General features: G+C 52.3%; 95 protein-coding genes (2 of these 95 cut by a window edge). 66 read left to right on the top strand and 29 right to left on the bottom strand.

The genetic code is table 11. The features are described from left to right. A protein-coding gene (locus IPG22_16000) for a carboxypeptidase regulatory-like domain-containing protein (protein ID MBK6589793.1) crosses the window boundary here: on the bottom strand, window positions 1-3739 show its 5' portion. 2501 nt of this gene lie to the left of the window's left edge; 3739 of the gene's 6240 nt are visible here — the first part of the coding sequence; the start codon lies at window positions 3737-3739; the stop codon falls past the left edge of the window. A 699-nt stretch (window positions 3740-4438) separates the two neighbouring features. On the opposite strand from IPG22_16000, the gene IPG22_15995 reads away from it, so the two are divergent. The 20 genes from IPG22_15995 (at window position 4439) to IPG22_15900 (ending at window position 25826) form a co-directional block, all read left to right on the top strand. After that, complete coding sequence (locus IPG22_15995; GenBank protein ID MBK6589792.1) at window positions 4439-5590, top strand: hydrogenase small subunit; 1152 nt, start codon at window positions 4439-4441, stop codon at window positions 5588-5590. After that, window positions 5584-7302 carry a nickel-dependent hydrogenase large subunit gene (locus tag IPG22_15990; GenBank protein ID MBK6589791.1) on the top strand — a complete coding sequence of 573 codons (1719 nt, stop codon included), beginning with the start codon at window positions 5584-5586 and terminating at the stop codon, window positions 7300-7302. Before IPG22_15995 ends, IPG22_15990 begins: the two co-directional genes overlap by 7 nt. A 10-nt stretch (window positions 7303-7312) precedes the next feature. Then, window positions 7313-8002 (top strand): Ni/Fe-hydrogenase, b-type cytochrome subunit, encoded by a 690-nt coding sequence (gene cybH, locus IPG22_15985; GenBank protein MBK6589790.1) that lies wholly within the window; start codon window positions 7313-7315, stop codon window positions 8000-8002. After that, a complete protein-coding gene (locus IPG22_15980) occupies window positions 7986-8459 on the top strand; it encodes a hydrogenase maturation protease (protein ID MBK6589789.1) in 474 nt (157 codons plus the stop codon). The genes cybH and IPG22_15980 overlap by 17 nt, the downstream gene beginning before the upstream one ends. A gap of 11 nt (window positions 8460-8470) precedes the next feature. Further along, the gene (locus tag IPG22_15975) at window positions 8471-8812 is read left to right on the top strand and encodes a hydrogenase maturation nickel metallochaperone HypA (GenBank protein ID MBK6589788.1); all 342 of its coding nucleotides are present in this window, start codon (window positions 8471-8473) and stop codon (window positions 8810-8812) included. A 1-nt stretch (window position 8813) separates the two neighbouring features. After that, window positions 8814-9494 carry a hydrogenase nickel incorporation protein HypB gene (hypB, locus tag IPG22_15970; GenBank protein MBK6589787.1) on the top strand — a complete coding sequence of 227 codons (681 nt, stop codon included), beginning with the start codon at window positions 8814-8816 and terminating at the stop codon, window positions 9492-9494. 27 nt (window positions 9495-9521) lie between these two features. Next, window positions 9522-11861 (top strand): carbamoyltransferase HypF, encoded by a 2340-nt coding sequence (gene hypF / locus IPG22_15965; GenBank protein MBK6589786.1) that lies wholly within the window; start codon window positions 9522-9524, stop codon window positions 11859-11861. Further along, the gene (locus tag IPG22_15960; protein MBK6589785.1) at window positions 11852-12106 is read left to right on the top strand and encodes a HypC/HybG/HupF family hydrogenase formation chaperone; all 255 of its coding nucleotides are present in this window, start codon (window positions 11852-11854) and stop codon (window positions 12104-12106) included. Before hypF ends, IPG22_15960 begins: the two co-directional genes overlap by 10 nt. Continuing rightward, entirely contained in the window at window positions 12103-13209 is a 1107-nt protein-coding gene (hypD, locus tag IPG22_15955; GenBank protein ID MBK6589784.1) for a hydrogenase formation protein HypD, read from the top strand. Before IPG22_15960 ends, hypD begins: the two co-directional genes overlap by 4 nt. 10 nt (window positions 13210-13219) lie before the next feature. Next, window positions 13220-14275 (top strand): hydrogenase expression/formation protein HypE, encoded by a 1056-nt coding sequence (gene hypE, locus IPG22_15950; GenBank protein MBK6589783.1) that lies wholly within the window; start codon window positions 13220-13222, stop codon window positions 14273-14275. 11 nt (window positions 14276-14286) lie between these two features. Further along, window positions 14287-15030, top strand: coding sequence for an urease accessory protein UreH (locus IPG22_15945; protein MBK6589782.1), 744 nt, complete (start codon window positions 14287-14289; stop codon window positions 15028-15030). A gap of 330 nt (window positions 15031-15360) precedes the next feature. Next, complete coding sequence (locus IPG22_15940; GenBank protein ID MBK6589781.1) at window positions 15361-16611, top strand: succinylglutamate desuccinylase/aspartoacylase family protein; 1251 nt, start codon at window positions 15361-15363, stop codon at window positions 16609-16611. Beyond that, window positions 16601-18556 (top strand): CBS domain-containing protein, encoded by a 1956-nt coding sequence (locus IPG22_15935; GenBank protein MBK6589780.1) that lies wholly within the window; start codon window positions 16601-16603, stop codon window positions 18554-18556. Before IPG22_15940 ends, IPG22_15935 begins: the two co-directional genes overlap by 11 nt. Next, a complete protein-coding gene (locus IPG22_15930; protein ID MBK6589779.1) occupies window positions 18543-18887 on the top strand; it encodes a DUF5335 family protein in 345 nt (114 codons plus the stop codon). The genes IPG22_15935 and IPG22_15930 overlap by 14 nt, the downstream gene beginning before the upstream one ends. Window positions 18888-19071: 184 nt before the next feature. Beyond that, on the top strand, window positions 19072-19791 hold the full coding sequence (locus tag IPG22_15925) for a Crp/Fnr family transcriptional regulator (protein MBK6589778.1): 720 nt from the start codon (window positions 19072-19074) through the stop codon (window positions 19789-19791). Window positions 19792-19890: 99 nt separating this feature from the next. After that, window positions 19891-20355: a cyclic nucleotide-binding domain-containing protein gene (locus IPG22_15920; GenBank protein ID MBK6589777.1), complete on the top strand. Its 465-nt coding sequence runs from the start codon at window positions 19891-19893 to the stop codon at window positions 20353-20355. 131 nt (window positions 20356-20486) lie between these two features. Then, complete coding sequence (locus IPG22_15915) at window positions 20487-21521, top strand: cytochrome C (GenBank protein MBK6589776.1); 1035 nt, start codon at window positions 20487-20489, stop codon at window positions 21519-21521. 18 nt (window positions 21522-21539) lie between these two features. Then, window positions 21540-22832 (top strand): hypothetical protein, encoded by a 1293-nt coding sequence (locus IPG22_15910; protein ID MBK6589775.1) that lies wholly within the window; start codon window positions 21540-21542, stop codon window positions 22830-22832. A 266-nt stretch (window positions 22833-23098) separates the two neighbouring features. Beyond that, window positions 23099-23671 (top strand): hypothetical protein, encoded by a 573-nt coding sequence (locus tag IPG22_15905; protein MBK6589774.1) that lies wholly within the window; start codon window positions 23099-23101, stop codon window positions 23669-23671. A 205-nt stretch (window positions 23672-23876) separates the two neighbouring features. Next, window positions 23877-25826, top strand: a complete 1950-nt coding sequence (locus IPG22_15900; GenBank protein ID MBK6589773.1) for a hypothetical protein — start codon at window positions 23877-23879, stop codon at window positions 25824-25826. 361 nt (window positions 25827-26187) lie between these two features. On the opposite strand, the gene IPG22_15895 is transcribed toward IPG22_15900, so the two are convergent. From IPG22_15895 to IPG22_15880, 4 genes are all read right to left on the bottom strand, one after another. Further along, window positions 26188-27795, bottom strand: coding sequence for a NapC/NirT family cytochrome c (locus IPG22_15895; protein MBK6589772.1), 1608 nt, complete (start codon window positions 27793-27795; stop codon window positions 26188-26190). Between the two features lie 157 nt (window positions 27796-27952). After that, window positions 27953-28222 (bottom strand): cytochrome c, encoded by a 270-nt coding sequence (locus IPG22_15890; protein MBK6589771.1) that lies wholly within the window; start codon window positions 28220-28222, stop codon window positions 27953-27955. A gap of 265 nt (window positions 28223-28487) precedes the next feature. After that, window positions 28488-29360, bottom strand: a complete 873-nt coding sequence (locus IPG22_15885; GenBank protein MBK6589770.1) for a hypothetical protein — start codon at window positions 29358-29360, stop codon at window positions 28488-28490. 2 nt (window positions 29361-29362) lie between these two features. Next, complete coding sequence (locus IPG22_15880) at window positions 29363-30574, bottom strand: hypothetical protein (protein MBK6589769.1); 1212 nt, start codon at window positions 30572-30574, stop codon at window positions 29363-29365. A 278-nt stretch (window positions 30575-30852) separates the two neighbouring features. Between IPG22_15880 and IPG22_15875 the strand changes: the two genes are divergently transcribed. Genes IPG22_15875 through IPG22_15865 form a run of 3 tightly spaced genes read left to right on the top strand, consistent with a single transcriptional unit; the run spans window position 30853 to window position 34675 of the window. Then, window positions 30853-32352: a cytochrome c biogenesis protein ResB gene (locus IPG22_15875; protein MBK6589768.1), complete on the top strand. Its 1500-nt coding sequence runs from the start codon at window positions 30853-30855 to the stop codon at window positions 32350-32352. Next, the gene (gene ccsA / locus IPG22_15870) at window positions 32349-33968 is read left to right on the top strand and encodes a cytochrome c biogenesis protein CcsA (GenBank protein MBK6589767.1); all 1620 of its coding nucleotides are present in this window, start codon (window positions 32349-32351) and stop codon (window positions 33966-33968) included. The genes IPG22_15875 and ccsA overlap by 4 nt, the downstream gene beginning before the upstream one ends. A gap of 5 nt (window positions 33969-33973) precedes the next feature. Next, window positions 33974-34675 (top strand): tetratricopeptide repeat protein, encoded by a 702-nt coding sequence (locus IPG22_15865; GenBank protein ID MBK6589766.1) that lies wholly within the window; start codon window positions 33974-33976, stop codon window positions 34673-34675. A 10-nt stretch (window positions 34676-34685) separates the two neighbouring features. Here the strand turns inward: IPG22_15865 and IPG22_15860 are convergent, their stop codons facing one another. After that, window positions 34686-35615 carry a universal stress protein gene (locus IPG22_15860; protein ID MBK6589765.1) on the bottom strand — a complete coding sequence of 310 codons (930 nt, stop codon included), beginning with the start codon at window positions 35613-35615 and terminating at the stop codon, window positions 34686-34688. A 198-nt stretch (window positions 35616-35813) separates the two neighbouring features. Between IPG22_15860 and IPG22_15855 the strand changes: the two genes are divergently transcribed. The 5 genes from IPG22_15855 to IPG22_15835 all read left to right on the top strand — a co-directional run bounded on the left by IPG22_15855 (window position 35814) and on the right by IPG22_15835 (window position 41344). After that, window positions 35814-37205 carry a sigma-54-dependent Fis family transcriptional regulator gene (locus IPG22_15855; protein ID MBK6589764.1) on the top strand — a complete coding sequence of 464 codons (1392 nt, stop codon included), beginning with the start codon at window positions 35814-35816 and terminating at the stop codon, window positions 37203-37205. Between the two features lie 13 nt (window positions 37206-37218). Then, window positions 37219-39144, top strand: a complete 1926-nt coding sequence (locus tag IPG22_15850) for a PAS domain S-box protein (protein ID MBK6589763.1) — start codon at window positions 37219-37221, stop codon at window positions 39142-39144. Between the two features lie 179 nt (window positions 39145-39323). Then, the gene (locus IPG22_15845) at window positions 39324-39800 is read left to right on the top strand and encodes a universal stress protein (GenBank protein ID MBK6589762.1); all 477 of its coding nucleotides are present in this window, start codon (window positions 39324-39326) and stop codon (window positions 39798-39800) included. Between the two features lie 11 nt (window positions 39801-39811). Continuing rightward, window positions 39812-40939: an FAD-dependent oxidoreductase gene (locus IPG22_15840; GenBank protein MBK6589761.1), complete on the top strand. Its 1128-nt coding sequence runs from the start codon at window positions 39812-39814 to the stop codon at window positions 40937-40939. Between the two features lie 15 nt (window positions 40940-40954). Next, complete coding sequence (locus IPG22_15835) at window positions 40955-41344, top strand: DUF5335 family protein (protein ID MBK6589760.1); 390 nt, start codon at window positions 40955-40957, stop codon at window positions 41342-41344. A gap of 76 nt (window positions 41345-41420) precedes the next feature. Here the strand turns inward: IPG22_15835 and IPG22_15830 are convergent, their stop codons facing one another. The 4 genes from IPG22_15830 to IPG22_15815 form a co-directional block, all read right to left on the bottom strand. After that, window positions 41421-41774, bottom strand: coding sequence for a hypothetical protein (locus IPG22_15830; GenBank protein MBK6589759.1), 354 nt, complete (start codon window positions 41772-41774; stop codon window positions 41421-41423). Between the two features lie 56 nt (window positions 41775-41830). Next, on the bottom strand, window positions 41831-42286 hold the full coding sequence (locus tag IPG22_15825; protein MBK6589758.1) for a universal stress protein: 456 nt from the start codon (window positions 42284-42286) through the stop codon (window positions 41831-41833). Window positions 42287-42304: 18 nt separating this feature from the next. Then, complete coding sequence (locus tag IPG22_15820) at window positions 42305-42691, bottom strand: DUF5335 family protein (protein MBK6589757.1); 387 nt, start codon at window positions 42689-42691, stop codon at window positions 42305-42307. A gap of 204 nt (window positions 42692-42895) precedes the next feature. Further along, window positions 42896-43222: a hypothetical protein gene (locus IPG22_15815; GenBank protein MBK6589756.1), complete on the bottom strand. Its 327-nt coding sequence runs from the start codon at window positions 43220-43222 to the stop codon at window positions 42896-42898. Between the two features lie 359 nt (window positions 43223-43581). Between IPG22_15815 and IPG22_15810 the strand changes: the two genes are divergently transcribed. The 7 genes from IPG22_15810 to IPG22_15780 all read left to right on the top strand — a co-directional run bounded on the left by IPG22_15810 (window position 43582) and on the right by IPG22_15780 (window position 55759). After that, entirely contained in the window at window positions 43582-46317 is a 2736-nt protein-coding gene (locus IPG22_15810) for a PAS domain S-box protein (GenBank protein MBK6589755.1), read from the top strand. A 14-nt stretch (window positions 46318-46331) separates the two neighbouring features. Next, complete coding sequence (locus IPG22_15805; GenBank protein MBK6589754.1) at window positions 46332-46988, top strand: response regulator transcription factor; 657 nt, start codon at window positions 46332-46334, stop codon at window positions 46986-46988. Window positions 46989-47302: 314 nt separating this feature from the next. After that, window positions 47303-48079: a Crp/Fnr family transcriptional regulator gene (locus IPG22_15800; GenBank protein MBK6589753.1), complete on the top strand. Its 777-nt coding sequence runs from the start codon at window positions 47303-47305 to the stop codon at window positions 48077-48079. A gap of 639 nt (window positions 48080-48718) precedes the next feature. After that, complete coding sequence (locus tag IPG22_15795) at window positions 48719-49945, top strand: ROK family transcriptional regulator (GenBank protein ID MBK6589752.1); 1227 nt, start codon at window positions 48719-48721, stop codon at window positions 49943-49945. A gap of 165 nt (window positions 49946-50110) precedes the next feature. Then, window positions 50111-53398, top strand: coding sequence for a carboxypeptidase regulatory-like domain-containing protein (locus IPG22_15790; protein ID MBK6589751.1), 3288 nt, complete (start codon window positions 50111-50113; stop codon window positions 53396-53398). Window positions 53399-53512: 114 nt separating this feature from the next. Continuing rightward, the gene (locus IPG22_15785) at window positions 53513-55378 is read left to right on the top strand and encodes a hypothetical protein (protein ID MBK6589750.1); all 1866 of its coding nucleotides are present in this window, start codon (window positions 53513-53515) and stop codon (window positions 55376-55378) included. A 27-nt stretch (window positions 55379-55405) separates the two neighbouring features. Next, a complete protein-coding gene (locus IPG22_15780) occupies window positions 55406-55759 on the top strand; it encodes a cupin domain-containing protein (protein MBK6589749.1) in 354 nt (117 codons plus the stop codon). 72 nt (window positions 55760-55831) lie between these two features. Here the strand turns inward: IPG22_15780 and IPG22_15775 are convergent, their stop codons facing one another. Beyond that, window positions 55832-57139 (bottom strand): DUF2088 domain-containing protein, encoded by a 1308-nt coding sequence (locus tag IPG22_15775; GenBank protein ID MBK6589748.1) that lies wholly within the window; start codon window positions 57137-57139, stop codon window positions 55832-55834. Between the two features lie 142 nt (window positions 57140-57281). Between IPG22_15775 and kduI the strand changes: the two genes are divergently transcribed. The 13 genes from kduI to IPG22_15710 all read left to right on the top strand — a co-directional run bounded on the left by kduI (window position 57282) and on the right by IPG22_15710 (window position 76807). Further along, entirely contained in the window at window positions 57282-58130 is an 849-nt protein-coding gene (gene kduI, locus IPG22_15770) for a 5-dehydro-4-deoxy-D-glucuronate isomerase (protein ID MBK6589747.1), read from the top strand. Between the two features lie 50 nt (window positions 58131-58180). Further along, a complete protein-coding gene (locus tag IPG22_15765) occupies window positions 58181-59278 on the top strand; it encodes a glycoside hydrolase family 88 protein (GenBank protein MBK6589746.1) in 1098 nt (365 codons plus the stop codon). Window positions 59279-59444: 166 nt separating this feature from the next. Then, window positions 59445-60245, top strand: a complete 801-nt coding sequence (locus tag IPG22_15760) for a PorT family protein (GenBank protein ID MBK6589745.1) — start codon at window positions 59445-59447, stop codon at window positions 60243-60245. Between the two features lie 116 nt (window positions 60246-60361). Next, window positions 60362-62947, top strand: a complete 2586-nt coding sequence (locus IPG22_15755; GenBank protein MBK6589744.1) for a DUF4982 domain-containing protein — start codon at window positions 60362-60364, stop codon at window positions 62945-62947. Window positions 62948-63052: 105 nt separating this feature from the next. Further along, window positions 63053-64108 carry a LacI family DNA-binding transcriptional regulator gene (locus IPG22_15750; protein ID MBK6589743.1) on the top strand — a complete coding sequence of 352 codons (1056 nt, stop codon included), beginning with the start codon at window positions 63053-63055 and terminating at the stop codon, window positions 64106-64108. A 149-nt stretch (window positions 64109-64257) separates the two neighbouring features. Beyond that, on the top strand, window positions 64258-65625 hold the full coding sequence (locus tag IPG22_15745; GenBank protein MBK6589742.1) for an MFS transporter: 1368 nt from the start codon (window positions 64258-64260) through the stop codon (window positions 65623-65625). Between the two features lie 18 nt (window positions 65626-65643). Continuing rightward, a complete protein-coding gene (locus IPG22_15740) occupies window positions 65644-66459 on the top strand; it encodes an SDR family oxidoreductase (protein MBK6589741.1) in 816 nt (271 codons plus the stop codon). 21 nt (window positions 66460-66480) lie between these two features. Next, a complete protein-coding gene (locus IPG22_15735) occupies window positions 66481-69666 on the top strand; it encodes a TonB-dependent receptor (protein MBK6589740.1) in 3186 nt (1061 codons plus the stop codon). A gap of 220 nt (window positions 69667-69886) precedes the next feature. Further along, entirely contained in the window at window positions 69887-71221 is a 1335-nt protein-coding gene (locus IPG22_15730; GenBank protein MBK6589739.1) for an acetylxylan esterase, read from the top strand. Between the two features lie 33 nt (window positions 71222-71254). After that, window positions 71255-73261 carry a DUF4962 domain-containing protein gene (locus tag IPG22_15725; protein MBK6589738.1) on the top strand — a complete coding sequence of 669 codons (2007 nt, stop codon included), beginning with the start codon at window positions 71255-71257 and terminating at the stop codon, window positions 73259-73261. Window positions 73262-73756: 495 nt separating this feature from the next. Then, a complete protein-coding gene (locus tag IPG22_15720; protein ID MBK6589737.1) occupies window positions 73757-74971 on the top strand; it encodes a replication-associated recombination protein A in 1215 nt (404 codons plus the stop codon). Between the two features lie 234 nt (window positions 74972-75205). Continuing rightward, on the top strand, window positions 75206-76027 hold the full coding sequence (locus tag IPG22_15715) for a creatininase family protein (protein MBK6589736.1): 822 nt from the start codon (window positions 75206-75208) through the stop codon (window positions 76025-76027). A 180-nt stretch (window positions 76028-76207) separates the two neighbouring features. Next, window positions 76208-76807 carry a TetR/AcrR family transcriptional regulator gene (locus tag IPG22_15710; GenBank protein MBK6589735.1) on the top strand — a complete coding sequence of 200 codons (600 nt, stop codon included), beginning with the start codon at window positions 76208-76210 and terminating at the stop codon, window positions 76805-76807. 6 nt (window positions 76808-76813) lie between these two features. Here the strand turns inward: IPG22_15710 and IPG22_15705 are convergent, their stop codons facing one another. After that, complete coding sequence (locus IPG22_15705; protein ID MBK6589734.1) at window positions 76814-77305, bottom strand: hypothetical protein; 492 nt, start codon at window positions 77303-77305, stop codon at window positions 76814-76816. A 307-nt stretch (window positions 77306-77612) separates the two neighbouring features. On the opposite strand from IPG22_15705, the gene IPG22_15700 reads away from it, so the two are divergent. Beyond that, entirely contained in the window at window positions 77613-78314 is a 702-nt protein-coding gene (locus IPG22_15700; GenBank protein ID MBK6589733.1) for an ATP-binding protein, read from the top strand. Window positions 78315-78394: 80 nt separating this feature from the next. Here IPG22_15700 and deoC read toward each other — a convergent pair whose 3' ends face one another. Beyond that, a complete protein-coding gene (gene deoC / locus IPG22_15695) occupies window positions 78395-79204 on the bottom strand; it encodes a deoxyribose-phosphate aldolase (protein MBK6589732.1) in 810 nt (269 codons plus the stop codon). Between the two features lie 50 nt (window positions 79205-79254). Next, window positions 79255-80043 (bottom strand): RpiB/LacA/LacB family sugar-phosphate isomerase, encoded by a 789-nt coding sequence (locus IPG22_15690; protein MBK6589731.1) that lies wholly within the window; start codon window positions 80041-80043, stop codon window positions 79255-79257. A gap of 158 nt (window positions 80044-80201) precedes the next feature. On the opposite strand from IPG22_15690, the gene hpt reads away from it, so the two are divergent. The 3 genes from hpt to rpmA all read left to right on the top strand — a co-directional run bounded on the left by hpt (window position 80202) and on the right by rpmA (window position 81584). Beyond that, the gene (hpt, locus tag IPG22_15685) at window positions 80202-80756 is read left to right on the top strand and encodes a hypoxanthine phosphoribosyltransferase (GenBank protein ID MBK6589730.1); all 555 of its coding nucleotides are present in this window, start codon (window positions 80202-80204) and stop codon (window positions 80754-80756) included. A gap of 188 nt (window positions 80757-80944) precedes the next feature. Further along, a complete protein-coding gene (gene rplU / locus IPG22_15680) occupies window positions 80945-81217 on the top strand; it encodes a 50S ribosomal protein L21 (protein ID MBK6589729.1) in 273 nt (90 codons plus the stop codon). A gap of 67 nt (window positions 81218-81284) precedes the next feature. Continuing rightward, entirely contained in the window at window positions 81285-81584 is a 300-nt protein-coding gene (gene rpmA / locus IPG22_15675) for a 50S ribosomal protein L27 (GenBank protein ID MBK6589728.1), read from the top strand. Between the two features lie 83 nt (window positions 81585-81667). On the opposite strand, the gene IPG22_15670 is transcribed toward rpmA, so the two are convergent. The 3 genes from IPG22_15670 to IPG22_15660 all read right to left on the bottom strand — a co-directional run bounded on the left by IPG22_15670 (window position 81668) and on the right by IPG22_15660 (window position 84220). Further along, entirely contained in the window at window positions 81668-82192 is a 525-nt protein-coding gene (locus IPG22_15670; GenBank protein MBK6589727.1) for a hypothetical protein, read from the bottom strand. A gap of 42 nt (window positions 82193-82234) precedes the next feature. Continuing rightward, on the bottom strand, window positions 82235-83593 hold the full coding sequence (locus tag IPG22_15665; GenBank protein ID MBK6589726.1) for a hypothetical protein: 1359 nt from the start codon (window positions 83591-83593) through the stop codon (window positions 82235-82237). Between the two features lie 69 nt (window positions 83594-83662). Beyond that, window positions 83663-84220, bottom strand: a complete 558-nt coding sequence (locus IPG22_15660) for a hypothetical protein (GenBank protein MBK6589725.1) — start codon at window positions 84218-84220, stop codon at window positions 83663-83665. 989 nt (window positions 84221-85209) lie between these two features. On the opposite strand from IPG22_15660, the gene obgE reads away from it, so the two are divergent. The 6 genes from obgE (at window position 85210) to IPG22_15630 (ending at window position 89067) form a co-directional block, all read left to right on the top strand. Further along, window positions 85210-86277: a GTPase ObgE gene (gene obgE, locus IPG22_15655; protein MBK6589724.1), complete on the top strand. Its 1068-nt coding sequence runs from the start codon at window positions 85210-85212 to the stop codon at window positions 86275-86277. Between the two features lie 21 nt (window positions 86278-86298). After that, a complete protein-coding gene (gene nadD / locus IPG22_15650; protein MBK6589723.1) occupies window positions 86299-86976 on the top strand; it encodes a nicotinate (nicotinamide) nucleotide adenylyltransferase in 678 nt (225 codons plus the stop codon). After that, on the top strand, window positions 86976-87404 hold the full coding sequence (rsfS, locus tag IPG22_15645) for a ribosome silencing factor (GenBank protein MBK6589722.1): 429 nt from the start codon (window positions 86976-86978) through the stop codon (window positions 87402-87404). The genes nadD and rsfS overlap by 1 nt, the downstream gene beginning before the upstream one ends. A gap of 118 nt (window positions 87405-87522) precedes the next feature. Further along, a complete protein-coding gene (locus IPG22_15640) occupies window positions 87523-87975 on the top strand; it encodes a 23S rRNA (pseudouridine(1915)-N(3))-methyltransferase RlmH (protein MBK6589721.1) in 453 nt (150 codons plus the stop codon). After that, window positions 87972-88325, top strand: coding sequence for a TraR/DksA family transcriptional regulator (locus tag IPG22_15635; GenBank protein MBK6589720.1), 354 nt, complete (start codon window positions 87972-87974; stop codon window positions 88323-88325). The genes IPG22_15640 and IPG22_15635 overlap by 4 nt, the downstream gene beginning before the upstream one ends. Before the next feature lie 10 nt (window positions 88326-88335). Further along, the gene (locus IPG22_15630) at window positions 88336-89067 is read left to right on the top strand and encodes a ComF family protein (protein ID MBK6589719.1); all 732 of its coding nucleotides are present in this window, start codon (window positions 88336-88338) and stop codon (window positions 89065-89067) included. 2 nt (window positions 89068-89069) lie between these two features. Here the strand turns inward: IPG22_15630 and IPG22_15625 are convergent, their stop codons facing one another. From IPG22_15625 to IPG22_15615, 3 genes are all read right to left on the bottom strand, one after another. Then, window positions 89070-90473 carry a PQQ-dependent sugar dehydrogenase gene (locus IPG22_15625; protein MBK6589718.1) on the bottom strand — a complete coding sequence of 468 codons (1404 nt, stop codon included), beginning with the start codon at window positions 90471-90473 and terminating at the stop codon, window positions 89070-89072. 190 nt (window positions 90474-90663) lie between these two features. Then, window positions 90664-91740, bottom strand: coding sequence for a tRNA (adenosine(37)-N6)-threonylcarbamoyltransferase complex transferase subunit TsaD (gene tsaD / locus IPG22_15620; protein ID MBK6589717.1), 1077 nt, complete (start codon window positions 91738-91740; stop codon window positions 90664-90666). Window positions 91741-91752: 12 nt separating this feature from the next. After that, entirely contained in the window at window positions 91753-92139 is a 387-nt protein-coding gene (locus tag IPG22_15615; GenBank protein MBK6589716.1) for a VOC family protein, read from the bottom strand. Window positions 92140-92206: 67 nt separating this feature from the next. Here IPG22_15615 and IPG22_15610 point away from each other — a divergent pair, with 67 nt between their 5' ends. After that, the gene (locus IPG22_15610; GenBank protein ID MBK6589715.1) at window positions 92207-93688 is read left to right on the top strand and encodes a DUF2779 domain-containing protein; all 1482 of its coding nucleotides are present in this window, start codon (window positions 92207-92209) and stop codon (window positions 93686-93688) included. Here IPG22_15610 and IPG22_15605 read toward each other — a convergent pair. From IPG22_15605 to IPG22_15595, 3 genes are all read right to left on the bottom strand, one after another. After that, on the bottom strand, window positions 93660-94085 hold the full coding sequence (locus IPG22_15605) for a hypothetical protein (GenBank protein MBK6589714.1): 426 nt from the start codon (window positions 94083-94085) through the stop codon (window positions 93660-93662). The two genes, IPG22_15610 and IPG22_15605, sit on opposite strands and share 29 nt — an antisense overlap. A gap of 110 nt (window positions 94086-94195) precedes the next feature. Continuing rightward, complete coding sequence (locus IPG22_15600) at window positions 94196-94585, bottom strand: hypothetical protein (protein ID MBK6589713.1); 390 nt, start codon at window positions 94583-94585, stop codon at window positions 94196-94198. Between the two features lie 149 nt (window positions 94586-94734). Beyond that, window positions 94735-95094: an RNA-binding protein gene (locus IPG22_15595; protein MBK6589712.1), complete on the bottom strand. Its 360-nt coding sequence runs from the start codon at window positions 95092-95094 to the stop codon at window positions 94735-94737. Between the two features lie 297 nt (window positions 95095-95391). On the opposite strand from IPG22_15595, the gene IPG22_15590 reads away from it, so the two are divergent. Next, window positions 95392-95952, top strand: coding sequence for a sigma-70 family RNA polymerase sigma factor (locus IPG22_15590; GenBank protein MBK6589711.1), 561 nt, complete (start codon window positions 95392-95394; stop codon window positions 95950-95952). A 102-nt stretch (window positions 95953-96054) separates the two neighbouring features. After that, window positions 96055-96606: a hypothetical protein gene (locus IPG22_15585; protein ID MBK6589710.1), complete on the top strand. Its 552-nt coding sequence runs from the start codon at window positions 96055-96057 to the stop codon at window positions 96604-96606. 144 nt (window positions 96607-96750) lie between these two features. Here the strand turns inward: IPG22_15585 and IPG22_15580 are convergent, their stop codons facing one another. After that, window positions 96751-97782: an LD-carboxypeptidase gene (locus tag IPG22_15580; protein ID MBK6589709.1), complete on the bottom strand. Its 1032-nt coding sequence runs from the start codon at window positions 97780-97782 to the stop codon at window positions 96751-96753. Between the two features lie 791 nt (window positions 97783-98573). On the opposite strand from IPG22_15580, the gene IPG22_15575 reads away from it, so the two are divergent. The 4 genes from IPG22_15575 (at window position 98574) to IPG22_15560 (ending at window position 104844) form a co-directional block, all read left to right on the top strand. Further along, window positions 98574-100034 carry a hypothetical protein gene (locus tag IPG22_15575; protein ID MBK6589708.1) on the top strand — a complete coding sequence of 487 codons (1461 nt, stop codon included), beginning with the start codon at window positions 98574-98576 and terminating at the stop codon, window positions 100032-100034. Window positions 100035-100184: 150 nt separating this feature from the next. Continuing rightward, window positions 100185-100682: a hypothetical protein gene (locus IPG22_15570; protein MBK6589707.1), complete on the top strand. Its 498-nt coding sequence runs from the start codon at window positions 100185-100187 to the stop codon at window positions 100680-100682. Between the two features lie 258 nt (window positions 100683-100940). Continuing rightward, on the top strand, window positions 100941-102878 hold the full coding sequence (locus tag IPG22_15565; protein ID MBK6589706.1) for a hypothetical protein: 1938 nt from the start codon (window positions 100941-100943) through the stop codon (window positions 102876-102878). A gap of 61 nt (window positions 102879-102939) precedes the next feature. After that, a complete protein-coding gene (locus tag IPG22_15560) occupies window positions 102940-104844 on the top strand; it encodes a hypothetical protein (protein MBK6589705.1) in 1905 nt (634 codons plus the stop codon). Here the strand turns inward: IPG22_15560 and IPG22_15555 are convergent. The 3 genes from IPG22_15555 to IPG22_15545 form a co-directional block, all read right to left on the bottom strand. After that, on the bottom strand, window positions 104841-109118 hold the full coding sequence (locus IPG22_15555; protein ID MBK6589704.1) for a protein kinase: 4278 nt from the start codon (window positions 109116-109118) through the stop codon (window positions 104841-104843). The two genes, IPG22_15560 and IPG22_15555, sit on opposite strands and share 4 nt — an antisense overlap. Window positions 109119-109253: 135 nt before the next feature. Further along, window positions 109254-110234: a M20/M25/M40 family metallo-hydrolase gene (locus IPG22_15550; protein ID MBK6589703.1), complete on the bottom strand. Its 981-nt coding sequence runs from the start codon at window positions 110232-110234 to the stop codon at window positions 109254-109256. A gap of 513 nt (window positions 110235-110747) precedes the next feature. Next, a complete protein-coding gene (locus tag IPG22_15545) occupies window positions 110748-112382 on the bottom strand; it encodes a DUF885 family protein (protein ID MBK6589702.1) in 1635 nt (544 codons plus the stop codon). A 320-nt stretch (window positions 112383-112702) separates the two neighbouring features. Here IPG22_15545 and IPG22_15540 point away from each other — a divergent pair, with 320 nt between their 5' ends. Then, window positions 112703-113053: a hypothetical protein gene (locus IPG22_15540; protein ID MBK6589701.1), complete on the top strand. Its 351-nt coding sequence runs from the start codon at window positions 112703-112705 to the stop codon at window positions 113051-113053. A 166-nt stretch (window positions 113054-113219) separates the two neighbouring features. On the opposite strand, the gene IPG22_15535 is transcribed toward IPG22_15540, so the two are convergent. Then, complete coding sequence (locus IPG22_15535; protein ID MBK6589700.1) at window positions 113220-114395, bottom strand: phosphopentomutase; 1176 nt, start codon at window positions 114393-114395, stop codon at window positions 113220-113222. Window positions 114396-114405: 10 nt separating this feature from the next. Further along, window positions 114406-115343, bottom strand: partial view of a VWA domain-containing protein gene (locus IPG22_15530; protein ID MBK6589699.1) — the 3' portion only. 172 nt of this gene lie beyond the right edge of the window; the window shows 938 of its 1110 coding nt (coding positions 173-1110); the start codon falls outside the window, past its right edge — the gene reads right to left on this strand; it ends in the stop codon at window positions 114406-114408.

Raw genomic sequence — 115343 nt, 5'->3', positions numbered from 1 at the left:
CATAGATACCGCCGCCGGAACCTGACTCAAGGGGGTTCGGAACCGTCTCGACCGGCATGATAGCGGTGGAGTTACCGGAGATAGTTGAATTGGCAACATTCAAGACCGGCTCAAGGGCAAGCCCCGGATTTTGCCGTGGAAGCGGAATACTCATTACATAAATGCCGCCGCCGTCACCTCCGTTCGTCCTGTTGCCGGAAATAGTCGACCTCGTTATAGTCATCTGGCCACCTTCGTGGTAGATTCCGCCGCCGGGTGCTCCATTCGATGAGTTTCCGGAGATCGTCGAATCAGTAATGTTCACCGTTCCAAAGACCTGGTTGAAAACGGCACCGCCGCCCGCCGAGACGGTTACGGCAGCTGGCCTAGTCTCGCCACCATTTACGGGAGAATCTGGAAACGGTGCTGCGTTACAGTTGGTTACGGCTGACTTGATGATATTCAGGGTCGAGCCATCGAGGTTAGCTATACATCCCCCGTTATATCGGAAGCCGTCGGTTATCGTAAGTGATTTGAGCGTCGCGTAGATTCCGACGCCGCCAGGAGAATCACCCCTGCCGATCAGCGGCCCGATCGTGAACACCCGGTTCATGCCTTGACCTGAGATCCTCACCATATTATTCCCGCCATCGATCGTCAGGCTTTTATCGATAAATATCTCGCTTTCGAGGTCGATAGAAGTGATCGCGGGATCAAACGTGATCAAGCTGCTATCACACGCATCCAGAACTGCCTGTCTCAAGCTGCCGGGCCCGCTATTATTGGCGTTGACCACGACAGGATCCGTGATGCACACGCCCGGGGTCGGTGTTGGTGATGGAGTTGGTGTTCGCGTCGGGGTTGGAGTCGGCGTCGGCGTGACCGAAGGCAGACACTTGCCGTTACTGCCGGCATTGTATATTGCCCGGATCTCGTTTTGTGAAAGAGCCCTATTGAAGAGTTCGACCTCGTCTATACGGCCATGCCATGCAAAACCGTTATTTACCTCATTCCGCCCGATAACTATCGGATCTTCGGTCGGATCGATCACTCCCTGAAGCGGTTCATTTGCAACCTCTAAACCATCAATATAGATCTTCATTGCTTGCCCGTCGTAGGTTGCAGCAACGTGCTGCCAAACCCCGACCGACAATATCGGCGGGCTAGTTACGAAGTGGTAAACTCCGTCGATCATCAGCACAAACTGCAGTGCATTTTCATCTTGACCGGTAACTTCGAAGACATATCCGCCAATATTATCAGGCGATCTCTTTTGGAAGATGGTAGCACCAATTCTTGGCGACTCCCGATTGATCCATGCATCGATAGTTATCTGAGCACCGGTGTTCTGGGCAACATAATGCGGGATCGTCAGATAATCATTCTGCCCATCAAAATTGAAAGCAAGTCCCACTTTTCCGGCAGCAAAATTTGCTCCGAGCTGCGCGTTCCCATTGAAACCGGAGATGGTGTCGTCAACGTTGTCTTCTGCTCGGTACCAACTCACCATATTCGGCGGAGGCGGGGTACAACTCTGGGTCTTACACTTACCGGCACTGCCCGCGTTGTATATCGCCTGGATTTCTGTTGGGGCAAGTGCCCTGTTGAAGATCTCCGCCTCATCAATCAGTCCCGCGAACGGGACGGTGACGAGTGAGCTGTCATTCCTGACATGAGCTCCGATCCAAACATAATCGAGTGCGTTCGTGTTGATAGAACTGCCGCCTGTACCGGTCAAATCTCCGTTATCCAGCACACCATCAACATACAGATCGAGTGATCCGTTGTTGAAGGTCGCCGCGACGAAATGCCAGGCGTTTATAGGGTAGTTCTGAGAGCTGAGGCGGCCAATTCGGTTCTCGTTATCATCAAGGCCGCAGTCGACATAAAATCTTGCCTGTGCGATCAGAGCCTGTGTTCCTGTTGGAGGACCAGCCTGATTCCAGAAGAGAATCCTGCATTGTTGCGTCGTCCAGGTGGGCACGGTCGAATCACCTGCACCCAAAATCCCAAAATAAAGACCGGCTTCCGGGACCGCCGTCGGATATACCCAGGCATCGTAAGTCGCCTGTGTCCCGCCATCGATATTTATCGTGTTATTCGCTCGGACGTACGAATCAACTCCGTTAAAGCTAAAAGCTTGATCAACCTTTCCCGGAGCATATGTTACTCCGTTAAATGTCACCCCGTTTTCGAAAGTCGGCCCCTGAATATCGTTCGCGTTGCCGTCACCCGGCCACCAAGTGAGCATATCGGGCGGAGGCGGGGTGCAGGATGCGACGCACTTACCGGCACTCCCCGCATTAAAAATAGCTTGCAGCTCGCTTTGAGCGAGCTCACGGGCAAATACCTCTACTTCATCGAACTCTCCGGCAAACCGGTATCCGGGATCACCGTATACGTCAGTAACCCTGGCTCCGAGGTATAGATTCTTTGATGTCATTGGTGTGAAAGAACCGAGATTTTCGCTGGCGACGATCTCGCCGTTCCGATACATCCTCGCGATTCCCGTTGTCTTGTTATAGGTCAAAGCAACGTGACTGAAGGAACCTGGGGGTATCGCACCCGGGGCAGATTCTAAAACGTGGAAAGAACCACTGGTGTCGACCAGGTTCGCGAACAATACGCCGAGTCCCGAGGATAAATAGAAATGTGAACCAAACCCGTTCGGATCGCCTGGTTCGCCGCTCCATTCGAGTATAGGTCTCAAGGGCTCACCCACGTCCGAGTTCGCCGATTTGATCCACGCATCGACCGTGAGTCCGTCACTTAAACCGACGTCGAGACTGGTTGAAGCAGGAAATCGAACATAGTCATCTACTCCATCTAATAAGAAGCCCTTATGAACGACTGCATTGCCAAAGGTGGCTCCATTGAGCAACGCTCCATTATTTGCACCGATCGCGTCATTGGCATTGTCCTCGCCTCGCCACCAGGCGACCATATTCGGCGGCGGCGGCGTACAGGCCCCCGTCTTGCATTTTCCCGCACTCCCGGCGTTGTAGATCGATGCCAACTCTTGCGAAGTGAGGGCACGGCTGAAGATCTCGACTTCGTCGATGAGCCCCAGGAAATTCTCGCCAAGCAAACTTGGATTCATCGTACCTATCACGGTGTGAACATCAGAGTCGATCGATCCGAGTACGGTCGGAGTTTTGCTTGCGACCATTGCTCCATCAACGTAAAGTTCAAATCGATTTGCTGAAACGTCCCTTACTCCGGCAAGATGATGCCATCCAGCAGTCAATGCGGACGGTGCTCCCACAACGTCGAATCCTTCATCGTCGGTTAATACCTGGAACAGGGCCCCGCCATCCACTCCTCCGCTACCTGGAGCGCTGGACTTTAGAATAAATGTTTTTCTCGCACCCGGAAGTTGATAATTGTCTTTGCTTATTACACGTATATTTCCGGTGTTGGTTGCCGGATCTATCAGAACCCAAGCATCCAAAGTCATATTGGTTAGGTTAAATCCTCCGCCAAGATCGACATAGTCGTTGGAAGCCTGAAGGCTGAATGCCTGCCCGACCATGCCCGGTGCGAAAGCCGCACCGTTTACCAGAGTGCCGTCATTCGTTCCGACAATATCGCTGGGATTGCCATCGCCAGGCCACCAGCTGATCATATTCGGCGGCGGCGGCACGCACGTTGGTGCGGGCTGGGCATGCACAACAGTTCCTGTTATGGCACTAGTATCGAGAGATCCATATATATCTCCGAGAAAAGAAAAAGCCGCGGAGCCTGAGCCCGCGGCGGTCATTGAAATAATTGTCGTGATAATTATCGAATAGATTACTAGCCGGCCCCTACTGAGTCCTGGCCCGGACTTATTCCTTAACATGGTACTTACACCTCCTGAGAGCAAACGCCAGGACGGCAATGAAACTCTAAGTCCCTAACCGCTCTCTGGCAGACATCTTTGTGGCGCGTTCAGCACATTTTCAAACCTTCCAAAACGATTGGATCTGTGAAGCAATACTGAACCCCAACGCACGAACTGTACCGAGAGGTTATTGGCGGCAAAAGCTCTCCACTAGCCCTCCGCATATGCTCTGGCCGTACCTCAAAATGGCTGATCGCCAATCATTTGATAACTGAATCCTGCCTTCCAATGAATGTCCCAAGGATCCGATCATCCGTGAGATTGTTCGCGCGCTCCGAGCATAAGCGTGAGTTTATACGCACCCGAAGGGCTTGAAGCCATCTATTAAATTCCAGACATATACAAATCGCTTAAATAACGTTCTGGAACGCTACTTGCCAAATATGACCTTAGGCTGCTCTCAGAATCACGAAAAGTAGGGATCGACTCAGATCACAGGGCGTTGCAGAACGCTTATTGTTCTTTTCAGAGAGGCAATATACGAAGAGTACCCAAAGATTGACATAGGATCTATTAACTAGCAGCTCGGCAATCTGGATAATCTCCGCAAGAAGCCTCTCCTCAAAGGGAGGTCTTATGGACAAAAATGTTCCCTCGGTCTGGCGTGCCATGAAAGCGAAGGGGTACAGCCGTCGAGAATTCATGTATTTCTGCGGGGTGGCTGTAGCGAGTGCAGGAATAAACGCTTCAGCCTTTGGCCAGGTCGTTGATGCATTCGAAAAGAAGGCACGTCCGCCGGTTGTCTGGCTGCACTTTCAGGAGTGCACCTGCTGCAGTGAGTCATTTATCCGCTCGTCTCACCCGATCGTTGCCGATGTCATTTTCGACACACTCTCGCTCGACTACACAGAAACTCTAATGGCTGCGTCCGGCTTTCAGGCTGAAAAGGCCCGCGATGACACCATGAAAAACAATAAAGGCAAATATATTTTGCTCGTCGAAGGTTCGGTTCCGATGGGCGCTGATGGTGCGTACTGCACGATCGGCGGTCGATCAGCCCTCGACATTCTTAAAGAAGCAGCGGAAGGGGCCGCAGCCGTCATAGCATGGGGAAGCTGTGCTTCTCACGGCTGCATTCAGGCGGCGAAACCCAACCCGACCACTGCTACACCGATCCACAAATTGATCAATAAACCAGTCATCAACGTCCCGGGCTGCCCGCCGATCGCCGAAGTAATGACGGGTGTAGTTACTCATGTGCTGCTGTTTGGAAAGATTCCGGAGCTAGATTCGCAGGGCCGACCGAAGGAGTTTTACTCACGACGTGTTCACGATACGTGTTATCGCCGGCCGCATTACGACGCCGGATTATTCGTCGAATCATGGGATGACGACGCCGCGCGCAAAGGATATTGCCTTTACAAAATGGGCTGCCGCGGACCCGTTACATACAACGCATGTTCGGTAACCAAATGGAATGGCAATCTCAGCTATCCAATACAGTCAGGCCACGGATGCATCGGATGCAGCGAAAAGGATTTCTGGGATAACGGACCATTCTACCAACATCTGAGCAAATTCCCCGGCTTTGGGATCGAATCTACGGCCGACACGATCGGTGCCACGGCAGCGGTTGCTGCTGTAGGAGCTGTCGCCCTGCACGGCATCACATCATCGATCCGAAAACGAAAGGTTCGTCAGGAGAACATGGAGGAATCGGTTAGTCCGAACAAGCCCGATGCCCCGGCAGCAACCCAAGAGCCGAAAAATGGAGGTGACGCATCATGACGAGAATAGTTGTAGATCCGGTCACGCGAATCGAAGGACATCTCAGGATCGAGGCCATTGTCGAGGGCGGCAAGGTTACCGACGCCTGGAGTGCCGGAACGATGGTCCGTGGAATTGAAAAAATACTCAAGGGTCGCGACCCGCGCGATGCATGGGCTATGGTCGAGCGTGTTTGCGGCGTTTGTACGACTGTTCACGCACTCGCGAGCGTGCGTGCGGTCGAGGACGCGATAGAGATAAGCGTTCCCAAAAATGCGGAGTTGGTGCGAAACATCATGTTCTGCACGCAGTTCATTCAGGACCACGTTGTCCATTTCTACCATCTCCATGCTTTGGATTGGGTAGATGTGGTCAGTGCATTGTCAGCAGACCCGGAGGAAACATCGAAGATCGCTCGTTCGCTGTCGAATTGGCCAAAGACTTCGCCGGGATATTTTTCAGACCTGCAAAAGAGGCTCAAGAGCTTTGTGGACAGCGGCCAGTTGGGGATATTTGCTAACGGTTACTGGGGACATCCAGCTTACAAACTACCTAAAGAAGTGAACCTTATCGGCGTCGCCCATTACCTCGAAGCTCTTGAATGGCAGAAGGAGATCGTCAAGATCCACGCGATCTTTGGCGGCAAGAACCCGCACCCAAATTACCTTGTCGGCGGCGTTCCTTGCTCGTTCAACCTGAACGAGGTTAACGCGATCAACACCGAAAAGCTGAACATGGTCGCCCGGATCATCAAAGAAGCGGTCGAATTTGTCGAAAAAGTGTACATTCCCGACCTTATGGCGATCGCGAGTTTCTATAAAGACTGGGGAGCCGTCGGCGGCGGCCTGCCAAACTATCTGGCTTACGGCGACCTGCCGACGAAAGGTTACGCCTATCCCGATCTGTTCAAATTCCAACGTGGCGCCATCCTTAACCGGGACCTGACAAAGGTCTATGAAGTCAACGGAAAAGATGAGAACGAGATCAAGGAATATATCTCGCATTCGTGGTACAAGTACGAAGCCGGCGACGGCGTTGGCCTGCATCCCTGGAAGGGCGAAACGGAATTCAATTTCACCGGCCCGCAGCCGCCATACGAGAACCTCAACGTCGAGGGCAAATACTCGTGGCTTAAGACACCGAGATGGCGTGAGAACCCGATGGAAGTCGGCCCGCTCGCACGTCTTCTGGTTGGCTATGCTCGCGGGAATGCCGAGATCAAAGAGGTCGTTGACGAAGCTCTCAAGAAGCTGGAAGTGCCAGTCGCGGCTTTATTCTCGACCCTCGGCCGAACTGCGGCTCGGGGATTGGAAACACGGCTGGTGGCTCGCTGGATACAGGAGTTCTACAACGAACTGATCGGCAATCTCAAATCGGGCGAGATGAATACGCATAACGGCGATAAATGGGATCCCTCGTCGTGGAAAGCCGAATGCGAAGGCGTCGGCCTGACGGAAGCTCCACGCGGCGCTTTGGCTCATTGGATCAAGATCAAGGACAAGAAGATCGAGAATTATCAGCTCGTCGTCCCAAGCACCTGGAATGCCTCGCCGCGTGACACGAACGGCAAGCGCTCGGCCTATGAGGAAGCACTGATCGGAACGCCGGTCGCAAAAGAGGGTGAGCCTCTCGAGATAATCCGCACGATCCATTCGTTCGACCCTTGCCTCGCGTGTGCGGTGCATCTATATGACCCTGATGGCAAACATATCCATCAGGTAACGGTGAATTAGGAGGTGAACCATGGCAACAGCTCAACCAATGTCCTATCGCCGGGTTTATGTCTGGGAATTGCCCGTACGCATCTTTCACTGGATCAACGCGATCGCGATCCTCGTTCTGATGGTTACCGGTTTTCTCATCGGTAACCCACAGGTCTTGATGCGATCAAACGAAGCATATATGCAGTACTGGTTCGGTTGGACCCGCTTTTTGCATTTTGCGGCCGGCTATATCGTGTTTTTCAATTTCTTTTTTCGATTCTACTGGGGCTTTGTTGGGAACCAGTTCGCCCGTTGGTCGAGCTTTTTTCCGGTAAATAAAGAGCAGTTCCGCGATATGTGGGAAACGGTCAGGATCGATATCCTGCAGCTCAAGCTCAAAGGGAAGATCTCGATCGGCCACAACTATCTTGCAAGCCTGACCTACGTTGGCCTATTTCTAGTATTTCTCTTCCAGGTTATTTCAGGGTTCGGACTTTATGCGAGCATGAGCGATTCGTTAATTCCCAAGCTTTTTGTATGGATAATTCCGTTAATGGGGGGCGACGCTAACGTGAGAGTGTGGCACCACATGGTCATGTGGGCGTTCGCGGTCTTTTCGATTATTCATGTATACCTGGTCTTTTACCACGACTACGTCGAAGGCCGGGGCGACATGTCGTCGATGCTCGGCGGATGGAAATTTGAAAAAGATGATGAACTCAACCGTTAATCGACCCAAGACCCTGATCCTCGGGATCGGGAATATTCTGATGGGCGACGAGGGTATTGGCGTCCACGTTATTAATAGCCTGGAGAAATCTGCCTTGCCGGCGGACACTGAATTATTGGACGGCGGCGTAGGCAGCTTTCTCCTCTTAGAACCAATGCAGGATGCAAAACGCGTCATCCTGATCGACGCGACAATTGACGGCCAGAAAGCTGGGAGCGTGCGGAGGCTGAGGCCGAAATTCTCGACCGATTATCCAAATACGCTAACCGCTCATGACATCGGGCTCAAAGACCTGCTCGACGCATTTTATTTAATGGGCAAAGTGCCTGACGTTACGCTCTTTGCAGTGTCTATCTCTGACCTACAGGACATGGAAATGGGACTTTCACCCGAACTCGAGGCCGCTGTGCCGCAAGTCGCTCGAATGGTTTTGGACGAAGCTTTCCTGGCTCACTGAATATGCACGAAATGGCGATTGCACAGAGTGTATTCGATATTGCATTTGGCGAGGCGAGCAAGCACGGGGCTGCAAAGATACGAAAGATCAAGCTTTCGATCGGCGAATTCAGCGGTGCGGTCAAAGACTCGCTTGATTTTGCGTTCGAAGTGTTGAAAAAAGATACGCCTGCTTCAAATGCCGAGATCGAGATCGAGGTCATAAAGCTCAAAGCTGTTTGCGGCGAGTGCGGAGAAGTGGAATGCAGACTAGGCGACCTCAAACTTTCCTGCCAAATATGTGGCTGCGAACTCAATATAATTGCGGGCCGCGATATGACGGTCGATTACATCGATCTCGACGAGGGAGAATGATATGCACAAAATACCGATAGGCGAAGACATCATGGGAGGGAACGAAGAGACCGCGGCGGAAAACCGTGCGTTTTTCGATACCCACGGACTATACGTAATAAATCTGATGTCCGCTCCCGGCGCGGGCAAGACTTCCCTGCTTGAGGCCACAATTCGTCAGCTTAAGGACGACTATCGTATCGGCGTGATCGAGGGCGATCTGGTTACGACGCTGGATGCGGACAGAATTGCCGCTTTGGGCGTACCGGCATATCAGATAACCACGGGCTCGGTATGTCACCTGGATGCTCAGATGGTTCACAACTCACTCCACGGTTTTGATGTGACGAAATTCAATCTGCTGATCATCGAAAACGTCGGCAACCTCGTCTGCCCCGCCGAATTCAACCTCGGCGAGGATCTTAAAGTGATGGTTTTTAGCACGGTCGAGGGAGCTGAAAAGCCAAAGAAATATCCGCTGATGTTCCATGAGGCCGACGCTGTCGTGCTAAACAAGATGGACCTGCTGCCATACAGTGGCGTTTCGATCGAGGAACTCGTGCAGAATGTCGAGGACGTAAATCCGACCGCTCCGATCTTTCCGGTCTCGTGCCGCACCAGCGAAGGCGTTGATACCTGGGTCAGATGGCTCAGAGAAAAGATCGAACCGCTATCACTTACGGCCGCTGCCGGTGTTGACTAGCCGATTAATATGTCGTCAAAACCACCAATGATAAAGCACCAGGACGTATCTCAGCGACTTCGCGTCAATGTACGCGGAGCTGTGCAGGGCGTCGGGTTTCGCCCATTTATTTTTCGGTTGGCTACAGGGTTGGACCTGACCGGCTGGGTTAACAACTCCGCGCAGGGCGTAAACATCGAGGTTGAAGGTTCGCCAACCCTTTTACATTCATTCTTATCTCGGATCGAAAGCGATCGGCCACCCGTGTCTTTCATTCATAGCCTCGAAAGTTCGTTCCTGGATCCGATCGGTTTCTTGAAATTTGAGATCCGCGAAAGCGAGTCTAATGGTTCGAAAACGGCAGTCGTGATGCCCGACATCGGGACGTGCCGCGACTGCCTGCGAGAGATATTCGACCCGTTGGATCGACGTTATTTATATCCATTCACAAACTGCACAAACTGCGGACCGCGCTATTCGATCATCACCTCGCTTCCCTACGATCGTCCGAATACGACGATGCGACAATTTACCATGTGTCCGGATTGTCAGGCTGAATATAGTGATCCGCTTGATCGACGCTTTCATGCTCAGCCGAACGCATGTCCGGCTTGCGGGCCAAAGTTAAAGCTTTGGGACGATCACGGCAAATCTGTCGCGGTAAGCCACGATGCTTTACTTGCAGCGGCGAAAGCTATTCGAGACGGCAGAATCGTCGCGGTCAAGGGCATCGGCGGATTCCACCTGATGGTTGACGCCGCAAATTCCGATGCGATCAAGCTACTTCGAAAACGCAAACATCGTGAAGAAAAACCACTGGCGCTTATGATGCCTTCAACTGCCTCAGTTGAAACCGTGTGCGAAGTCTCTGATCTCGAACGGCGAGCTCTCGAATCACCAGAAAGACCGATCGTCATCCTAAAACGAAAAGGCCTTCACAAAGAGATCTCGAATCTTGTGGCCCCTTGTAATCCTTATCTCGGCTGTATGCTGCCCTATACGCCGATGCATCATTTACTGATGCGTGAGCTCGGTTTCCCTGTCGTCGCCACAAGCGGCAATCTATCCGACGAACCGATCTGTATCGATGAAAACGAAGCGGTAAAACGTCTCCATGGCATCGCTGATCTATTCCTCGTCCACGACCGCCCGATCGTTCGCCATGTGGACGATTCAATTGTTCGAATCATGGCCGGACGTCAATCAATCGTCCGGCGGTCACGCGGATTCGCTCCGCTTCCGATCACAGTAAACGAGCGATCCGCTCCAACGCTCGCCGTCGGGGCCCATTTAAAGAACACTGTAGCCGCCTCATCGGGCTATCAGATTTTTCTCAGCCAGCATATTGGCGATCTCGAAACGCCGCAGGCGATGGACGCCTTCAGGAATGACATCGACAGCATCGAAGATCTTTACGACATTTCGCCCGAGTTGATCGCTTGTGATGAGCATCCTGATTATCTTTCGACCCGCTATGCCCGCAGCCAAATGGTACCAAGGATCGCCGTGCAGCATCATTACGCGCACATCCTATCGTGCATGGCAGAAAATGATCTCGAAGGCTCGGTTTTAGGAATCGCCTGGGACGGTACCGGTTATGGTGGCGATGGAACTATATGGGGCGGAGAATTTCTCCGCGTCGATGCCGATGGATTCACTCGAGCGGCCCATTTCAGGACATTTCCACTACCTGGCGGCGACAAAGCGGTTCGCGAACCAAGACGCGTAGCACTCGGCATATTGTTCGAAGAGTTGGGCGATCACGTCTTTTCGATGGACGACCTGCACCCGGTTAAGTCGTTTGACACCTCAGAACTTGCACTGATAAAGAGCATGCTTGTAAAACACATCAATTCACCTATGACGTCGAGTGTCGGACGCCTGTTTGACGCTGTTTCGTCAATAATTGGTCTTCGGCAAACGGTTCGTTTCGAAGGCCAGGCGGCGATGGAGCTTGAATTTGCTATCTCTGCACTGCATCCGGACGAACGCTACGACTGCAGTCTCACCACCGGCGAAGACGGCTGTCTCGTCGTCGATTGGGGCAGAGCGATCTCCGATATTATAGCTGACACACAATCCGGCGTCTGCCGGGCACTGATCTCAGCACGGTTTCATAATATGCTGGTCGAGACGATCATTAGCGTCGCGAAACGTGTTGGAGAAAATGCCGTTGCCCTCTCGGGTGGGTGTTTTCAAAATAAATATCTGCTCGAGCGTGCTGTGGATCGTCTGCGGGAAGAGGGTTTCCGGCCGTACTGGCATCAGCGAGTGCCGACAAACGACGGCGGTATAGCACTCGGACAGACCATTGCTGCCGCTCGATATGTGCGGCAGGTTGAAAAAACGAGAGCAAGCAACGATAGGAGGACAGCACTATGTGCCTAGCCGTACCGGGAAAATTGGTAAGCATCGACGGGTTTGATCCGACATTTCGTACCGGCAGGGTCAATTTCGGCGGCATCGTCAAAGAAGTTAACCTCGCCTATGTTCCCGAGGCGAAAGTCGGCAATTACGTTCTCGTTCATGTTGGTTTTGCCCTGACCATAGTCGATGAAGAAGAAGCAACAAAGGTATTTACATACCTTAGAGATATGGATGAACTCGGTGAACTGACGGAGGGCTTCGCATGAAATATGTTGATGAATATCGCGGAGCAGAGGAAGCGGCACGGTTTTGCAGAGCGATAGAACGTATCACGACCCGCGACTGGACACTTATGGAAGTGTGCGGCGGGCAAACGCATTCGATCGTCAAATTCGGCATTGACGAACTCCTTCCCGATAAGATCACGCTCGTTCACGGCCCCGGCTGTCCGGTATGCGTCACGCCGCTGGAATTGATCGACAAAGCGATAATGATCGCCTCCGGACCAAAGGCCATATTTTGTTCGTTCGGCGATATGCTTCGGGTTCCGGGATCGGAACAGGATCTGTTGATGGTCAAGGCGAACGGCGGCGATGTGAGAATCGTATATTCCCCGCTCGACGCGCTAAAGATCGCACTCGATAATCCACGAAAAGAGGTCGTATTCTTCGCCATCGGATTTGAAACAACGGCGCCGGCTAATGCCATGGCGGTCTATCAGGCAAAAAAGCTCGGTGTTAGGAATTTTTCGCTACTCGTCTCACACGTTCTCGTCCCGCCAGCGATCGAAGCGGTGCTTTCATCACCTCAAAATCGCGTTCAGGCGTTCCTAGCAGCGGGTCACGTTTGCACCGTAATGGGTTACACCGAATACGAACCTATCGCGAAGAAATACCACGTCCCGATCGTCGTCACGGGCTTTGAGCCGGTTGATATTCTTCAGGGTATATATATGGCAATAAAGCAGCTCGAAGAAGGCCGCTGCGAGGTGGAGAATCAATATGCTCGTTACGTACAGCGTGAGGGTAACCTGCCTGCCAAGGATCTGATCGAAAAGGTATTCCGTGTAGTACTCAGAAAGTGGCGCGGTGTGGGCGAAATTCCTGAAAGCGGCCTCGGCCTAACTGATGAATATGCTGAATTCGACGCCGAGAAGCGATTTGCTCTCGCGTCATACACAGCAGAAGAACCCGCAGAATGCATTAGCGGGCTCGTGCTTCAGGGGATCAAGAAACCGCACGATTGCCCGGCTTTTGGTACTCGCTGTACGCCGGAACATCCGTTCGGCGCGACCATGGTTTCGAACGAGGGAGCCTGCGCCGCCTATTACCGCTATCGCCGGCATGCAGCTCGGCAGCAGGCCGCGTGAGAGGTGAAACATGAATCAAAAAGCAGCATTTGCCCCCGTTTGCCCCTTGCCAATATCGAACTATCCGCGAGTAATGATGGCCCATGGCGGCGGCGGAATATTGATGCACGAGCTCATCGAAAAGGTTTTCGTGCCCGCATTTCGTAATCCAATGATGGATGTTCGGCACGACGGTGCCGTTTTCGGCGTGGGTGATGCACGGCTCGCTTTCACGACGGATTCTTACGTCGTAAAACCTCTCTTTTTCCCAGGCGGTGACATCGGTTCCCTTTCAGTCACCGGCACCGTCAACGATCTTGCGATGTGCGGCGCACGGCCTCTGTACCTGAGCGCGGGGTTTATCCTCGAAGAAGGGATGGAAACAGAAAAACTATGGCGGATCGTTCAGTCGATGAAGGCCGCGGCGGATGCCGCCGGCGTTGACCTCGTAACGGGCGACACGAAGGTGGTTGACCGTGGAAAAGGCGACGAGATATTCATAAATACCGCCGGTGTAGGCATTATAGAACATGGCCTTTCTATTTCGCCGAACAGCGTCCGTCCCGGTGACGCAATAATCCTCAGCGGCGACCTTGGCCGTCACGGGATCGCTATTATGGCAGCCCGTGAAGGACTCGAGTTTGAAACAGTGATCGAAAGCGACTGTGCACCTCTGGCGTTGACGGTCGGGGATCTCTTTGCTCACGGTATTGAAGTTCATTGCCTCCGGGATCTAACACGCGGCGGACTGGCCAGCGCTCTTGTCGAGATCGCCGAGGCCTCCGGATTTGACATCAATATCATCGAAGAAAGGATCGATGTTCGCGAGGATGTAAAGGGAGCTTGTGAGATACTTGGATTTGATCCGATGTACCTCGCCAACGAAGGCCGTTTTATCGCGTTTGTACCGGCCGGCGAGGCCGACCTGGCAATCGCGGTGATAAACGCACATTCTGTCGATACCAGCGCTGCGCAGATCGGTTCGGTCTCGGCTAATAAGAGCGGCGGGGTTACTGTCAAGAGCTTGATCGGCGCAACGAGGATCGTCGACATGTTCTCCGGCGAGCAGCTTCCGCGAATTTGTTAAATCGCAAAAAAATGGCCATTCTCTCAGTCGCATCGCTCCTACTCTTCAGCTTTCTTCTTGGTCTTAAGCACGCGACAGAGCCCGATCATCTGGCAGCGGTCTCGACGATCGTTAGCGAACGCAAGAGCATTTGGAGCGCTTTCTTGGTCGGCGGACTTTGGGGCGTAGGCCATACCATTTCTTTGTTGATCGCGGGAATCTTGGTGATCGTGCTTCATTTCGAGATCGGGCCACGAATGGCTCTTGCCCTCGAATTCGGGGTTGGCCTAATGTTGATTGCCCTTGGATCGGACGCATTAATAAAAGCAGTCCGCGGCGGCCAGATCCACTGGCACGTCCACCGCCACGGCGGGATCGTTCATGTCCATCCCCACACTCATGACGCGGCAAACGTCCATTCGAGCTCTCAACCTCTTGAAACACAAAGCCATCACGGGCTAAAACTCAGTCCTCGTCCGCTCATCGTAGGGATGATCCATGGACTCGCTGGAAGCGGGGCGTTGATGCTTTTGATCCTTTCGACCATCACTTCCCCGGTGGTTGGGGCCATCTATATTCTTGTTTTCGGAATTGGTTCGATCGGCGGGATGATGCTTATGAGTGCTCTGATCGGATTGCCGTTCCATTTCACGGCGAAACGCCTTGGCCTGGCAGAATGGCTCTTACGAGGCGGTGCGGGGCTTTTTAGCCTCGGATTCGGTATCTTCATGGTCTTCGACATTGGCTTTACCCAGGAACTTTTCATGTCCCGCTAGGCTCCGAAGATCGAACTCTGGTAATCAGTTTGTGTGTTTGTGGAAGTTCTTAGCGATTGCTGATTTGTTGGAGACAATCAACAAGCACGCTCCGGGCTTTACTGGTAAGAGAGTTCACTCGGCAGCCCTTGTTGATAATAGGCGGTGTCCGGGCTATGGCCTGGCCCGCCTATTTTAATTCCATTTCGAGCGCGAAGTTTTCCGCGATACTTCATAAAAACTCCCGCATTCCTCAGTCCTCAGTCGTTGGTGTCGCTCCGATTTTCACTGCATTTTCCTGATCCTCCCGTGCTGGTCAAACAGGAACGCCAATTGCCTATCGCTTGAGTGATGAATACCCTTCATATAAGCGAAAGCACAAAGGCTCCTGACATCTGCCAGCCCGTAAACAGCGCTCACTCGATCATGAACATATCGGCAGGCGAGCATCTGATCGGGGCTTTTATCGGCAGAGGGAGCGGTCCGACCCTAGTTGTCGTCGGAGGACTTCATGGAAATGAATATGCAGGAGCAGCTGCACTATTGGAACTGGTTGACGAGCTTTCTGACCTGCGGGATTCCTTAGATGGCCGAGTGTATTTTATGGCTGGGAATACGCGAGCGATCTCAAAGAAAGTTAGGTTTATTGACAGCGATCTGAACCGGCACTGGACGCCGCACAATATGTCGATCGTCGGGTCGGCCGAGCTCCAAAAAACCTCGGAAGGTATCGAACTCACGGAGCTCGATCAAGAACTTGACGGGATCCTGATCACCGCGATGGACGAAGTCTTTGTTCTTGACCTGCATTCGACATCTGCGGACGGAATGCCGTTTGCGACCGTTGGTGATACACTCCGAAACCGCGAGTTCGCTCAGAAGTTCCCCGTAACCATCCTGCTCGGTATTGAGGAACAACTCGACGGCACAATGCTTGAGTATCTCAACAACGCCGGAGCCGTCACTCTCGGATTTGAAGGCGGACAGCACGATTCAACCAAGACTATAGAAACCCATAAAGCGATGGTCCGTCTCGCGCTGGTCAATTCCGGGATCCTGAAGGCGGAAAAGCTTCCGAGCCTGAATGTCGATCGCGATCTGCTTTCCACCGGAAAATATGATTCGCGGATCTTTGAGGTTCGCCACCGGCACGCGATCGTGCCCGAGAATACATTTCAAATGAAGCCCGGCTTTAATAATTTCGACCCGATAAGGAAAGGCGACGTCCTCGGGAATGATAGTTCGGGTCCGGTTACGGCTCTTGAAACAGGGCTTCTACTAATGCCCTTATACCAGAAACTTGGCGAGGACGGCTTTTTTATTGGGCGTCAGATCTCGCCCTTCTGGCTCTGGCTTTCAGGTGTTGTTCGCCGGATAGGAATACAGCGGATCATCCATATTCTTCCCGGCGTGAGCCGAATGCCCGGCGACCCGTCGACCTTGCTGGTCGACACAGGCGTTGCCCGCCTGTTCCCACTGCAAATATTTCACCTTCTGGGATTTCGCCGCCGGCGTTGGGAAGGAAACAAGTTGGTAGTGAGCCGCCGAAAACACGATACGAGCGGCCCGTTCAAATGGAAGGGCGAAACAAATGGGAGATAAAAAAGTAACGAGCGAATACGACGATACGCAAATGCGCGCGTTTACACTCGGGGTGTTAAATGACCTACAAGCCATTGAGCTCATGCTCGATGGCGGGATGTTTGAGGAAGACGTTCGCCGCATCGGCGCCGAACAGGAGATGTTTCTTGTTGATTCTTCAATGCACCCCGCACCACTCGCGATGAAGATCATCGACGATGCTAAGGATGGTCGGCTTACAACGGAGATCGGCCTATTTAACCTCGAAGCTAATCTCACCCCACGCGAGTTTGGCGGCAATTGCCTCCGGCTCATGGAGGACGAACTAAACGAAACCCTTGATATAGTCAGGCGATCAGCCGCGAAGTTCGGTGGAGGCGTCGTCCTTGCTGGTATCCTGCCGACAATACAGCAATCCGATCTGACGATCGAAAACCTCACCCCCAACCCGCGGTATCACGAGATCAACCGGATCGTTACTCAACTCCATGGTGATAATCGCGTGATCCATATCAAGGGCCTCGACGAGCTGCAGTTGACACTTCAGAACACCTATATTGAGTTCTGTAACACAAGTTTTCAGGTTCATTTGCAGGTCGGTATAAGTGAATTCGTTCGCTATTATAATTGGGCACAGGCGATATCAGGCCCGGTGCTTGCATCTGCGGTAAACTCACCATTCCTTCTAAATCATCGGCTTTGGCATGAAACACGGCTTGCGGTGTTTAGACAGTCGACCGACACGCGCTCGCTTACCCATAAACAGCGAAACCAGAAGCCGCGGGTCAATTTTGGCGACCGGTGGGTCGAGAATTCGATCCTCGAAGTGCTTCGCGAGGATGCGATCCGATTCCGCATTTTGCTGACGCAGGCGGTTGAAGAAAATTCATTAAAGGTTCTGGCCGACGGAGGTATTCCCAGCCTGTCGGCCTGGCGGCTCCACAACGGGACGATCTGGCGTTGGAACCGTCCGTGCTACGGCGTTGTCAACGGCAAACCAGGCTTGAGGATCGAAGCAAGGTTTCTACCAGCCGGCCCTACCGTCGCGGATGAGATGGCTAATTCTGCTTTTTTCTTAGGCCTGATGACCGAGCTGCCCGAGGAGTTCGGCGACATCAGTAAGCTTATGACGTTCGACGACGCGAGAAACAATTTCTACAATGCCGCGCGTTATGGGCTAAATGGGCAAATAAAAGGGCTCGATGGCCAGAGTAGGCGTGTCGGGCGGATAATCCTGGAAGAATTATTGCCGCGAGCAAGAAGAGGCCTGATCCGTGCCGGCGTTGATGATGTTGATAGTCAGCGATTGCTCGACATTATCGAAACGCGGGTTACGCAGGAAAAATCGGGTGCCAAATGGATGCTCGATTCTTACGAAGCGATGGATAAACGAGCAAAACCAAACGTCCGGCTGCGGACGCTGACAGCTGCGATGAAAGCACATCAGGAACAAAGCAGCGAAGCCATGCATACATGGAAGTTGGCGGATATCCCGTCCGATTCAGAGTGGATAGACAATTATAAGACCGTAGAGCAGTTTATGGCGGTTGACCTCTACACCGTCCGGCCAGACGACATAATCGACCTAGCGGCCAGTTTGATGCACTGGAAACACGTGCGGCACGTTCCCGTCGAGGATGACGCCGGCCGACTGATCGGTATCGTTTCGCATCGGGACCTGATCGAGTTGATGGCGAACGGGAAATGTCTGGCCACCGGGCCGATCATTATCCGCGACGTAATGAAGACCAACCTGATCACGGTCACTCCTGAAACGCACACGCTCGACGCACTCGAACTTATGCGCGAAAACAACATAGGTTGCCTGCCCGTTCTTAGGGATGACCGATTGGTCGGTCTCGTCACGGCCTACGATTTTCTGACCGTGTCAGCAAAACTTTTTGAAGAAAAATTATCGGCCGTAATTTCGACGGACGAAAGAGGTGCTCAAGATGAAAAACCCTAAAAGGATCAATGAGTGGACAAAATTTCTGCAGTTCTTTTCTGAACAAAATGCCGGACGGCCGACCCGACTTGCAGTTTTCGAGCGCCACGGTGAAAACGTAATGGATTACTGGCTAGAGAGCGGTTTGCCGTTAGGCGGGGTCGACATTGACACGCATCAAGATCGTGCTACGATACAGATCTCACTGGGTGAATTTAACCATACGATCAGCGACGCGACCGGGCTGAAGTTTGTTTTCAGCCGAGCCGGCGACGAAGACGGCCTCGACGTTACTGACGCTGAAGGACGAACGGCGGTTCTTCGTTTTCAAGTGGGCGGCGCGGTCGGATAAGTAGTGTCCGTGAAATTCTTCGCGGCGCGGATCAAAAAGTCGCGATGTTTGCATAATATGTTCTTCGCTATCAGGCATAAGTCTACTGTTTGCAGCATTTTTAAGGTGCTGGTGTAAGGAATATGAATTGCTATATTACTGGCGGAAGCTGCTTGCAATAGACTCAGCAGCATGACTTAGGAATATGAAAACCACAAACGATTTACGTATCCAACACAAGTGCGAGAATTGCCAGTTGCAGCAAGAAATGTCCTTCTGCCGTCTCCCCGCCCCAGAGCTTGAAAATTTTGAATCGATCAAAGTAACAAAGGCCTATCCGAAGGGTGCAAATCTATTTATTGAAGGCCAGCCAACGCACGGCGTGTACATACTTTGCCAGGGCAGAGTAAAGCTCTCAACCTGTTCGCGAGGCGGAAAGATAATGATCCTCGGGATCGCGGAACCGGGAGACGTTCTCGGACTTAGTGCAGCTCTTAACGGCCTTGAGCATGAGACTACAGCTGAAGTCCTTGAGCTTTGCCAGGTGAATTTTGTTTCGACGCCCGATCTTCTCCGATTTCTTAAGGCCAATCCTCAAGCCTGCCTGAATGCTGCTAAGCAACTGGGCCGCAACTACCTCACGGCTTATCAGCAAATTTGCTCGCTCGGCCTGTCTGATTCGGCTGCGGATAAGCTTGCGAAACTCTTTCTCGGCTGGACCGGTAACGGAACGGGCGGCGACGGCAAAGTAAAGATCAAGAACTACTTCACACACGAAGAGATAGCCGAAATGATCGGTGCGTCGCGGGAAACTGTGACCCGGGCCCTGAAACATTTTCGCGAATGCGATCTGGTGACCCTCAAGGGTTCAGAGCTTATTATTCACGACCGCCGCCGGCTGCGGGCAGCGATCGGAAATTCCTGAGGCGAAACCCCTCAGATGTGATATCCGTCACCCATGCGTGTGATAGACGCCCTTTCGATGAACGTCCCCTTCATAAAGACTATTCACTCATCCGGAGGAATGTTGATGCAGCTCCAGGACGAAGGAATACTCATTTCGATCGACGGCCTGCTGACAGCGGAACAGTTGTTAAGCGGAGCATCTCTCGAAACACAAGCAGCCTTTAAGCAAATACAGAAAGAAGAGGATCTGGGAGCGAATACCCTTGTCTATGCGTTCGGAGACAAGGTAGACAAAATATATCTGCATCTTACGGGCCATCTGGTTCAAATATCAGACCTCTCAGAGTATCTCGCGATCGACACGGCCAATGCCGGCAAAACCCGCATCTATGGCCTGATCGAGGCATTATCTGACAAGCCCCACAAGACGGGCATGAAAACTGTTACAAAGTGTACATTTTGCGTTGTACGGCGGTCTGATTTTTTTAAATTTCTCCGCGAAAACCCTAGCGTTTCCTATCGGCTAGCCGAGAAGCTTGGCCGTTCGTACCGTCAGGCAATCGAGAAATTACGATCGCATTGACTGAGCAATATTTTTGGTTCTTTTTTACGTTTATTTTCAAATTGTGACATCGCGCACATAAGGAGCGTGCGATGTTCGATAACCTGATGGCGCGAATAGTAAGTTATTCGAACTAATACGGAGGCAAGATCATGGCTTCAACTAAAATTGTTAAGGTGGCGATGCTCACGGCATTCAGCATACTCGTGTTTGCGTGGGTAATTTCGTCAACATTTTCAACGGCTCTCGGAGTAGCGGCAGAGGACGAACCGGCACCGGTACCCGAACTCATCGCGAACGCGAGTCCAGATGACTACCTAGGCAGTGAGACCTGTGCTACCTGCCACGAGGATCAATTCAAAAAATTCAAAAGCACTAAACATGCAAAACTAAAAGACGTAGCCAGCTGGAAAGACAAAGCCCAGGGCTGCGAATCGTGTCACGGGCCCGGCAAGGCTCACGTCGAAGGCGGCGGCGATAAGACAAAGATCATTTCATTTGCGGGAAAGAATTCTAAGCAGACATCGGAAACGTGCCTCGCCTGCCATTCCGGCAAAGAGAGCCATAATAATTTCCGTCGCGGCGAGCACTGGCGTAACGATGTAGGTTGCACTGATTGTCACAGTTCGCACGGTACGGAGTTGCCGAATGCGGGTCCAGACTCGACCGTTTATGTTGCCGGAACTAGCAACCAGAACCCCGGCATTGCTCATAAAGCAATGCTAAAACAGAGCGAGCCGCAACTTTGTATGAGTTGCCACACGGAAACCAAAGCACAGTTCACGAAGCCGTTCCATCACAAAGTCCTTGAGGGAGTGATGAAGTGCAGCGACTGCCACAATGCACACGGTGGATTTGAATCGAAACAGACCAAACTCGCACTCGGCGGCGATGCTTCCTGTATCAAGTGCCATGGCGATAAACAGGGCCCGTTCGCATTCGAACACGCTCCACTCAAGACCGAAGGATGCGCAGCTTGCCATGCCCCGCACGGATCGAGCAATCCAAAGATGTTGAACCGAAGTTCGGTGAGGCAGCTCTGCATGGAGTGTCATAGCTCCATCACAAGCGCGGACCCAGGAGCACCGCAGGCACCGCATAATCAAACGACGACGCGGTACATGAACTGCACCATCTGCCACGCGCGGATCCACGGTTCAAATGCAAGCAAATATTACTTCAAGTAATGATGGACAGGAGGAAACATGTTTAATTACAAAGTTAATAGCGAACGAGCCATAATCGCACGCCTCTCGTTCATCGCGGCGGCTGTCGTCCTGGTATTTGCCGGCGCAGCATATTCCCAAACGGCCCCAAGTTCGACACCAGAACAGACATACGGCGGCTACCGCGTAGCTGCGACGACCGAGTTCGGATGGCGCTGGCGATCGCTCGATGGTAACGAGAACAAGTACCGAAGCGACTTGAATTACAAACAGGGATTCCGGTTCTTCGATTCAAATATTTTTCTTGAGAAAGAAAACGGACGTTGGTTCGATTCCCTTCTCATTATGAACTCAGGCTGGGGAGCTGATCCAAACGGTTACTTCCGCCTGAATATGGAAAAGGTCGGGTTCTTCAAGGCTAATCTCAGCACCCGACGGATCAACTACTTTAATAATCTGTCGAACTACGTATCCGTCAACGGAGCAAGCCAGCATACCCAGAACTGGAAGCATGATCTGACGGACATGGACTTCACGCTTTTCCCGCAGAGCGAGAAGCTAAGATTGACTTTTGGCGGTTCGTTCGGTGAAACGACCGGAGACGGATTGTGGACGTCCCGCGGATATCGTGACGATTTCCCAGTTCCAAACAACACCAAGTTTACTGCGAAAGATTTCCGTATCGGAGCGGAAGGCAAACTTTGGGGTTTCAACTGGGGCCTGAATCATGGCTTCCGCGTATTTAATGACGGGTCGAACTATCTTCTTGCCGGCCCTAACCCCGGTAACAACACCACTGATACTACCGTTTACAATGCGTACAGCAAGTACTATCCGGTTGTTGGCAATGGCAGCTTTTCACAGTTCAATGTGAATCGTACATTTGCCGATAAATTTGACGTCACGGGACGTATCATGTATTCGACTACCAAGTCCAGATCAAATATTGTTGAGACATTCACTGGAGGACGGGACAACCAAAATAACTTCATTGATCTCGATCAATTCACGATCAACGGTAAGTCGAAGCGTCCTCAGATGCGGGCTGATCTCGGATTCACATTCCGTGCTACGGATGATTTCCGGATTTCGAACACCATATCGTACGACCGGTTCACGGTGAATGGCGGTGAAAATCTGCAGGAATATTTCAATTTCCGTAACGCAGCTAATACCATTACTACTTATCGAAGCATCGCATCGTACGCATATCGCGTGAACGATTTTAATCGTCTTTCGAATTTGCTTGAAGCCGACTATCAATTCAGCAACAAGTTCTCGATCCACGCAGGATGGCGTCACACGAGGCGTGAGATCACGTGTTTGGATTAGAGGGATCAACGACTACCAATACGATCCTCCCAACTCCGAGTCCGCAGCCGACTCCTTCGGTAAGTTCGCTGACCATAGATTAGACTGAAGAAAACAGCACGAATACATTCATCGCCGGAACAAAGATCAAGCCAACCAAGGGCTGGGTTATTTTTGCGGATGTAGAGCATGGAACTTCTGACAACGTTTTCACTCGACTCGAAAACTATGATTTCACGAATTTTAGAGTCAGGAGCCGTTGGTCATACAAAACGTTTACAGTAAATGTGTCGGGAATCACAAAGAACAATACCAATCCATCACAAACTGTAGATAATCCGGGACTTCCATTTGGTACAGATGTTAAAAGTCGAACTTTCAGTGGCGACGTCGAGTGGAATCCGAACGACAAGCTCCGGCTTTCGGGCGGCTACACTCATCGGAACCAGGAAGCAAAAACACCGATATATATGTGGATTGGTTTGGTTCCTTCATCAGGAATTAGGACGCTCGGCCTGAGTGAATTCTATGTTAAAGATCGGTATGTCTATGTAGAAATGGCTGCCAAGCCGCACCGCAGGGTTTCTTTATATGCAACCTACCGGATCAATAAAGACGATGGGCAAGGCGATCGAGTTACCCCTCCATCTGGCTCCCCGAACATAGTTGGGTCGTATCCAATGCGTTTCAACACCCCGGAGGTCCGGGCGGCCATCCGGCTAAGTCGAAATGTGGATTGGAACGTAGGCTATCAGTACTACAAGTACGATGATATCCAAACGTCTACCCAAAACTACAAGTCTCATTTGCCTTACACCTCACTGAGGCTCTACTTCGGAGGAAGGGCGGGAGACCGTTAAGGGGTTCTAACCCTTTCTAATTTGACGCCGGCGAGATCATCGAATTTCGCCGGCGTTTTTTATGAATATCGCAGATCAGTATCTTGGTTAATAGCCGACTTCGATGTAATATGAAGCACCGATTCTAATAGTGACCATTATCACAGTTTATTGCCGCCAAAAGAGTTATAAGTAAGTTGAAATACCGGGTTAAGCGGGGATTGCGATGAGACCTAACATTAAGACTTCAATATTGGTTCTTTTTTTACTCGTTTGGGTAGGTTTTTCTTTTTACCGTTCGTTCGAAACACAGGCCCAGAACGTACCCAAAGAGCCCTACCTAACAGCTAATCAGCAAGCGGGTCAATTTCCGACGAACGTAAATCTGGATTGTGCCGGCTGTCACGGTGCGGGTAAGACTCTGCCATACATAGCTGGTGTGCAGTTCCATAAAGATTCGCACGGTGCCATCGAGAACAGCATTCACGCAAAGGCCGGAGCAAACGGGAAGCCAGCTCCGAGCTGTGTAAATTGTCATGCTGTCAACGGCGACATGACGACAGTCCTGCCGGCTGAAGATCCAAGATCGACGGTAAACCGTGCCAATATGGCAAAGACCTGCGGCGGCTGCCACGAGGACGCGGCAAAGTCGTTTCACCTGAGCATTCACGGCGGTCGTCGCGACAGCGGCGATAGCAGGCCTGCTTCATGTGCCGATTGTCACGGATCGCACAGTATTTTGCCGGTAAAGGAATCAGCGTCGACGATGAATCGGGCCAATGCTGAATTAATGTGCGCGAAATGTCACAGCCAAAACGTGGCAGACTATGACCTCAGCAGTCATGGAAAGGCATTCAAGGAAGGAAACCCAAAAGCCCCGACCTGCACATCGTGCCACACCGCCGTCTCGCACCTGCAAGCCCCGTTGAGCCTTCGTGATTTCAACATGCAGATGGTCAACAACTGCAGCAATTGTCACACTAAGCAGGCTCCAAGTTACCGCGACACATTCCACGGCCAGGCGACGGCCCTCGATTTCAAGCTCGCCGCGACGTGCGCCGATTGTCATACGCCGCATAAGAACCTTCCGGCGAGCAATCCACTTTCATCGGTTCATACGAGCAACTTAGTTCAGACCTGCTCTCAGTGCCATACGAACGTAAATGCAAATTTTGCAATGTATAGCCCGCATCCGGAGCCCAATGATCCGGAAAAATCGGCGCTTGTTTATTACGTCAGCCATTTTATGGAATGGCTGCTGATCGGCGTTTTCAGCTTCTTCGGTATTCATACGATCCTCTGGATCCAGAGGTCGATCGTCGCCTATGTTAGTGAGAAGCACGAGAAATCGCCGGATGACGACGTCTATGTGGTTCGTTTTGCAAAGGTCCATCGATTAACGCATATTCTGATCGTTATCAGTTTTATCCTTTTAGCGGCGACCGGGCTGCCGTTGATGTACTACTACACCAGTTGGGGACGTGCGCTTGAAGAAATGGGCGGCGGACTCGGAGTCACGCGGGTCATACACCGCATTTGTGCGGTTATTACACTGATCTATGCCCTTATCCACATCATTTACGTGTTCCGCAAGGCGGTGCTGGAGCGAAAATATTCGATCCTGTACGGGCCTGATTCGATGGTTCCGCGTGTGCAGGATATTTGGGACGTACTCAATATGTTTCGCTGGTTCTTCTACCTCGGGCCTCGACCGAAGCTCGATCGGTGGACCTATTGGGAGAAATTTGATTATTTTGCCGTATTCTGGGGCGTTCCTGTCATCGGGCTTTCGGGATTGATGCTGTGGTTCCCGACTTTGGTCACTGAATTCCTTCCCGGCGTGGTGCTAAATCTGGCTATGATCATTCATGGCGAGGAAGCTCTGCTCGCGACGGCGTTCATTTTCGCTTTTCACTTCTTCCATAATCATTTGCGGCCGGAGAACTTCCCTATGGACACAGTGATCTTTACCGGCAAGATGACCTTATCGCGATTCAAGGAAGAACGCTCGGTAGAGTACGATCGCCTTGTAGCCGAAGGCAAACTGGATACCGTATTGACCGATCCACCATCCCGATTCGCGAGGATCGCCTCAAAGACTTTTGGCTTCGTGGCTTACATATCCGGTTTGATCATGGTGATCGCGATCTTCTGGACGCTGCTGTCGCGGCACTAAGTTTCCAAAAGCGATCGAAAGATAGGCTGCCTGAAAAGGCAGCCTTTTTTCAATTTCCGGGCGAAAATGCGTTTTCAATTCGCGATCCAGTTTGCCCCTTCAAAAGTGTGAATCGATTCACACTTTAAGCAAAATGCCCTGTTTACGGCTTTATCAAACGCAAATAGGGCGGTCTGGTCAAACGTGCAACATGGTTTGTCGGCTATATAAGCCTCGATTGGTAGAGTTATTTCACGGATAGGTCAAACGTTTTTACTCAAAAAGTACTTTACCAATTGCTCGACACAAGATCTTCCCTTTCAGACACAAAAAAGAGGCTGTCACCAGCCTCTTTTTCAAGTCGAATCCCAGTCAGGTTCCCTTACTTTTTCTTATGGCAAGCCGCACATTGAAACATCGAGATGTCACCAAGATTGATCGGATGCTTGAACGGCTGGTCAGGTTTGTGGCAAGACGTACAGTTGCGATCTGCTAGCGATCCAAGGTCGACCGGATGCTTGAACGGGCCGGTCTGCGTATTCTGCTCCGGCGGTGCTTTTGAATCGTAGAGCACAGTGTGGCAGACGTTGCAGTCGTTCGTGATGACCTTGCCTTCCTTGCTGACGTGGTTGCCGTCGTGGCAGCGGAAGCAGCCCTGCGAGATCATGTGTCCGGCGTTGTTTGGATGGGTCTTCCAATCGACACGCATTTCCGGGAAAACATAGTTCTGGAATATCCGCTGCAGTTCCGCGACAGCCTTTTTGATATCTCCTTCTTTTTGAGCGTGCAGGTCTTTGTAGTTAGTTCGATAGAAATCTGAGATGGACGTGTCGATGGCATTCAACGCCTCGGGCGTCGTTTCGTACTTGCCGGTCAGAGCCGTTATAGCCTGGCGTTTAATGAAAGGAAGAGTCGCGTCTATTTTTCCGGCGGCGAGAGAAGTATCTACAGCCATATCGGGCGGCATGTAATTGTGTGCCGGGCGGTTATGACAGTCCACGCAATCCATCTTTCGCTTGGATGCCGCTTCGACCTGATCCTTAGGGAACGGATTGTTCCGGTCGAAATATTCGGTAATGTTTCCGTCCTTATCCTTTATACTGACCCACGGTATCACCTGACGCTGTTCATCGGTATTAATGTATTTAACTTCATTGGCGGCATTTACGTGCCAGTGAATACCGGTGACCTGCCCCGTGATCGGACTACCGCCGCCGACATTGAGGAGCATCCTGGTTTGGTGAAGAGTGTTCTGCTCGTCATTCCCGTACCGGTTGAATACTTTCATCTGACCACCAAAGAATTTTTCGGGCCAGTGACATTGTTCACAGGTATCCGGCGCCGGGCGCAGGTTGTGGACAGGTGTGGTTATCGGCCGTGAATATTTGTTAAAGGTTACCGAATATAACTGGTATGCTCCTGACAGCTTTGACTTCACATACCAGTCAGCACCGGAACCGACATGGCAATCGACGCAGCGGACCCTGGCATGAGCTCCCGCTTTATACGCCATATACTCGGGTTTCATTACCGTATGGCAGGTTTCTCCGCAGAAAACGACGGATTCTGAATATTCAAAGGCCTTGTAGCTGCCGAACGCACTAACGGAAATGAACACTAAGGTGCCGACCATGAAAACCATGAACGTGCGCCGCGTATGTGGGTTATTCAGGTCGAGCATCGGATACGCCATAACATCATCCGGTGCTTGCTTCCGCCGCCGCCGTCTTTCCATGATCATGCCGACGATCGCGACAGCAATGCCAAACATCATGACCGACGGCATCAGAATATACGTGAGAATTCCAATATACGCATTCTCGGCCGACGCGGTGATCTCGATGAAAAACAGCAGCAGATCGCTCGTGACGGCCGCGAGAACGATAGCCATTCCGACGAAGCTGACGTAATTTCTCAGCAGGCTCGGCGGACGCATTTTCGTATTGACCTCGTTCGGAAATTCTTCTTTCGTCTCGGTTTCGTCGTTCATAATTATCCCTCTCTAGGGGTCTTGCAACGTTGGCAACCTTCAAAAAAAACCTCGGGCCGCTCGATCAATAATTCGCTTCCACTTTGGAACCCTGCGAATTATTGGTCGGGCGGCCCGGGCTCAAGAGGCATTAACAGAAGATTAGTTCGTTTCGTTCCTAAGGCGTCTTTAAGCCTTTCATATAAGCAGCCAATCCCTTGGCTTCATCTTCGGTCATGCCTTTTGCCTCGAAGCCGGGCATGTAGGGCGGCTTCTCGCCTTTCTTTCCCTTTAGTATTACCTGAACCTGTTCTGCCTCAGGCATTGCCGGGTTATAGAACTTATCCGCTTTCGGCGTGTGGCATGCGGCACATTTTGCTTTGTAAACCGTAGCCGGATCGTCCGCTGCACTCGCCGCGACCATGGTCGGGGTAACCTTAAAGATCATTAATAGGAGAAATGGTACTGCGAAAAAAATAATTGCGGTCAGTTTTGTCCAATTGGTTTTCATGTTCAACTCCTAGCGTAAAATTCGAACCAGTACGGACCAATGTCCCGTGGCTCTTGCTAAGATGTATCGCAACCGGCGTGCCACTTCTGCTTCAGTGCAGAATGCCCACTTTTATTGCACTAGAGATCACAAATGCCTTTTTCGACCGCCTCGCAGGTGCCAATCCTCGCAACCGGTGCGGACTTTTCCGCGGTCAGGGTCTCTAGAACTTGAACGTCTTCCCCTCGTGGCAGCGTTTGCAGTCCGCAAAATCCGGCGGGCCAAACGCTCGCTTGTTGTTATGGCACGTCGCACAGCTCTGGCCTCGTGCCGGTGGAAAGTGCATTGACGGTGCCGGTGCGGTAACCTGCCGGCCGCGGACACCGCCAGCGAGGACTGAGTGGCACGTCGCGCAGTTCATATTCCCCTTACCGGTATGTTCCTGATGGCTGAAATTGAGGCTGAACGCCTTGGCCCATTCCGATCCTCTAACCGGGCGTCCGGGCGAATGACATGTGTCGCATGACCCGATCGGAGTTCGGTCTGTATGACATTGGAAGCAGGTTGTGTGGGCGGCTGATCCCTTGGGAACCGATAGAGCGACCCCGCGGCTCGCCGGCTTGTGGCAGGTCGCACAATTTGTCTGCCTCAAATGCTTGCCATGATTAAATTTAATATTAAAGCTTCTAATAGTTGGGAAGCCTTTCATCGCACCCGTTTGGGGATTTGTATGGCAGATCGTACACATCGGGCTCGCCTGATCCTCGAACTGAGCGACGTGACATCCGGCACATGGCAAGTGATTTATTTTTCCGGGAAGCTTTAACCGAGGCGAGTTGTCATCGCGTCTGTGGCAAAGGAGACACGGCAGCTGCGTGTGAGCGTTATTTGAATGGGTGAATCGCGAATAATCTTCCACGGGCTCCGCCGCAGTTGCCTCGGCGAGGGTGATCTCGGGTGCCGATTCCCCGACGGCTGCGGGATCGGGAAACATCGTATAGGCGTAGCCAAACGCAACGCAGCTAAGCAGTAGGATAACTATCTGAAGCCGCTTCGTAATTGATATCGCTCCTGGGTTTTTATGGTTCCTTGCCATTTTCATTTCCCTGCCGCCGCCGCGATCGCTTTCGTGTGCGAGTCCGGAACCGGCGATCTTCCAAATGCAATATGACACTTAACGCATTCAAATGATGCGCTTTTCTTTCGCATATCTATTTCGTAGTTCAACGCTCCGCCATCGTCAGATGTCGCTGTGGCATGACACGTCGCACAGGACGAGATCTCTACCTTTTTCGTCTTCGGATCGGCAGTATTCATCGTCAGCACGTTATGACAAGTCGAGCAGCTCAATTCAGCATGGGCAAAAAACTCATGGGCGAATTTCCCAGACGAATCACGCTTACGCCACGAATCCATCATCACTTTGCTCTCGACCTTCATCGGAGCGGCAAGCTTTGCATCAAAATCCGCTGAGGGCATCGGGGGCTTCAGTTGATGACACGCCGAACAAGTCTGCGGTGCCGGAAGCATGCCGGAATCGGCCGAGTGACACGTAAAACAAGTCGTATGCCCGATCGGGGCCGACTTAAATGTTCCTTTCTTAAGCCAGAACGCTTCGCCAAGCTTAGCCGGCGGCGGCGTTAAATATTCATCTTCCGACTTACCCTGAGGTGCCTGCGTCTGATGACAAACCGAGCAGCTCTCCTCGCCCGCCCGACGACGTTCTCGACCGGTAAATGCGGCATTGACGAACGAGGCATTGCCTGGGCCCGTCTGAGACACTATCTCGATGTGTTTATCGTGGGGAAATCCCACTACAAAGTCCGATTCAGCGGTCTTCCCTTTCGGCGACAGATCAAAGATCTCGCGGGGATTCGGGAAAGGATGCCGGGCGGAGTTTCGGGGCGAAGGATCCGTGTGACAGATCGAGCAAATTGCTGGCTTGGCCCCAATAAAGAACTGCTGCGTATGGCACTTCAGGCAAGAGTCATGTTTTGGATACTCGGTCACATCGGCAAACGCGGCGTCGCCAGTCCTTACCTTATTCCAGTTATCCGATGGGAATTTATGACAGGTTGCGCATTCCACCTTGTGAGCTTTTACGCTATGCGGGAACTCAGAGTATTTGACCTTTCGGGGAGTGCTCACCTTTCGTGGAGTGCTCGCCTTTCGCGGTGTTGGTTCTGGATCTGCACCACCGTTAGCAACTACCGGCGAGGAAGGCCGGTACAAGGCCCCGACCGCAAAAAAGCCGGCAAATAATGCAGCGATCAGTACCCGGGTGAAATTTTTTCTATTAGTCGGTGCCATTATAAAATAAGCTCTCACGAAGCATTTTATTCCCCTTTCACCCCTAGCGATGTGACTGGTATCACAACTGCGTCCAGGTCCTGTTTGCGAAATAATACACGGCAGGTGAAGTAATTATTCACGGCTCACGGCTCTAACAACCTGTCTTTGTTTGGACCCGATTAATATAACATAACCTAATAATCAGCATACAACTGCAATTACAGCCCTTTTGGCTCCACGGCATACTTATTGCCAATGGAGCGATAGAGCCGGAACGGCGATTAAGTTTGTAAATTATGTCTACACTAGAACAGATCGTAACTAAAGATGCCCCAAACACTTCGGCAAAAACCGGGTACGGTGAGTCGTTTTTTTCGAGGTTCCTCAAACTGCTTTGTTCCGTCCGCTTGGGCGTGACCTTATTAGTGCTATTAGGATTAGCATGTTTTGTGGGGATGCTCATCATGCAGCAGAGCGTTGATGGCTTTGCCCGGTATTTTGCCGAGCTTACACCCGCTCAGCGGCTTGTCTACGGCAACCTTGGGTTGTTCGACATCTATCACTCCTGGTACTTCAATGCACTCTTGTTCCTTGTTTCTATGAACATCGTGCTCGCCTCGATCGATCGATTTCCAAAGACATGGCTTTTCGTCTCGAAACCGAACGCAACCGTACCGGTCAGGTGGCTGCGCGACCAAAAACAAAATGCGGAGATCGAGATAGAAGGCGAACCTGCCAAGCTTGCTGAAAAAGCCGCCGCGGCAATGAAGAAAATTGGCTGGCGAAAGGTCCGGGTAACCGAAAAGAACGGCCGGACGTTTGTTTTTGGCCAGTCCGGTTTATGGAACCGCTTTGGAGCTTATGCGGTTCATGTCGGACTTTTGACTATCTTTTTGGGCGGATTCTTAACGGCCCAGCTAGGTTCGACCGGCAACCTGCCGCTGACGCCCGGACAGAAAACGAATCTGATGTTCGGAACCCAGGTCCAACTCGATAAAGCGACCGAGGTGACAAATCGGCTGCCATTCGATATTACATGCATCGACATTCAGCAGCGGTTGATCAAAAAAGACGAGTCGATCTCAGCAATGAACACGATCGACTGGATGACGCGATTCACGATCACGGATGAGACTGGCACCCATGATGCGTCCGTTCAAATGAACAAACCGTTTGATTTTCGCGGTTACCGTTTCTTTCAGGCCAGCTTCACACCAATAGGCAGAGCAAGAAACATTACCGTCAATGCCAAGCCGGCAAATGGCGGCGAAGCTCAGATCTTAACGATCCCACGCGACGGATCAGCTTCCCTGGCTGACGGCACAAATATTAAGTTCAGTGAATTCCGCGGAAACTTCAGTATCGGTGAAGAAGACCCGAACGAAGACACCTCCGCGTACCCGAATCCGGCGGCTGTGCTGCAAATAACGCAGCCTGGAACCCCTCCCCAGACCGCTTATGCCTTTGGCCCGCAGATGGCAAATATACCAATCGCGGCCAAGCCAGTCGCCGGTTATACATTCCAATTAAAAGACTTTGAGAAAGTCGCTGACCAGCATATTCTCTCGGTTCAACGCGATCCGGGAGCCACGGTGGTCTACGTCGGTTTCATTTTGCTATTCATAACGCTCGTCGCCGTGTTCTTCTTTTCACACCAACGTGTATGGGCCGCGATCGAGCCCGGAAAAGAAGGCATGAGTCACGTAGTATTCGGTGGTAATGCCAATCGAAGCCTCGGAGCTTTCGATGAGAAATTCAAACGCTTTGTAAATGAGTTGGAGACCAAACAAATATGAGCCAGGAAGTTCTAAATAATCCAATTATTATCTCGGATAGATCGACGCAGTATCCCTCTACCGGAGCCTTAATGACGTACGCTCCGGCAGCGATCGCTATCTTTGGGTCGCTCGCGTTGGTACTGCTTCGAATAAACGTCGGGGGCGAACGCTTTATTTCCGATGGAGCATTGATGATGCTCGCACTGGCATCATATCTAATCGCCGCTGTCTTTCACCTGACAAATATGTACGCGCCGTTCCGGTTCGCTGAAAAGCTCGGTATGTGGGCCGCGACGCTCGGTGTTTTGTTCAACCTTTCGAGTTGGCTGGTTCGCTGGGTTGCAGCCTACGATCGCGAACTCGCGATCTTTAATAGCCAGGGAGCGAGTCCGGCCGACATGCCCTGGGTTTTCAGGTATGTACCGTTCGCGAATCTCTATGACCTCAGCCTTGCGTTCGCTTTTGGGGCCGGAATAACGACATTGCTGGTTATGCGGCGGGAACATTTTCGCATCGTCGCAGCACTCTCGCTGCCGCTCGCCGCTATCATTTTGGTACTTGCCCGATTCATCGGCAGCGAACTGATCGATCTGCCGCCGGTGCTCGATTCCTATTGGCGCCCGATCCACGTCGGCATTGCTTCGCTCAGTTATGGCATTGCACTGGTCTGCTTCGCCGTAGCGGTTTTATACCTGCTCAAGGACGGCCTGAAGGTCGAAAGGATGGCATTCTGGACGTCCGCATTCGCGATCGGGGTATTTGTGACCATCAGTAAGTTTAGTATTTTTGCTCCGGGCACATTTGGAACTTATACCGCATCGACCTTTGTCGGCACGTCACGAATGGCCCTGGGCCTGCGTGCAGACATTCCTTACGTTGGATGGTTGATCGTTGCCGCTGCCGGACTACTTATCGCTGCGACGGTGGGCCACCTTGCCTACTTTTCCAAAAACGATGAGAACGCCCGCAAATGGGGCAATCGCTTTCTCTACGCTGCCCTGCTAGTACAGGGAGCAGGGATCTCTTTGCTCGTCTACCAGCTTAAATCATTGCAAAACGTGGTCGCGCTGATCAGCCCATCGCAATATCCGAAGTTTGCAAGCTGGATGCTCCAGCAGCAGGACATGCCCCAGGCTCAGATAAACCTAATGGGCCAGCAGCAACTTTATGACATCGCTAATAAGTGGATCATGGAGAACGGCTCGCAGCTTCACCTTAGCCTGAATGCAAACCCCGTCGAGCTCGCCGCACTTATAACGGCTTTTACCGGGACGTTCTTCGTCGTTCTTTTCGGTATCAAAACCGAAAAGATCCGCGCGATGCTGCCTTCCGGCGAAACGCTTGACGGCCTAATGTATAAACTTGCAGGCGTGGCGTTTGCGGGCCTCGCACTGCTTCTTATGACCGGAGCCGTTTGGGCAAACGAATCGTGGGGCCGCTATTGGGGTTGGGACGCCAAAGAGGTTGGAGCCCTGGTCGCCTGGCTTACATACGCCGGATTCCTTCATTCGAGGATCGCATACGGCTGGCGCGGACGCCGTTCGGCCTATTTCGCCGTGGTCGCTTTCCTTTTTGTCATCTTTACCTATCTGGGCGTCAGCTATCTGCTCCCGGGATTACACTCATACGCATAAATTTTATGAATAAAGAAAATACTCTTTTCGGCATCGTCGGTTTGGTGGCGGGCCTGTTGATCGGCTTCATGTTTGCTAACTCGGTCAACCAAAAGACCGTCGCTCCTGTATCCGCCGAGATAAAGGCTAATTCAAATATGCCGCCCGGACATCCGGACATCGGCGGAACTTCGGGCACCACGGGCGGAATGCAGCCGCAGACCCAGGCGGCGATCGAAAAGGCGAAACAATCGCCAAATGATTTCGACGCGCAGGTCAAAGCTGCTGAGATGTACTACCAGATCGAAAGGTTTGACGAAGCGATCAGCTATTTGGAAGCCGCAAATAAGCTAAAGCCTGACGATCGCGAGATCACGGTGCATCTGGGGAACGCCAACTTCGACGCCGGGAAATACGACGAAGCGGAGAAATGGTACAGTGCCGCGTTGGCCAAAAAAGCGGACGACGTGAACGTCCGTACGGACCTTGGGTTGACGTTCGTGTTCCGCGATATTCCGAACTATGACCGGGCAATTCAGGAGTTTACCAAAGCTCTTACGATCGATCCGAATCACATTCAGGCGCTGCAGAATCTAACTGTTGCGTTCACCAAGAAAGGTGATATGACAAAAGCAAGCGAGACTCTCACAAAGCTTGAAAGCGTTGACCCGAAAAACGAAGCGATCGTTAAACTAAAGGAAGATATTCAGAAAGGTGGAAAAAAGTAGCGGCTAGCCGCTACTTTTTATTAAATCGGACAACCTCAACAGAACAGCCCGCCCTTGCCGCTACGGCTGACGAGGTGCTGCCAAGAAGAAATCTCTCAAAACGGCCGCCCAATGCATTGGCTCCCACAAAAATGCAGTCTGCATGCCAATCCTCCGCCTCCCGTACGAGGACTTCGTTCGGGTTCCCTTCAAAAATCTGCGTGGTGATGAGAAGGTTCTTTGCGGCTAGCTCGGACGCCGCCTTTTCCAGCATGTGCTCGATCCACTGGTGTTCAGCCTTCGCTTCATCGTCAGAGCGATCGGCTACTGAAGGGATGAACCTTGTGATCGCGGTTGGAGCTACGGAATCGGCCGCGGTAATAAGTCTTACCTCAGTCTTATCAGTCCAGTTCCTAGCCGCAACGGCCTTAATGCAGGCATCTGCCCCGGTCGAACCATCATATCCGATAATGATACGATCTGGTGCAGGGTCAACTTCGACCTTGCCTCTGCCGATCCGTACCGAACAACGAGCTTCGGTCAGTACCTTTTGGGATGTACTCCCAAGAATCAGGCGGCTGATACCTGAATGCCCCTGCGACCCGGTTACGATCATATCGGGAAGAAAATCATCCGCGGCCGTTAGGATCTCCCAGGCAGACGACCCATAGGTGGTTAACTGCTTGACCGTCCATCCGGGTAAAATTCGTCGTACACGCGTCGCGGCGTGATTTGCCTTGATCTCAGCTTCGTTGAGAAGCCGACGGCCTTTCTCTCTGTGTCTGGCAACGATCTCTTCAAGAAACTCATCCGTCTTCTCGGTCGAATCCGGAGGCGGCAGCCAAACTTCAGCCACGGTTACAACCATTGCCTCACCTGACAACGGAAGCCCGGCACGGCTCAGATCATCTAGCGCCGCTTCGGCGCTGTGAGAGCCATCGTATGCAATAAGGATCTTCATAATGATCTGTGGCCGTAGGACCGACTCACCAACCAAGTGCAATGAGCGTGCCACAAAAAACTCGCATAATCCCCATTGCGACAACAATTTCAGCGACATATTGCCCAACTGAATGCGGAAATTTTCGCACTCGGTTACTAAAATCTAGAGGCTGGAGTTATACTGTTTGTATATCTAATCTCGGCATAAGAATCGCCTATGAGCAGTGCAGTTGGAAAAGTCCTTATCGTTGATGATGACCGGTTCGTTCGGATGGCTCTGAGTGAGGCATTGAAAAGCTGGCAATACGACATCGTCGAAGCCGACAGCGTCGCCTCCGCAAAAAAGACATTTGCCGAGGAAGAACCGGCGATCGTGCTGCTCGATATCGATCTGCCGGACGGTTCCGGACTCGACATCCTGAGGGACATTAAAGAGCAAAGCCCAGACACGATCGCGGTTATGATCACGGGTAATGTCGATGTAGAGAATACTGTCGCGGCTCTTCGCGGCGGTGCGCATGATTTTATTGGTAAGCCCGTTCGTATCGAGGAGCTGCGAGTAACACTCCGCAACGCAGCTGAAACGCGAATTCTCCGTCGCGAGGTCAGCCAGGCTCGCTCTGCAAACAAACGCGGCTTCAGCTTCGAAGAAATAATCGGCGAGTCTGACGCGATGAAAAAAGCCATCGACCTCGCTCGCCGTGTAGCTGTATCCGACGTTGGGTCAATTCTGCTTAACGGCGAGACCGGAACCGGCAAAGACCTCTTTGCCCGGGCGATACACTTTGCCTCTGAAAGATCTGAAGCTCCATATCTCGCCATAAATTGTGCGGCACTTCCGGCAAATCTTATTGAATCGGAACTCTTTGGTTACGAAAAGGGGGCGTTTACAGATGCAAAGCAGAAAAAGGAGGGCCTTTTTGAACAGGCTCATGGCGGCACGATCTTCCTTGACGAGATAGGCGAGATGGAACTCGCTCTGCAGGCGAAGTTATTACGGGTTTTGGAGGAAGGATCATTTCGACGCGTCGGCGGGCTTAAAGATATCAGCCTGAACGCTCGCATCATTGCCGCATCTAACAGAAACCTCAAGCAGGAGAGTGAGGGCGGTAATTTCCGGCTTGACCTCTACTTCCGCCTATCCGTCATACAGGTTGACATTCCGCCGCTCAGAGATCGAGGCACCGACGTTCTGCTGCTGGCTAAATATTACATCGACAAGGCGAACTTAAAACGGCGCGGAAAATCCTTGATCGGCCTATCACCTGACGTTGAAAGGATCTTTATTAACTACCGCTGGAGCGGAAATGTCCGTGAACTGCGCAATGTCATTGAACGAGCTTCTATCCTCGAAGACGGGGACACGGTAACGTCTGCACATCTGCCGGCAGACATGCTCGGCACTAACTCCGGCCACTCTATTCAACAAGGCTCTCTTTTCACGCTTCCTACTGACGGCATTCCATTGGAAACGGTGGAATTTGAGCTCGTCAAACAGGCATTTGAGCGTACCGGTGGAAATCTGACGCGCGCCGCAAAACTCCTCGATATCTCACGAGATCAACTACGTTATAAGCTCCGAAAAGCGGGATACGAAACGGAAACTTAGAATTACAACATTTGTGGCCCAAGACAATATCAATCAAGGCGAAAAAGAGATAAATCACGAGTTGCTGAAGGAACTAACAGACCTCAAACATGCGCTTGATGAATCTGCGATCGTTGCGATGACAGATCAACGCGGACGCATAACCTACATCAACGATAAATTCTGTGATATCTCGAAATACAGCCGCGAAGAGCTTCTGGGCCAGGATCATCGAATAATCAACTCCGACTACCATCCTAAAGAGTTCATTCGGAATCTTTGGACAACCGTCGCAAACGGCAAGATCTGGCGAGGTGAGATCCGCAATCGAGCAAAAGATGGCTCTTTGTATTGGGTTGACACAACGATAGTTCCGTTTCTCGATAGCGAGCGAAAACCGTTTCAATATGCCGCCATCAGGTATGAAATTACGGAACGTAAGCTGGGTGAGGAACGCATCAGGCAGCAGGCATCGCTTCTCGACAAGGCACAGGACGCGATCCTCGTATGTGATCTCAACTACCAGATCCTTTACTGGAATAAAGGAGCCGAACGAATTTACGACTGGTCCGCCGACGCAGCGGCAGGCCGAAACATTGCCGAATTGATCGGTGCTAATGAGCATGATTACCTTGCGAGAGCCAGAACCGCTCTTGAAACCTCAGATGAGTGGAAAGCTGAGACAACACACACCAAACGAACAGGCGAAAAGATCGCGATCGAAAGCCGCTGGACGCTCGTTCGAAACGATAAAGGCGTACCGGATTATTTCCTAATAATCAACACCGATATAACAGAACAGAAACGCACGCAAGAACATCTATTCCGCGCTCAGCGAATGGAATCGATTGGCACTCTCGCCGGCGGCATCGCTCATGATCTCAACAACATACTCTCGCCGATCATGATGTCAGTCGATATGCTCAGGCTAAACGACAACGACGCTGAGACAACACGCTGGCTGAAGATGATCAAGGAAAATGCGGAGCGCGGTACGGAACTGGTGAAACAGGTCCTGACCTTTGCGCGCGGTCTGTCAGGCCAACGTGTTCGTGTTCAGTTGAGGCACATCATCAAAGAGATCGTCGGAGTGTTGAATGAAACCCTGCCAAAAGCGATCAAGCTCCGATTCGATCTGAACACTGATCTTTGGGCGATCTCAGCGGATCCGACACAAATGCACCAGGTGCTGATGAACGTTTGCATCAACGCTCGTGATGCAATGCCGATGGGCGGCACGCTTACGCTCACCGCCGAGAACTTTGTGATCGATGAGAACTACGCCCGTATGAACATCGATGCCGAACCCGGCAATTATGTATTAATGACGATCTCCGACACCGGAACCGGCATGTCACCCGATATTGTCAAGCGTATTTTCGATCCATTTTTTACCACGAAAGAGGTTGGCAAAGGAACAGGATTGGGCCTGGCAACAACCATGACCATCGTCAAAAGCCACGGTGGATTCGTCAACGTTTATAGCGAACCTTCAAAGGGCACGCGATTCTCGATCTATCTCCCGGCAATTGAGTCAGAAATAACGACGACAGCCGAGGAAGTCAAGAACTCGCTCCCCGCGGGCAACGGGGAGTTGATACTTGTGGTTGACGACGAGGAGAATATTCGCGAAGTGACGATCGCCACACTCAAGAAGTTCGGCTATGAAGCGTTAGCGGCCGTCGATGGAACTGATGCACTCGCGGTCTATTCGCAGCGGAGAAATGACATTTCGCTGGTCTTGACGGACATGGCGATGCCCTACATGGATGGAGCCGCTCTCATCCGTGCCCTTAAGAAGATAAAACCCGATATACAGATAGTTGCAATGAGCGGGCTGCTCAGCGAGGGGCAGACATCCGAACTATTAGATCTTAAGGTTGATGCCATCATCTCCAAACCCTTTACGGCTGAGAAGCTGCTGGGAACTCTTACCTCTGTCCTGACTGAGACCCGCTAGCTTAGCGAGCCTTTTTCCGTGGATATTTTTAGATATGCGCGAGATTTTCCGAACTCCGCGGCTGCACAAGATCGTACAAAACCGAATAAAAATCGACCTTCGGAACGGACAGCGTCGAGGAACATCTATTGCAAGAATTAGTAGCGGGTACGAGCATCCAGTAGGAGTGCGGGAATATTATGAACGTCTTATTAGCAATTGAAGGCTCCGATTTCAGCCAAGCGGCGATAGACTATTGCTGCAAGGTACTGGGAAATTCTGATCAGAATGAGATACGTATCGTATCGGCCATGGAGCGAATGCTTCCACCAACTGAACCATTCGCCGTCTCGGCAGAATATGTTCAGAGGATCGATAATCAGACCCAAGCCGAGACCGAATCGAACATCGCCGATGCCCGGACGGAAATTGAAAATAGGCTTCCGAGTCTTGCAAAGCATCTTTCGACCAAGCTGCTAATAGGACCTCCTGAGCAAGCGATCGTTGAAGAAGCGGAAAGTTGGGGAGCGGATCTAATAATCCTCGGATCGCACGGATATGGTTTTTGGAAACGGGCGATGATGGGCTCAGTCTCTAATGCGGTGCTCCATCATGCTCCATGCTCGGTGCTTATCGTCCGGTCACCGGACATTGCTGCGGCACAGGCCGTTGAATAAGGAGAGGCGACATGGCAAATGTATTGATATTGGGTGGCGGTTTTGGCGGACTGATCGTAGCCGAGCGGCTTGCTTCGGCTCTCGGGAATTCGCACCAGATAACACTTGTTGCACCGAATCGAAAATTCACCTTCTATCCGGGCCTCGTCCACCTTGCCTTTGGCGAATGTGAGCCTGACGATATTACCTTTGACCTATCGGTGAAACTAAAAGACATCGGCGTCCGCTATGTGCAGGGCGAAATGATTCGAATCGATTCACTCAACAAGTTAGTTGGGATCGCCGGGGAAGAGATGAATGGCGATCTCTCTTATGACTATTTAGTTATAGCTCTCGGCCGGCGGCTCGCAACCGAAAAGGTTCCCGGCTTTTTCGAATACTCTAATCACCTGCTCGGTACGGGAGCGGCTCTAAGATTTGGCGAAGCCATCAGGACTTTCAAACGCGGCCGGATAATTATCGGCCTGTGTCCGGAGGCAAGACTTCCGGTACCAGTTTGTGAAACTGCATTCGCTCTGGCAAAAAGATTTAAGAATGAAATAGCTGACGGCAGTGTTCACGTGTCGGTTATCTTCCCGGACTCGCTAGAGGCCGCATTTGGCGGAGCTTCTCTGCATTCAGAACTTGAGGCGGCCTTCAAGCACCACAATATTAGCGTTCATTACCAGATACCGATCACCGAGATCACTCCAAGTGCAGTTCTTTCAAGTCAAAAACATTGTATCGATTACGACCTGCTAATGCTCGTTCCGCCATTTCGCGGAAACGCCTCGCTGAGGAGCGAAGGTTTCACAGACGAACACGATTTTGTGAAGGTTGATGACCTTATGAAGATCAGCGGCCAGGAGGATGCATATGCCGTGGGTGACATCGTTGCCTTTTCGGGGCCCAAATTTGCCCACATGGCCGTCCGGCAGGCCGAGGTCGCAGCCGCAAATCTGATCTCTGAGATCAATGGAGAAAAGCCGGAAAAAGCCTACTATCACGAGATCGCCACGATCATCGATGCCGGCGGTTCGGATTCGATCTATTTACATTACGGCATATGGGACGACTCGATGTACCGCCTCAAAAAAGGAAGATTGTGGGGCTGGGCGAAAGAAGCCCATGACGCCTGGTGGCAGGCTCGGAACAGATAGTAACCAGGAGGAATTATGAGTTACGAGATCAAACAAGAGGAATGGAAGAGATTTTTTGACACGCTTAGCAAACGGAGATACGAATGGAAAACCGAGATCGAGGTCCTGAGCCCCAACATCGGTGATCAGACCCTGAACGTAGCCCTCCCGTTCAATGGAATTACCCTCGAAGAATCGGGCAAGCAGACAACCCTTGATATTTCTGTGGGCGAAAACACCGAACAGCATCAAACGCATATTATCGTCAATCCAACGCGGGTTGCATTTCTCGCGTCCGACGGTGATCGCGGAGATGTTGTCGATATCGAAGAGTCGGATGGAACAAAGACCTTGATCCGCTTCGTCGAGCCGATCGATCTGCTGGTCGGATTCACAAGGATAGAGTACTTCTCAGCCGTCGTTTAGAGATTTTGGGGATTTGACGGCTTGCCGCTCATTGCTTTTTCTTAACCAGATCGGGTCAGCTGGGAACAACTTGCGGTCACACGATCCTTCTCTGCTTGGCCGTGAGCCAAGGCGCTAGGAACATAAAGATAAGCCCGAACGGCATCAATCCGCCCGATCTGGGATCGTAGTCGGACAAGATCCGATCCCACGATAGTCCTGCCAGTCTGCCCAAGCCGATCTCAAACAGGATCGTCAAAACAACCCAGATACAACCGATCGCAACGAGGTGAACGATCTGTGAGGCCCTGAGCCATCGAATGGTAAGGTATGTGACCGAATAGATGAGCAAGGTGCCTATCAAAACACCGATCTGCCGCGCCCTGATATCGCCGGTCAGAGGTTCAAGAAAAAGTCGGCGGACAATGCCGTGAACCGTCTCGACGGCCATGATTAGAATCCAGACCGAAAGGGCGCGAAAAACTAATCCTTTGGTGCCGACGCCTGTCACTGATCCTTTGGTTTTCTTACGATCAAAACGGAACATGGAGCATGGTGAACAACGCTGTTCGATACAGAGCCCAGCAGCCGTCCCCAGAATCCGCGTCCATGTGAGCCTACGACGATGAGATCTGCTCCCCACTCTTCCGCCCGTTCCACGATCCTCTGCTGGGGCGATCCACGCAGTACTTCAGTCGAAATAGTGAGGTTTGCATTGGGGAGCGTCTCCTCGATCGATTTCCGGGCATCAGCTGTAAAGCCTTCCGCGAGTTCGTTCATCGCGTCTTCCATTTTCTGATAATACTCCGCAGACAGGGCAAACGGCTCTGCCGACACCGGGTATGCATCCTCATAACTGGAAACAATTAAAACTTCGTCATTTGGACGAATGGCCATACGGCAACTCTCGTCAACCGCAACTTTGCTAAAATCAGATCCGTCTGTAGCGATCAATATCTTCATTTTGGCCTCCTTTACAAATTATCCGCGTCCGGCGAGATCGGACGGGCCGCGTTCCATTAGTTCCCTATGGGGTTCGATGAAAGTGATCAATGTAGTTGTACCAGCGGCGTCCTCGATATCCAAAGTTCCGGCGGGTCCGTGTCCGCGTTCAGCGTAGGCAACTTTGGTAGGCCACAGAATGCTGTGAGTTTGATGAGTGTCTTTATCGAATCCAACCGAAAGCCCGATCGTTTCACGACCACCAATACTTTCTAGAGTAAGCCCATGAAAAGGCAATCTATCCGTAAGCAACTGGGCACCGCTCGCCGCGTCCAAAACATGAACTGTCGTATCCCAATTTGCCAGTTCGCTGCTCAGGCTATCAAAGAATGGTTTCCATTCAGCTCTCTTTACCTCAAGTGTCATAATGCCTCCAAAATCACCAGAGTTGTTTTGGCACCTTGTGCCCGCTTTCCGGAATGCAAGGTTCGTTCCACCGCTTCAAAACTGAAAAATAAGCAGATTCAGCGTATCGGGCTCGATGATTCCGGAAAAAGCGGTGAAAAAACGCACTCGACAGCGGCCGGTGCGTGGATTTTTTCGCGGAGTTATAAGGTGTAGCCAATTCTATTATGTCGTGTACGTGATCGTGGCCTTGTTCACTGACCAGCTCGAGGTTAAACTTTGTTTAGAACCCTTATGCATGAACATTTCGAGATCAAATGCAGCTGGAGCCGTTGCGAAGCAATGGCGACTAAGCACGTACGATTCGGCAACCGAACATTTGGCGTTCACGATATTTTGCCCGCCCCAGATCAAAACTACACTGTCCTTCATCGAAATCTTTGTGAGAAGCATGTCTTTGAGATAAGAGACCAGTATCTTGACGTAAGAGAGTTTGAGATCGGGGCCTGCCCCAGTTGCCGTCGGCCGTAGCAAACCATAGCACAATCGCATATTCCACTTCGCATCGAGATCTGACTCGTCGGATCGTTGTTTCCCCGTAAGTTATTGATACCCCACCCAACATTCACTGACCAATAAAGCAACAATTCCGGCTTGTGTATTCCGGAATACAGAAACCTGCGAAAGTCTTCGATATTATGGTCTTGACTCATAGTTTCCTTTCATACTGGCACGAACGTGCGTTCAGGGTGTTCCTTTGGAGAGGAGCACCCTTTTTAAATTCAGGAGCTAACTTGAGGCTAATTCAGGCACGCAATTTGGGGGTCTCGCTTTTGCGCGTACCTCCAATGCCATATAGATTGTATCTATTGCCGTACACTTCACCCGGTTGGAGCGGTATTCCTGTTTGAATGCAAAAGACCAAGACCAGTAATGAAGAAGAAACCAACGGCTTAAAAGCGAGCCAACCTATGCACGTTCGCGGGCAGGGGCGACCCGCGGCGGAATTTGAGGAAGTTCTTCGACAGAAGGCTGCCATGCTTGATATGTCCCTCGATCCAATATTCGCCTGGGAGCCGGGATTTGGGATCATCGATTGGAATATGGGGGCGGAGAAGCTCTATGGCTACAGTCGCGATGAGGCGGTCGGCCGGCAAAATCATGAACTGCTTAGAAGCTTGCACCCCAAAGGTCTCGGGGAGTTCGAGAAGCGTTTGTTCGAAGATCGATCTTGGTCGGGCGAGGTTAAGCACACAACGAAAGATGGCCGGGAGCTGATAGTCGAGAGCCGTCAACAGATAATAGAATCCTGCGGACGCACCATCGTCCTTGAAAGCAATCGCGACATCACCGAACGAAAGCGGTCTGAGGGAATCCTGGAGCGCTATCGACTGCTTTCCGAAAGATCGCGTGATGTGATCTGGTTTCTGACCCCGGATCTCCGCTTCATCGAAGTGAATCAGACTGCCATTGAACTTTATGGTTATTCCCGCGAAGAATTTCTACGGATGAACATCGCGGATATTCGGCATCCATCGACACTCGCCGATCTGAAGGAACAGTTCAGATTAGCCGACGAAACTGGCGTCCATTTTGAGTCGATCCATGTCCGAAAAGACGGCAGCGAATTCCCGGTTGACGTTAATGCGAACGGTGCCGATTTTGGCGGCGAGCGTTTGGTGATGGCGATCATCCGCGACATCACCGACCGTAAAAAAAGCGACGATGCACTTCGAGCTTCCGAGGAAAGAAGAAAACTCGCTCAGGAAGCAGGTCGTGTAGGTATTTGGGACTGGAATGCGGCAACGAATCAGACATATTGGTCCGAAACAATGTGGTCCATCTACGATGAGAAACCAAGTGATGTGAACCCTGACGAGGGTTATTGGAGTTCCCACGTCCATCCGAGCGACCTGGAGCGCGTAAAACTAAACATTACGCAGACGCTCGAGTCGAATGAAACCAGATTTCACGATGAATTCCGGATCATAAAACGCGATGGAAAGATCCGGTGGCTGGAGTCTATTGCGAGCGTCACCCGCGACGACGATGGAAAAGCAACCCGAATATACGGCGTGAACCTCGACATCACTGACCGAAAGGATACCGAGGAGCGAATTAAATTAAGCGAGAATCAGCTGCGCCTTGTCACGAACGCAGTCCCGGCGTTGATCTCGTATGTTGACAGCAACGAGCGGTACCGCTTTGTAAATCAGCAGTTTAATGAGTGGTTCGGTTATGCGGCTGAGGATCTGGTGGGAAAAAAGGTTCGTGATGTTTTCGGCACTCAGGCATATCGCGTGCTGAAACCGCGGATCGATGAGGCTCTGGCCGGAAATCAGGTAACTTTCGAAACATCATTAAACTATCGGGCGGTTGGCAATCGTTATGTGCATATTTCCTATATGCCCGACATTGGCGTTGACGGGACGGTTTATGGCTACTATGGATTGACGAACGACCTCACCGACCTTAAACGTTCACAAGACCTACTGCGGTCGACTGAAGAGAGAATGGCCCTAATGGTCGAGAACCTTGCTGATTACGCTATTTTCTCGGTGGACGACGGCGGCTTGATCGACAGTTGGAATACAGGCGCTGAATTGATTTTTGGGTATGCGGCGGCCGAAGTAATAGGCCGGTCAAGCGATATACTCTTTACCACCGACGACATTGCTCGCGGCATACCACTCAAGGAGATGCGCATAGCTCGACAGAAAGGAAAGGCATTGGACGATCGGTGGTATATCCGTAAAGACGGAACGCGTTTTTACGCAAGTGGGGTCATGATGCCTCTACGGGTGGGCGAGATGCTGACCGGCTACGCAAAAATTGCGAGCGATCTAACGGAAAAGCAGCGGCGAGCGGACGAACTTCAGCGAGCCCACGATGAACTGGAACATCGGGTAAAGGCGCGTACAAGAGAACTCGCGGAAGCAAATTTGGCGCTCATTCAGGAAATGGAGGTTCGCGAGGCTGCTGAACGCCAACGTATCGATCTTCTTGGCCGTCTCGTAACTGGGCAAGAAGTTGAACGCCGGCGGATCGCTCGCGACATTCATGATCAACTCGGTCAGCGATTGACAGCTCTTCGACTAAAGATCGCGTCGCTAAAAGAGCTTTCGATCGGCCACGACGAGATATCGGCAAGGGTTGAACGTTTGCAGGAGATCGGCGGAAGACTCGATGCGGAGGTCAGCTTCCTGGCGTGGGAGCTTCGGCCCACGGCTCTTGACGATCTTGGGCTGGTAGATGCCGTCGGTGCGTTCGTAAACGAATGGTCGAGACACTACGAAATACCAGCCGACTTTCATTCTGCCGGCCTTTCTAATGTCCGGCTGAATCACGATACGGAGACGCACCTCTATCGGATCACTCAAGAGGCTTTGAATAATATCCTGAAGCATGCTGCGGCGAACTTGGTCACGGTTATGCTTGAAAAACGCCTTAATGACATGATCTTGATCATCGAGGATGATGGCTGGGGATTCGATAGCAACGCCTCGCGAGCCTCGGCAGAATCCGGTATGGGGCTGGGCCTGATCGGTATGAGCGAACGGGCCATACTCGCGGGTGGAGCACTCGAGATCGAGTCTTCTCCCGGAAAAGGTACGACGATCTTCGTGTGTGTTCCTATTTCAAATTGAGATCCGTGGATAAAATGGACCCAAAACTCAGAGTTTTAATTGCAGAGGATCATCAGACCGTCCGCGAAGGCGTTAAGCTCTTGATCGATTCGCAGCCCGATATGGAGGTTGTCGGTGAAGCAGGCGATGGCGAGGTGGCGATCCAAGAAGCTACGAGACTAATGCCCGACATCCTTCTGATGGATATATCCATGCCGAATTTAAATGGGCTTAAGGCAACAAAGAGACTTCGTTCGGTTAGGCCTAACATTAAAATATTGATACTTACGCGCCATACAGATGACGGCTATTTACAGCAGCTCATCGGTGCGGGTGCCAGCGGCTACGTCTTAAAACAGAGTGCTCCAACCGAACTTATCAACGCGATCAGAACTATTGCTGCCGGAAATGCCTATCTCGACCCAAGCCTGACTAGAAAGGTCATGGGCGGATACGTCAACCGGGCATCGTCAATGCGAGGCGAAACTAAAGGTGAGCTTTCGGATCGAGAGACTGAGGTCCTTCGGTTGATCTCTTTCGGATACAGCAACAAGGAGATCGGTGCAAAACTCGCTCTTAGCGTCAAGACTATCGAAGCCCACAAGGCGAACGCAATGCGCAAACTTGGCATTTCCAGCCGGATAGACATCGTAAAGTACGCAATACTACAAGACTGGCTTAAGGATAATTAGGTCCGGTCCATGATCCCTATTCCCATAAGACTAAGGGTTTTCCCTTAGACACATTCCCTATTTTCCCGATTTTATCTCTTCTTCGCTTCATCCATACTTATCTCATCGGATAGGCAGTGTAGTCGCGAGTGATGGAGCGGCGAAACGAAAAAGGGGTCGCCTATCCGACATTTTCAAGGGGAAGGGGCAAGGGATCGCAGGATGTGATCCCTTGCCGCCATGAAGCAAAAAGCTTGGACGTATCCCGGGAATTCAGGGCCAACGAGTTGAGGCTGACCAGCCCACAAACATTTCAGGTAAGGAGGATAAACCAAATGGATCTCAGAGAAGGTGGATCACAGTTTTTTGGCAGCGATGAGGTTTATCGCGGCTCAAAGGTTGCAGCTCCTCGGTATTATAAAACTCAAGACGTCGAGACGGCTCCGTCCAATTTAATTCTTCACTCATGTCCGGTTGAGCTGAGCAGATCACTTGCTCCCTCGCTAAAACCGGTAATGTTGCGGGCAGAGGAGTTTATCTATCAAGAAGGTGATCGCATAGATTTCATCTACTTTCCGGTGACCGCCGTCATTTCTGAGTTCAAAATGCTCGAAGACGGCCGTGCGGTTGAGATAGCAGTTACCGGTAACGAGGGGGCTATAGGGCTTTCGTTGATGTTCTCAGAAACAAAAACCTCCCAGAATTTTACGCAGGTTTCACAGGCGGGAATGGCTCTGAAACTGGATGCGATAACTTTTGGAAAGCTACTTCGGTCTAACGACACGCTCCGAAACGGCCTGAATCAGTTCGTCGATCTATACATAAAACAGATCTCTCAGAAGGCTATCTGTAACATGTATCACTCCGTAAAAGAGAGGCTCTGCACTTGGCTTCTGATGCTCCAGGACCGCTCCGGCCGCAGCACACTTAAGCTGACGCACGAGCAGATCGCTCGCACATTGGGAGTCTATCGGCCGAGCGTTACGTGTATCGCTCAAGAATTGCGAGAAATGAAGCTTATCGACTATTCGCGCGGCGGGATCTCGATCTGCAACCGCGAGCGGGTTAAGAAATCAGCCTGCACATGTTATTTGGAATTGAGCTACGCATAGATCTTATGCACTTTGTTTGCGGCCGTACCGAACGGCAGCAGTAGGGCAAGTTAGGATAGGCTTGACCCTGGCGGGAGAATCGTTTCACACCTTGAACATCCACACCAAAAATGTTCGCACGGTTTTCCCGCCTATTTTTTTGATCTATGGCAAAGATCTGATCCACTTCCACGCATATTTTCGTCGTAAGCGAATAAGCTGGAACAATCGTTTTTGATAACTTCACGCATTGATCGATTTCCTGTAGATCGACTCGCAACCAGTTGTTCCGCAATAGGAACATCATCTAAATTGGTCTTACCAATCGCGAGATATTTCAAAGTTCACTCCTCCACTATCGGATCTATGCGTCGGCTTCTCTAGTGATTCGGCGAACTTGGAGATAACCGATTAACCTGACATATTTCCCTCCAGCCGCCAATTTTCCCCGACATTTATTGATTTTTCCGCATTTTTTGTCGTTTCTGTCTTGACGAAAAACTTTTTGGGTGTAATATGTCAAATGTTCTAACAAATTCCGATAAAACGTAACTTTATCTTAAGACCGGGCCTGCACAACCCAATGATTTGAGCGGATATCTGTATTTCCTGCTTTCGTTGGAACTTCTCTTTAGATTTTTTGTTAAGTCATTTAACAATATGCGTAAGATCAATCCACGTGAATTCACACTCGCTACCCGGGGCACGTCGCGTGGTATAAACAAGCAGATCGCTCTGACCTTGATACGAACCCATCAACCGGTTTCGCGAGCCGACCTTGCTCGTCTGATGGATACGAATCGGGCGAATATCACATTCCTGGTTAACGAACTGCTCGAGGAGAATCTCGTCCGAGAAGGAGCACAGCGCGAGCAGAAGGTTCGCGGCCGCAAGCCGACTTTCCTTTATCTGAATTCTCAGAAAAGCTGCGCGGTCGCCGTTGACGTGCGGGCTTCGCGGACGTACATGATGATCACCGACTCGATCGGCCGACAGCTTGGCGAGATCGTCAGTTTTGCCACGGCTCTTGAGCCCGACAAGTTCATCGAGTCGCTCGGTTCGGAGGTTCGCAAGGCTTTAAAGACTATTGCTGCGGACGCAACATGCAGCGGAATGGGGATAGTTATTCCCGGCCTGCTCGACCGAACCGATGGCATTGTTCTGCACGCCCCTACTTTGCGCTGGAGAAATGTAAATCTGCTGCAACCGCTCCAGAAGGAATTCAACGGGATCGAGGTGCATCTGGAAAACTCCGGCAAAGCCTGTGCCCTTTCTCAAATATGGACCCCGCAAAGTGACGGCTCGGCACTCAATGACATTGTTTTTGTAAGCGTATCGGATGGTGTCGGCGTCGGAGTGGTCATAAACGGCGAGGTGGTTCGAGGCAAGCATAATACGGCGGGTGAATTCGGCCACGTACCGCTAAGCATCGACGGGCCTAAATGTTCCTGCGGAGCTAACGGCTGCTGGGAAGCATACATTTCAAATCCTGCGACGCTTTCACGTTATTTCGGCCGCAATGTCACAACGCGCGGCCCGCAAGATATGAACATAGCGGATTTCACGATCGAAGATCTGATACTCCGTGCTCGCGGCAATGACGGCAAGGCCCTGACGGCGCTTAGTTCGACCGCCCGCTATTTAGGCCTGGGCATAGCGTCGATCATAAACGCGGTCGACCCTTCGCGGGTCTATATTGGCGGAGAGATAACGGAAGCCTGGGATCTGATCGAGCAGCAGGTTCGCGATGCGATCAAAGAGAGAACGTTGACAACTGACCTGGGCCGCGTATCGATCGCGATCGTTCCTGCGAGCGAATATCCACGTCTGCGCGGAGCCGCGGCACTCGTAACCGCACCGGCCTTCGCCGCACCAAAAGTCGCTTAGAAAGAGAGATCTGGTTCCTGGAGTTTTATCAAGGCGGGGCTAAAAATGATCAGGATTGCGAACCCTTATAGCTTAGAAGGAGAAAGAAAAGAGATGAAAGAGAAAAGCCGATTTATGAGGTTGAGAGAAAAGGCGGATGGATTGAAGCAGAGCTTGGGGATATTTATGTTCCTCGCGGTTCTGTTCGCGATCCCATTAACGGTAGCGGCACAGAGTACGACGGCGACGATCGTGGGGAGTGTGACGGATCCGGGTGGGGCACAGGTGCCGAATGCTAGTATTACGGCCCGCAATGCTGACACGGGACTGAAACGCACCGTTGTTTCCGGTGAAGATGGCAGTTATCGGATCGAGTTCCTTCCGGTCGGGAAATACGTCGTCGAGGTGACGGCAACCTCGGGGTTCAAGAAGGCATTCCGCGACGGCATCGTCCTGCAGGTCAATGACACGGGCAAGGTCGACATCTCGCTCGAGGTCGGATCGGTCACCGAATCGGTCACTATCACGGGCGGAGCGGCGGAGGTCAACACCAGCAATGCCGAACTCGGCCGCACCATCCAGACCAAAGAGATCGAGAACCTGCCGCTGGTCGAGCGAAACATCTATGCCCTGCTCGATCTGACACCAGGTGTGCAGTCGAACAACAGCGGCGTTGCCACGGCTTCGGCGGCGACGAACAACCTGACACTCGGCTTTCCCGAACAGCGAACGCTCATCAACGGCGGCACCGACGGCGGAACAGGTTCGGTCAACTACTTCCTCGACGGCGGTACGAACATGACCAACCTCCGCAACACCGGCAACTCGACACCGAGCCCGGACGCCATTCAGGAGTTCAGGGTCCAAACGAACAGCTACAATGCCGAATACGGACGCTTCGCGAGCGGCATCATCAATGTTCTGACCAAGTCAGGCACGAACCAGTTCCACGGCTCGCTTTATGAGTTCACGCGTAGTCAAAAGTTCAACGCCAACGAATGGGGATCGCAGGTCGCAAAAGCTCCGTATAAGCGTAACCAGTTCGGCGGGACCATCGGCGGCCCGATCAAGCGAGACAAGAGCTTTTTCTTCTTTTCCTATTCCGGCCTGCGTCAGCTCACCAACAGGTTTCTGGCCGGAGCTGTCCTTCCCACGGCTCTGGAGCGGGCAGGCAATTTTACCCTTTCGGCAACGAAGCCCAAAGATCCGGCCACCGGGCAGAACTTCTTCTGCAACGGCGTCGAACATGTCATCTGTGCCAACCGTGTCGACCCGGTCGCCCGGAAGATCGTGGACACATATCTCCCGGCTTCCAACATCACCAATGCAAACGGCACGCCCGGTTATCAGGGCAACGTTCCAACCCCGTTCGACACCAACGAGTATCTGATCAAGCTCGATCATCAGCTCAATGAGCCTCACCGGCTTTCGTTCTCGTACTTTACGACCGCTGGTGTCACGACCGTATTCCCGGGCAGCGGCAACCTGCCGTGGGCGACTCAGAACTACAAATGGCGGCAGCATAACTTCAATGCGAGCGATGTCTGGATTCTCAGCCCGGACAAGATCAATCAGGTCTGGGTCACTTATGGACGTAACCTCGGAGGCCGTCTTAATGTCCCAAGCACCTCGCTTCGTGACCTCGGCTCGTCATTCTTCCCGCAGGGCACGCCTTCGCTGCCACAGATCAATGTTACCGGCTACTTCTCGCTCACCAACGCCATCGGCGGCCCGAGAGCCGGAACCAATCTGTATTCGATGCGTGATATCTTCAGCTGGAACGCCGGCCGTCATTCACTCAAGCTTGGCGGCGAACTTACGCTGAATAAAGATATTCAGGAAACGCTGCTCAACAACTACGGTGTTTTCACCTTTAACGCGTCGACAGCGTTCAATACGACGAACCTTACCACCAACGCGTTCGGCAACTTCCTGCTCGGTATTCCCAGTGCCGTCACGCAGGATTCACCGGTAACGGCTTACACCGACACGTGGTACGGTGCCCTGTTCGTGCAGGACGATTTCCGCGTCCATCCGCGTCTGACCGTCAACCTCGGCCTTCGCTGGGATGTACAGACACCGCCGACCGATCCTGAGAACCGTGTTGCCAACTACATTGCGGGCAAGCAGTCGGTCGTTCGTCCGAACGCACCTCCGGGGATCCTGTTCTTTGGTGACGAAGGCGTCGAACGCGGCGGCATTCCGACCAACTGGACGCACTTCTCGCCACGCTTCGGTATCGCATGGGATCCGAAGGGTGATGGCAAGACCTCGATCCGGGCTGCTGTCGGCGGCTTCTACGGCAGCATCTCGGGCAATGAGTGGAACACGCAGACCAACACGCAGCCATTCTCGACGAGGTTAACGTTCTCGAACATCAATCCGCGGACGACGACGGCCGGTGTGCCGATCGGAGCTTCGCTTAGCAATCCTTACAATGCCTTTGTCGGCGGTCCTCCGTTCCCTTACACCGGAGCCTTCCTTAACGGCGGCAGTGCATTTGCGGTCGCACAGAACTTCGGCTGGCCGCACACACTGCAGATGAACGTCTCGCTTCAGCGTCAGCTGACCAAGGACCTGACGGCCGGTGCGGCATATGTCGGAACCCTGAGCGGCGGGCTGCCGTTCGGCCGTGATATCAACTATCCGGTCCTGACCCCGACGGCGACGTCAGCCGGTGCGAACATCCTTTCGCGTCGCCCGAACCCGCTCTTTGGTGCGGTCACGCTTCTGCAGTCAGATCAGCATGCGAGCTATCATGCAGGCCAGTTTACCGCCGCATATCGGATGGCGAAACGGTTCACGATGAACGCTTACTATACGTTCAGCAAGACCCTGAGCAGCGTTCAGCTTCACAACAACACGACACAGGGCCTCGCACAGAACTACAGCCGGCTCAACCTCGAGAAGGGCCGTGCCGATACTGACCAGCGTCATGTCTTCAGCATGAGCCTGAACTTCCAGCCTGATTACTATGAAGGCTCGAACAAGGTCGTCAAGGCTATCCTCAACGGCTGGAGCATCTCGCCGATCCTCAAGCTCCGCAGCGGACGGCCGTTCACGGTCACCAATGCCAACGTCGACGCTAACCTTGACGGGGTTACTACCGACCGTGCCCAGCTCATCGGCGATCCGCACATCGACAATCCGACGGCGGCCAGATGGTTCAATACTGCTGCCTTCGCGCGCAACCTCGTTGTTACCGGCGTGGCCACGGAAGGCACGTCCCCACGCAACCTGCTCACCGGCCCCGGCTTCCAGGTAGTCGACCTCGGACTGTCGCGCGACTTCCGCTTCGGTGAGCGATTCAAAGTCCGTTTCCGTGCTGAAGGAACGAACATCTTCAACAACGTCAACTACGATCTGCCCAACGCATCCGTCCCCGCCGCCGGAACCACGTCGACCACCTTCGGCGTCATCTCCAGTGCCGGCGATATGCGCAAACTCCAGTTCGGCGCCAGGCTGACGTTCTAATCTTGAAAGAGAGTATGAGTAAGCCCAACGGCTTACTCATACTCTCTTTTCTGACCTTATTTGAAGGCCTGGTTGTATTGCCAGACCTATAATGTATCTGCGAAATTAATACATATGCTGTTTAGCAAAAACCCTTCCACCAGCCGGTTGATCGTCTGCCTCGCAGTGGTCGCAATTCTGGCGTTTCAGGCGTCGGCCCAAACGGTGAAAACCGCCGAACTAAAGGCTGAAGGCCGCGAGTTTTTAGCTCGCGAGATCGCTGCACATTTCGGCGATATCAAATCGCTGCAATCTCCGCCCGATCGAGTATTCAATGCTCTGACCGTCGGCGATTTCTCGTGGGGCAGTTTTGCACGAGCTCTTGCTGCTCAGGCAGATGTCGGAGGTAGCCGCATTATCGCCGGTAAAGACACGGCGCGAGCGATCGCTGAGATCGGACTTATCGAATCACGCAAAGGCGGCAAATCATTCTCTCAACTCTATTCGACGCTCGCTCTTCGGCACTACGGGAACGATCTTTCAAAAAATGCCGTCTGGCAAAGCATGAACGATGCCGAACGAAAAGAGTGGAATTCCCTGCTCGACCCAACTAGATTTTATGACCCCAAAACCAGAAAGGTGATCGACCTGCCCGAAAATTACCTTGGCGTAGCGGCTCGAGTTGCCGCAATGAGCTATCAAATGGGCGTGCTGAAAGAACGCTCGTTCCTTGATTCCGTTGTTGAAAGCGCTGCTAAACAGTTCACGGATGGAGCTATCTACGCCGACGATAATCCACCGACCGGACGCTATGACAGGTATTCGAACGAATACGCCAGATTTTGCTGGGACGCGGCCGAGATCGCGCGCCGCAAAGACATCACGGCAAAGCTCAAAAACACTCTCAAGATCCAAATGAAGCTCTGGTGGGACCTGGTCTCGCCTGAAGGCTACGGCTACAATTGGGGCCGCAGCCAAGGACTTGTCAGCTATCTCGACACGATGGAGATTGTCGCGTTTCTCGGAAAACACTCTGAGTTTCGGCCGGCTCCTCTAACCGAACTCGCGGCCCTGTACAACCAGGCGTGGCGTTGGATCCGTGCGGATTATAACGACACGACGCATATGTTCCGGGTCTTTGATTTCGGCCGAGGCAATTACGCCTATATCAACCCCAGCCGCGAATGGCAGCAAACCGGAACCGGCCTCGGCAAGATCATCATGGCCCACGCGGAGTTCATGCCGATCCTCGAAAAGGAAGGAGTCTTAAGCTTTCCGGCAAAGCCGGCGCTCCCAAACGTCGCCAGATTTGAGTTCTTTGCAAAAGGTGATAAGCAGGAAGGCGTATGGCTTTTTCGCGAAGGCAATCTAAGATTTGCCCTGCCGATCACGGTCGGAACGAAGCCAGCGATCGCGGATTACCTTCCAGCTCCCTTCGGCATTTCAGGATTCTCGGCTCCGGTTGAAGAAGTCTATCCGTCGTTCGTGCCGTTTGTTACCCTCGCGGACAAGAAGGTTTACGCTGCAGCCGACGGAGCCGATTCGATCACGCCGGGAAAAGACGGCCGGTCACTTAAATTCTCAAATACAAAATGGGCTCAGATCGGCAGCAAATCTGGCGAGAGATTCGATACAGGCCTGAAAAGCGATGTCGAGTTCAACATCAAGAACGGTGTGCTTATCCGCCGCGAGACAGTAACCGCCGCCCGCGACGTTGAGATCAGGGAATGGAAATTCGTCTTTCCTTCAACCGCAACTTCGGTAAACGAAACGCGGCAGAACAATGCCCGCATTTTTAACCTCGACGGTCGCGAAGGCCACACAATTGTTACTTTTCAGCTAAATGACGGACAGGATATTCGCATTTTTGCCGCCGGTGACGGTAAACTCAGCAAGGGCGTTCTTGGAGCAATTCCGCTTCATCTCATCGCTGAAAAGGCTAACATGAAACTCGCCGCCGGCCAGAAATTTAGCTGGGAGATCAGCATCGAGCCAAAGTAATCGAAACAGGAAAATTCACCCTATTTTATGATCGCAAACGAAGTTCAACTATCTGCATTGGTAACCGATTGGAACAAGGTGACGGTCACCGAACCGGCTCCGGGCATTAAGCGTCAAATGGTAGTCGGCCAAAACGTTATGATGTGCCGCTTTACGTTCGAGCCGTTTCTGGTAACTCCGGAGCATACGCACCCGCACGAGCAGATGACTCTGGTCGTCAAAGGAAAGGTAAGGTTTTTTATTGATGGGGTGGAGAATATCGTCTCGGCAGGCGACGTGCTGCACTTCCCGCCGAATAACCGTCACGGCGCGACGATGATGGACGAAGAGGTCGTCTTGATCGACATCTTTTCGCCAATTCGGGAAGATTTTTTGAAATAGCGAGTACTGACGGTATTGCTCGATCGTTGACTATGAAGAACCCAGTCGCTACCGCTCACGCATCTGACGCGGTCAATCTTTGGACGGTTCGACGAGGTAGAGATCGCGTCCTGCTCGCTCGACAATTAGCGTGTCTGGGTCGTCTTTGAAATTGGCAGCGTCGAAGGTTTTGTAGTCGAGATAATCGAGATTTACGCGGCGGCACGTTTGTTCATCAACCTGGGAGGCGAGGACGATGCGGTATTTAGTGACGAACTTGCCATCGTCCGCCCTTCGCCCGGCGTAGGAAACGTGCGCAAGATGCGCGGCTACGCATAGATTGGCTTGCAGCTCGACGGATTCTGCGACCAGCTCTTTGATATTTTCGATCGGAGCATAGCCACCAAAGCGTTCAATATCATGGCCGTGAGTTTCGGAAATGCACCAGAGTTTTGGAGCGTAAATGATAAGTTCTCCGCCCGGTTCGATGATCGCTCCGAGCCGATAACTCGCCTTTCCGCCGAGCCAAAGGTCTTCGTAATGTTCATCCAGGAGAGCCACCACGCGTTTGTACCGGCGGCCTGTGTATTTGATATGGACGTGACGGCTTACTTCGGCAGCATAACGCAGCGAAGGACGATAGTCGCCGCCGAAAATGGCGTGGGTTCGCAAACGGTCTTCGTTCGTTCTCGAGATCACCGATGTAAAGGTAATGACCTTTGCCGTAATGCGATCAGCCGCAGCCTCGATCAGGTGGCGGGTCGGAGTTTCGATACGGCCGATTATCTTTTCGATAGTGGCGAGAGCGGCGAGCCAGTGGGTTTTGTGTGTTAGCTGTGCTCCGGCGATGCCAGGGAAAAAATACTTCGCACCACCGGCAAATCCGGCAACCTCGTGCGGAACGGTGGCACCGAAGATCAGGATCACGTCATAAACGCTCGGAGCGGCGAGACGATTGATGGCAAGCGGGATCGATTCGTTGAACAAACCGGCAGTGATGCGGCTGACCTCGTCGGCGGGAAGTTCGCCGATGTTTACAAGATCCTCGGGCGTATCCCAGCGGTGGTCGAAGATGTGGCCCAGATTCGGGATATCCGCAAAGCTTTTGGCACCGATCTTTGTCAATTTTTCCGCCTCGGTCATGGGCGAATGCGTGCCTTGGGCAACGAGAGCGTCGATCTGCGTGACGCCATTTGCGGCCAAAGCAGCGGCGGCCTGCGGAAAAAGGATATGAGTATTATCATCACGTGTCTTGTCCGGAATTATCGCGAGCACACGCGAACCGGACGGAACTCCGGTCAGGGCCTCCTCGACGATCTGACGCATTTCGTCAACGGTGAGATCGCTCTCTGGTGAGCCACTGCCGACGATAAAAGGTTCTTTTTCGTTTGATGAAGTCATTGAACAAATTAATTCTAACGCATTACGCTAATCTCAGCGTTCTCTGTGAATAACTCAGCGGCCTCTGCGTTAAAAACCAATTTCACGCAGAGAACACAGAGGAGGACGCGAAGTTGGCTGAGTGCAAAGCTTTGATAAATATATGTACACCAAAACCTACTACGCAACGGACCCCCAATCTTTAGCCGGCACCTCGAATGAGGATCTGCAGTCGCGATATCTTATCAACGACCTCTTCGTCGACGGCGAAATCCGGCTTAACTACCTACATTACGAACGCTTCGTCATTGGCGGAGCCGCACCGGTCGATTCGCCGGTTTCGCTGCCGCTTCAGGCCGAGCCAGCGTCCGTAAAAGATCATCCATACCTCGAACGCCGCGAAATGGGTGCGATCAATGTCGGCACGACAAACGGATCTATCACGGTCGATGGTGTTCGTTACGAGCTTGCTCCGAAAGACGGACTTTACATTCCGATGGGCTCGAAGGACGTAACTTTCGAATCGGCTGACGCAGCAAATCCGACCCGATTCTACCTCGCCTCGACTCCGGCTCACGCGCGGTTTGAGGTCAAACACATTTCCATTGAACAGGCAGTTCCGCTTGAACTTGGTTCGACTGAGACGGCGAATGAGCGAACTGTTTACCAGTATGTCGTCCCCGCCGTCTGCCCTTCGTCGCAGTTACTTTTGGGCTTGACAGTGATGAAGCACGGAAGCGTCTGGAACACTTGCCCGCCGCACCTTCACGATCGCAGATCTGAGGTTTATTTCTATTTCGACCTCAAGGAAAAGCAGCGGATCATGCATTTCATGGGCCAGCCTGACAACATGCGGCACATCGTAATGGACAACAACCAGTCGGTCGTTTCCCCGCCGTGGTCGATCCATATGGGCGTCGGCACGACGAATTATGCGTTCATCTGGGCGATGGGCGGTGAAAATCTCGATTACACGGACATGAACGTCCTCGACATCTGCCAACTTAGATAATTAAGATTTGGCTTTTAAGCACGTCTTCCTGATATAAAAGGTAAGTAAATATGAAAATTAGACATCTTTGCCTTTTGCTGATCCTCTTGTCGTTGGCGGCCGGTTCGTTCGGCCAGAGCTCTGACATCTTTAAGCGGAAAAACATCGAGGCCAGAATGATGTCCGTGACCCGCTGGCAGCTCGCTAATCCGAAGCACGAACTGTACGACTGGACGAACGGGGCATTCTATGCAGGCGTGTTCGCCGCCTACGAAACGACAAAATCGCCGGAGATCATGACCGCTCTTATGGCGATGGGCGAGAAAAACGGATGGAAGCCGGGGCCACGTTTTGATCACGCCGACGACATCGTAATAAACCAAACCTATCTCGATCTTTATCGGTTGAAAAAAGACAAAAAGATGCTCCAGCCGACGATCGATGTCGTGGAACGGCTTAAGAAGGAAACCGGCAACGAGGTAAGGAAAAACGGAATTACTTGGTGGTGGTGCGATGCCCTTTTCATGGCTCCGCCGACGCTCGCGAAGCTTGCGAAGATCACCGGCGATAAGTCATATCTCGACCTAAACGACCGCCTTTTTCAGGAAACCTACGATCGTCTTTACAACAAAGACGAAGACCTCTACGCCCGCGATGCATCATATTTGATCGCCTCCGACGGCACCGGAAGACGCGAAGCCAACGGCAAACGGATCTTCTGGAGCCGCGGAAACGGCTGGGTTCTCGGCGGACTCGTTCGTCTCCTGCAGGAACTTCCGAGTAATCACGCTAAACGAGAATTCTATCTCACGCAGTACAAGGAAATGGCGGCGAAGATCCTGACGCTTCAGCAATCGGACGGCCTTTGGCGTTCAAGCTTGCTCGATTCGGATTCGTTTCCCGGCGGAGAGGCAAGTGGTTCCGGTTTTCATACGTACGCGATGGCTTGGGGGATCAACAACAAGATACTCGACAGGAACAAATACCTCCCAGCGGTGAAAAAAGCATGGACGGGACTTAACACGCTCGTGCACGAAGACGGAAAGGTTGGCTGGACCCAACCGATCGGTGCCGACCCCCGACGCAACTTCACGGCGGAAAGCTGGGAAGTCTATGGTGCGGGTGCTTACCTACTAGCCGGTTCGGAAGTTGTAAAGCTGAAGCTTTGATCACCGTACGCAACTGCTTGGTAGATTCTGCACTCCGGCGTTTGGAGAAATTAATGGGGCATTGCGCGAAATAGTTCGCAGTTAGTTCATCGCCAGGCCTTGATTCTTTAACTATGAGCACAAAAACTCCGACATAAAACTTGCGAACTAAAACCCGGAGGCCCGTATGTGTAATAAGAATCAAAAGAGCAGCTGGATCATTCTTCTTAGCTTAGCTTTGGCTGTAACCTCAACAACTTTTGGACAAAGCGATGAAAAGGACATTCATGTAGGACTTAAGGGAGGCGTCAGTATACCCAATCTGGTCGGCGACGGAGCCGAAGAGATCACACGTGATTATAAATCGCGTTTCACTTATAATTTCGGCGGATTTGTCGATCTTGGGTTAACGCGGCGACTCTCGATTCAAACTGAGGTTAACTACGCCCCGCAGGGCGGAAAACGTGACGGTATTCAGCCGATAACGCAAGTGATCCCCGGGCTTCCCGTCCTGCCCGCGGGATCTTATTTTTACGCCAATTTTAAGAACACCGCAAAACTTGAATATATCGAAGTCCCGGTGCTTCTTAAATACACCTGGCGTCGCGAGAATGGCCCACATTTTTATGTAAACGGCGGACCTTATGCCGGTTTCCTGATCAAAGCAACGCAGGTAACCCGCGGCACGAGCACTATTTACTTGAACAAAACTGGAACACCGCTTCTTTTGCCGCCGGCTGGAACACCGATCCCGCCGCTCTCATTTGACGCAGATACCGACGTCACTGACAGCCTGAATCGATTTAATTTCGGTCTGACAGGCGGAGGAGGGATCAAATTCCCAATTGGGAAAAACTACTTTTTTGTCGACGCCCGAGCGGCCTACGGCCTCAGAACTCTTCAGAAGAATACGGCTACCGACGGAAAAAGCAAAACAGGCGATCTAATTATCTCGGTTGGTTATGCGTTCAAGATAAAAGGCCGTTAGGACTTGATACAGTGGGCTTTGCAGGAGGCTCATTAGTTGGCGTCCGCTTCGTCTGTGGTCTGTCCCGCTCTTTGTGCGGCAAAATAAGTAATAAAGACTAGTAGGGAAATACAACTATGCTTCGAAATATAATTGGCGTTTTCCTGACATGTTTACTGACTGGATCGTTCTGTTTTATCTTAGCTCAGCCGCGAAATCAGATCAGCGGCAAACGGATAGTCCTGTCTCTTAAAGCTAATTGGCGTTTCTCGGGCAATGACGATCCGACCTTTAAGGATGCGGATTTTGATGACAGTGGCTGGCAAAAGGTCAACTTGCCGCACACCTGGAATGACAAGGACACTTTCGACGATGAACCCGGCTATCGACGCGGCGCGAGCTGGTATCGCCGAGAGCTACCGCTTGGCGCGGATCTCGTTGGCAAACGTCTGTATCTGTATTTCGAAGGAGCAAATCAGGTCGCCGAGGTTTACGTAAACACCAACCTGGTCGGGAAGCATATTGGCGGATACACGGCGTTCGCATACGACATCACGGACGACATCACGCTGATGAAGCCCAATTTCATATCGGTTCGCGTGGACAACAGCTTCAATGCCGACATCGCCCCGCTCTCCGGCGATTTCAATATGTATGGCGGCATCTACCGCGATGTCTGGCTCATCGCAGCGGACGATCTGCATTTCAAGATCGATGATATGGCTGCGTCGGGGCTTCAGATCTCTACGCCCGAATTGGATGAAAAGGCGGGAAAGGTTCGTGTTCGCGGTACCGTTTCAAATACAGGCCGAAAAGCCGCAGAAGTTGAGGTGATCAGCCGAATTCTTGATGCAAAGGGCCGTGAAGTGAGATCGACGGTTTCTAAATTATCGGTCGATTCAAAAGGTGAAAAGCTATTCGACCACATCACAAGCTCGATCCCAACTCCGCATCTCTGGTCGCCGGACGATCCTTATCTTTACCGCGTGCAAAACATCATCCGGCAAAACGGCAAAGTCGTTGATATCAAAACCGAACCATTAGGCTTTCGCTGGTTCCGGTTCGACGCCAACACCGGTTTTTATCTGAACGGGAAACACCTAAAGCTACAAGGAACGAACCGCCATCAAGATTACAGAGGCCTTGGAAATGCGGTTCCCGACAAGCTACACATCCGCGATATGGAGTTGATGAAAGACGCCGGTTTCAATTTCGTCCGGCTTGCCCATTATCCGCAGGATCCGTCGGTATTGGAGGCCGCTGATCGGTTGGGATTGATGATCTGGGAGGAGATCCCGCTCGTAAACTACGTCACAGAATCCCGGGCGTTCACTGACAACGCCGCTTCGATGCTAAAGGAAATGATCCGCCAGCACCGCAATCATCCGTCGGTGATCATGTGGGGCTATATGAACGAAATATTCCTGCATCCGCCGAACGTTCCGAAAAGCGTCTTTCCAGCGACCGTTGAACTCGCCAAAACCCTCGATTCTATCGCAAGGACCGAAGACCCGACTCGTTTGACCACCATCGCTTTCCACGGCAGCGACGTTTACAACACGTACGGCCTAGGCGAGATCGCTCAGGTTGTTGGCTGGAACCTTTACAAAGGCTGGTATGGCGGAACAATCGAGGAATTTGGATCGTTCATGGACGAGCAGCATAGGAAATATCCAGATCGAGTACATTTCATAAGCGAATATGGTGCAAACGGCGACCAGCGGCTGCATTCGACCAGTCCTCGAAGGTTTGATTCAACAACGGAGTACCAAAGACTCTTTCACGAATCGTATTTGAAACAGATCAATGATCGCCCGTACATTTCGGGTAGCACGATCTGGAATCAATTCGATTTCGGAGCCGAGCAGCGAGGCGAAACGATCCCGCACCTTAATCAAAAAGGAATGTACACCTACGACCGTGTGCCGAAGGATATTCATTTCTTTTACAAATCGAGTTTCTCGAAGGAACCCGTCCTGCATATCGCCGTAAATGATCGTAGGTATTTTTCCAGCCTGCCAGACCAACAGCACACGATCGATGTCTATCTAAATATACCCGAAGCCGAGCTATCGCTCAATGGCGTGTCGATTGGAAAGAAAACAAACTTGGGCGGAAACAAAGTGAGTTGGGATCTCAAGCTTCGCAATGGCCTTAACAAACTCGTTGCCACCGGGCGGAGCGAAGGCAAGATCATCAAAGATACTGCGACCGTCAATTTCAGATCTGTCACGGTTCGGTCAAACGAGATCGCTATAAACGTCGGATCGAATGCTGATTTTACCGACGAGAGGAATGTGGTCTGGCTGGCGGACAAAGCATACTCCGCTGGAACCTGGGGATTCCTTGGCGAAAGATCGAAGTTTGTATATTCGCAGCCTCCGGATAGGAATATTCTTGGAACGGTGCACGATCCATTGTTTCAGACAATGCAGGAAGGCTTGTCTGGATACAGATTTGACGTACCTGATGGCGAATATAATCTTGAGCTGCTGTTTGCGGAGAGAAAAGTTGAGGTTGGCGGAAATCGGATCTTTGATGTTAAGGCCAATGGGAAAATGCTCCTGGAAAAGCTAGATATCGTCTCACGCGTCGGTTTCAACCGCCCGTATACGTACGTGGCCAAAGTTACGGCTTTGAATGGTCTTTTGATCGAATTCACCCCACAGGTCGGCGATCCGATCCTCTCAGGTATCCGCCTGACAAGATCGTCAAAAAGATAAATTGCCCATTTTTCGTCCAGTTTAGAACATTTTGCTTGCACTGGTTAAAAGTGTGTGATATTAAGTTAACGTTAACTTATTCAAATTGACGACTCGTAGACAAACATGCTGAAGAAAAAGCAGGTAACCCTCAGCGACATTGCTGCCCGCAGCGGCGTAGCTGCAATGACCGTTTCACGCGTGGTGAACGGCAGCGGTTACGTTAGTGAAGCAACGCGTAAGCGAGTCCAGGCGGCAGTCGCTGAAATGAACTATCGCCGCAACGGCCTAGCTCGTAATCTTAAGCGTCAGCGGACTGAAACCGTTGGCTTGGTACTCGGCGATCTGTCGAATCCATATTCGACCGAGCTTGCCAATGCGGTCCGCGAGAGCTTGTCATTCCGCGGCTACAACCTTTTTATTTGCATAAGCGAGCATAGCGCGAAGGAGGACATCGCTGCGTTCGGATCACTGGTAGATCACAACGTCGACGGCATAATCGTCGCGACGCGGGCTAATCCGGAAGGCGACGCACGGCTCGAGAGTATCGCCAACAGCAATCTGCCGATCGTCGTCGTGGGGCGTGATTTTCGCCATGAGTCGGTCGATCACGTGTCGGCAGATAACTTTACCGGTGGTTTCGAAGCGACGCAGCATCTGATCGATCTGGGACACACCCGAATAGCATTTATAGGTGCCGGATTCGAGAACCGAAGCAGCCTGAAACGTCTGCAAGGCTATTTGAAAGCCCTCGACGTACACGGGATCGCTGTTGACGAGCGATTGATAACTGGCCGCAAGGAATCGGCGTCGGACGTGCCGGGCTACTCAACTGAGAAGATCGGCTACGAGGGAATGAAGCGGCTGCTTTCGCTGCCAAATCCGCCGACGGCGGTTTTCGCCAGAAACGATTTTACAGCCGTCGGAGCAATGTCAGCGATAAAGGAAGCCGGTCTTTCGATACCGAAAGACATTGCGATCGTTGGTTTTGACGACACGCCGCTTGCCGTGCACACGATGCCGGCATTGACAACGGTTCGGCAGCCGATGCGGCTGCAAGGACAGCTTGCAGCGGAAATGCTCTTGAAAAGGATCTCAAACGAATCGGTGATCGATCGCGAAGAGAGAATTCTTGACTGTGAATTAATAGTGCGTGATTCGACCGTAGCTCAGGTGACCTAACATCACGAAGCCGGTGATATGGACGGTATTTTTTGCTTTTTTCTGGTAACGATAACACATTAGTGATCCATGCAAGCAATTGGTCTTACCAATCTTTACGGATCCACGGACGCTTCCGAGGTGCGGCGATCGTAACAAACTTTTGATCTATGGAGAATATTACGGACAATTCCGGGCTCCGACCCGAGGGTTTCAAGGTTCCAGGCCTGCGATGGATGATCATCGGGCTAGTTTTTCTGGCGACTCTGATCAACTACATAGACCGTCTCACGGTTTCGGTGCTAGCCCCATTGATCACCAAGGACCTCAACCTTTCGAACACCGAATTCGGCGGGATCGCGACCTGGTTTTTGTTTGCATACACGATCAGCCAGAGCCTTTCGGGAAAACTCTACGACCGTGTCGGGATCAAGAAGGGTTTTACGGTTTCGATCATTGTCTGGTCGGTAGCAGCAATGTCGCATGCATTTGCAACCGGGCTTCGCAGCCTGAGTGCTTTCCGCTTCGTTCTTGGACTCGGCGAAGCGGGTAACTGGCCTGGAGCCGCAAAAACCGTTGCCGTGTGGTTCCCCGCCCGTCAACGGGCCTTAGGAATGGCGATATTCAATAGCGGTGCGGCGATCGGATCGATCGTTGCCCCTCCGGTTATCGTTGGGCTGACAGCGTATTTTGGGCACTGGCAGCAGACGTTCGTGGTGACGGGAATGCTTGGGTTCCTCTGGCTTATCCTGTGGTGGATCGTCTACGACAGCCCAGAAAACCACAAATGGCTCACCGCCGCGGAATACAAGATCATAACCGAGGACGAGGCCGAAACTACGAGCCGCAAGCAATCGGACAATGTGGATGCCGATTCGTCGGTCGCGTCTTCGACGATCCCGATTGCAGAGCCCGTTCAGCCACTCGGCTGGTTCGAACTACTCCGTTACAGACAAACCTGGGCTATCGTGATCTCACGATTTCTGGTCGATCCGGTTTGGTGGCTGTACATTACATGGCTGCCGCTTTACCTGAGTCAGGTTCACGGGTTCGATCTGAAACAGATCGGTTTGTTTGCCTGGGTTCCCTATGTTGCGGCGGATGCCGGAAGTTTGTTTGGCGGATGGCTATCGGGATTTTTGATCGGCCGTGGCTGGTCGGTGAATAAAGCTCGAAAGGCTGTGATCATCTTTGCCGCGGCGTTAATGCCCGCTGGCATTCTTGCCGCCTTTACGCCTGACGCGATGATGGCGCTTGGCCTGATCGGCGTGGTGTTGTTTGGCTTTCAGGTTTGGATCAATAACGTTCAGACCTTGCCGAGCGATTTCTTCCCGTCGAATGCAGTGGGCTCTGTTGCAGGGCTTGGCGGAACAGGAGCTGGCATCGGCTCGATGATATTCATATTCACGACCGGCTGGGTGGTCGATCATTTTTCATACACGCCGATCCTCGTGACGGCAGGAGTTTTGGCCCCGATCGGCACGCTTGTGCTTTGCCTGGTGGCGGGACGCATCGAACGGATAACACTTAAGACCTAAGGAGACTACTGATCAATCATGGATAATTTCTTCGATTTTACCGGCAAAGTCGTACTCGTAACGGGTGCGTCAAGCGGCATCGGCCGCGCCACTGCCGAACTTTTCGGCCGCTGCGGAGCATCGGTCGCACTTACCTACCATAAAAATGGAGCAGGAGCTGAGGAAGCTGTCAAAGCGATCTCCGCATACAGCAGCTCGGCCACGGGCTCCGGTTCGGGCACAGCGGTTGGAGCTGCGACCGCACGAGCAATGGCCATTCAGGTGGATGTCACCAAAGACGGCGAGATCGCACGCATGGTTCGCGAGGTCGAAGAAGGCCTCGGCCCGATCGACATTCTCGTCAACAATGCCGGTTCCCTCGTCGAACGCCTCAAAACGCTCGAACTGACCGAATCACGCTGGGACGAGGTGATGAATCTCAACGCTACGAGCGCATTTTTTGCCGCTAAGGCTGTCATTCCCAAAATGCTTGAAAAAGGCTCGGGACTGATCATCAACGTCACTTCTATCGCTGGCCGCAATGGCGGTGCCCCGGGCTCGATCCATTACTCATCGGCCAAAGCGGCTCTGCTCACAATGACCAAGGGGCTTGCGAAAGAGTTTGCGAGAGACGGAATCCGCGTCAACGCGGTCTCGCCCGGTGTGATCGACACGCCATATCACGAGACGTTTACTACTGCTGAAGTAATGCAAAACCTCCGCAACACTATCCCGATGGGCCGCGAAGGCCGTCCGTCGGAAGTTGCTAGCGTGATCGCGTTTCTGGCGTCTGATGCCGCGAGCTATCTCTGCGGCGAGACGATAGAGATCAACGGCGGTCTTTTAATGGATTAGACCTTAAGGAGAAAGAAAGAAATGAAAGAGAAAAGCGGATTTATGACGTTGAGAGAAAGGACGGATGGGTTGAAGCAGACGTTGGGGATATTTATTTTCCTTGCGGTTCTCTTCGCGATCCCATTAACGGTAGCGGCACAGAGTACGACGGCGACGATCGTGGGGAGTGTGACGGATCCGGGTGGGGCACAGGTGCCGAATGCTAGTATTACGGCCCGCAATGCTGACACGGGACTGAAACGCACCGTTGTTTCCGGTGAAGATGGCAGTTATCGGATCGAGTTCCTTCCGGTCGGGAAATACGTCGTCGAGGTGACGGCAACCTCAGGGTTCAAGAAGGCATTCCGCGACGGCATCGTCCTGCAGGTCAATGACACGGCCAAGGTCGATATCTCTCTCGAGGTCGGATCGGTCACCGAATCGGTCACCATCACGGGCGGAGCGGCGGAGGTCAACACCAGCAATGCCGAACTCGGCCGCACCATCCAGACCAAGGAGATCGAGAACCTTCCGCTCGTCGAACGCAACATCTACGCCCTGCTCGACCTGACACCGGGTGTGCAGTCGAACAACAGCGGCGTTGCAACTGCATCGGCCGCGACGAACAACCTCACGCTCGGTTTTCCGGAACAGCGAACACTGATCAACGGTGGTACCGACGGCGGCACGGGTTCGGTCAACTACTTCCTCGACGGCGGTACGAACATGACCAACCTCCGCAACACCGGCAACTCGACACCGAGCCCGGACGCCATCCAGGAGTTCAGGGTCCAGACCAACAGCTACAATGCCGAGTACGGACGCTTCGCGAGCGGCATCATCAACGTCCTGACCAAGTCGGGAACGAACCAGTTCCACGGCTCGCTGTACGAGTTCACCCGCAGCCAGAAGTTCAACGCCAATGAATGGGGATCGCAGGTGGAGAAAGCTCCGTATAAGCGTAACCAGTTCGGCGGGACCATCGGCGGGCCGATCAAGCGAGACAAGAGCTTTTTCTTCTTCTCCTATTCCGGCCTGCGTCAGCTCACCAACAGGTTTCTGGCCGGAGCTGTCCTTCCCACGGCTCTGGAGCGGGCAGGCAATTTTACCCTTTCGGCAACGAAGCCCAAAGATCCGGCCACCGGGCAGAACTTCTTCTGCAACGGCGTCGAACATGTCATCTGTGCCAACCGTGTCGACCCGGTCGCCCGGAAGATCGTGGACACATATCTCCCGGCTTCCAACATCACCAATGCAAACGGCACGCCCGGTTATCAGGGCAACGTTCCAACCCCGTTCGACACCAACGAGTATCTGATCAAGCTCGATCATCAGCTCAATGAGCCTCACCGGCTTTCGTTCTCGTACTTTACGACCGCTGGTGTCACGACCGTATTCCCGGGCAGCGGCAACCTGCCGTGGGCGACTCAGAACTACAAATGGCGGCAGCATAACTTCAATGCGAGCGATGTCTGGATTCTCAGCCCGGACAAGATCAATCAGGTCTGGGTCACTTATGGACGTAACCTCGGAGGCCGTCTTAATGTCCCAAGCACCTCGCTTCGTGACCTCGGCTCGTCATTCTTCCCGCAGGGCACGCCTTCGCTGCCACAGATCAATGTTACCGGCTACTTCTCGCTCACCAACGCCATCGGCGGCCCGAGAGCCGGAACCAATCTGTATTCGATGCGTGATATCTTCAGCTGGAACGCCGGCCGTCATTCACTCAAGCTTGGCGGCGAACTTACGCTGAATAAAGATATTCAGGAAACGCTGCTCAACAACTACGGTGTTTTCACCTTTAACGCGTCGACAGCGTTCAATACGACGAACCTTACCACCAACGCGTTCGGCAACTTCCTGCTCGGTATTCCCAGTGCCGTCACGCAGGATTCACCGGTAACGGCTTACACCGACACGTGGTACGGTGCCCTGTTCGTGCAGGACGATTTCCGCGTCCATCCGCGTCTGACCGTCAACCTCGGCCTTCGCTGGGATGTACAGACACCGCCGACCGATCCTGAGAACCGTGTTGCCAACTACATTGCGGGCAAGCAGTCGGTCGTTCGTCCGAACGCACCTCCGGGGATCCTGTTCTTTGGTGACGAAGGCGTCGAACGCGGCGGCATTCCGACCAACTGGACGCACTTCTCGCCACGCTTCGGTATCGCATGGGATCCGAAGGGTGATGGCAAGACCTCGATCCGGGCTGCTGTCGGCGGCTTCTACGGCAGCATCTCGGGCAATGAGTGGAACACGCAGACCAACACGCAGCCATTCTCGACGAGGTTAACGTTCTCGAACATCAATCCGCGGACGACGACGGCCGGTGTGCCGATCGGAGCTTCGCTTAGCAATCCTTACAATGCCTTTGTCGGCGGTCCTCCGTTCCCTTACACCGGAGCCTTCCTTAACGGCGGCAGTGCATTTGCGGTCGCACAGAACTTCGGCTGGCCGCACACACTGCAGATGAACGTCTCGCTTCAGCGTCAGCTGACCAAGGACCTGACGGCCGGTGCGGCATATGTCGGAACCCTGAGCGGCGGGCTGCCGTTCGGCCGTGATATCAACTATCCGGTCCTGACCCCGACGGCGACGTCAGCCGGTGCGAACATCCTTTCGCGTCGCCCGAACCCGCTCTTTGGTGCGGTCACGCTTCTGCAGTCAGATCAGCATGCGAGCTATCATGCAGGCCAGTTTACCGCCGCATATCGGATGGCGAAACGGTTCACGATGAACGCTTACTATACGTTCAGCAAGACCCTGAGCAGCGTTCAGCTTCACAACAACACGACACAGGGCCTCGCACAGAACTACAGCCGGCTCAACCTCGAGAAGGGCCGTGCCGATACTGACCAGCGTCATGTCTTCAGCATGAGCCTGAACTTCCAGCCTGATTACTATGAAGGCTCGAACAAGGTCGTCAAGGCTATCCTCAACGGCTGGAGCATCTCGCCGATCCTCAAGCTCCGCAGCGGACGGCCGTTCACGGTCACCAATGCCAACGTCGACGCTAACCTTGACGGGGTTACTACCGACCGTGCCCAGCTCATCGGCGATCCGCACATCGACAATCCGACGGCGGCCAGATGGTTCAATACTGCTGCCTTCGCGCAACCTCGTTGTTACCGGCGTGGCCACGGAAGGCACGTCCCCACGCAACCTGCTCACCGGCCCCGGCTTCCAGGTAGTCGGCCTCGGACTGTCGCGCGACTTCCGCTTCGGTGAGCGATTCAAAGTCCGTTTCCGTGCTGAAGGAACGAACATCTTCAACAACGTCAACTACGATATGCCCAACGCATCCGTCCCCGCCGCCGGAACCACGTCGACCACCTTCGGCGTCATCTCCAGTGCCGGCGATATGCAAACTCCAGTTCGGCGCCAGGCTGACGTTCTAGCCCCTGATCCTTAACCTTCGAAGGCCGTCGTTTGTGTCGGCCTTCGAAACATATTTAATTCAATGTTAATTAGAAAATTAGCGATTTTACTGACGACCCTTTTCCTGAGCCTTTCGATCGCGAAGGCACAGGAAAGCATCGGTACATATCAGGTACGCGTGTCTCTGGATAAGGAAAATTGGGTCTATGAGTTGAATCAAACCCCGAAATTTACCTTCGCGGTCACGCTCAATAACTCGCAAATCGCAGGGCTACCACTTAAATATTCCTGCGGCCCAGAAGCGATGCCGCCAGTGATAGTGAAAACGGTGACTACGAGTTCGACGCCCATTTCTATCGACGGCGGAACGATGAAGGAACCGGGATTCTACCGTTGTATAGCGACGGTTGAAAAGGACGGCAAAACCTATCGCGGCGTCGCGACTGCAGGCTTTCGACCTGATCTGATCACACCTGTGATGAGCGCCCCGGCGGATTTTGACAAGTTTTGGAAGGACGGACTGACGCAGCTTGCAGCGATTCCGCTCGACCCCAAGCTCGAATTGATTCCCACTCTTAGCACTTCGAAAGCAGATGTTTATCACGTCAGCTTTCAAAACGTCGGTACCGGAATTAGTCGCGTGAGCCGTATTTACGGGATTTTGGCAGTTCCTAAGTCAACGGATCCGAATCAGAAGTTCCCTGCACTTCTCCGTGTTCCGGGTGCCGGAGTTCGGTCTTATACCGGTCAAGTCGCACTAGCCGAACGCGGCATTTTGACGCTTGAGATCGGTATTCATGGAATGCCCGTGAATCTGCCATTGTCGGTTTATGATGACCTGCGTGCAGGTTCGTTGAACCGGTACATGTTTTACAACATGGACGATAAGGAAACTTATTATTACCGTCGAGTCTATCTTGGATGTGTGCGGGCGAATGATTTCCTTACCAGCCTTCCGCAATACAACGGTAGAGATCTCGCCGTAATGGGAGGCAGCCAAGGCGGAGCTTTGTCGATCGTTACAGCGGCGCTCGATCCCCGTGTTAAGGCTTTGCAGGTTTCATATCCGGCGATCTCAGACACAACGGGATATCTGGCAGACCGAGCCGGCGGATGGCCGCACGCCTTTAAAGACCCGAAAAACCGGACAAAGGAGAAGCTCGAAACGGCTTCTTACTATGACGCGGTCAATTTCGCCCGCAGACTTAAGGTTCCCGGCATATACTCGTGGGGATTTAATGATGAGACCGTTCCGCCAACGTCTTCTTACGCAGCATACAACATAATCACGGCCCCGAAAACATTGCTCCTCGGACTCGAAATGGGCCATGCAAATTCACCCGAACAGACGGACAAACTCACCGACTGGATCGAACGCTTTCTAAAGACCGGTAGAACTCGATAAGGCTCTGCTACCGACCAAAACCATACGAAATACATGCAATTCTTACTTAGAAAAACGATTCCGACCTTCGTCATTGCTCTCTTGTTTATTGCGAATCTGCCTGCTCAAGACGCTCAGGAATTAAAGGCCGAGCGCGAAGCGAGTGCCAGGCTGAAAGGCGAACATCCACTTATCAGCGTAATGAAAAACAAAACTTCCGCTCTCAAAAAAGAGCTGGAAGGAGTTCATCCCCGCGTTTTTGTTACACAAGCTGAGATCGACGCCTTAAAGGACAAAACAAAAAGCCAAAAAGACCTCTGGCAGACCGCCCTAAACAGCGTTCGAGCCCTTAAGGTCGAGCCGCCGCCACCGCCCGCTGAAACGCGTCGTGCCCAGAACGAGGTAGGCATTGGTATCGCCGAAGCGGCTTTCGTTTACAAGATCACCGGCGACAAGAAATACCTTGACGCTGCTAAAAAGTACATGGATGCAGCCGTTTCATACGACGTTTGGGGCTATTCGTACAACAAGCCGAACGTCGATCTAGCCGCCGGTCATCTGCTCTACGGAATGGGTTGGGCATACGATCTGCTTTACAACGACCTCACGGCCGCCGAACGGGACAGATATCGCGGTAAGCTCGTTAAACAGGCTAAATTGCTCAATGATTTCTTCAAACCAAAGTCCGGCAAAAGCTATGCCTACAGCCAGAATCACACATTTATTCCGATCTCCGGGCTTGCGATCACCGCTTACGCCTTGATGGGTGAGGTTCCCGAGGCAAGAGAGTGGGCGGCGACGTCACGAGCTATATTTGACCGCGTTTTAGCAACGTATTCCGAAGACGGTTATTACTACGAGGGAATGGAATACTGGATATTCTCAACGCCGTGGATCGCCCATTACATGGACGCTCATCTGCATTCGACCGGCGAGGATCTTTACAAAACAACACCAGGATTGAAGAACGCACATAAATACGTCGCCCATTCGACGTTACCGGGAGGTGAATTCAATTTTGACTTTGGCGACATCTACGCCGGGCCGATCACACGTTCACGCAAAGGCGACGACTACGACCGCGAACGCATAAACGGCAAATTCCGCACCAATTACAACATCCTGTTCAACCTAGCGACCCGCTACGGCGACGGCGAGATACAGGGCGTTGCCGATTGGCTGAAATCGAAGGGCCAGGCGAATGCGGAAGAGTTTTGGACGTTTATCTGGTACAACCCTTCGATCAGGTCGGTGCCGATCGAGAAGCAGGAAAAATGGCATTATTTTTCGGATCACGACGTAGCGTATTGGCGTTCGAGCTGGAATGACGACGCGACCGCGTTTGCCTTCAAGGCAGGCCCGCCTGAGGGCCACGGTGCGACCGAGAAGATCAACCTCTTCCCGGAATGGCGTCTATCCAGCGGCCACGCTCATCCTGACGCGGGTAGCTTTATCATCTGGGCGAATGGCAAGTATCTGACGGGTGATTCCGGCTACGCGGGCGTGCCGATGACCGAGCATCACAACGCCGTAGTCTTCGACGGCAAAGGCCAGAACAAGGAAGGCAGCGGTCACGACGTTTTCGTCGGCGTTCCTTACGAACGGATGAACAGAATCCGCCTCGTCAGCGTAAAAATGGACGATAAGTCAGCGAATATCGTAGCCGATCTGGCTGCTGCCTATGAGCCGGAAGTGGGTGTGAAGAAATTCACTAGAAACTTTGCATTTGCGGCCCCTGGCAGCTTTACGGTTACCGATTCGATCGAAACAGACAGGCCGCAGACGATCACGGCTTATCTGCATTCGGATCAGAAGATCAATAAGGTCTCGGACCGCAGCTTCATCTTCGAACCCGGCGACACGCAGTTAAAGGTCGACGTCGTCAAGCCTGAGGGTCTCGATACCAAATCCGAGATCAATGTCCTCACGGCTCCCGGAAAACCTGGCTCGGTTGACAAAGGCGAACGCGAAGAACGCGGCGTCCGGCTCGCCGTCTCGACCAAGCAGAAGGTCAATAAGCTCGATCTCGTCGTGAAGATGACGGTTGAGAAACCAAAATAAACTGAGTCTCCTCTGAGCCACTCACGGCCGTCCGAAAGGGCGGCTTTTTTTCTTTGACTGGAGCGCAAGCGTCCCGCTTGCCACGCCGGGTCTTCCTGGCGTCAGGATTTGTTCATTCGCAAGTTGAATTCAAACTCGGCGCGGTCAGCGGTTTTTAACCGCTTGGCAAGCGGGACGCTTGCGCTCCAGTCGCTGCTCAGTCGAGAACTTTTCGTGTAAAAACACTTGTCGGCAATTTTTCGACTCAAAAAGTGTGAATCGATTCACACTTCAAATAAAATGCCCTGTTTATCGAACAAATTTATGCAAAATAGCGTGATTGGTCAATGGGAAACGCCCGCAGATCGTTCAAAAACACGTCGTTAGGTAGAGTAAATGCATAGATTGGTCAAACGTTTTTTTGGCCTCGAAACTTCTAACAATTCCTCAGCCGGGAGCGTCGGCCGGGAACTCACTAATTCTCTCGCCATATGGTAGATTTGAGGTACGCAAAATATGGAACCGCTCGCCAACCAGATCAGGCCGCTTAGTCTAGACGAATACGTCGGCCAGACGCATCTTGTCGGGCCGGGCAAGCCTTTACGGCTGGCGATCGAGCAGGGGCATATTTTTTCGTTCGTGCTGTGGGGAACTCCGGGGACGGGCAAGACGACGCTGGCTCGCATCTATGCAAATGCGATAAATGCAGATTTTTACGAGCTTTCGGCAGTCTCTGCGGGTAAAGAAGATATAAGAAAGATCGTTTCCGGCCGAAGTGCCGGCGTCCTTCCCGCAAGTAAAACCACAGACAATCTGCCGCTCGTTGGTGACGATAAAGAAGACTCGCAGGCTGGCAGCCTGCGTTCCGGCGGCCGTCCGCGTGTTCTGTTTCTCGATGAGATCCATCGCTTCAACAAAGCCCAGCAGGATTTTTTGCTGCCGTTTGTTGAGAACGGCGAGTTGGTTTTGATCGGGGCGACTACTGAGAATCCGAGTTTTGAGATCATTCCGGCGTTGTTGTCGAGGCTGCGGGTTTTTGTGTTGAATGAGTTCACGGAAGCCGATATGGCAGCGATCATCGACCGCACGGGCTTCGAACTCGGCCCTGAGGCCAAGCAGTGGCTGATCGAAATGGCTAATGGTGACGCTCGTCAGGCGATCACAATGATCGAGAACACCTCGCGGCTCTACGACAGCATCACGCTCGAAACTCTAAAAGAAACGCTGCAGTCAAAATTCCTCCGCTACGACAAAAAGGGCGAGGAGCATTACAACATCATTTCGGCATTCATCAAATCGATGCGTGCGAGTAAGCCGGACGCCGCGATGTACTATCTCGCCCGCATGCTCGAGTCCGGCGAAGACCCAAAATTCATCGCCCGTCGCATGGTGATCTTCGCGTCCGAAGACATCGGCCTCGCCCAGCCAACCGCTCTCGTCGTTGCAAATGCTGTGTTCCAGGCGGTTACGACCATCGGAATGCCCGAGTGCATCCACAACCTGGCCCACGGCGTCGGGTTTCTCGCAAACGCAGCCAAAGACCGTTCCGCGACCAACGCCATCGGCGAAGCAATGGAAGATGCCAAAAAACTTGGCAATCTTCCCGTCCCGATGAAGATCCGCAACGCCCCGACGAAGCTCATGAAAGACCTCGGCTACGGCAAGGACGAAGGCAACGACCCCGACGGCGACCTGATGCCGGAGACGTTGCGAGGGCGGAAGTATTTCTAGTTTTCGAGGTGCGATTTGAATGGCCGCGTAGCGGCATTATGAATTTAGCCGTGGGTTTTAACCCACGGTCAGTCCAATACCATCGAACCCGTCGCGTCAGCGACGTATGAATCGCGGCCTTTTTCAATCGTCGCTACGCGACGGATACGTTGTTATCTCTTAACCGTGGGTTGAAACCCACGGCTAAATTCAGGTTGCCGCTACGCGGCAGTGGGATGTGGAGCAAATCTATCAATGAAACAATTAATCATCGCGATCATTCTCGGCCTGACAACAACCTTGGCCGCCCAAACTGACAAAGACTTCGTCTCCACCCGCGAGATGGAACGCATAAACTGGATGGAATTCAAGAGCGTAGTTCCGTCCAAAACTTCGACCGTTCTGCTCCCGACCGGAACGCTTGAGCCGCATGGGGTGATCAATAATGGTGCGGACAATACAGCTCCGTTTGCGATGGCAAAGACGATCGCACGGCGAACGAATGCCCTGATCGCTCCGACGCTGCCGTACGGCATTACGGGCTCGATTGAGGCGTATCCGGGGGCGTTTCAGATCACCGAGGCGGCGTACCGGCCGTTCGTTAAGCAGATACTAGAAGGGCTTGCTAAGAACGGTTTTCGCAACATTATCATCCTCAACGGCCACGGCGGCGGGCAGACGGCGGTTTTAAATGCTGTCGCGGCCGAGGTCGCGAGCGAGAAAAAGATCCGGACGCTCGTGATCAACTGGTGGTCGTTCGCCTCGGACGAGACAAAAGAGGTTTTTGGCGAAGACGGCGGCCACGCAGGTTGGAATGAGACTGCTTTCATCCAAGCTATCGATCCGACGCTCGTCCATCCTGAAAAATATACCGGCCCCGAAATGACAACAGCATATCCGACTGCCGGCACGTGGTCGGCGGTTCCCTTTCCCTCCTCGATCGGCCTGTACCAGAAAAATCAGGGCTACCCAAAATTCGATCAGGCCAAGGCTGATCTTTATTATAAAAAGGTCACCGATAAAGTCGCCAACTTGATCCTCGATACGGTTAAAAAGTGGGACTTGGCTGGGCTGTAGATCTGCGGATGCTCATTCGGTGCGAAAGCCCGGGCGTAAGCAAGGGCGAATCCTTCAACTTGAATGACTCGCCCTTGCCTACGCGCGGGCTTTCGCATCTTGGTACTCGCAGTTTAGCTTTACAAGCCTACCGTCAATTCCTATGATGACTGTTAGGGGAAAACGGTCATTAGCGTCTAAATGAAAGACTCAGCACAACCTAAAAATACTCGCGACGCGATACTCGATGCGACTGACTTGCTTCTGGAGCGTTCGGGATATAAAAAAATGACGATCGATGATCTCGCTCGCGAGGTCGGCATCGGGAAAGGCAGTATTTACCTGCATTTCCCGAGCAAAGAAGAGATCGCCTTGTCGCACATCGACCGCATAATCGACGGGCTCAAGGACAAGCTGCACAAGGTCGGAGATGAATCGCTCGAGCCGCCCGAGAAGCTGCGTAAGATGTTGACCACGCGAGTGCTGCACCGCTTCGACAGCATTCAACATTATTCCCAGAGTTTGAATGAAATGCTCGGATATCTGCGCCCGAAATTGCTGGAGCGTCGTCGCCGACATTTTGAGGACGAGGCAAAAATACTGGCTAAGGTGATCGCGGATGGCCAAACGGCCAACGATTTCAATGCCGGCGATCCGCTCGATGTAGCGAGAACGCTCGTAACCGCCACGAATTCGCTGCTTCCCTTCAGCCTCAGTGCCTTCGAATTGGGCGACCGAAAGGTTTTGCAAAAAACGACGCGGAAGCTGGTCGATCTTTTGATCCGAGGGTTAAGAGCTTAACGGGCACTATCGTTTCCAGTAATTTTTGATCTTGAGATCGAGATAAGGAAACGCACAGTATTCGACGCTGCGGCCGGAATCGCGGAGCTTCTGGACCATTTTGACAGCCGCGTCAGCGTTTCTGGTGTGAACGATGATCGTCGCCGCCCGCTGGAGTTCGGGGCGGTCGTGGAGAAATTCGGCGATCGCGTAACCGGTCGATTGAAAATCGTCGTGGTCGTTCGATTCGTAATGGTGCGGCAGCAGGTCGTGATCCAGGAAGATGGCGTCGTAGCTGGCGTCTTCGAGCAGTTCTTTCGCCTCGTCGACGTTCGCCGCGATATAAAGATCGTCGCCGTCGAAACGCTTTTTGAACCAGCGATGCCTTCGCTCATCGTCGTCGAGCAGCATCACACTGATCGGCGTCCGATCCGAGCTCAGATCAGCGAGCCCAAACTTTATCATCAAACTGCGGATCATTCCCATAACGCGAAGTCGTTCAAACAGACAATATAGCATATCAGATGTATTCCTACTTTGCGTGCTTTGCATCCTTTGCAGCTTTGCGGGAAACGCCGCCCTGCAATAGAGGCGTTCCCGCAAAGACGCGAAGTTGGCAAAGGCCGCAAAGTCAGGAACATCATTGCGAAAGCCCGCTCGTAAGCGAGGGCGGATCGTTCAGGTTGGGTGTTTCGCCCTTGCTTACGTGCGGGCTTCGGCAACCATCGGTTGGAATGCTATAATCCTACTTACAAACAAGCCGATGCCGCAGCCGAAAACTAAAGAACACGCCCTGAAAGCAGTCCCTAAACTGGCCGAGCCGGAGATCGACGAGTGCCCGATATGCTATGGGACGGGGCTCGAGATCGTAAAAGATAAAGGGGCGAGGCCATGCATCTGCCGTAAGAAAAAGTTACAGAAAGGCTCATTTGAAGCGGTGAGATTGCCGCGGCGGTACGACGGATTTCATTTTCACAACTACAAACCGCAGACCGCATCCCAGGAAGCGGCGTTCAAGCTAGCGACCTCGCTGACCATGGAATTCCCCGCTATTGATCGCGGCTTGCTGATGATGGGCAGCGTCGGTGTCGGGAAGACACATTTAGCTGTTTCGATCCTAAAAGGCTTGACGGAGCGCGGTTTTACCTGCCTTTTTTACGAATTCCACTCGCTCTTAAAGGAGATCCAGGATTCGTATAATCCCAACACTCAGACGTCCGAACTCAGCGTTCTTTCGCCCGTTTTAAAGGCTGATGTCCTCGTCCTCGACGAGCTGGGCGGATCAAAGCCGACCGACTGGGTTCGCGACACGATGGCCCACATCATCAACAGCCGCTACAACGACAAAAAGCTGACGATCTTCACGACAAATTACCTAGACGACCGCCGCAACGACCGTGAAGAGGTCCTGGAAGACAGAATAGGAACACGCCTGCGTTCGCGTTTGTATGAGATGTGCAAAACTGTCCTGATCGACGGGCGGGATTTCAGAAAGACGTTTGATAAGTCTCTTTCGGCGAAAAGTTAATTGCAAAAGCCCGAGCGTAAGCAAGGGCGATTCACCCAAGTTGGAGGATTCGCCCTTGCTTACGCGCGGGCTTTTGCATTCTAGTAACTTCCCGCCACGATCGTAGACTTGATGCCGCTCGCTTCCTGGGCGATCTTGACGCCGACTGAGGCTCCGATGCGTGTTGCTCCAGCCTCGAACATCGCTCTCGCGTCCTCGATTCCTTTCACGCCTCCTGAAGCCTTAACTCCAAGCTCGCTGCCGACGGTTTTTCGCATTAGAGCGACGTCGTTCGCGGTCGCACCGCCTTTGGCAAATCCGGTCGAGGTTTTGACAAAATCTGCTCCCGCATTTTTGGCCGCGAGACACGCCCGGACCTTTTCGTCGTCGGTCAAGAGGGCTGTTTCGATGATGACTTTGCAGAGAATGCTGTTTTCGTGAGCTGCCTCAACAACCGCTCGAATGTCGTCCTCAACGAGACAATCATCGCCTGATTTCAGGGCACCGATATTAATGACCATGTCCACTTCGCGGGCGCCGTTAAAGATCGAACGGCGTGCCTCGTAAGCCTTAACGTCAGGCAATGTCGCGCCAAGCGGAAAGCCGATGACGGTACAAACCGGAACGCCGCTTCCCTTCAAAAACTCTGCCGCTTTTTTGACCCAACCGGGATTAACGCAGACCGAAGCAAAGCCAAATGTCGCCGCTTCCTCGCAAAGTTTCTTAATATCGCTTTCCGAAGCCTCCGGCTTGAGCAGCGTGTGATCAATGAGACTTGCCCAATCGTGTGCGGTCGCCGTTTCACCCAAAACGATCCCGATACGCTCCGCACCTGCGTCAACGATCCGCTGAACATCGGCATGGCAAAAGGTCGGGCAATATTCGTCGCCGCCGAGTTTTGCCAGCACCATATCGGTGATCTGGTCGATCAGTTTTTCATAATTGCCGTTCTGCATATCTTCTAGCTCCGGTAGCTGCGGTCGATGGAATCGATCTTGCCGACGCGTTTTTTGTGGCGTTCCTCAGAAATATCAGTCGAGACGAACGCCTCTACGATCTGCTTGATTTCCTCGAACGAATTTTCGCCGGCACCGAGCGTCAGGACGTTCGCTCCGTTATGTTCTCGTGAGTTCTTCGCAAGAGCCGTCGAATAACAAGCTGCGGCCCGAACATTAGGCACCTTATTCGCCGCCATCGCACTGCCGATGCCCGCACCGTCGACAATGATCCCAATATCGACTTGTTTTCCGCTGACAGACCTCGCGACGGCGTGGGCGAAATCAGGGTAATCGACCGCGTCTTCATTATTGGTTCCAAAATCGCGGACATTCAATCCGAAATCAGTGAGGAATGCTTTCAGCTGCTCCTTCATCTTAAACCCGCCGTGATCCGAACCGATCGCGACCGAGCGAACCTTCGTGATGTTTTGCCTGGATTCTTTGCGGATGAGTTCAATGCCGCGGTCATTTACGATGTCCTGGGCGAGAGCGGTGAACTTAACATTTGCGGCGACGCGCAGCTTCGAACCCGCCTCAAGCCCACGGAGATCGTCCTCTGTGATCAGTGATCTCGACGATTCATCTCTGTCGAACTCCTTCCCGATCCTTTCCCGCAGCGAATTCACAACAACATGCTCGACGCCGGCTGGCTGCGCCGGCTGACCCGCCTCGCCTTCAGTTGGAACCGTCGCGAGAACTTGCCGAACTAACGCTCGTACGCGGTCACGTGTTTGCTGTTTATCGTCACTCATAAGAAAATGCCAAGGCCCGCGCGTTAGCAAGGGCGAATCACGCAACGTTAACTTAATTCAAGCGCTTCACCTTGAATCTTATCCCACGTTTGAATAGTATTTCTAAATACAAATTCTTTCAAACGAGCGAGGAAAATATGGCCGCCGAATCGACGCAAATGGCTGAAACTGAATTCACTAACTCAAATCTCGAAGTGATGTACAGCGCCGGTGATATCCAGGTACGCATCGCAGAACTTGGCGCTCAGATCACAAAAGATTACGCCGGGAAAGACCTCGTACTGGTCGGGATCCTCAAAGGCTCGTGCATTTTCCTTGCGGACCTGATGCGTGCGGTCGATCTGGATCTTAAGATCGATTTCATGGCGGTTTCGAGTTACAAAGATGGCACACAATCGAGCGGCGACGTCGAGATCCTCAAGGATCTGACCAATCCGATCAGAGACAAGCATGTTCTGATAGTCGAAGACATTGTCGATACAGGCCTAACGCTGACACGCTTGATCGAGATCCTGGGTTCCCGCGGGGCAGCGTCGATCAAGATCGCAAGTTTCCTCGACAAACCGGAACCGAGAATTAATAAGGAACTTGTCATCGATTACAAAGGCTTTGTCATCCCAAACAAATTTGTCGTCGGCTACGGCCTCGACGCAGCGGGCAGATATCGTAACTTGCCGTTTATCGGTGTAGTGAAAGATCCGTCAGTTGCGTAAGATTGGAACCACGAAAGTACACGAAATATCACGAAAATGAGCGGTATTTTCATGTTTAGTGCTAATTCGTGTAATTTCGTGGTTACTTTTCCTAATTCCGAATTGACCTGCACCCAACTTTTCCCTATAATTTGAGTTTTTCGACTTGTGCGCTTATTCGTACAGTCAGACAGGGAGCTAACACTATAATGAGTTACGCAATTATCAGAACAGGCGGAAAGCAGTTTGCGGTCGAGAGCGGCCAGACACTTCGTGTACCAAAGATCGCGGCCGACGCAGGAAAGAAGGTCGATATCGACACTCTTTTTGCTGAAGGTGCTCTCGGTGCCGGTACAGTTAAGGCGACCGTCGTCAAACACGGCAAAGCTGACAAGATCATTGTCTTCAAAAAGAAACGCCGTAAACAGTACAAACGCAAACAAGGCCACAGACAAGGTTTCACAGAAATTACAATAGACTAATCGATAGTCGACTCTGGAAGCGGATCTTTACTGTCCACTGTCCACTGATCACTGTCCACTAAATAAAATGGCACATAAGAAAGGTGTAGGTTCATCCAGAAACGGCCGCGATTCAAATGCACAGCGGCTTGGTCTCAAGAAATTCGGCGGCGAGCACGTTCTCGGCGGCAACATCATTGCACGTCAGCGCGGCACCAAATGGAAGCCGGGCAACAACGTCGGCAAGGGCAAAGACGACACGCTCTTTTCGCTGATCGAAGGTTTTGTTAAATTCGAGAACAAAGGCCAGAAAGGCAAGTTCATCAGCGTTTACGCCGAAGGTGCCCCTGAATTGGCGCCTAAGGTCGTAGCTGAAGCGGCAGCATAGAACAGTACTTCTAATTACGTCAAAAGCACACGCCGTATGGCGTGTGCTTTTTCGTTCTGCTCCTTTTCCTATGCTCCACGTCCCTATTTTCTCTTTGTCGCCGGCCTTCCCCGATTTACTTTCGTCCGAGGAGCCTTGTTACCAGTCGATGTTCGGACACGCTTGTTCCCGGACGCATGGCCCGAACGGGAGCTTCCCACAGAACGCGTTATCGACTCATTATTGTTGACCGTCTCCGTTCGGGTTTTCCGCGGAGTTGATCTGCGTTCGGGCGAACCTGCCCGATGCGTCTCATCGTTCTCGACCTCGATATCCTGGTTCTTCTTCCTGATCGAGCGAGATCGATCGGTTCCTGCCGGTGACGAAGCTGCGGACCTGACGCCCGGATCCATGCCGTCCCCGTTCACATCACCGACCGCTATGTTTCGGATCTTTCGCGGACTCGGTGTCGCCGTCGGTCCCACCTCGCCGCGGGAAACTGCCGCCGTCGGTTGAAACGCAAAGACTGACGCCACGAATACCGTGACAAGAGCTGGAAAAAATATCATCCCTGGAATGTTTGTTTCCAAAGCCGTAGCACGAGAAAGAAAGCTGTTTTTTCCTATCATCGAAATTCCTCCATTATCACTGTGACCTTAAGACTATACCGCCTACTTTTCCCACCATTGCTGCACCGCGTTCGGCGAATTTGACGGGACCGGAAACGGATTGCCAACCTTTGGAACTCGGCCCGCCATCGCTTTACCTTCCGGGGTTGTCCAGGGCAATCCGTAGAATAAACCGGTCGATGCTCCGTTCAATCTTTTATCCAGTGCACTGCCGCTCGCCGGAATTTCCATATCTAGAAGATATGAGTTGTAGCCAAGATTAATATTGCCGTTTTGTTCCGGATGCATTTGCGGTTTTCCGTTCGCGACAACGAATCGCCAGGTTCGCCACACTTCGCCGTTGTTCATCAGGCTGCATTCCCAGTTGCCCGGCAGGTCATCGAGAGCCAGACGATTTTCCCAGCGACTGCGGCGTTCCCCCCACGTCAGGGGAGCGAGCAGACGAACCATGTGGAATCCGATCTCGTCCTGATATTCAGTTCCTCGCTGGTATTTCGGTGCGATCCTGTCCTTATGCGTCACCGTGTAAAACATCTCGCGTTTGCTGAGCGCCTGATCGGCAAATCCTTCTGGGCCTGGCATTGTAAGCCGTTTACCGTTCACCGAACATCGCATATATCCGTGCGGCAAGTTCTTACCCACCTCGGACGGTGAAAGGCTAAAATAGAACTCGACCTGATTTGCCCCAAGTCGCTCAGGCCGGCTGTCTCGTGCCAGATATCCGGTGTATTCGCGAGGCCGCATATGAAGCCAACTCACAGGAGCTTCGTTATGGCGGTTAATATAGTACTGCGGAGGAGCCAAACCGGCCTCCCGCCCGGATCGCACGCGGTTCACCGTGCGGACATCGATCTTATATGTTCGAACCAGATTCTCTGCGTCAGTATCACCATTGACAGTAAATACCTGAACATCAAAGACCCCGATCTCCTTGGTCGCCGTATCTTTACGCCAGCACTCGACGGTGTTCATATAGCTCTCGTCAAGGGCTCCCGTGGTATTACTGTAGCGGCCGGCTTCGCATCTTGTCGTGGCGATTGCCTTTCCGCCCTTCGAAACTACGACCTTGAATGCTGATCGATTGGGATATTCTCCCAGCACCTTAAGGTTCATCTTCAAATACCAGCCGGTGCTGTACGGAATGTTGTTCCCGCCGAGAGCCTCACCGTTCACGGCTTCAAACCACGTAAAACCGTCGTCGAGGACGTCCTGACGTTTCGCACCGCGTGAGGAGTTCGGTGAACTGACGTTTGAGCTCTGGGGTTGAGCATCATTCGGCTGCGGCTGGTTTGGCTGGGGCTGATTATTCGGCTTGCCGAGTCTCGGGAGCCTTATTAATTGCCCACTGGCTGACCACGCTAAAAAGGCTATAAAAAATATAGATATCGATACTTTTTTCATATTTTTTCCTGTCTCCTTGGTATCTCAGCGATGTCTTTTTTCACTTAACTGCCGACCTCTCGTTTCGATCTATTTCCGAGGCAAGGCCCCGAGCCATTTGTTGATCTCATCGTTCGGCCCCTTGTAAACGGTGTTCGATGACTGAGATATACTGGCTTGCTCATTCAGTTTGCCCTCGAATCTTTTCGTAAAATAAACAGCTCCCGCCTGACGGTCGATCAGCGAAACGTCGCAGTCTATCGCCATCGCCGGAACTTCGCGTGGCGGATTTTCCTGGGTTCGATAAACGCCTTTTTGAAATGACTTGCATTCCTCGAGCACGACGGTTCCCAGTTCCTCAGGTGAGTTCGCTTCGAACGACCTAAACTCCATTGGCGGATATGGCGCATAAACAGGTTCCGAACCGTCTGTAGTTGTTAGCACGACGACCGTCCCCTTAATGAACGGCTCCTGAACAAGCACTGTCTTTGCCGGTTTCTTTGCGAGCTCGAGCCTCGCCTTATAGAACTTTGGACCGCGGTCAGCTTTCGCCGCATCCGCTTTTTTTTCTTCTTCACTCTTGCCACAGCCGAGGACTGCAGCCAGTATCGCCGCGACCGCCAAAATACTCGCAATATTTCTTTTCATTTTTCCCCTACGACATGGATTCCATCCCTTTTTCTTGGTCTAACGCTGGTTGGGCAACTTTTTTTTCACGAAGCATAACATATTTTTCTTTCTTTTTTAATCACCGCCGAAACCGGGCCCAGATCAGCCTCGATCGGTAAACTAAACAGCATCTACGCTTACCGGATTTTGCACATCTTTGTCCACATCTTTCCCACAGAGTTTTCCACAGTATATGCACAGAGTGCCCGTGTTTATTGGGCAAAAGTTAAAGTATTTTCTACTTGACACTGAAAATAGCGGGTGTACTATGGTTACATAGTCGAGATTACTTACGGGTAACTTGACCGGCACCGAGAGGTGGAGCGGACGCGGTGACGCGATCGCTCGAGGGCAGAAGGAGCGGAATGCCGCTGCCTGGTACGCTCGGAGCCGAAGCCGAAAGGCTTGCTAGGATCGCGACGAAAGGAACGATCTGAGTTGCTCGGATAAAAACGAGGAACACTCATTGGAAATGATCAACTAATGAGAGCCACGCCGCTCACTTCTCTTCGGAGAAAGATGAGCCTCGTTGCCGGGAACGTAACCGGCGGTGGAGGAAAAGCCACCACAACAAAAACCTAACGGCACCACGACGCGAGAGCGTCACAGAGCGAGCAATCAATTTGGGTGCTGACCGGAGAGGGTTCCCCGCAGGATCACTTCGGAATACAAAATACGGCAGTTCGAACGTGTACATGCGAGAGCTGCCAACCTTTTAGAACACTTCGGTGAGCTACAGAGGAATAACAAATGCGTTGTTTTGAGCGATCAAAGCAACGCATTTGTTTTTTGCGGCCCTAGCGAATATCTCGTGCGATGTGCGAAAAATGTAGAGGATCCGTTCCCACATTAACGCCCCAGTACGGGGAGTCGAAGAGATCCGTTCGTCCACTCAGCCCCCTGAACATCGTGCTCTGCGATTGGCAATGAATTCCCTTTGCCCAACGAAAAGCCTATAATAAAAAGTTATGTTTCTCGACCGGGTAAAAATAAGGATCAAGGCAGGTAACGGCGGTGACGGCGTGACGGCATTTCGCCGCGAAAAATTCGTACCCCGCGGAGGGCCTTCAGGCGGCGACGGCGGTGTCGGCGGGAGCGTTTGGATGGAGGCGACCGAAGGTTTGAATACGCTCCTTCATCTGCGTTACAATCCGGAACACAAAGCCGAACGCGGACATCATGGGGAAGGCTCCAACCGCTCAGGTAAAGATGGCGTCGACGCGATCGTCAAAGTTCCGGTCGGCACACAGGTTTTTGATCCAGAGACGAACGAACTCTTGTTCGATTTTACAGAAGCTGGCCAGCGCTACCGTGCGGCCAAAGGCGGCAAAGGCGGTTGGGGCAATTCACACTTTGCCACGCCAACGCAGCGTGCTCCTAAATATCACTACACAGGCCGTCCGGGTCAGGAACGTGAGCTGCAGCTCGAACTAAAGCTGATCGCCGATGTCGGTCTCGTCGGATTTCCAAACGCCGGCAAATCGACGCTCATCAGCGTGATCTCGGCAGCAAAGCCGAAGATCGCGGATTATCCATTCACCACGCTTGAACCCAATCTCGGCGTTGTCGATATGGGCGATTTTCGCACGTTCGTCGTTGCCGATATTCCGGGCCTTATCGAGGGTGCGGCAGACGGTGCGGGGCTCGGACATCGATTCTTACGCCACGTCGAGCGGACGAAGCTTATCCTGCATCTGGTTGACGTCTCGTCCCTTTCGGGCCGCGATCCGCTGTCGGATTACAAGATCATCAATCAGGAATTGACGAAATACGACTCCAACCTCGGGGCAAGGCCGCAGATCGTCGTCGCAACCAAGATCGACTCGCTCGACGAACCGGAAAGGCTAGAAGCTCTAAAGAAGCGTGCGAAAAAAGATAAAAAGCCATTCTTCGCTATATCTGCCGTGACTAACATCGGTGTAAAAGAGCTTGTCAATCATCTATCCGCCGCATTGGATGCCGAGAACGAGGCAGAAGCCGAAAGAGCGGCAGCAGCGGCCCGCGAAAGCAGCGGTGCATCATACGTTAATCCGTAATCCTGGCCGATGAATATTGGTTTGAAAACTAAAAGGATCGCGGTCTACGGCGGCAGCTTCGATCCGCCGCACAAAGGCCATCTAGCGATAGCGAATGCGTTGGTTCAGCAGTTTGGGCTCGATGAGTTTGTTTTCATCCCGGCGTTTCACGCTCCGCACAAGGTGCGGCTGAAACCGACCTCAGCGTATGATCGATACGCGATGCTTTGTTTGATAACGGCGGATGCTCCGCATATTTCTGTATCCAAGATGGAGATCGAGATGCCGGAGCGGCCGTATTCGGTTGAAACTTTGACAAGGTTGAACGCCGAGCAGCCCAGCGACGAGATATTTTTCGTAATGGGCGCCGATTCGTGGATGGACATTAAGACCTGGCGCGAATGGGAAAAGGTACTGACGCTATCGAATCACATCGTCGTGAATCGTCCGGGGTATGACATCTCGTTCAACCATGTAACGGACGAGATTCGGCAGCGAATTGTCGACCTTCGGCAGACGGCCGAGGAGAAACGGAAAAAAGATTTAAATCCGCAATCCGCGATCCGCAGTCCGAAATCAATTTTCATTACGGATGCGGTAAATCAAAACATTTCCGCGACCGAGATCCGCAAGAAAATAAGAAACGGCGACCCGACGTGGCGGCAAGATGTTCCCGGCGAGGTTGCAATATACATAGAAAAATATCAGATTTATAGCTAATGGAAGAAACACAAGAACGATCGCTTCAGCGTGAAGCGGTCAAGATCGAAATTGCAGAGAAACCCACACCGTTCGCCGAACTCGACCCTGAAGTCCAACTCGCCATCCGCTGTGCGGCCGACAAAAAGGCATTCGACATCGTTGCACTCGACCTGCGAGGCATCACGAGTTTTACTGAGTTTTTCGTCATCGCGAGCGGTACCAATCAGCGTCAGGTTCAGGCGATCGCCGATGACATCAACGAAAAGCTCAAAGCCGAACTAGGCTCGCGGCCCGTTCGCATCGAAGGTTACAATTCCGCCGATTGGGTCCTGCTCGACTACGGCGACTTTGTCGTGCACGTCTTCAACGGCGAATCGCGAGAGTTCTACGACCTCGCCCGACTTTGGCTGGATGCTCGTAAGGTTGAAATACCTGAAGATATTTAACGCAAAGTCGCAAAGGAGCAGAGACGCAAAGTAAGAAATTAAGGAATTTGGCCCATCGATAATAGTCTAAAAACCTTTGCGACTTTGCGGCTTAGCGTCTTTGCGTTAAAACAATCAGATGAAATTTCGCTTCGTTTGGATCGGCAAAACCAAGGATAAAAATTATCGGTCGCTACAGGACGAGTATCTGCTGCGACTTTCGCATTTCGTAAAATGCGAAGTGGTTGAGATCCGCGATTCGGCCCCTCACGAAACAAAAGAAATAGAAGGCAAACGCATTCTCGAAAAATTGAATCAAAGCTCCTTTGTCTGTCTTCTCGATGTTTTGGGCCGTAAGATCTCTTCGCACGAACTGGCAAAGGAAGTTGAAAAATGGCAGAACACGGGAACGAAAGAGATCTCGTTCGTCATCGGCGGGGCCGACGGAGCATCCTCCGAAGTTGCGGCTAGAGCCGACACCATGCTATCGTTATCGTTTCTCACTTTTACGCATGAGATGGCTCGTGTGCTAGTGTTGGAACAATTATATCGAGCCTATACCATAATAAAGGGGTTTCCGTACCAAAAATGAGTAAATTGAACTTAGAAGAGATCAAGGAAAAACTGATCGCCGAACGCGAGCTTTTGATCGAAAAGCTGAAAGGCAACGACCTCTCCGTCGACGATGCAGAAACGCCTGATCCAGTCGATCTCGCGGTAAGAAACTATTCCAAGAACGTAATGCTTGCCGTCTCGGAAAACGAGAGTAAACAGGTCGTTCTGATAGATGAAGCCCTCTTGCGGATCGAAGATGACGAGTATGGACTCTGTCAGAATTGCGAAAAAGAGATCAATCCGAAGCGTCTCGCCGCACTTCCGTCAGCACGATTCTGCCTCGACTGTCAGGAACTTCAGGAAAAAGGACTGCTTGACGAAGAATAAACTCTGACCGATGTTCAGGTCCGTACAGAATTCCCTCCTTTCGCTGATCTATCCCCAGCAATGCAGAGTATGCTCGAACAGCGTCGACGATCTAAACGACGGTGTTTCGTGCAAAGAATGTTGGGATAATACCCGAATCTTCTCAGGCCGGGAGATGCTTTGCAACAAATGCGGAGCTTTGTTGGGCGAGAAAGCTGCTGACGTGGCGGTTCGATGCCTAAAGTGCGACGACTATCATTTTGAGCGAGCTCTTGCAGCCGGAGTTTACGAAAACGCCCTCGCTGCCAGCATAATTGAGGCAAAAACTTCACCTCATCTAGATCACAGAATACGTTCACTTATTCGAGGTGTAACGGAAAGAGAGCCCGGAATTTTTGCGGCACATCTTATCATCCCTGTACCACTCTCAAAACAACGCAAGATAGAGCGTGGCTTTAACCAGGCAGAATTGATAGCCATCGAAATTGGCCGCATCATTAGAAAACCTGTCGACACCGAAAGTCTTTCACGACAGATCAACACTCGTATCCATCGGGCAGGAATGGATCAAAAGGCTCGTGAATTGACCGTAAAGAACGCTTTTACAGTTCTAAGGCCCAAATTGGTCGCCGACAAGAATATTCTGCTTGTGGATGATGTCCTGACGTCCGGAGCAACCACATCTTCCTGTGCGAGAGCCCTAAAGAAACACGGCTCAGGAACCGTGAATGTCTTCACACTTGCCCGAGCCGTCCTGCATTGAAATTACTCTAATCCTGTAAAATCGAGATCGGTTATCTGACCGGAGACATCCTGCACGCGAGCTGCAAATCTGTACCGCTTGGAAGCAACGCTCAGCGTATAGGTTTGTCCGGTCGCAACCCCGTCAAACTGATAGACGCCAAAAGAACTGCTAGTTGCTGTTCGCCTTTGCCCAAGCGAATCCGTCAGGTTTACAACTGCATTTCTGAGCCCAAGCCCCGAAGGTGTAAGCACACGTCCAGAGATAGAAGCCTCTGCTCGTACAATACGCTGGATGGTGGCGTTCTCACCGACCAGATAAAGCTCGTTAGCCTCATCTTCTCCGAAGGCAACTATTCTGAAAGCGAGGTCAACCAAAACATTCTGCTGATTGTTATTCCAAAGAAATATCTCGCCTGAACAATAGTCGGCGTATATATAGCTGCCAGGAGGTAAGTTTCCTAGTGTCCCGCGATAAACAAATCCCCCGGTTATAGAGCATCGTCCCCCCGTATGGCCGTATTGAAAAATAGGGGGAGCATGAAGAATCGGCGTGGCTCCGCCGGCACACTGCGCCGGGTTTAGATTTGTACAGCCCGTACCTTCGTAGGCCCGCCAGCCGTAGTTTCCGCCAAGCGTTATGATATCTACCTCTTCGGTCAATCCCTGCCCGACGTCAGCGGCCCAAAGCTGCTGCGAACCGCCGCGGTCGAATGAGAAACGGTACGGATTTCTCATCCCGATCGCATAGATCTCATCGGCTCCCGGCGTCGCTCCGGCATACGGATTATCCGGCGGTATGTTGTACTGAGGCACTTGTGGAGGCGGCACGTTGTTGATATCAATACGGATGATCTTGCCCAGAAGCTGATTTATATTTTGCGCGTTGTTCGACGGATCGTTCGCGCTGCCGCCGTCACCGTGACCGGCATAAAGGTAACCATCCGGCCCGAATGCAACGGTTCCGCCATTATGATTTGAAAAGCTCGGATGCGGGATCGTTATGATGATCTTCTCGGTCGTGTCAGCCACGTTCGGATCAGCCGTCGAGGCCTGATACTCGGCGATCTGGATCGCACCGTCAGTTTGCCTAGTGTAATACACAAAAAACCGGCGATTCGTTGCGTACTGAGGATGAAATGCAAGCCCAAGAAGCCCTCGCTCACCACCCGATAGAACCCGTGACGTAATGTTAAGGAAGGTGGTCGGTGTGGTTGAACCAGGCTGCAGAACACGGATAATGCCGCCTTGCTGAACAATGAAGAGACGGTTCGTACCATCGCGAGCGCTGGTCATAAAGACCGGAGCACTCAACCCGCTCGAAATAAAAGGCAACAGTCTGATAGGCGGAACCGTTTGGGCAAAAATGCCCGAAACGACAAGGAAAAGCGTAAAAGCAGCTACAAAAAGTGATCCTGATCTCTTCATTTTACTCCCCTGGTTCGGTCTCGGCGAAAGGTCGTCGGGTCTGGTATCGGTAAGGTTTGAATTGCTTTATAGTTCACGACGGTGATCCATAAAGGAACTGAAAGTCTCACAATACACCTATCGCTGGCAGTTTAATCATGTTTAACCTGCTTTAATTGTAACGATTCGCCCACAAGTTGTGCAAGCGTATTCACATCCTATATTTGACCTTACCACGACCGCGGATATCTTCATCATTCCCAAGATTCTGAAGCCGCATTGTAACGTCCGCCGTCATTCTCATGTCTGCCGCGAGGCCTTTGTTCAAGTAAAAATGGCCAGCCGCAGCGATCATCGCCGCGTTGTCGGTCGAGAGATGCTTTGATGGGAAATAGACTGGCAAACCAAGCTTTCTGCCGGCTTCGTTCGCCGCTAGATTAAGGGCGAGGTTGCAGGCCACGCCGCCCGCGACGACCAGCGTTTTTGGCTCATTCTCTCGGGCTAGTTTTTCCATTGTACCCACCAGCGCCTTTATAACCGCAGCCTGAAAGCTGGCCGCCACATCCTTGATCTCTTGCGCAGCTTCCTCGCCCGGCTCGAGCGGTTTGATATCATTCTCGCGAAGATATCGGGCAACTGCCGTTTTCAATCCACTAAAACTAAGATCAAGACGTCCGTCCGAGATCTTTGCCTGCGGGAATTTTACCTTTTTAGGATCGCCTTCCTTAGCCAGCCTTTCGATTATCGGACCGCCGGGATAGCCGAGGCCGAGCATCTTCGAAACCTTGTCGAACGCTTCACCGGCGGCATCATCGCGAGTTCTCGACACAACTCTGTACAAGCCTTCTTCAGGGATCTCGAAAATATTCGTATGGCCACCGGAAACGATCAGTGCGAGTGCTGGGTATTCGATCGGTGGATTCTCAAATGCAACTGAATAAACGTGGCCCTCGATATGGTTTACACCTATGAACGGAATATCGAGAGCATATGCGAGCGATTTTGCGTAGCAAACGCCAACCAGCAGCGAACCGATCAATCCCGGCCCCTGCGTGACGGCAATTGCGTCGATGTCAGTAAATGAACACCCAGCCTGTGTGATCGCCTCGGCGACTATCTGCTCGATCTTTTCGAGATGTTCACGCGAAGCCAGTTCAGGCACAACTCCGCCCCACGGGCGGTGCATTTCGATCTGCGAAGCAATTATAGACGAGACGATCTCACGGCCATCGCGAACCACTGCCGCGGCTGTCTCATCACACGAGCTTTCGATACCTAAAGCCAACATTCTTCTAGCTTATCAAATGCCCGTGAAGAGCGTCGTTTCGTCAACAAAACAAAGTCCATTCCCAAACGGATCGCGTGCATAAAACGACCGCTCGCCCCATGGCCGCACTTGGATCTCATCGGACGGAGAACCGTGGATATCTGATCGTTCTAGACATCCGAGTTCCTTCGCCCGGGTGAAAAACGTCTCAAGGCTCGCAACGGAAAAGTAGATGTGATCGCTGATCGGTGACCCACTATTCTCGATCACCGCGAGTATAACTGCACCGCATACAAAATACTGCCTACCGCGATGGATCGCACGGCCTTGCTCGTCAAGAAGGCGTTGATAAAAGGCTACCGCCCGGTCAAAATCGGTTACCGGAATGAAAATTCGAAATATTGATGCCGAGCTTGCCATGGCGTTGTTTTCCCCCAAATGCTTTATTTCGTTCTTGAGCGTAAAATAACATTATAGGTTTCAAAAGATGAAAGACCGCCTAAATAAAACCGATTTCCTCCGATTTTTGTCATGTCCGAATGAATTCTGGCTGAAGCTGCGTATGCCGCTGCTTTTCCAAACGCCAACAACACTCGAATATGAACATCTTCGAGAACAGGGCTACGCGGTTGAGCGATACGTCAAGAAACTGGAACAATTTCAGCCAAATGAAGAAAGGTCGGTAGATTTTCAGCGGGTGTTTCAAACTAACGACCTCTATGCCAAAAGCGACATCGTCGTCACCAATAAAGAAACGGGCATTCTCGACATTTATGAAATTAAAAGCTCTGGCTCGGTCAAACCCGAGCATCTGGACGATGTTTCATTTCAGAAGATCGTTGCAGAACGATGCGGCTTTTCGGTTGGCCGATGCTTCGTAATAACAATGAATGGCGAATATGTTCGCCACGGCGATATCGATCCTGAGCAACTGTTTGTCATCAAAGATGTTACTGAGGACATCTTGGCCCTGGCTCCTACAACCGAAGATCAGATCAAGGCTGCAAGGGCGTATGCTGATTCGGAGCCTGTTGCTTCGCTCGTAGATTACTGTACTGATAACAAACTCGATTGCCGTTTCATTAAGCTTAACTTTCCTAATCTTCCTGATTACACCGTCTTCGACATCGCTTTCTTAAAGAACGACAAGCGCCGCGAATTGCTATCTCAGGGAATTGTCGCTATCACTGACGTCCCGGACGACTTCCCGCTATCAAAAAAACAGCAGGTCCAGGTTTCCGCCGCAAAATCCGGAGAGACAATGATCGATAAGCAGGAGATCGCGAACCGCATAGAAGCATGGGAATATCCACTCCATTTCCTGGATTATGAAACGTTTGCCTATGCGATACCGCAGTTCGAAGGCGTTCGCCCGTTTCAGCAGATGTGCTTCCAATATTCGCTTCACACGATCGATCGCCCTGGCGCCGCTCCGAGGCATTCTTACTTCCTTTCTCGCGGTGAGGATGATCCGCCAAGGGCGATGGCAGAAAGCTTGCGTGACGCGATGTCAGGCGGGATCGGGACGGTTCTCGTTTGGTATGAAGCGTTTGAGAAGACCCGAAACAGCGAGATGGCCGAGATGTTTCCCGATCTGGCCGAGTTTTTTAACGAAGTTAATACCAAGACGTACGATCTGATGAAGATCTTTGCGGATAAACTGTACATTCATCCAGATTTCAAAGGCAGGAGTTCTATTAAAAAGATACTGCCCGTACTTGTTCCCGAATTGAAATACACTGACCTCGGCATTGGCGACGGCCTGACGGCGACGATAAGCTGGTATCGTGCCGTAAAATGGGATCACATGGCTTCCGCCGATAGAGAGCAGATCTTCGAGGACCTCGAGAAATACTGCGAACTCGATACGATCGCTATGGTCAGGATCTTTGAGGAATTGCTCGCAACCCTCGATCCGGCGGCGAGACAGTGTCTATCAACTAGTCGGCGAGCCAGCGCTCTGCACTAGGTAAGCTAGTGAAGTACTTCAGGTTGAGTCCTCGGTTATTGGCGACGAGTTCCGCAAATTCACTTTTCTCAGCATCAAAATGTTGAGCGAAAAAAGCGAATTTCGTTCCTGTTCGTGCCATAAACGCAACCTCCGTGACTATACGAAATACATCTTGTGTATCAAGCGATCGTGATATCTGCTTCTCGATCAGGACCCTCGTATATTCACGCATGTTGTGCATTCGGATTATCTCACCCCAATAGCGTTTTGCTATCTCGTAATTGTTCGCCTCTCCTCGAAGCGAAACATAAAGATATGCCGGACGATGTTCGAAACGCAGTTCGTAAGGTTTTTCTTCACTCTTACCTATCATAAGAAAAACGCCGCACGAGGCGGCCGTAGTTATATAGATCATAGGTGGTTTGTTTGGTTGACTGTGTTAGGTAGGTAACATAGGAATATCAAAAGGGCCGCAAACCTGTCAGTTCGTGACCCTTTATCGTGATAGCTAAATTAGAGGCGAATTTATACTGTTTCCTGAACCTGATCTGCTCCTAGAGCTTCGAGAGCAGCGGCCGCTTTTTTGGATTGACGACTCACCGCATCGAGTACTTTGCGGCCAGTCAGAACGATGCAATTTATCTTTATACGGCGATTACGGCCAGTCGATTCAGGATCCGTGTAGTCGTAATCGAAAGAGTATAGATAATGTCCAGTCGACAATTTCTTGCAAACGTCCTCGGGAAGGTGAAAAAGAAATGCGTCGGCGTAATGGCCGAGGCCCTCATCTACGTAGCCAATTTTTTCCCCCTCAGGTGTGTCGAGGTGTACAGGAACCATTTCAACTGCATCGCAAATTGAGTAGAGATCGGCCAGAACTTGGCGGCGTTTGATAGCAAGGGGGCTGTATGTCATAACTCAGAATAGCACTTTCTTCGGCTTTCGCCCTGATTTTATTTTGTTTTCACCATATTGATGCCATTTAGCCGGCGTCAAATAAATAAAAAGGTGCTCTGATCTTTCGATCAAAGCACCCTTTTTAACTATTCGCGTTGCGATTAGATTTAGTAGCGACCGCCGCCGCCATATCCACCACCACCGCCACCGCCGTAGCCGCGATCACGGCCACCGCCGCCACCACGTCCACCACCGCCGCCACCGAATCCACCACGCTTTTCCTGTGGCTTAGCTTCGTTGACTTTAAGTTCACGACCGTCTACTTCTTTACCGTTGAGCTGGGCGATAGCTGCTTCGCCATCAGCCTGCGATGACATTTCGACGAAGCCGAATCCGCGTGAGCGGCCGGTTTCGCGGTCTTCGATGATGTTTGTTGATTCGACTGCACCGATGGCTCCAAAGAGGTCATTAAGATCCTGGTTGGTTGTGCCGAAGGAAAGATTTCCTACGTATAATTTCATTGACATTGTTTTATTTACCTTTTTCCCTTTTCGGGAATTCTAAAGAAGCGTCGAATCAAGTGGTCTTGTGTTAGATAGGATCTAATACGCGAGAACGGGTTCGGATACTCAAAAAATCAGAGAGCAAAAACTTCTATTTATCTAACTGGGCCTGCTCTCAAACTTATCCAAAAACCGTTAAAGACGAAGCGCGAAACCCATGCGGGCCGCGAGAGAAGGATTAACATTTATTATGATGCACGTTCTCCGAAGTAATAGCAAATTGTTTTTAAGGTATCTCTCAAGCTAATATATTCTAAATCAATGAGCACTCAAGGCGTTACAAACCTGCTGATCGAATTGTCCAATGGCAAACGGGAGGTCGTCGACGAGTTACTGCCGCTGATCTACGACGAATTGAAGCGTATCGCCGCCAACTACCTCCGCCGCGAGCGCCGCGATCACACGCTCCAGCCCACTGCTCTCGTCAACGAAGCGTACATGAAAATGATCGACATCACGCAGGTGTCCTGGCAGAATAAGGCCCATTTTGTGGGGGTTGCAGCCAATCAGATGCGGCGAATCCTCGTTGATCATGCCCGCCATCACAACGCTCAAAAACGCGGCGGCGAGTTTCACATCATGACCCTCAACGAAGAGATCGACGCATCCGACGAACAAAGTGCCGACCTCATCGCACTCGACGACGCCCTGACCGAACTCGCCAAAATGGATCCCGTAAAAGCCCAGATCGTCGAACTAAGATACTTCGGCGGCCTGACCACGGACGAAACTGCCGAAGTCCTCGGCGTCTCTTCTATTACCATAAAAAGACATTGGAAGATGACAAAGGCATGGCTTTATGGCCAATTGACGAAAAGCTAGAGCGTTTTTCAACGCGATCCCCTGATACCAAAATCAAAGCACTTCCGCCTTAACAGATGACGGACGGTAATCGTTCGATATTCATACTTAGGAGATACTGCAATGATCAATCATGTTTCTATCGGAGTTAATAACCCTGAACACGTCGCTAATGTTATTGCTGAGCTTTGGGGCGGTTATGCTATGCCTTTTCCGCCGAGTCCGGGTGGGTTTGTTGTCTTTGCGGATGACGGTCGCGGAACGATGATCGAGCTTGTGCCTTCGGACGTTCATATTGTCCCAGGAATTGGCTTTCCCGACGAGGAAGGTTTTACACAGGGGACGCCAACCGAGGACTTTGAGGGAACCTTTGTACCGGGCAACGAGCGATCACTGTTCGGTTCGGTTCACGTCAATATCAATTCCCCGCTTGACGAAGAGACGATCAAATCGATCGCCAAACGCGAAGGCTGGCGTTGCTTCACCGCAAATCGCGGCGGCGGAATTTTCCAGCTCATCGAATTCTGGATCGAAGACCGCTTCATGCTCGAGGTCAACACACCAGCGATGACTGAGGTCTATCAAAATCTTGCGACTCCGGAAAACTGGGCTAATTTCCTCCAAACCCCGCTCCCACCGAAGTACGCGGCGAATTATGCTGGACTGGTTGCCTAATTCTGTTCTTAGCAGAAATAGCACACAGATTAGAACAGATAAAAACGGATTTACACGGATAATATTTATTTATATGGCATCCGTGTGAATCCGTTCGATCCGTTTTATCTGTGTTCTATTCTTATTTCATTGCACCACGATCAACTAAATAACTGCACTTTCCAAATACGTTAACGTCGCATCATCAACATCCAGTTCAGCCTCGATGCCGTATGGGATCGTGATATTGTCGCGAATATGTCCTAACGAGAGACCGTAAATAAGCGGCTTTCCGAGGTCTCCGAGACGGTCTTTGATGACATCCAGAACCGGTTGCGCGGTCTTCCCGGCCGACGCACTCGTGTCTTCGAAAACGCCGAGGGCGATGCCTGCAACTGCCCGCAGGTCAACACTTTGCCGGAGCTGCGTCAACATTCGGTCAATGCGGTAAGGCGGTTCGTTCACCTCCTCGATGAACAATATCTTGCCTTTGAGATCTGCCAGAGCGTATTTGGTTCCGGCGAGGGCGGAAAGGAGCGCGAGATTGCCGCCGATCAGACGGCCGCGGCATTTGCCTTTGTTGATGACCTCAGTTCGATAAAATGGCGATTCTTTGGCCATATTGAACTCAGAAACCCCTATTTTATAAGGCGAACTCGGTCTGCTGATAACATTGAGCAGATGGCCTTTTGTGTAATCAGGATACTGCGAAGAAGCCACCGGGCCGTGAAATGTGACGAGCCCGCAGTTCTGGTGGATCGCGAGATGAAGTGCCGTAATATCCGAGAATCCGATAAGTATTTTCGGGTTCTTGCGAATAAGCGAATAGTCGATATCAGGCAGTAAACGCGGTGCCCCGCCGCCGCCACGCACGCACCATACGGCTTTTATCGCCGGGTCGCTGAATGCCCAATGCAGGTCACTGAGCCGTTCTTTATCGGTTCCCGATAGAAAACCATTTATCCCGCGAGCAAACTTCCCCACTACCGGCTTAAAGCCCAGGTCCTCGATATTCTTGATAGCCCGTTCCCAAGTCTCAGCCGTAACCCCACTAGCCGGAGCAATTAGCCCGACCGCATCCCCCGGCAAGAGCCGTTTGGGTTTGATCAGTTTTGGCCGTTCTGCGCTCTTTCCCGTCATTGTTTGTCCGAGTAGCGGAAGGGCGGCTGCGCCTTTTATCAGATCTCGTCGGTTCATACTTTTCCACAAATTATACCGCAGATCTTTCCACGCATGCGGAACTTTTTCGCTTAATGCGAAACCCCAAATGTTTTCAGGAATCTCCGCTTTATTACCTGTTTTTTGCTGGCATAGAAAGCGGTTTTTTGTGATATCGAACGCCCCGGCGTTCAGTTGGGATAACCATGCGTTGACGCGGGTTCGATCAAGCTATGATCATTGTCGAATACTACATAAAAGGCGAATCCGAAAAGCACGCGAGATATTTTTCCACTCGTCTCGCTGCCCGCAATTTTGCCTGCTCCTAAAAAGCGATCCCGCCTGCGCCGGGATCCGCGTCATCAGTTAACTCCGAATATAAAATTCTATATGCTTTGGTGGAGCGGTTTTCCGTGTTCGGTGAAGTAGTTTACCGAGATTGGTAGAGGTATTTGAGAGATTGGTCAAACGTGTTTTTAGAGCTAATTCGGCCTGAAATTCATCTCTTCCCCGTCTTTTCCATCTCCGATCTCCCCCGTCACCGCCGTCCGCTCCGCCGCCGCCGTCCGCCCCTCTCCGCCGCGACCGCCACGACTGGAGCGCGGGCGTCCCGCTTGCCATGAGGGCAAAGCCCGAAAAACTGGCCGGGGTTCCACGCACTCTATCGAAACCAGTCGAGCCAAATCCCCAGCGCTTCACGCCGCTTTCGCGACGTTGGCAAGCGGGACGCCCCGCGCTCCAGTCTTCTGATACTTTTTTCCTGTCCTTCTCGCCTTAACTATCGACGGCGGATATCGCTGTTTGGAATTCATATATTGGGAGAAGCGATCATGCAAAAATTATTTTTATTCGCAGCAACAGTGATCCTAGCTTTATCGGCGACGGCTTTTGCCGACGTCAAGATCAAGACGAAACAGACAATGTCCGGCCAGACGTCGGAAAATACAACTTCTATTAAGGGCAAGCGGACGCGGACCGAGATGATGGGCGGCGTGATGGTGACGATCACGCAGTGTGATATCGGGCGTGATCTGCAGCTTAATCCGGCGATGAAGACCTATATGGTCAACACCTATGAAGACGCACAGCCAGTCAAGCCAGCCGAGCCGACGACGACGAAATCGACCGAAGTAACAAAAGGCGGCACGATGTTCGTGACGACGACGATCAGGGATACCGGCGAACGCAAACAGATGTTCGGCTTTACGGCACGGCACATCGTGCAGACGATCGAGACCGAGACATCGGCGGATGCCTGCCTTCCGACCAAGTCGAAAATGGAAATGGACATGTGGGTCATTGACGCCGAATTCGCATCGGGCTGCACCACCGAGCGAACCTATAGGCCATATAAGAACGGCAAATCAGGCGGCTGTCAGGATAAGATCGTGCCGAAAACGATCGGTTCGGCAAAATCGGGTTATCCAGTGTGGCAGAAAATGACATCCTTCGATGCGAACGGCAAGGAATCGTTCTCGACCATTTCAGAGGTCGTCGAATTGTCAAAAGCGACGCTCGACCAGGCACTTTTCGAAGCCCCGAGCGACTATCGCGAAGTGAGCGACGCGGCCGCGATGTACGCTTCCGCCAGTAGTAGCAGTAGCAGTGGGTTGAGTTATGGCGGCGATCCCTACGGAGCAAAGGTAAATGCACCTTCGTCTGGGATGACTTCGAGCATCATGAATGCCAAATCAAATCCGGTTCCGACACCGCAATCTGACGCTCCGGCAAATGTGGGTGCAAAAAAACCTGGAACGATCCGTGTCGGAGTCTCGGTCAAAACCACTGCCGTCGGCGAAGGCATCACGGCAAATGATCTGAGTGCGGCGATCCAGAATACGCTCGGTACATATTTGAAAGGCACGAAGATCGAGATCGTTCCGCTTGAGGCAAAACTCGCGGCGGCTCTGACGGGCGAAGCGAAGGAAAAGGAATGCGATTTCGTCCTTTACGCAGCCGCAGCTCATAAAAAAGGCGGCGGCGGCGGTTTTGGGTTCGGCAAGGTGCTCGGCCAGGTCGTCGGCCAGACCGGCATCGGACATACGGGAAGCGTCGCCGGAAATATCGCCGGACAGGTCGCAACGACGGCGATCGTCACCGCAACGTCTATGTCTGGCAATGTGAAATCAAAAGACGAACTCACGCTCGATCTGAAGCTTCAGTCGCCTGCCGACAATAGCTCGCCGCTCGCGAAGCAGTTCAAGGCGAAAGCCAAATCGGACGGCGACGACATCGTATCTGCCGTCGTCGAACAGGCCGCCCAGGCGATCCTCGACGCGATCGGAAAGTAGGTCGGAACCGCCTGCGTGAGCGGGCGGTAGGGAGGTGGCTTGAATTCACCGTAAGTCGAGCGGGGCTCGTCGGTTTTGACAAGAATGTTAATTTCGATACCCGTCCGTTCCGCCCGCTAACGCAGGCGGTTCTGACCCAGGAGAAATCATATGCTTAGAGATTATGTTTTAGCTTTATTTATTGTTGTTGTTATCGGCGTTATAACCGCCTTTTCACAGGACACGATCACGAACTCAGACCTCGTCGGAATTTGGCGAACGGGCGGGATGTCGATGCTTGCGGATCGGAATACGGTCACAGGCTCCACGACGCCGAGCAACGGACATACGTTGAAATTCGTTTTCAGACCCGACGGGCGTTTCGAATTTGTGGGCTATTTACAGTCCACCATGTATGGCTGCAAGACCGATCTATTCAACGACAAACAGGGCCGCTGGCGGCTCGACGGCTCGCAGCTCACGTTGAACCTGACGAAGAACTACTGGAAAAACACATATAGCTGCTCGCCGGCATCGAACAAGGAGAAGAACTACGTTCTCGACCCCGAGGTCTATGAGCTGCGAACCAAGGTGGACGAATACGACAAACTTTACATCTGCCTCGCAAACGCGAAAGGTGAAACCTGCTACCGGCGAGAAAAAGAATAAGACCGAACCGCCTGCGTAAGAGGGCGGTACGAACTTGGATGATACTTTTTGATCGCGGAATCCGCATTACTAGTTGAGAGCGGTCAGTTTTGACGTTCCGGGATGTTTACAGACGGCGAAGTTATCTTTTCATTAGCCTTCAATTTATACACTTCAGTTAGCCCTACATATTCCATCCATACACCGCAAAAAATAACTTCGCCGCCTGATACCTTACAGGCGGCGTTTTCGCTTTTCTTTGCGGAGGACTTGGGTTCTATGTATCGCACATCTATTCGCAAGATCGCAGTTATTTTTCTTTTCTCAGTCACCCTGCTCGCGGCGATCCCGATCGATGCCCAGAAAAAGGCGGCCGGCAAAGGCAGCTCCGGCAGTTGGGGGCCGCCGAAAGCCCAAGGCTGCCAGGGCGGCTGGCGCGGAGTTGTGCGGATCAGAAAGACTTTGAACGACTCGCTCTCGTCCGACGAGCCGGGCATTCGCAAGGATATCGACCGTATCAAGCACGTCGATTCGCGGAAATACACGTACACCGGAACGGCGATCATCGACGGTTCAGACCCGAAAAATACGACCGTCAGAGCAAAGGTCGCCTTCACTGACGACGATAAGAAATGGGGCGAAGAGCGGGTTTTTGATACCTGCAATTCCCGCGAGAGCGGCCATTGGTTCATCATCGAGGGCACCGATAATCAAATGACCGAGGCGAAGGTGGAAGGTCCGGCTTCGTCATTTAACCTGACGGTCGATGAGTTGAGCGGAAATTACAGCTTTAACGTGAAACTCCCGACAGCGACGGGCACTTTCAAACGCGAAGAACACGTTAAACGCACCGGCCACTGCCAGGCAAAGAACAACGAGCCTTACGACAGAACGACCAACGAGCCCTTTAAGATCGAGGGCGAAAGCGTCTCGGTTTACGAAAAATTCGACCCGAAGACACCCGACCAGATCTCGGGCTCAAAATCATGGGGCGACGATGGCAAGGGACAGGTGCGAGGCTTCGTCTATACCGCGACTTGGCGGTTCACACGTTGCCCGGCGGAATTGCTAGTTACCGACGTTCGATTTGAGCATATGAAGTTCCCGACCTGGGATAATTACGTCGAGATCACCGACGAGATCGGCACCATCGACGGCAATCTCGTCAAGGTCAAAGCAAACGTTCTAAATCTCTCAAGCGAATCGAAGTTTGCCGAGATCACCTTCAAGGAAACCTACAAAGGCGACAAATGGGACGGTGCGCGGCCCGATTACCCGCTGCACGAATCGGTCTCGATCAAACTCGAGGCCGGCGAGGAACGCGAGGTCGAGGTTTTATGGAACACGCAGGGTTTCGCGTGGTTTGACGACGGCCGCCCGCGATACTTGCAGCGTGTGAAGGTCGAGGCCTGGGAAGATTTCAAAAAGAAAGATGAGATGACCAAAAACCTCAAGATCAGCCCGAAACCGTTGGTCATCGTAGGCGGCATCTGGACCGACCCTAAGATCGTTGAGCTATATCAAAACCTGCTCACCATTTCGCACAGCTACGGCTGGAAAGCCGAACGGGTGATCGATATTTCGAGCAAAGGCAAGATCAACACAGAGGGCACGCCGGGGCCGGTTCGCAAGAGCAAGTCTGTCTTTGAAAACGCCGACAATCTGGGCAGCTACGTCCAAAAGATCCAAAGGGACAACAACGCGTGGCACGTCGATATGCTCGCACATTCGACCGGCGGTCTGGTCGCGCGGCTGTTCGTCCATCGGCAAGAGGTGTGGCCCGACGGATTCCCCGTCGTCAAGCACCTGATGCTGCTTGGCGTTCCGAATTTAGGCGTACCGTGCGCCGATTCGCTGAATCTGAATGATGCATTCGACCGCTACGCGATGACTGCCAAAGAGCTGATGCCCGACGAGATCGCTCGATTCAATCAATATGTGACGCAGCGTAAAGGAACGAAATTCTCAGCGCTCATCGGTGATTCCGTCCCGCTGCTCTGCGCAAGCCCGACATGGAACGATGGGTTTGTCTCGGTAGAATCTGCGAAATTCGGCATCGACGATTTTGCGATCACCAAGGACATTCACCCCAAACTCATCGAGCCGATCCATTTTGGCGAGTTCATAAAACCGCACATCGTGACCGGCCCGCGTGGAACTTATCCGCTGCCCGTTGTTTCAGCCGAAGGCGGCCATGACGGCAGAGAGAAAAAATAATTTTTCGTGGACTGATACCTATTTCACACAGAATCCGCTTTGCATATCGAGGAGATCTAATATGCGACGCGGATTCAATATTTTTCAGCAATTTTTGGCTTTATCAATAGCTCTTTCGCTTTCGGCTTCGAGCTTTGCACAGGCGAAGAAACCAGTGTCGAATACGGCGGGAAAACCGACGGCGGCAGCGACCTGTTCGGGTGCGTGGACCGGAAATATCACCTATTCCAAAAGGATCTCGTCCCGCAATGAGAAAACCGTCGACCGGGTCAGTACCCGCGGCAAGGACAAGAAAAAGTGGGAAATGAATTACCGCTACAAGGCGTCCGTCGCTGTTCTGGAAGCTCCCGAACGAGACGGTTCGACCATCGGAAAAGCCTCGATCGAGCACAAATTCTCTTCGATCGATAAAACAACCGCCGAAGAGAAGAATTCCTGCGATCAGGGCAAAACGTGGCAGGTGATGAAGGGCAATTTCGAAACAAAGACCGAAGCTCGCGGCCAAGCCGGAAATCAGCCCGCACTCGCCTACATTGGGGTAAATTCGGACGGCACGTACAGCGTCGGCATCGGTATTCAATCGATCCAAGGAATCATCTCGGGCTCTGAAAAGTCGTCATACTCAGGCCAATGCAAGCCCAAAGAGGGTAAGTCGATCACGATGCCTGACACGCCGACCACAGTCCAGGGCAATTCGATGAATTCGAGCGGCCGTGATCGGATCGATCCGAAAGATCCGAATAACATTTCGGGCAGTTGGACACAGACCTTTGGTGACACGACCGAAACGATGACCTGGAGTCTCAAAAAATGCGGATCACCGCTGCGGATATCGGATCTGCAGTTCGAGGATATGAAATTCCCGAATTGGAATGACTGGCAGGAAATAACCGAGCAAACCGGTACGACCGACGGGAATTTTGTAAAGATAAAGGCGAAGATCCTCAACACATCAGGCGAGACGAAGTACGCCGATATTCGATTTAAGGAAACGTACAAGGGCGACAAATGGGACGGAGCTAAGCCCGACGCTCCGCTTGAGGACAGCGTCCGCTCGGTTCGCGTTGATGCTAACAGCGAGGAAACGGTCGAGATGGTATGGGATTCGAGTGGGTATTCGTGGTTCGACGACGGCCGCCCGCGGCTCGTTCAGCGGATAAAAGCAGAGCTCGAAGAGAACGGCAAGAAGGTTGACGAAAAGACCGAGAATCTCAAGGTCGCTCCGAAGCCCGTCGTCCTCGTTCACGGCCTATGGAGCAACTGGTCAAGGGCTTGGGGAACATGGCAGAACATCCTAACGACGTCGCATTCCTACGATTGGAAAGCATTCGCGGTCGGCGAAAAACCTGAACACGGCATTATGAACACCGGAACGGAATTTATGTCGACGAACCCGACGAACTCAATCGCTCAGAACGCGTATCAGTTGAGCAATTATGTTCGTTACGCCCAGGAAGACCGCAACGCCTGGCATGTAGACATCGTTGCACACTCGATGGGAGGCCTGATCGCCCGCGATTATATCCACAGCATGATGGAGCCGCTCGACACGGATCCGCGGCCTCGCGTCAGCCATCTGATCATGCTCGGAACGCCAAATCTAGGCAGCCCTTGTGCCGATCTGCTTGACATCGGGTTTGACCTGTTCGGTGAAAAGGTCCAGGCGGTGAGCCAACTGCGGCAGGACTTTGCTGAGGAATTCAATCGAACGACGACCGAGCAGCGAGGCGTGAAATTCTCCGCCCTCGCCGGCAACTCCGTGCCGTTCAGCTGCAAATGGTCGGGTGAAGGCGATGGCGTCGTGCCCGTCAGATCGGCCCTGTGGACGGTGAAAGATACCGGATTGACCAGCAGTATTCATACGGAAATGACCGGAACCAAGGATTTCACTAACTTTGTAAAACCGCGTCTCGCGATCGGGCCCAAAGGCGATCACAACCCGGCAATGCCGAGCGTCCAACGCTAGAATCCGATGCGTTTGAGCAGATCGTCAAACCGCGGGTCGCCGTGGAGGGTTTTCAGGCGGCGGCCCACTTTTACTAGGGTGAGCCAGTTCGAGCGCTCCTGATAGGCACGCTCGAGCCAGTAAAAGGCCTTGTCTTTTTCATCCAGGCCGGCGTAAACGACGGCTGGCAGAAAGGCAGAAACCTCTTTTTTCAGGACCTTGGCCTCGAGTTCCGCAGCGATCTTTCGGGCCTCGGCACTGCGGCCGGCGACACCGTACACGTGGCCGATCGCCATGTCCGTCAGCGGGTCGCCCGCAAGCTGCTTTGATCGCTGAAACGATGAGATCGATTGATCATATTTTCCGCGTTCGAGATAGATCTCGCCGAGTACAAGGTGGGCACGCGGATAATTGGGATCTCGGGCGAGGACCTGGCGGATCTGTACTTCGGCTTCATCAAGACGTCCGGCGATGTATAAAGCCCAAGCCGTATTTGAGGCAATTGTCATCGAAAGCGGATCGAGCTGCTGGGCGATCCTGAGTTCGTTCAGAGCCTCATCCGCCCGGCCCAACGCGACGAGGGCGTTGCCATAACTGTAATGTGCCTCAGCATTATTCGGCGAAAGCCTGATCGCTTCTTTGTATTCGGTTTCAGCTCCCGCAAAATCCCAGTCCCAAACAAATTTTATCGACGCTAGCGGAACGTGGGCGGAACCCAGCGACGGGTCGATCGCCAGTGCTTTCATCGCAGCCGCTTTGGCGAGCGGATAAGCTTCCTGAGGCGAATGGGTCCCAAAGGCCGGAGCCATCCGATACGAAAGGGCTAATCCCTGATACGCGAGAGCATAATTCGGGTCGAATTGGATCGCCTGCTTATAGAAATCGATGCTCTCATTCGTGCCGGCCGGCGTACCTTTTTGGCGGCTGTATTCAGCTTTGAGGTAAAGCGAGAACGCCTCGTTGTTGGCGGTGTAACTTCTCGGCTGTCCGGATGTGACGGTATCGGCCTTTAATTGGAGCTTTTCAATTGTGAGCTTGGTCATCTCGCCTTGAAGAGAAAGCATCTTGTCGGGCGTTTCAATGAAGAACATTGAGAACAGCACCTTGCCGTCCGCTACGTTGACGTGCTGCAGGTTGAGCGAGAATCCATCGTCGCGTCGCGTTAGCTTTCCGGTCAAGACGCTCTCCACGCCGAGTTCGCGGCCGATCGCCTGCCCGTCGAGGTTATTCTTTTTGAGCGGTGCGATCGATGTGCGGGTGACCGGACGGATCTCCGGATATGAAGCTAATTGCAGTGTCAAGGCATCACTCAGGCCGTCCGAGATGTAGTTGTTGGCATCGTCACCCGTCTCATTCTCGAATGGCAGTACCGCGATCGAACGCGGTGCTCCCTGCATCTGACGAAGTGCGATCTGCTGACCAGGCTGGAACGAAAAACTAAGTATCCCCGAAAAATATCCGATCGTAATAAGTAAACTCAACGCTGCCACAACCGCAATACCGATCCGATGCCGCCGAAAGAAAGCCGGAGCGAACTCCATCGTGTTGCTGTCGCCCAAGGGCTCGGTCACCGCTTCGGAGATATGATACGACGTATCGAACGGAAGTTTTTGGTCATTTACCCTAACCCTGCCGTTGAAGATCTCGCGGTGTGTCGCGGCAATTATCCGTTTAAAGCGGGGGTCGTTGTGGAGCGGTTGGAGATTGGGCTCGGTACCAACCCAAACAAGCCAGGCATCGCGTTCGTTGAGGGCTGTCTCGAGATAATAAAAGCCCTTGTCAGTCCGTCCCACCGCAAAATTTGCCATGCCAAGAAAATACGGCTTTACAAATTCCGTTCTAGACCGAGCCTCCATCGAGTCCGCGAGCTTTTTAGCCTCTTCGAGACGTCCCGCACGCTGATACGCGAAACACAGGTGATATTCAACCAAAGCGGCAGATGGCATCATCTCGTTGCCGCGAGCGAGCGCTTCGATACCTTCCTCGTGGCGGCCGAGAAAACTGAGTGCGTTGCCTCGCTGCAGGTGGCCTTGCGGATAATTAGGATCGATCGAGATCACTTCATCAGCCTTCACCAACGCCCTATCGTACTGGCCGGTTTGGTAGTAGTACCAGACCATCAGGATTTTCGTCCGCAGCGACATCGGGTCAAGCTGCTCCGAAAGTTCCATCTGCTCGATGCCTTCGTCAAAGCGGCCATTGCCTATCAAAAGAGCGCCATACCATTCGCGGGCCAGGGCGTACTTCGGATTCAGGGATATCGAGCGAAGAAAACTGGTCTCTGCAGGCCCATAGCGAAATTCATTATTCAGCAGCAAACCGTTGGCGGCGTGAGCTTCGGCAAGCTCAGGCTCGATGGCCAAAGCGGAATGCACATAGTCCCAAGCGTTCCTGTACGCTTCGACGGTTGGGATCAAGCCATATATTCCGGCCCAGATGTAGAATTCAGAGATCGCACTGTGGGCTTGAGCGTAGTTCGGATCGATATGCACCGCGGCCTTGTAAGCTTCGAGCGCCTTTGGAAGTGATTGAGACGTGAACTGATTCCAATAAAATCGCCCGCGAAGATAAGCCTCGTGGGCCGCAGGGTCGTTGGTACTCCGTTTCGATAGTTTCTCGTGGTCCTTTCCGGTCAGATGCGGAATGAGCGCATCAGCGACCTGTCGCGAGATCGCGTCTTCTAGAGCAAGGACGTCAGTTAGATTTTCATCAAAATGGCCAGCCCAGATAGCCGAACCTTGTTTTACGTCAAGCAATTGCAACGAGATTCGCAGCCGTTCGCCAAAGCGGCGAATGCGCCCATCGAGGACGAAATCGACGCCAAGTTCCATTCCTGCTCGAAACGGATTGATCTGATGTTCGTTGTAGCGGGTTATCGAACTTGTCGGACGGACGGTCAACCTGCGAACCCTCGTCAACCGGGAAATTATCGCATCCGCAAGCCCTACCATCAGGTAGGATTCGTCCGTGGTCTCAGATCCGGTTGGCCCGAGCAGACTCAGGGGAAGAACAGCGACCAAAGTATTCTTCTCAGCCGACGGCGATACCGAGACCTTGGTACTCGACGTATAGAAGGTACTCGACGTATAGAACGTGGGGATCTGGACATCGTCGCCGTTCAGATGGCGTTCGATGTCCTCGCGGAATTCCGCGACAGTGGCGTACCTCTCGCCCGGTTCCTTTCGCAGGGCCTTTGTGATAATGCTGTCGATGTTGCCTCGCAGCAGATCAGCAAGCCTCTCAGGCGAGTCCGTGTCGAGATCTGGAATGCCGGTCAATGTTGGAGCCGCCGGGTTGACCCTGACAACCGGCAAGTCGGGATCGGGGCTGCCGGCCGCAACGCTCGCGAGATACGGCTCTTCGTCGCAGATCGCCCTTGCGATGTCGTGCGGCAAGCGGCTTTTTATTTTATACGGGCGATGAGCCGTCAGCAATTCGAACAGGATCACGCCCAGGCTGTAGATGTCAGTTGCGATCGTCACCTTTTCGCCGCGAACCTGCTCCGGGCTCGCGTAATCGACCGTCATCATCCGAAGAGCCGTCGCTGTCGGCTGCAAGGTGTCCGAAGCCAATTCCGGATCGAGAAGCTTTGCGATGCCAAAATCGAGCAGCCGCGGGCTTCCGTCATGAGCGATAAAGATATTTGACGGCTTTAGATCGCGGTGAATGATAAGCTTTTGATGAGCGTATTCGACCGCCTCGGTCACGCGGCAAAAAAGCTGAAGCCGCTCGTTAAGGGACAAGCGGTTCTTATCGCAATAGCGATAAAGCGGCAGGCCGTCGATGAACTCCATGACGAAATACGGACGTCCGTCATCAGTCGTGCCGCCGTCGATCAGGCGGGTGATAAATGGGTGGTCCAGGGCAGCGAGTATCTGGCGTTCGTTGCGAAATCGCTTAAGGACAAAATCGGTGTCGATGCCGCGTTTTACGACTTTGAGAGCTACACGAAGACGAAATTCCCCATCCGCCCGATACGCCTCATAGACGGCTCCCATGCCGCCGCGGCCGATCTCACGTTCGATGCGGTAATTGCCGAGCAGTTTCCCGACCATCGGGTCGTCATCGCTTTCGTCGAGCAATGCTTGCAAAACCCCGCTTTTGGCACTGTCATATAACGGCTGTTCAATAAAGCTGCTCGCGTCTTCGAACTGATCGAGAAGCTTTTCGACCTCAACTCGCAACTCGTCGTCGCCATTCGCCGACGCTCTGAGAAATTCGTCGCGCGCAGCCGTATCGAGCTCCAAAGCCTCGTGAAAGATCTCTTCGATTTGCCGCCAACGTTCAGGAGTCATTGCTGTCGATCGACCTGCTGTACCTTTTACAGCATTCTATAACATCTTTAGTAACCACTAAAATACACGAAAAAACACTAAGAAGAGTTTCCCCTTTTTAGTGCTTTTTCGTGATATTTCGTGGTTAAAGGACTCTTAGGGCTTTCCGCCTGCGTTCCAGGCAGGAACAAAATTCGAATTCACGAGCCACTGTATAGGCTTGACCATCGAATTGATCGAACGCGTCATGTGGACGAAATCGATCGTTTTTACCTCGTCGCTCGCCTGATGATAATCCTTGTGCAGGCCAAAGCTCGACACTGTGTGGGCGATGATCCCGGCACGAGCGAGCTGGATATTATCGGAACGCATAAAGAAATTCTGATCGGGATGCGGATCCTGAACGAGTTTCGCACCGCGTTTCGCCAGTTCGGGCCCGAGATTCGAACGCTCGTAACCCGTCAGCCAAAGCTCTTCCGGTTTAACCTTTTCGTCGGGGCGGCCGATCATTTCAAATTCAAGATTCGCCACGAGCTTATCCTTAGCGACCGGTAGATTATTTACGAACCAGCTCGCACCGTAACCGCCCGCTTCTTCGCTGCCAAAGCAAACAAAGTAAACGGTTCGCTTTGGCTTCTTCCCGGCTCCAAGCACGCGAGCCATTTCGAGCACGGCGACAGAACCCGAAGCATCGTCGTCGGCCCCGTTAAAGATCTTGTCGGTGCCGGGTGCACTCTCACGAACGCCGAGATGGTCGAGGTGCGACGTGAGCAGGATAACTTCGGCGGTAAGTTTGGGATCAGATCCGGTAATTTTGCCCATCGCATTCCAGGTTTGCGATTGGGTCGAGGTAACCTTGCCGCCGAATTCGATCCGTGTTCCGTCGGCCATTGCTGAAATTGCGGAAGCGGCGTCTTTGCTAACTACAATTACGGCTGACGGTTTAGGGGCCGAGGTGAACGATATTCTGCGTCCCGCCATATTTGCCCAATTTGCCCGGTATTGGGCCGTTTCCTCAACAAGAACGATCGACGCACCTGCGGTTACCATTCCCATCAAGCTCTGCATCGCATTCGGCGGAGCATCGGCCGGTAACCTGACAAAAACAGCCGATCCGGCCGCTGGCTTGTCGTTCATGCCGATCTTTTGCAAAGTTCCGCTCACGGCTGCTCCGGTCGCACGCAGAACGAGCATTTCCTTGCCATGGTCGATCGTTGTTGACCCGTATTTCAAAGTCGGTGCGCCGTCAAAACTGTTTCTCGTATTGGTAACGGTTTGCACGAACGTCGGTTTTCCATCCCAGCCCAGTTCGCCCGCGGGTTCCAGCCCAAACTGCATGAACTGCGACCCAATATACTCAGCCGCGATCCGCTCGAACATCGTTCCGCTGCCGCGTCCCTGCATCGCGTCGCCCGCCAGGAACTGCATCGCAGAGCGTACGTTTTTTTCATCAATTACGGAGCTGCCCGACTTTTGAGCGATCGCCGGGATGCTCATCGAAAGTAGAAAAATAACCGCGATGGCACGGTGCCTAAAACTTCTGATTTTCATATTTTTTTGTTTCTCTTAACGCCGATCTACGCGAGATCGAAAGACCGCGAATCGAGTTCGAATAGTGATACGCAATTCCCGGCCAAAGGCTATTCCGCTTTATTTTGCGAGTCCCGGATAGTAACGCCAGTTGGGCTTAAAATCCTTGGTCATTTTCTGATTGGTCAGGATCGCCCGGTCCATCTCGACCGGTATTGCACCTTCTTTCAGGATCGCGTCGTGAAATTGTTTATCGGTCATCTTCTTAGATCCGACGAGATCCTTGTGAAGGTTATAGAACTGCAATCCGCCCATCATATACGCCATCTGGTACAGCGGGCCGTAATCGCCTGAGAACGAACGCCGAACCTCGGCGAGGGCGTTGTCGCGTTCGTGGCCGACCTTGTCGACTAGTAGATCGACGCATTGCTGCGGCGTCCATTTCTCGAGATGGAAATTGAGGGAAAAGATGATCCTCGCCGCACGATGCGACCTCCAGAAAAGTGCGCCAATGCGATCTTCCGGTGTTTTGTTGAATCCCCGGTCCCACAGCAGAAATTCCCAGTACAGAGCCCAGCCTTCGCCCCAGAACGGTGTGCGGAATATCTCGCGATACGGACGGTAACGCCGTGTCATGTAACCCTGCAGATGATGGCCGGGAATGAGTTCGTGATGGACAGTCGCGTGTGAAAAATGAGGATTGTTGCCGCGCATCGACATCAGTTTCTGCTCGTGCGTCATTCCATCGGTCGGATACGAAACAAGGATAGTTTCGCCGCCGAGGAAGAACGGTGCGACGAGCTGCCGTTCCGGCGTCATCATCTCCATTCGCCAGCCATCGCGGGCAACTTTCGGAACGGTAACGAGGTCATTCTTTTCGACGTAATCGATCGCCTCGTACGCAAGCTTTTTGATCAGCTCAGGCTGTTTGCCGGGCTCGACGTATTTTTGCTTTACCGCCTCAATGGCTTTCATGTAATCGTCGCCGTACCCCATCTCGCGCGACGCTTTTTTGAATTCGGTGATGCACCACTCGAATTCCTTGTTCGCGATCTCAACCAGTTCCTCCGGCGTGTACGGGATCATCTCGAACTGCAATTCCTGGATCAAGGCCTCACGCCCGATCGGATCGCCGATGATCGTCGTCCGGTCGTCAGCTTTGATGCCGACGAGTTTTTCCGTGATGAAAGTTGAGTACTTGCCGAGAGCTTCATCGGAAGCCTTGTATGGAGCTTCGCACCACCATGTAAATGTCGGATCGTACGCGTTGTAGAAGCTGTACCACGAACGAAGCGTCCGGCGCAGGCCGTCAACCGTTCGAGCCGCACGATTCGCAACTGTGCGTTTGGGCTTTGTCGAATTTGGCGTTTCAAATGAACGCTGGGTTGACGAGATCTGTTTCGCAAGCTCGTTCAAAAGTGCTGCCGATTTTGCCGGATCGGCAAATTCCAGCTTGCGTCGCGTGTCCTCAAGATCATTGATGACCTTGGCAAAGGGCATCAGCGGAGCCATCTCAGCAAACTGTGCGTCGTTCCTTTCCTGCTCCTTGAGTTCATGCTCAAGATAATTCTTGAATAGTACGTAATCTATTTGTTCATCATGGTTTAGCCTATCAAAGTTAAAGCTGCCTAGCAGCTGTAATTCCTCGTTATAGAGGCTCTTGAAACGAGCCGATCTATTGGATGAGGTCTGAGCCGAATAGAAACGATTGAGGATGCCGACATCCTCAGTGAATTTCTCGATGACTCCCTGCAGACGGCTTGGCGGATCACTATACGCGTTCAGCGGGTCCGCGGCCTGCCCGATCACGAGGCCGGGAGCAACCAATGTAAATATCAGCACAGTAACCAGAAACGCAGTTCGATTCATAAAGATGTTCTTCCTTAGTTGTGATGGCTAAATACAGACAAGCAGCAGAACGGCACAAACCTCTCTCCGAACGCAGCAACTATTTTTTTTCTTGTTACCAGGATGATACCAATTTTTTTAATTGCTATATACCGACGCAGTCGATAAAATCACTCCGACGCCTTCGGTCACTAGTATTAGAAATTTTAAGGTAGGGGAGATCATTAATGAGTTTTTCGAGTAAATACCTGCGAACAGGCCTTTTAAGCCTTGCTTTCGTCATGCTCTCGTTTTCTTACGGCTATGCCCAGGACAGCGAGTTCTCGTTCAAGGTAGTGAACAAAACCGACAGCACCATCAAAAAGCTGCTCGTTTCAGTCGACGGCAAAAAGTATAACTTTTTTGACATTGGTACCGGCATCGCTCCCGGTAAAACGGCGACTATGGTTTGGAGTAAGGCTTCGGACAGCGATCCCTGCAAGCAGTGGGTAAAGGCTGTTTACGCGGATAAATCAGAATCGACACCAGTAAAATTCGATTTCTGTGAAGACGATCTTGAGCTCGAGTTTACGGAGTAGTTTAACTGCCATCAGAACCAACGAAAAAGGTCAGGACAAGCATTAAAGCTTGCCTGACCTTTTACTTTAAGCCACCCGTGAAACAATACACGCCACTTTATCTTTTGCCGTGCAATCTATTGCCAATGCGAGACTTACAGTCATCCCTACCTGAGAACCGCCGGCGTCAGATCTCGCCAAGGAAACTCACGCCATCGTTTATTCGAAGCCCGAAATTCTCCGCAACCGTCTGCCCAATATCCGAGAGCGATTGCCGTGTACCGAGATTGATGCCAGCCTTAGCGGCTTTGCCAAAAACCAAAAGCGGTACGTATTCGCGGGTGTGGTCGGATCCGGGCATTGATGGATCGTTGCCATGGTCGGCTGTCATGATGAGCAGATCGTCGTCGTGTAACGCATCGATCACCTCGGGAAGGCGCTCATCGAAGTGCTCTAACGCTTTCGCATACCCCTCAGTATCGCGGCGATGGCCGTAAAGCATATCAAAATCGACCAGATTGCTGAAGACAATGCCGTGGGAATCGTTATTGAGTGCCTGGATCGTTACGTCAATGATCTGCTCATTATTCTTGGCGGTCAGGTCTTCTGTAACACCCAAGCCATCATAGATCGAGGCGATCTTGCCTATACACACCACATCAAGCCCCGAGGCTTTCATCAGCGGCAACAGGTTGTCGTTCGGCGGTGGAACGGCGTAATCGTGTCGATTCTCTGTCCGCTTGAAATTGTCGGCCGTCGAACCCAGGAACGGCCGAGCGATCACGCGTGCAACCTCATCCTCTCCGTGAAGTATTTTGCGGGCTATCTCGCACATCTCATAAAGCCTGTCGATCGGGACAACCTCCTCGTGCGCCGCTATCTGAAAGACAGAATCGGCCGAGGTATAGACGATCGGTTTACCAGTTCTAATGTGCTCCTCGCCGAGCTGTTTTATGATTTCGGTGCCGCTCGCGGGAATATTCCCGAGCACACCGGGAACATTCGCCTTTGCAATAAATTCGTCAATGATCCGCGGCGGAAAACCGTCTGGAAACTTCGGAAATCCCTGCTTCAGAATAATTCCCGCCATCTCCCAATGCCCTGTCGTGGTGTCCTTGCCGTCAGATTTGAGCGTACATTTGCCGTATGAACCGGTCGGACTCTCGACGCCGGCCAACCCCTTGAGCGGCGTGATATTTCCGAGCCCCATCGCCTGCAAATTCGGCAGATGAACAGTGCGCGATTCAAAAATATGCCCGAGCGTATTCGCCCCGGCATCGCCCCACGCCGCCGCATCGGGCATCTCGCCGATACCGGCGGAGTCGAGAACCATTAAGAAAATGCGATTGAATTTTGAACCCATATAGATCTATTTAATTTGATGGCGCCAAATAACTTTCCCTCGCCCTCACCACAGTTCCGGCCGGAAGTCCTTTGACCTCAACTTTTATCTTCCGCAAAGTTCCGTCCTTCTTGTCGTTCGAGGGATAGTATCCGAGTGTGTATTTCGTGCCGATCTCCTCCGCGACGCTCTTGAAAGCGTTTCTCGCATCAGCAAAATCACCGACCGGGAAGACCTTGCCGCCAGAGGTTTTTGCAAGTTCGTTCATCTCCTCGTCGGCGATGTCATAGAGCCTTTTGCTGATCGCGAGACGTTCGAAATCGCCGAGCTGGCAAAAATTCACAGCCTTTTCCATTCGCTTGCCCTTCGAAGCGATCGTCTGGTAATAACGCCTGATCTGGGCAGCCGAGAATCGCATCGCACTTTGGCAATCGCCGAGCAGCGTTTCCTCAAAATATTCCTGTGTGTCGACCTGAATAAAGAAAGAGATCACACCGACCTGTCCGAGTTCTTCCTTGACGGTATTAAAATCCGCCGCACTGCTCGAATCGACTCCATCGGTCAGAGCGACCAGTGCCCTGCGTCCGCGAAACTCATCCGCCGGACGCTGGCTAAAGATCTTTTCCGCGACCTTCAGGAGCGAATCATAGTAGGGCGTTCCGTTGCTCGTCTTTACATTGTCGATAGCGGTCTTCAGCTTGCTGCGGTCATCGGTGAGCGTTGTCAGAACTTCGCTCGTTGCAAACGCCTGATTGTCCTTTCTGTCGGTCCTGAATGCGATCAGAGCCACGCGGTCACCGGGCCGCAGATTTGCGATAAAATCGCGGGCCGCACGCTGGATCAGCGGCAGGTCGTTGCGTGCCGAACCCGACGTGTCGAGTACCAATGCCACCTCGAAGGGAGCGGTCGTCGCTGAAAAATCAACGATGTCCTGCTTTTTTCCGTCCTCATAGACGATAAAATTTGATG

The sequence above is a fragment of the Acidobacteriota bacterium genome, from assembly GCA_016703965.1.
Taxonomy (GTDB): domain Bacteria; phylum Acidobacteriota; class Blastocatellia; order Pyrinomonadales; family Pyrinomonadaceae; genus OLB17.
This window is presented reverse-complemented; position numbering and strand designations above follow the sequence as displayed.

Coding starts and splice junctions, on each gene's coding strand:
- IPG22_15995 (MBK6589792.1), top strand. CDS start 4,439: ATGGACAAAAATGTTCCCTCGGTCTGGCGTGCCATGAAAGCGAAGGGG.
- cybH (MBK6589790.1), top strand. CDS start 7,313: ATGGCAACAGCTCAACCAATGTCCTATCGCCGGGTTTATGTCTGGGAA.
- IPG22_15980 (MBK6589789.1), top strand. CDS start 7,986: ATGAACTCAACCGTTAATCGACCCAAGACCCTGATCCTCGGGATCGGG.
- IPG22_15975 (MBK6589788.1), top strand. CDS start 8,471: ATGGCGATTGCACAGAGTGTATTCGATATTGCATTTGGCGAGGCGAGC.
- hypB (MBK6589787.1), top strand. CDS start 8,814: ATGCACAAAATACCGATAGGCGAAGACATCATGGGAGGGAACGAAGAG.
- hypF (MBK6589786.1), top strand. CDS start 9,522: ATGATAAAGCACCAGGACGTATCTCAGCGACTTCGCGTCAATGTACGC.
- IPG22_15960 (MBK6589785.1), top strand. CDS start 11,852: ATGTGCCTAGCCGTACCGGGAAAATTGGTAAGCATCGACGGGTTTGAT.
- hypD (MBK6589784.1), top strand. CDS start 12,103: ATGAAATATGTTGATGAATATCGCGGAGCAGAGGAAGCGGCACGGTTT.
- hypE (MBK6589783.1), top strand. CDS start 13,220: ATGAATCAAAAAGCAGCATTTGCCCCCGTTTGCCCCTTGCCAATATCG.
- IPG22_15945 (MBK6589782.1), top strand. CDS start 14,287: ATGGCCATTCTCTCAGTCGCATCGCTCCTACTCTTCAGCTTTCTTCTT.
- IPG22_15940 (MBK6589781.1), top strand. CDS start 15,361: ATGAATACCCTTCATATAAGCGAAAGCACAAAGGCTCCTGACATCTGC.
- IPG22_15935 (MBK6589780.1), top strand. CDS start 16,601: ATGGGAGATAAAAAAGTAACGAGCGAATACGACGATACGCAAATGCGC.
- IPG22_15930 (MBK6589779.1), top strand. CDS start 18,543: ATGAAAAACCCTAAAAGGATCAATGAGTGGACAAAATTTCTGCAGTTC.
- IPG22_15925 (MBK6589778.1), top strand. CDS start 19,072: ATGAAAACCACAAACGATTTACGTATCCAACACAAGTGCGAGAATTGC.
- IPG22_15920 (MBK6589777.1), top strand. CDS start 19,891: ATGTTGATGCAGCTCCAGGACGAAGGAATACTCATTTCGATCGACGGC.
- IPG22_15915 (MBK6589776.1), top strand. CDS start 20,487: ATGGCTTCAACTAAAATTGTTAAGGTGGCGATGCTCACGGCATTCAGC.
- IPG22_15910 (MBK6589775.1), top strand. CDS start 21,540: ATGTTTAATTACAAAGTTAATAGCGAACGAGCCATAATCGCACGCCTC.
- IPG22_15900 (MBK6589773.1), top strand. CDS start 23,877: ATGAGACCTAACATTAAGACTTCAATATTGGTTCTTTTTTTACTCGTT.
- IPG22_15895 (MBK6589772.1), bottom strand. CDS start 27,795: ATGAACGACGAAACCGAGACGAAAGAAGAATTTCCGAACGAGGTCAAT.
- IPG22_15890 (MBK6589771.1), bottom strand. CDS start 28,222: ATGATCTTTAAGGTTACCCCGACCATGGTCGCGGCGAGTGCAGCGGAC.
- IPG22_15885 (MBK6589770.1), bottom strand. CDS start 29,360: ATGGCAAGGAACCATAAAAACCCAGGAGCGATATCAATTACGAAGCGG.
- IPG22_15880 (MBK6589769.1), bottom strand. CDS start 30,574: ATGGCACCGACTAATAGAAAAAATTTCACCCGGGTACTGATCGCTGCA.
- IPG22_15875 (MBK6589768.1), top strand. CDS start 30,853: ATGTCTACACTAGAACAGATCGTAACTAAAGATGCCCCAAACACTTCG.
- ccsA (MBK6589767.1), top strand. CDS start 32,349: ATGAGCCAGGAAGTTCTAAATAATCCAATTATTATCTCGGATAGATCG.
- IPG22_15865 (MBK6589766.1), top strand. CDS start 33,974: ATGAATAAAGAAAATACTCTTTTCGGCATCGTCGGTTTGGTGGCGGGC.
- IPG22_15860 (MBK6589765.1), bottom strand. CDS start 35,615: ATGAAGATCCTTATTGCATACGATGGCTCTCACAGCGCCGAAGCGGCG.
- IPG22_15855 (MBK6589764.1), top strand. CDS start 35,814: ATGAGCAGTGCAGTTGGAAAAGTCCTTATCGTTGATGATGACCGGTTC.
- IPG22_15845 (MBK6589762.1), top strand. CDS start 39,324: ATGAACGTCTTATTAGCAATTGAAGGCTCCGATTTCAGCCAAGCGGCG.
- IPG22_15840 (MBK6589761.1), top strand. CDS start 39,812: ATGGCAAATGTATTGATATTGGGTGGCGGTTTTGGCGGACTGATCGTA.
- IPG22_15835 (MBK6589760.1), top strand. CDS start 40,955: ATGAGTTACGAGATCAAACAAGAGGAATGGAAGAGATTTTTTGACACG.
- IPG22_15830 (MBK6589759.1), bottom strand. CDS start 41,774: ATGGCCGTCGAGACGGTTCACGGCATTGTCCGCCGACTTTTTCTTGAA.
- IPG22_15825 (MBK6589758.1), bottom strand. CDS start 42,286: ATGAAGATATTGATCGCTACAGACGGATCTGATTTTAGCAAAGTTGCG.
- IPG22_15820 (MBK6589757.1), bottom strand. CDS start 42,691: ATGACACTTGAGGTAAAGAGAGCTGAATGGAAACCATTCTTTGATAGC.
- IPG22_15815 (MBK6589756.1), bottom strand. CDS start 43,222: ATGCGATTGTGCTATGGTTTGCTACGGCCGACGGCAACTGGGGCAGGC.
- IPG22_15810 (MBK6589755.1), top strand. CDS start 43,582: ATGCAAAAGACCAAGACCAGTAATGAAGAAGAAACCAACGGCTTAAAA.
- IPG22_15805 (MBK6589754.1), top strand. CDS start 46,332: ATGGACCCAAAACTCAGAGTTTTAATTGCAGAGGATCATCAGACCGTC.
- IPG22_15800 (MBK6589753.1), top strand. CDS start 47,303: ATGGATCTCAGAGAAGGTGGATCACAGTTTTTTGGCAGCGATGAGGTT.
- IPG22_15795 (MBK6589752.1), top strand. CDS start 48,719: ATGCGTAAGATCAATCCACGTGAATTCACACTCGCTACCCGGGGCACG.
- IPG22_15790 (MBK6589751.1), top strand. CDS start 50,111: ATGTTCCTCGCGGTTCTGTTCGCGATCCCATTAACGGTAGCGGCACAG.
- IPG22_15785 (MBK6589750.1), top strand. CDS start 53,513: ATGCTGTTTAGCAAAAACCCTTCCACCAGCCGGTTGATCGTCTGCCTC.
- IPG22_15780 (MBK6589749.1), top strand. CDS start 55,406: ATGATCGCAAACGAAGTTCAACTATCTGCATTGGTAACCGATTGGAAC.
- IPG22_15775 (MBK6589748.1), bottom strand. CDS start 57,139: ATGACTTCATCAAACGAAAAAGAACCTTTTATCGTCGGCAGTGGCTCA.
- kduI (MBK6589747.1), top strand. CDS start 57,282: ATGTACACCAAAACCTACTACGCAACGGACCCCCAATCTTTAGCCGGC.
- IPG22_15765 (MBK6589746.1), top strand. CDS start 58,181: ATGAAAATTAGACATCTTTGCCTTTTGCTGATCCTCTTGTCGTTGGCG.
- IPG22_15760 (MBK6589745.1), top strand. CDS start 59,445: ATGTGTAATAAGAATCAAAAGAGCAGCTGGATCATTCTTCTTAGCTTA.
- IPG22_15755 (MBK6589744.1), top strand. CDS start 60,362: ATGCTTCGAAATATAATTGGCGTTTTCCTGACATGTTTACTGACTGGA.
- IPG22_15750 (MBK6589743.1), top strand. CDS start 63,053: ATGCTGAAGAAAAAGCAGGTAACCCTCAGCGACATTGCTGCCCGCAGC.
- IPG22_15745 (MBK6589742.1), top strand. CDS start 64,258: ATGGAGAATATTACGGACAATTCCGGGCTCCGACCCGAGGGTTTCAAG.
- IPG22_15740 (MBK6589741.1), top strand. CDS start 65,644: ATGGATAATTTCTTCGATTTTACCGGCAAAGTCGTACTCGTAACGGGT.
- IPG22_15735 (MBK6589740.1), top strand. CDS start 66,481: ATGAAAGAGAAAAGCGGATTTATGACGTTGAGAGAAAGGACGGATGGG.
- IPG22_15725 (MBK6589738.1), top strand. CDS start 71,255: ATGCAATTCTTACTTAGAAAAACGATTCCGACCTTCGTCATTGCTCTC.
- IPG22_15720 (MBK6589737.1), top strand. CDS start 73,757: ATGGAACCGCTCGCCAACCAGATCAGGCCGCTTAGTCTAGACGAATAC.
- IPG22_15715 (MBK6589736.1), top strand. CDS start 75,206: ATGAAACAATTAATCATCGCGATCATTCTCGGCCTGACAACAACCTTG.
- IPG22_15710 (MBK6589735.1), top strand. CDS start 76,208: ATGAAAGACTCAGCACAACCTAAAAATACTCGCGACGCGATACTCGAT.
- IPG22_15705 (MBK6589734.1), bottom strand. CDS start 77,305: ATGCTATATTGTCTGTTTGAACGACTTCGCGTTATGGGAATGATCCGC.
- deoC (MBK6589732.1), bottom strand. CDS start 79,204: ATGGTGCTGGCAAAACTCGGCGGCGACGAATATTGCCCGACCTTTTGC.
- IPG22_15690 (MBK6589731.1), bottom strand. CDS start 80,043: ATGAGTGACGATAAACAGCAAACACGTGACCGCGTACGAGCGTTAGTT.
- hpt (MBK6589730.1), top strand. CDS start 80,202: ATGGCTGAAACTGAATTCACTAACTCAAATCTCGAAGTGATGTACAGC.
- rplU (MBK6589729.1), top strand. CDS start 80,945: ATGAGTTACGCAATTATCAGAACAGGCGGAAAGCAGTTTGCGGTCGAG.
- rpmA (MBK6589728.1), top strand. CDS start 81,285: ATGGCACATAAGAAAGGTGTAGGTTCATCCAGAAACGGCCGCGATTCA.
- IPG22_15670 (MBK6589727.1), bottom strand. CDS start 82,192: ATGATAGGAAAAAACAGCTTTCTTTCTCGTGCTACGGCTTTGGAAACA.
- IPG22_15665 (MBK6589726.1), bottom strand. CDS start 83,593: ATGAAAAAAGTATCGATATCTATATTTTTTATAGCCTTTTTAGCGTGG.
- IPG22_15660 (MBK6589725.1), bottom strand. CDS start 84,220: ATGAAAAGAAATATTGCGAGTATTTTGGCGGTCGCGGCGATACTGGCT.
- obgE (MBK6589724.1), top strand. CDS start 85,210: ATGTTTCTCGACCGGGTAAAAATAAGGATCAAGGCAGGTAACGGCGGT.
- rsfS (MBK6589722.1), top strand. CDS start 86,976: ATGGAAGAAACACAAGAACGATCGCTTCAGCGTGAAGCGGTCAAGATC.
- IPG22_15640 (MBK6589721.1), top strand. CDS start 87,523: ATGAAATTTCGCTTCGTTTGGATCGGCAAAACCAAGGATAAAAATTAT.
- IPG22_15635 (MBK6589720.1), top strand. CDS start 87,972: ATGAGTAAATTGAACTTAGAAGAGATCAAGGAAAAACTGATCGCCGAA.
- IPG22_15630 (MBK6589719.1), top strand. CDS start 88,336: ATGTTCAGGTCCGTACAGAATTCCCTCCTTTCGCTGATCTATCCCCAG.
- IPG22_15625 (MBK6589718.1), bottom strand. CDS start 90,473: ATGAAGAGATCAGGATCACTTTTTGTAGCTGCTTTTACGCTTTTCCTT.
- tsaD (MBK6589717.1), bottom strand. CDS start 91,740: ATGTTGGCTTTAGGTATCGAAAGCTCGTGTGATGAGACAGCCGCGGCA.
- IPG22_15615 (MBK6589716.1), bottom strand. CDS start 92,139: ATGGCAAGCTCGGCATCAATATTTCGAATTTTCATTCCGGTAACCGAT.
- IPG22_15610 (MBK6589715.1), top strand. CDS start 92,207: ATGAAAGACCGCCTAAATAAAACCGATTTCCTCCGATTTTTGTCATGT.
- IPG22_15605 (MBK6589714.1), bottom strand. CDS start 94,085: ATGATCTATATAACTACGGCCGCCTCGTGCGGCGTTTTTCTTATGATA.
- IPG22_15600 (MBK6589713.1), bottom strand. CDS start 94,585: ATGACATACAGCCCCCTTGCTATCAAACGCCGCCAAGTTCTGGCCGAT.
- IPG22_15595 (MBK6589712.1), bottom strand. CDS start 95,094: ATGTCAATGAAATTATACGTAGGAAATCTTTCCTTCGGCACAACCAAC.
- IPG22_15590 (MBK6589711.1), top strand. CDS start 95,392: ATGAGCACTCAAGGCGTTACAAACCTGCTGATCGAATTGTCCAATGGC.
- IPG22_15585 (MBK6589710.1), top strand. CDS start 96,055: ATGATCAATCATGTTTCTATCGGAGTTAATAACCCTGAACACGTCGCT.
- IPG22_15580 (MBK6589709.1), bottom strand. CDS start 97,782: ATGAACCGACGAGATCTGATAAAAGGCGCAGCCGCCCTTCCGCTACTC.
- IPG22_15575 (MBK6589708.1), top strand. CDS start 98,574: ATGCAAAAATTATTTTTATTCGCAGCAACAGTGATCCTAGCTTTATCG.
- IPG22_15570 (MBK6589707.1), top strand. CDS start 100,185: ATGCTTAGAGATTATGTTTTAGCTTTATTTATTGTTGTTGTTATCGGC.
- IPG22_15565 (MBK6589706.1), top strand. CDS start 100,941: ATGTATCGCACATCTATTCGCAAGATCGCAGTTATTTTTCTTTTCTCA.
- IPG22_15560 (MBK6589705.1), top strand. CDS start 102,940: ATGCGACGCGGATTCAATATTTTTCAGCAATTTTTGGCTTTATCAATA.
- IPG22_15555 (MBK6589704.1), bottom strand. CDS start 109,118: ATGACTCCTGAACGTTGGCGGCAAATCGAAGAGATCTTTCACGAGGCT.
- IPG22_15550 (MBK6589703.1), bottom strand. CDS start 110,234: ATGAACGACAAGCCAGCGGCCGGATCGGCTGTTTTTGTCAGGTTACCG.
- IPG22_15540 (MBK6589701.1), top strand. CDS start 112,703: ATGAGTTTTTCGAGTAAATACCTGCGAACAGGCCTTTTAAGCCTTGCT.
- IPG22_15535 (MBK6589700.1), bottom strand. CDS start 114,395: ATGGGTTCAAAATTCAATCGCATTTTCTTAATGGTTCTCGACTCCGCC.